At 44.9% G+C, this 115,343-nt stretch carries 94 protein-coding genes and 4 tRNA genes (2 of these 98 cut by a window edge); 37 read left to right on the top strand and 61 right to left on the bottom strand.

Annotated elements, in window-relative coordinates; genetic code table 11:
* The 3 genes from RJ41_RS18530 to RJ41_RS18520 all read right to left on the bottom strand — a co-directional run.
* Positions 1–1,272 carry the 5' portion of an acyl-CoA dehydrogenase C-terminal domain-containing protein gene (locus RJ41_RS18530; RefSeq protein ID WP_039224025.1) on the bottom strand. Its footprint begins 528 nt before the window's first position, so the window shows 1,272 of its 1,800 coding nt (coding positions 1–1,272); the start codon lies at positions 1,270–1,272; its stop codon lies beyond the left edge, outside the window.
* 9 nt (positions 1,273–1,281) lie between these two features.
* A complete protein-coding gene (locus RJ41_RS18525; protein WP_039224022.1) occupies positions 1,282–2,463 on the bottom strand; it encodes an acetyl-CoA C-acyltransferase in 1,182 nt (393 codons plus the stop codon).
* Between the two features lie 160 nt (positions 2,464–2,623).
* The gene (locus tag RJ41_RS18520; RefSeq protein WP_039224018.1) at positions 2,624–4,747 is read right to left on the bottom strand and encodes a 3-hydroxyacyl-CoA dehydrogenase NAD-binding domain-containing protein; all 2,124 of its coding nucleotides are present in this window, start codon (positions 4,745–4,747) and stop codon (positions 2,624–2,626) included.
* Between the two features lie 245 nt (positions 4,748–4,992).
* Between RJ41_RS18520 and RJ41_RS18515 the strand changes: the two genes are divergently transcribed.
* The 3 genes from RJ41_RS18515 (at position 4,993) to RJ41_RS18505 (ending at position 7,204) form a co-directional block, all read left to right on the top strand.
* Complete coding sequence (locus RJ41_RS18515) at positions 4,993–5,907, top strand: haloalkane dehalogenase (RefSeq protein WP_039224015.1); 915 nt, start codon at positions 4,993–4,995, stop codon at positions 5,905–5,907.
* Between the two features lie 46 nt (positions 5,908–5,953).
* Positions 5,954–6,718: an SDR family NAD(P)-dependent oxidoreductase gene (locus RJ41_RS18510; RefSeq protein WP_039224013.1), complete on the top strand. Its 765-nt coding sequence runs from the start codon at positions 5,954–5,956 to the stop codon at positions 6,716–6,718.
* 210 nt (positions 6,719–6,928) lie between these two features.
* A complete protein-coding gene (locus RJ41_RS18505; protein ID WP_039224011.1) occupies positions 6,929–7,204 on the top strand; it encodes a hypothetical protein in 276 nt (91 codons plus the stop codon).
* Between the two features lie 91 nt (positions 7,205–7,295).
* On the opposite strand, the gene RJ41_RS18500 is transcribed toward RJ41_RS18505, so the two are convergent.
* The 3 genes from RJ41_RS18500 to RJ41_RS18490 all read right to left on the bottom strand — a co-directional run bounded on the left by RJ41_RS18500 (position 7,296) and on the right by RJ41_RS18490 (position 8,329).
* Positions 7,296–7,502: a hypothetical protein gene (locus tag RJ41_RS18500; RefSeq protein ID WP_039224009.1), complete on the bottom strand. Its 207-nt coding sequence runs from the start codon at positions 7,500–7,502 to the stop codon at positions 7,296–7,298.
* Between the two features lie 69 nt (positions 7,503–7,571).
* Positions 7,572–7,937, bottom strand: coding sequence for a DUF4870 domain-containing protein (locus RJ41_RS18495; protein WP_039224007.1), 366 nt, complete (start codon positions 7,935–7,937; stop codon positions 7,572–7,574).
* An 11-nt stretch (positions 7,938–7,948) separates the two neighbouring features.
* Positions 7,949–8,329, bottom strand: a complete 381-nt coding sequence (locus RJ41_RS18490) for a gamma-glutamylcyclotransferase family protein (RefSeq protein WP_052235519.1) — start codon at positions 8,327–8,329, stop codon at positions 7,949–7,951.
* 225 nt (positions 8,330–8,554) lie between these two features.
* Here RJ41_RS18490 and RJ41_RS18485 point away from each other — a divergent pair, with 225 nt between their 5' ends.
* The 3 genes from RJ41_RS18485 (at position 8,555) to RJ41_RS18475 (ending at position 14,293) form a co-directional block, all read left to right on the top strand.
* Positions 8,555–10,375 carry a M2 family metallopeptidase gene (locus tag RJ41_RS18485; RefSeq protein WP_039224005.1) on the top strand — a complete coding sequence of 607 codons (1,821 nt, stop codon included), beginning with the start codon at positions 8,555–8,557 and terminating at the stop codon, positions 10,373–10,375.
* A gap of 160 nt (positions 10,376–10,535) precedes the next feature.
* Complete coding sequence (locus tag RJ41_RS18480; protein ID WP_039224003.1) at positions 10,536–13,490, top strand: ligand-binding sensor domain-containing diguanylate cyclase; 2,955 nt, start codon at positions 10,536–10,538, stop codon at positions 13,488–13,490.
* Positions 13,491–13,660: 170 nt separating this feature from the next.
* The gene (locus RJ41_RS18475) at positions 13,661–14,293 is read left to right on the top strand and encodes an SDR family oxidoreductase (protein ID WP_014949222.1); all 633 of its coding nucleotides are present in this window, start codon (positions 13,661–13,663) and stop codon (positions 14,291–14,293) included.
* Positions 14,294–14,478: 185 nt separating this feature from the next.
* Here RJ41_RS18475 and RJ41_RS18470 read toward each other — a convergent pair whose 3' ends face one another.
* The 14 genes from RJ41_RS18470 to yceD all read right to left on the bottom strand — a co-directional run bounded on the left by RJ41_RS18470 (position 14,479) and on the right by yceD (position 26,005).
* Positions 14,479–15,036, bottom strand: a complete 558-nt coding sequence (locus RJ41_RS18470; protein WP_039223998.1) for a pyridoxamine 5'-phosphate oxidase family protein — start codon at positions 15,034–15,036, stop codon at positions 14,479–14,481.
* Between the two features lie 35 nt (positions 15,037–15,071).
* On the bottom strand, positions 15,072–15,854 hold the full coding sequence (locus RJ41_RS18465; RefSeq protein WP_039223996.1) for a TatD family hydrolase: 783 nt from the start codon (positions 15,852–15,854) through the stop codon (positions 15,072–15,074).
* Between the two features lie 63 nt (positions 15,855–15,917).
* Positions 15,918–16,805, bottom strand: coding sequence for a DNA polymerase III subunit delta' (locus tag RJ41_RS18460; RefSeq protein ID WP_039223994.1), 888 nt, complete (start codon positions 16,803–16,805; stop codon positions 15,918–15,920).
* The gene (gene tmk / locus RJ41_RS18455) at positions 16,805–17,479 is read right to left on the bottom strand and encodes a dTMP kinase (protein WP_039223990.1); all 675 of its coding nucleotides are present in this window, start codon (positions 17,477–17,479) and stop codon (positions 16,805–16,807) included. The genes RJ41_RS18460 and tmk overlap by 1 nt, the downstream gene beginning before the upstream one ends.
* A 59-nt stretch (positions 17,480–17,538) precedes the next feature.
* Positions 17,539–18,558 carry an endolytic transglycosylase MltG gene (gene mltG, locus RJ41_RS18450; RefSeq protein WP_014949217.1) on the bottom strand — a complete coding sequence of 340 codons (1,020 nt, stop codon included), beginning with the start codon at positions 18,556–18,558 and terminating at the stop codon, positions 17,539–17,541.
* A gap of 113 nt (positions 18,559–18,671) precedes the next feature.
* Positions 18,672–19,523, bottom strand: a complete 852-nt coding sequence (pabC, locus tag RJ41_RS18445; RefSeq protein ID WP_039223987.1) for an aminodeoxychorismate lyase — start codon at positions 19,521–19,523, stop codon at positions 18,672–18,674.
* A gap of 233 nt (positions 19,524–19,756) precedes the next feature.
* A complete protein-coding gene (gene fabF, locus RJ41_RS18440; RefSeq protein ID WP_014949215.1) occupies positions 19,757–20,995 on the bottom strand; it encodes a beta-ketoacyl-ACP synthase II in 1,239 nt (412 codons plus the stop codon).
* A gap of 80 nt (positions 20,996–21,075) precedes the next feature.
* Positions 21,076–21,315, bottom strand: coding sequence for an acyl carrier protein (gene acpP / locus RJ41_RS18435; protein WP_012518211.1), 240 nt, complete (start codon positions 21,313–21,315; stop codon positions 21,076–21,078).
* Between the two features lie 199 nt (positions 21,316–21,514).
* The gene (fabG, locus tag RJ41_RS18430; protein WP_039223984.1) at positions 21,515–22,255 is read right to left on the bottom strand and encodes a 3-oxoacyl-ACP reductase FabG; all 741 of its coding nucleotides are present in this window, start codon (positions 22,253–22,255) and stop codon (positions 21,515–21,517) included.
* Positions 22,256–22,264: 9 nt separating this feature from the next.
* The gene (gene fabD, locus RJ41_RS18425; RefSeq protein WP_039223979.1) at positions 22,265–23,194 is read right to left on the bottom strand and encodes an ACP S-malonyltransferase; all 930 of its coding nucleotides are present in this window, start codon (positions 23,192–23,194) and stop codon (positions 22,265–22,267) included.
* A gap of 100 nt (positions 23,195–23,294) precedes the next feature.
* Positions 23,295–24,260 (bottom strand): beta-ketoacyl-ACP synthase III, encoded by a 966-nt coding sequence (locus tag RJ41_RS18420; protein WP_014949212.1) that lies wholly within the window; start codon positions 24,258–24,260, stop codon positions 23,295–23,297.
* Complete coding sequence (plsX, locus tag RJ41_RS18415) at positions 24,257–25,282, bottom strand: phosphate acyltransferase PlsX (RefSeq protein WP_039223974.1); 1,026 nt, start codon at positions 25,280–25,282, stop codon at positions 24,257–24,259. The genes RJ41_RS18420 and plsX overlap by 4 nt, the downstream gene beginning before the upstream one ends.
* A gap of 15 nt (positions 25,283–25,297) precedes the next feature.
* On the bottom strand, positions 25,298–25,468 hold the full coding sequence (rpmF, locus tag RJ41_RS18410) for a 50S ribosomal protein L32 (RefSeq protein ID WP_012518206.1): 171 nt from the start codon (positions 25,466–25,468) through the stop codon (positions 25,298–25,300).
* Between the two features lie 3 nt (positions 25,469–25,471).
* Complete coding sequence (yceD, locus tag RJ41_RS18405) at positions 25,472–26,005, bottom strand: 23S rRNA accumulation protein YceD (protein ID WP_039223971.1); 534 nt, start codon at positions 26,003–26,005, stop codon at positions 25,472–25,474.
* 153 nt (positions 26,006–26,158) lie between these two features.
* Here yceD and RJ41_RS18400 point away from each other — a divergent pair, with 153 nt between their 5' ends.
* Positions 26,159–26,779: a Maf family protein gene (locus tag RJ41_RS18400; RefSeq protein ID WP_039223967.1), complete on the top strand. Its 621-nt coding sequence runs from the start codon at positions 26,159–26,161 to the stop codon at positions 26,777–26,779.
* A gap of 51 nt (positions 26,780–26,830) precedes the next feature.
* On the opposite strand, the gene RJ41_RS18395 is transcribed toward RJ41_RS18400, so the two are convergent.
* Both RJ41_RS18395 and rluC read right to left on the bottom strand, forming a co-directional pair.
* Positions 26,831–27,538 carry an HAD family hydrolase gene (locus tag RJ41_RS18395; protein WP_039223964.1) on the bottom strand — a complete coding sequence of 236 codons (708 nt, stop codon included), beginning with the start codon at positions 27,536–27,538 and terminating at the stop codon, positions 26,831–26,833.
* Between the two features lie 3 nt (positions 27,539–27,541).
* Positions 27,542–28,483 carry a 23S rRNA pseudouridine(955/2504/2580) synthase RluC gene (gene rluC / locus RJ41_RS18390; RefSeq protein WP_014979112.1) on the bottom strand — a complete coding sequence of 314 codons (942 nt, stop codon included), beginning with the start codon at positions 28,481–28,483 and terminating at the stop codon, positions 27,542–27,544.
* Positions 28,484–29,294: 811 nt separating this feature from the next.
* Here rluC and rne point away from each other — a divergent pair.
* The 5 genes from rne to RJ41_RS18365 all read left to right on the top strand — a co-directional run bounded on the left by rne (position 29,295) and on the right by RJ41_RS18365 (position 37,426).
* Positions 29,295–32,744 (top strand): ribonuclease E, encoded by a 3,450-nt coding sequence (rne, locus tag RJ41_RS18385; protein WP_084081971.1) that lies wholly within the window; start codon positions 29,295–29,297, stop codon positions 32,742–32,744.
* Between the two features lie 106 nt (positions 32,745–32,850).
* Entirely contained in the window at positions 32,851–33,993 is a 1,143-nt protein-coding gene (locus tag RJ41_RS18380) for an oxidoreductase family protein (RefSeq protein WP_039223959.1), read from the top strand.
* A gap of 232 nt (positions 33,994–34,225) precedes the next feature.
* Positions 34,226–35,779, top strand: coding sequence for a sensor histidine kinase (locus RJ41_RS18375; RefSeq protein WP_039223957.1), 1,554 nt, complete (start codon positions 34,226–34,228; stop codon positions 35,777–35,779).
* 60 nt (positions 35,780–35,839) lie between these two features.
* Positions 35,840–36,517 (top strand): response regulator transcription factor, encoded by a 678-nt coding sequence (locus RJ41_RS18370; RefSeq protein WP_039223954.1) that lies wholly within the window; start codon positions 35,840–35,842, stop codon positions 36,515–36,517.
* Positions 36,518–36,598: 81 nt separating this feature from the next.
* A complete protein-coding gene (locus RJ41_RS18365) occupies positions 36,599–37,426 on the top strand; it encodes a haloacid dehalogenase type II (RefSeq protein ID WP_039223951.1) in 828 nt (275 codons plus the stop codon).
* 133 nt (positions 37,427–37,559) lie between these two features.
* Here the strand turns inward: RJ41_RS18365 and RJ41_RS18360 are convergent, their stop codons facing one another.
* The gene (locus RJ41_RS18360; RefSeq protein WP_039223943.1) at positions 37,560–38,024 is read right to left on the bottom strand and encodes a GNAT family N-acetyltransferase; all 465 of its coding nucleotides are present in this window, start codon (positions 38,022–38,024) and stop codon (positions 37,560–37,562) included.
* 405 nt (positions 38,025–38,429) lie between these two features.
* Between RJ41_RS18360 and RJ41_RS18355 the strand changes: the two genes are divergently transcribed.
* On the top strand, positions 38,430–40,754 hold the full coding sequence (locus RJ41_RS18355) for an FdhF/YdeP family oxidoreductase (protein ID WP_039223940.1): 2,325 nt from the start codon (positions 38,430–38,432) through the stop codon (positions 40,752–40,754).
* A gap of 65 nt (positions 40,755–40,819) precedes the next feature.
* Here RJ41_RS18355 and fdhD read toward each other — a convergent pair whose 3' ends face one another.
* From fdhD to topA, 5 genes are all read right to left on the bottom strand, one after another.
* Positions 40,820–41,602 (bottom strand): formate dehydrogenase accessory sulfurtransferase FdhD, encoded by a 783-nt coding sequence (gene fdhD, locus RJ41_RS18350; protein ID WP_039223937.1) that lies wholly within the window; start codon positions 41,600–41,602, stop codon positions 40,820–40,822.
* Positions 41,592–42,230: a molybdenum cofactor guanylyltransferase gene (mobA, locus tag RJ41_RS18345; protein ID WP_039223934.1), complete on the bottom strand. Its 639-nt coding sequence runs from the start codon at positions 42,228–42,230 to the stop codon at positions 41,592–41,594. Before mobA ends, fdhD begins: the two co-directional genes overlap by 11 nt.
* A 412-nt stretch (positions 42,231–42,642) precedes the next feature.
* A complete protein-coding gene (locus tag RJ41_RS18340; protein ID WP_052235518.1) occupies positions 42,643–43,473 on the bottom strand; it encodes a leishmanolysin-related zinc metalloendopeptidase in 831 nt (276 codons plus the stop codon).
* A 345-nt stretch (positions 43,474–43,818) separates the two neighbouring features.
* On the bottom strand, positions 43,819–44,370 hold the full coding sequence (locus RJ41_RS18335) for a DUF2058 domain-containing protein (protein ID WP_039223931.1): 552 nt from the start codon (positions 44,368–44,370) through the stop codon (positions 43,819–43,821).
* Between the two features lie 137 nt (positions 44,371–44,507).
* Positions 44,508–47,168 carry a type I DNA topoisomerase gene (topA, locus tag RJ41_RS18330; RefSeq protein ID WP_039223928.1) on the bottom strand — a complete coding sequence of 887 codons (2,661 nt, stop codon included), beginning with the start codon at positions 47,166–47,168 and terminating at the stop codon, positions 44,508–44,510.
* A gap of 395 nt (positions 47,169–47,563) precedes the next feature.
* On the opposite strand from topA, the gene astB reads away from it, so the two are divergent.
* Entirely contained in the window at positions 47,564–48,904 is a 1,341-nt protein-coding gene (astB, locus tag RJ41_RS18325) for an N-succinylarginine dihydrolase (protein ID WP_039223925.1), read from the top strand.
* Positions 48,905–48,980: 76 nt separating this feature from the next.
* On the opposite strand, the gene RJ41_RS18320 is transcribed toward astB, so the two are convergent.
* Complete coding sequence (locus tag RJ41_RS18320) at positions 48,981–51,530, bottom strand: Ig-like domain-containing protein (RefSeq protein WP_039223922.1); 2,550 nt, start codon at positions 51,528–51,530, stop codon at positions 48,981–48,983.
* A gap of 114 nt (positions 51,531–51,644) precedes the next feature.
* Between RJ41_RS18320 and RJ41_RS18315 the strand changes: the two genes are divergently transcribed.
* Positions 51,645–52,991, top strand: a complete 1,347-nt coding sequence (locus tag RJ41_RS18315) for a dicarboxylate/amino acid:cation symporter (RefSeq protein ID WP_039223919.1) — start codon at positions 51,645–51,647, stop codon at positions 52,989–52,991.
* Positions 52,992–53,249: 258 nt separating this feature from the next.
* Here the strand turns inward: RJ41_RS18315 and RJ41_RS18310 are convergent, their stop codons facing one another.
* The 9 genes from RJ41_RS18310 to dnaQ form a co-directional block, all read right to left on the bottom strand.
* On the bottom strand, positions 53,250–54,476 hold the full coding sequence (locus RJ41_RS18310; protein ID WP_039223917.1) for a lipoprotein-releasing ABC transporter permease subunit: 1,227 nt from the start codon (positions 54,474–54,476) through the stop codon (positions 53,250–53,252).
* The gene (lolD, locus tag RJ41_RS18305; protein ID WP_039223914.1) at positions 54,463–55,173 is read right to left on the bottom strand and encodes a lipoprotein-releasing ABC transporter ATP-binding protein LolD; all 711 of its coding nucleotides are present in this window, start codon (positions 55,171–55,173) and stop codon (positions 54,463–54,465) included. The genes RJ41_RS18310 and lolD overlap by 14 nt, the downstream gene beginning before the upstream one ends.
* Positions 55,174–55,250: 77 nt before the next feature.
* On the bottom strand, positions 55,251–56,813 hold the full coding sequence (locus tag RJ41_RS18300) for an EAL domain-containing protein (protein ID WP_039223911.1): 1,563 nt from the start codon (positions 56,811–56,813) through the stop codon (positions 55,251–55,253).
* Between the two features lie 311 nt (positions 56,814–57,124).
* Positions 57,125–57,201: transfer RNA gene (locus RJ41_RS18295), tRNA-Asp, on the bottom strand.
* Positions 57,202–57,232: 31 nt separating this feature from the next.
* A tRNA-Asp gene (locus RJ41_RS18290) sits at positions 57,233–57,309 on the bottom strand.
* 30 nt (positions 57,310–57,339) lie between these two features.
* Positions 57,340–57,416, bottom strand: a tRNA-Asp gene (locus RJ41_RS18285).
* A gap of 29 nt (positions 57,417–57,445) precedes the next feature.
* A tRNA-Asp gene (locus tag RJ41_RS18280) sits at positions 57,446–57,522 on the bottom strand.
* Positions 57,523–57,737: 215 nt separating this feature from the next.
* Positions 57,738–59,237: a TIGR03503 family protein gene (locus tag RJ41_RS18275; protein WP_039224141.1), complete on the bottom strand. Its 1,500-nt coding sequence runs from the start codon at positions 59,235–59,237 to the stop codon at positions 57,738–57,740.
* A gap of 54 nt (positions 59,238–59,291) precedes the next feature.
* Positions 59,292–60,011, bottom strand: coding sequence for a DNA polymerase III subunit epsilon (dnaQ, locus tag RJ41_RS18270; RefSeq protein ID WP_039223908.1), 720 nt, complete (start codon positions 60,009–60,011; stop codon positions 59,292–59,294).
* 111 nt (positions 60,012–60,122) lie between these two features.
* Here dnaQ and rnhA point away from each other — a divergent pair, with 111 nt between their 5' ends.
* The gene (gene rnhA, locus RJ41_RS18265; protein ID WP_039223905.1) at positions 60,123–60,593 is read left to right on the top strand and encodes a ribonuclease HI; all 471 of its coding nucleotides are present in this window, start codon (positions 60,123–60,125) and stop codon (positions 60,591–60,593) included.
* Between the two features lie 85 nt (positions 60,594–60,678).
* Here rnhA and RJ41_RS18260 read toward each other — a convergent pair whose 3' ends face one another.
* The gene (locus RJ41_RS18260; RefSeq protein ID WP_039223902.1) at positions 60,679–61,656 is read right to left on the bottom strand and encodes an NAD(P)H-quinone oxidoreductase; all 978 of its coding nucleotides are present in this window, start codon (positions 61,654–61,656) and stop codon (positions 60,679–60,681) included.
* Between the two features lie 214 nt (positions 61,657–61,870).
* Here RJ41_RS18260 and RJ41_RS18255 point away from each other — a divergent pair, with 214 nt between their 5' ends.
* Positions 61,871–63,064, top strand: a complete 1,194-nt coding sequence (locus RJ41_RS18255; protein ID WP_039223898.1) for a class I SAM-dependent rRNA methyltransferase — start codon at positions 61,871–61,873, stop codon at positions 63,062–63,064.
* A 109-nt stretch (positions 63,065–63,173) separates the two neighbouring features.
* Here the strand turns inward: RJ41_RS18255 and RJ41_RS18250 are convergent, their stop codons facing one another.
* From RJ41_RS18250 to RJ41_RS18225, 6 genes are all read right to left on the bottom strand, one after another.
* A complete protein-coding gene (locus tag RJ41_RS18250) occupies positions 63,174–63,431 on the bottom strand; it encodes a DUF2061 domain-containing protein (RefSeq protein ID WP_039223895.1) in 258 nt (85 codons plus the stop codon).
* A gap of 189 nt (positions 63,432–63,620) precedes the next feature.
* On the bottom strand, positions 63,621–63,923 hold the full coding sequence (locus tag RJ41_RS18245; protein ID WP_039223891.1) for a PilZ domain-containing protein: 303 nt from the start codon (positions 63,921–63,923) through the stop codon (positions 63,621–63,623).
* A 319-nt stretch (positions 63,924–64,242) separates the two neighbouring features.
* Entirely contained in the window at positions 64,243–68,238 is a 3,996-nt protein-coding gene (gene hrpA, locus RJ41_RS18240; protein ID WP_039223887.1) for an ATP-dependent RNA helicase HrpA, read from the bottom strand.
* Between the two features lie 100 nt (positions 68,239–68,338).
* A complete protein-coding gene (locus RJ41_RS18235) occupies positions 68,339–69,685 on the bottom strand; it encodes a Na+/H+ antiporter NhaC family protein (RefSeq protein ID WP_039223884.1) in 1,347 nt (448 codons plus the stop codon).
* Between the two features lie 464 nt (positions 69,686–70,149).
* Positions 70,150–71,388 (bottom strand): helix-turn-helix domain-containing protein, encoded by a 1,239-nt coding sequence (locus RJ41_RS18230; RefSeq protein ID WP_039224138.1) that lies wholly within the window; start codon positions 71,386–71,388, stop codon positions 70,150–70,152.
* A 62-nt stretch (positions 71,389–71,450) separates the two neighbouring features.
* Positions 71,451–72,362, bottom strand: a complete 912-nt coding sequence (locus tag RJ41_RS18225; RefSeq protein WP_039223881.1) for a diguanylate cyclase domain-containing protein — start codon at positions 72,360–72,362, stop codon at positions 71,451–71,453.
* Between the two features lie 373 nt (positions 72,363–72,735).
* Between RJ41_RS18225 and RJ41_RS18220 the strand changes: the two genes are divergently transcribed.
* From RJ41_RS18220 to RJ41_RS18210, 3 genes are all read left to right on the top strand, one after another.
* Complete coding sequence (locus RJ41_RS18220) at positions 72,736–75,441, top strand: TonB-dependent receptor (RefSeq protein ID WP_039223878.1); 2,706 nt, start codon at positions 72,736–72,738, stop codon at positions 75,439–75,441.
* Between the two features lie 81 nt (positions 75,442–75,522).
* Positions 75,523–76,635: a metallophosphoesterase gene (locus RJ41_RS18215; protein WP_084081967.1), complete on the top strand. Its 1,113-nt coding sequence runs from the start codon at positions 75,523–75,525 to the stop codon at positions 76,633–76,635.
* Positions 76,636–76,637: 2 nt separating this feature from the next.
* The gene (locus RJ41_RS18210; protein WP_084081965.1) at positions 76,638–78,815 is read left to right on the top strand and encodes a phytase; all 2,178 of its coding nucleotides are present in this window, start codon (positions 76,638–76,640) and stop codon (positions 78,813–78,815) included.
* Positions 78,816–78,946: 131 nt separating this feature from the next.
* Here the strand turns inward: RJ41_RS18210 and RJ41_RS18205 are convergent, their stop codons facing one another.
* From RJ41_RS18205 to RJ41_RS19440, 4 genes are all read right to left on the bottom strand, one after another.
* Positions 78,947–79,366, bottom strand: a complete 420-nt coding sequence (locus RJ41_RS18205) for a CBS domain-containing protein (protein WP_039223874.1) — start codon at positions 79,364–79,366, stop codon at positions 78,947–78,949.
* Positions 79,367–79,547: 181 nt separating this feature from the next.
* Positions 79,548–80,615 (bottom strand): isoaspartyl peptidase/L-asparaginase family protein, encoded by a 1,068-nt coding sequence (locus RJ41_RS18200; protein WP_039223871.1) that lies wholly within the window; start codon positions 80,613–80,615, stop codon positions 79,548–79,550.
* A 116-nt stretch (positions 80,616–80,731) separates the two neighbouring features.
* Entirely contained in the window at positions 80,732–81,151 is a 420-nt protein-coding gene (locus RJ41_RS19445) for an Hpt domain-containing protein (RefSeq protein WP_039223868.1), read from the bottom strand.
* Positions 81,152–81,196: 45 nt separating this feature from the next.
* Positions 81,197–81,616, bottom strand: a complete 420-nt coding sequence (locus RJ41_RS19440) for a response regulator (protein WP_240485831.1) — start codon at positions 81,614–81,616, stop codon at positions 81,197–81,199.
* A 232-nt stretch (positions 81,617–81,848) separates the two neighbouring features.
* Here RJ41_RS19440 and sbcB point away from each other — a divergent pair, with 232 nt between their 5' ends.
* Positions 81,849–83,279 carry an exodeoxyribonuclease I gene (sbcB, locus tag RJ41_RS18185; protein WP_039223863.1) on the top strand — a complete coding sequence of 477 codons (1,431 nt, stop codon included), beginning with the start codon at positions 81,849–81,851 and terminating at the stop codon, positions 83,277–83,279.
* A 125-nt stretch (positions 83,280–83,404) separates the two neighbouring features.
* Entirely contained in the window at positions 83,405–85,060 is a 1,656-nt protein-coding gene (locus RJ41_RS18180; protein ID WP_039223860.1) for a FapA family protein, read from the top strand.
* A gap of 76 nt (positions 85,061–85,136) precedes the next feature.
* On the opposite strand, the gene RJ41_RS18175 is transcribed toward RJ41_RS18180, so the two are convergent.
* The 4 genes from RJ41_RS18175 to RJ41_RS18160 all read right to left on the bottom strand — a co-directional run bounded on the left by RJ41_RS18175 (position 85,137) and on the right by RJ41_RS18160 (position 90,299).
* Entirely contained in the window at positions 85,137–86,573 is a 1,437-nt protein-coding gene (locus tag RJ41_RS18175; protein WP_240485830.1) for a diguanylate cyclase, read from the bottom strand.
* A gap of 104 nt (positions 86,574–86,677) precedes the next feature.
* Positions 86,678–87,913, bottom strand: a complete 1,236-nt coding sequence (gene kynU, locus RJ41_RS18170; protein ID WP_039223858.1) for a kynureninase — start codon at positions 87,911–87,913, stop codon at positions 86,678–86,680.
* Positions 87,903–89,030 carry an alpha/beta hydrolase family protein gene (locus tag RJ41_RS18165; RefSeq protein ID WP_052235517.1) on the bottom strand — a complete coding sequence of 376 codons (1,128 nt, stop codon included), beginning with the start codon at positions 89,028–89,030 and terminating at the stop codon, positions 87,903–87,905. The genes kynU and RJ41_RS18165 overlap by 11 nt, the downstream gene beginning before the upstream one ends.
* 93 nt (positions 89,031–89,123) lie before the next feature.
* Positions 89,124–90,299, bottom strand: coding sequence for a thiolase family protein (locus RJ41_RS18160; RefSeq protein ID WP_039223857.1), 1,176 nt, complete (start codon positions 90,297–90,299; stop codon positions 89,124–89,126).
* 352 nt (positions 90,300–90,651) lie between these two features.
* Here RJ41_RS18160 and RJ41_RS18155 point away from each other — a divergent pair, with 352 nt between their 5' ends.
* From RJ41_RS18155 to RJ41_RS18125, 7 genes are all read left to right on the top strand, one after another.
* Complete coding sequence (locus RJ41_RS18155; protein ID WP_014949161.1) at positions 90,652–91,059, top strand: MerR family transcriptional regulator; 408 nt, start codon at positions 90,652–90,654, stop codon at positions 91,057–91,059.
* Complete coding sequence (locus RJ41_RS18150; protein ID WP_014979070.1) at positions 91,056–92,225, top strand: isovaleryl-CoA dehydrogenase; 1,170 nt, start codon at positions 91,056–91,058, stop codon at positions 92,223–92,225. Before RJ41_RS18155 ends, RJ41_RS18150 begins: the two co-directional genes overlap by 4 nt.
* Before the next feature lie 256 nt (positions 92,226–92,481).
* Positions 92,482–94,089 carry a carboxyl transferase domain-containing protein gene (locus RJ41_RS18145; protein ID WP_039223855.1) on the top strand — a complete coding sequence of 536 codons (1,608 nt, stop codon included), beginning with the start codon at positions 92,482–92,484 and terminating at the stop codon, positions 94,087–94,089.
* Positions 94,090–94,100: 11 nt separating this feature from the next.
* Positions 94,101–94,901, top strand: coding sequence for an enoyl-CoA hydratase/isomerase family protein (locus RJ41_RS18140; RefSeq protein ID WP_039223853.1), 801 nt, complete (start codon positions 94,101–94,103; stop codon positions 94,899–94,901).
* On the top strand, positions 94,891–96,909 hold the full coding sequence (locus RJ41_RS18135; protein ID WP_039223850.1) for an acetyl/propionyl/methylcrotonyl-CoA carboxylase subunit alpha: 2,019 nt from the start codon (positions 94,891–94,893) through the stop codon (positions 96,907–96,909). Before RJ41_RS18140 ends, RJ41_RS18135 begins: the two co-directional genes overlap by 11 nt.
* A gap of 4 nt (positions 96,910–96,913) precedes the next feature.
* On the top strand, positions 96,914–97,810 hold the full coding sequence (locus RJ41_RS18130; protein ID WP_039223848.1) for a hydroxymethylglutaryl-CoA lyase: 897 nt from the start codon (positions 96,914–96,916) through the stop codon (positions 97,808–97,810).
* A gap of 235 nt (positions 97,811–98,045) precedes the next feature.
* Positions 98,046–99,029: a transposase gene (locus tag RJ41_RS18125; protein WP_039223844.1), complete on the top strand. Its 984-nt coding sequence runs from the start codon at positions 98,046–98,048 to the stop codon at positions 99,027–99,029.
* A 1-nt stretch (position 99,030) separates the two neighbouring features.
* Here the strand turns inward: RJ41_RS18125 and RJ41_RS18120 are convergent, their stop codons facing one another.
* Together RJ41_RS18120 and RJ41_RS18115 are read right to left on the bottom strand one after the other, a co-directional pair.
* Complete coding sequence (locus tag RJ41_RS18120) at positions 99,031–100,185, bottom strand: MFS transporter (protein WP_039223841.1); 1,155 nt, start codon at positions 100,183–100,185, stop codon at positions 99,031–99,033.
* A 76-nt stretch (positions 100,186–100,261) separates the two neighbouring features.
* On the bottom strand, positions 100,262–100,747 hold the full coding sequence (locus tag RJ41_RS18115) for an SRPBCC family protein (RefSeq protein WP_476692296.1): 486 nt from the start codon (positions 100,745–100,747) through the stop codon (positions 100,262–100,264).
* Between the two features lie 747 nt (positions 100,748–101,494).
* Here RJ41_RS18115 and glgC point away from each other — a divergent pair.
* On the top strand, positions 101,495–102,781 hold the full coding sequence (gene glgC, locus RJ41_RS18110; RefSeq protein WP_039223836.1) for a glucose-1-phosphate adenylyltransferase: 1,287 nt from the start codon (positions 101,495–101,497) through the stop codon (positions 102,779–102,781).
* Between the two features lie 163 nt (positions 102,782–102,944).
* Here glgC and RJ41_RS18105 read toward each other — a convergent pair whose 3' ends face one another.
* Positions 102,945–103,754 carry an alpha/beta fold hydrolase gene (locus RJ41_RS18105; protein WP_039224118.1) on the bottom strand — a complete coding sequence of 270 codons (810 nt, stop codon included), beginning with the start codon at positions 103,752–103,754 and terminating at the stop codon, positions 102,945–102,947.
* 71 nt (positions 103,755–103,825) lie between these two features.
* Complete coding sequence (locus RJ41_RS18100; RefSeq protein WP_039223834.1) at positions 103,826–105,148, bottom strand: spinster family MFS transporter; 1,323 nt, start codon at positions 105,146–105,148, stop codon at positions 103,826–103,828.
* Between the two features lie 170 nt (positions 105,149–105,318).
* Between RJ41_RS18100 and RJ41_RS18095 the strand changes: the two genes are divergently transcribed.
* On the top strand, positions 105,319–106,134 hold the full coding sequence (locus RJ41_RS18095; RefSeq protein ID WP_039223831.1) for an acyl-CoA thioesterase: 816 nt from the start codon (positions 105,319–105,321) through the stop codon (positions 106,132–106,134).
* A gap of 36 nt (positions 106,135–106,170) precedes the next feature.
* Here RJ41_RS18095 and RJ41_RS18090 read toward each other — a convergent pair whose 3' ends face one another.
* Complete coding sequence (locus RJ41_RS18090; protein WP_039223828.1) at positions 106,171–107,016, bottom strand: HDOD domain-containing protein; 846 nt, start codon at positions 107,014–107,016, stop codon at positions 106,171–106,173.
* A 488-nt stretch (positions 107,017–107,504) separates the two neighbouring features.
* Between RJ41_RS18090 and RJ41_RS18085 the strand changes: the two genes are divergently transcribed.
* Positions 107,505–108,776 (top strand): glycosyltransferase, encoded by a 1,272-nt coding sequence (locus tag RJ41_RS18085; protein WP_039223826.1) that lies wholly within the window; start codon positions 107,505–107,507, stop codon positions 108,774–108,776.
* A 36-nt stretch (positions 108,777–108,812) separates the two neighbouring features.
* Here RJ41_RS18085 and RJ41_RS18080 read toward each other — a convergent pair whose 3' ends face one another.
* Together RJ41_RS18080 and RJ41_RS18075 are read right to left on the bottom strand one after the other, a co-directional pair.
* Complete coding sequence (locus tag RJ41_RS18080) at positions 108,813–109,205, bottom strand: SufE family protein (RefSeq protein ID WP_039223823.1); 393 nt, start codon at positions 109,203–109,205, stop codon at positions 108,813–108,815.
* Positions 109,206–109,221: 16 nt separating this feature from the next.
* The gene (locus RJ41_RS18075) at positions 109,222–109,617 is read right to left on the bottom strand and encodes a DUF2750 domain-containing protein (protein ID WP_039223819.1); all 396 of its coding nucleotides are present in this window, start codon (positions 109,615–109,617) and stop codon (positions 109,222–109,224) included.
* Positions 109,618–109,887: 270 nt separating this feature from the next.
* Here RJ41_RS18075 and RJ41_RS18070 point away from each other — a divergent pair, with 270 nt between their 5' ends.
* The 5 genes from RJ41_RS18070 to RJ41_RS18050 all read left to right on the top strand — a co-directional run bounded on the left by RJ41_RS18070 (position 109,888) and on the right by RJ41_RS18050 (position 115,025).
* Positions 109,888–110,568, top strand: coding sequence for a biliverdin-producing heme oxygenase (locus tag RJ41_RS18070; RefSeq protein WP_052235516.1), 681 nt, complete (start codon positions 109,888–109,890; stop codon positions 110,566–110,568).
* Positions 110,569–110,831: 263 nt separating this feature from the next.
* Positions 110,832–111,641 carry an exodeoxyribonuclease III gene (gene xthA, locus RJ41_RS18065; protein WP_039223818.1) on the top strand — a complete coding sequence of 270 codons (810 nt, stop codon included), beginning with the start codon at positions 110,832–110,834 and terminating at the stop codon, positions 111,639–111,641.
* A gap of 42 nt (positions 111,642–111,683) precedes the next feature.
* Complete coding sequence (locus tag RJ41_RS18060; RefSeq protein ID WP_039223816.1) at positions 111,684–112,325, top strand: energy-coupling factor ABC transporter permease; 642 nt, start codon at positions 111,684–111,686, stop codon at positions 112,323–112,325.
* 112 nt (positions 112,326–112,437) lie between these two features.
* Positions 112,438–113,610 (top strand): FIST signal transduction protein, encoded by a 1,173-nt coding sequence (locus RJ41_RS18055; RefSeq protein ID WP_039223814.1) that lies wholly within the window; start codon positions 112,438–112,440, stop codon positions 113,608–113,610.
* Positions 113,607–115,025: a sensor histidine kinase gene (locus tag RJ41_RS18050; RefSeq protein WP_240485828.1), complete on the top strand. Its 1,419-nt coding sequence runs from the start codon at positions 113,607–113,609 to the stop codon at positions 115,023–115,025. The genes RJ41_RS18055 and RJ41_RS18050 overlap by 4 nt, the downstream gene beginning before the upstream one ends.
* A gap of 46 nt (positions 115,026–115,071) precedes the next feature.
* On the opposite strand, the gene RJ41_RS18045 is transcribed toward RJ41_RS18050, so the two are convergent.
* Positions 115,072–115,343: the 3' end of a phosphoribosyltransferase gene (locus RJ41_RS18045; protein ID WP_039223813.1), read on the bottom strand. 292 nt of this gene lie beyond the right edge of the window; 272 of the gene's 564 nt are visible here — the last part of the coding sequence; the start codon falls outside the window, past its right edge; it ends in the stop codon at positions 115,072–115,074.

The raw sequence follows: 115,343 nt of genomic DNA, 5'->3' as shown, positions 1-115,343 counted from the left end.
CCATTCCTTAATGAAGCCGTGCCCGCCGTAAACCTGCATGCCGTAACTGGTCGATTCTTGCGCAGTCTCTGTTAAAAAGGCTTTTACAATAGGTGTTAAGAACGCAAGTTTTGCATCGGCAACTTGCTTTTCGGCCGCATCGTTTCCGTAGAGTGTAATATCAACCAATTGCATACAATAAGCCGCTAGCGCACGGTTACCTTCAGCGAACGCTTTTTGCGTTAACAGCATACGGCGCACATCAGGATGCACAATAATGGGATCGGCTGGGCCTTCAGGATTCTTTCGCCCCGTCAACGAACGGAACTGAATGCGGTCTTTTGCATAGCGTAACGCACCTTGGAAAGCCGCCTCAGACGCTGCTAAGCCTTCAAGGCCTGTGCCAATACGCGCGGTATTCATAAAGGTAAACATACAGTTTAGACCACGGTTAGGTGGGCCTATCAAATAACCTTTTGCGCCATCGAAATTGATCACACAGGTTGCGCTGGCCTTGATACCCATTTTGTGTTCTATGCTTCCGCAGCTTACCGCATTGCGGTCTTGCTTTTCACCGTCTTCAGATACATTAAATTTAGGCACAACAAACAAAGAAATACCCTTGGTACCTTCTGGTGCGTCAGGCAAGCGAGCTAACACAATGTGTACAATATTTTCGGACATATCGTGTTCACCAGCTGAGATGAAAATCTTTGTGCCCGTTAAACTGTACGTACCATCTTCTTGGGGTTCTGCGCGGCATTTCAACATACCAAGGTCTGAACCACAATGTGCTTCAGTTAAACACATTGTGCCTGTCCACTCACCGCTGATCAGCTTCTCAAGAAACATTTTTTGCTGCAATTCAGTTCCGTGTGCTTTAAGGGTTTCCATACATCCCTGACTCAGGCCTGGATACATAGCCCAAGAATGGTTAGCACCAGAGAACCATTCTGCGATAATTGAAGACAGCGAATACGGTAATGCCTGCCCACCAAATTCTTCTGGGTGAGACATACTTGGCCAACCACCCTCAACATAGGTTTGATAAGCTTCTTTAAACCCTTTTGGCGTGGTGACTTCACCATCAACCCACTTACACCCTTCTTCATCGCCAGACGCGTTGATAGGTGCAAGCGTATTTTCAGAAAACTTAGCCGCTTCAGCGAAAATCGCCGAAACTAGGTCTTCCGAGGCTTCATCGAAACCCAGTTTTTGATAGTGATTTTGATAATCTAGTAGCTCATGTGTTACAAACATGGCGTCACGTTGTGGAGCTTTATAACCTTCCATACCCAATACCTATATTACTTCAAATAGACCAGCAGCGCCCATGCCGCCACCGATACACATGGTGCAAACAACATATTTCGCACCGCGTCGTTTACCTTCGATGAGTGCGTGACCCACCATGCGAGCACCGCTCATGCCGTATGGGTGACCAATAGAAATGGCACCGCCGTTTACGTTTAATAATTCGTCTGGAATACCCAACTTGTCGCGGCAATACAGGACTTGTACCGCAAACGCTTCGTTAAGCTCCCATAGACCGATATCGTCCATGGTTAATCCATGCTGCTTTAATAGCTTAGGAATGGCGAACACTGGGCCAATTCCCATTTCATCTGGCTCACAGCCTGCTACTGCAATCCCGCGATAAATGCCAAGAGGTTGAGCATTGCCCTTTGCCGCAGAATGCTCATCCATAATCACTGTCGCACTTGCCCCATCAGAAAGCTGACTCGCATTACCAGCCGTAATGCAACCACCTTCTATCACAGGGTTAAGTGCTTTAAGCCCTTCTAGCGTTGTTTCGGGTCGATTTCCTTCGTCTTTCGACAAGGTCACTTCACGCTCAGAGGTTTCGCCTGTTTCTTTATTAAATAAGGTTTGCGTTGCTGTGATAGGTACAATCTCATCATCAAACTTGCCCGCTTCTTGAGCCGCTGCTGTGCGCATTTGGCTCTGGTAACCGTATTCGTCTTGTACGTCACGGCTAATGTTGTAGCGCTTACCTACCACTTCCGCAGTTTGAAGCATTGGCATATAAATATCTTTGTGCTTAGCAACCAGTGCAGGGTCTACTGCACGAAACATATTCATATTTTTGTTTTGCACTAAAGAGATAGAATCTAAGCCTCCCGCAACCATAATGTTGGTATCGCCTGTGCGAATTGAATTCGCTGCGGTAGCAATGGCATACATGCCAGAGCTGCATTGGCGGTCGAGCGTCATACCCGCTACGGTGACCGGTAAACCACCCGCTAGGCCAGCCAAGCGACCTATATTCATGCCGCCGCTGCCTTGGGTTAGCGCAGCGCCCATTACCACGTCATCGACACTGGCAGGGTCGATCCCCGCGCGTGCTACTGCGTTTTGAATAGCATGGCCACCTAATGAAGGGGCTGGTAAATTGTTCAGTGCACCTTTATAAGCGCGCCCGATTGGCGTACGTGCTGTACTTACGATAACTGCATCGCGCATTTTCATATTCCTTTCAGTTGGGCTGAAAGTTCAGCCAAAGTTTAGCTAGGCCTATGTGTTTCTTCTCGAAGTTGCCTAGCTTTACCAGATTCGGATGTCGGGGAACGAGAGCTATCGTTAGCTCTCACCGTCGATTAATTCTCGCTAACGAGAGCCATGTCTACTTCGCTTTATAGCTTTTAAACGTGCCGCCGCTTTGGGCCAATTTCACCAACAAATCACTTGGTTCAAGCCACATTTTTCCGTAATCACCCAATTGATCGCGATAGGTAGTCAGCTTATCTAAAATAGTGCCTAGCCCTACTTCGTCGGCATATTGCATAGGGCCGCCGCGATACACAGGGAAGCCATAACCGTAAACATAAATCACATCGATATCGCTAGATTTAGCTGCAATGCCTTCTTCTAAGATAGCAGCACCTTCGTTAATCAATGAGTACATGACGCGAACCAGAATTTCCTCATCGCTAATGTTTGAACGCTGAACCACGCCTAAACGCTCTGCTTCTTGCTTAGCAATTTCTTGTACTTCTGGATCTGGGATAGGAACTCGACTGCCAGGTTCATAGTTGTAAGCTCCGCGTCCGGTTTTAAGTCCGTTGCGCCCCTTTTCTACCAAGCGATCGGCCACCGCACCGTAAGCGGGGTCGTGTGCAATATGCTCTTGTCTAGACTGTCGTACATAGTAGCCGATATCTAATCCAGCCATATCACCCATAGTGAACGGCCCCATTGGCATACCAAACTCGGTCAAAACGCGATCAACTTGCTCAGGTGTTGCTCCTTCAAGCAGCAAGCGGTTAGCTTCACGGCCGTAAGGCTCAATCATGCGGTTACCCACGAATCCGAAGCAAACGCCTACTAACACAGCTACTTTCTTGATGCGTTTAGCCATCTTCATGCAGGTTTTAATGACCTCAGCAGATGTCTTATCAGCCTTAACCACTTCTAGCAGTCTCATCACATTCGCTGGCGAGAAGAAGTGAAGACCAATCACATCTTCAGGACGCGATGTGGCTGTCGCTATTTCGTCTATATCCAATGTTGACGTATTTGAAGCCAAAATGGCGCCTGGCTTACACACTTTATCTAGCGTCGAGAATACGGTTTTCTTTACTTCCATCTTCTCGAAAACGGCTTCGATGACGAGATCTACATCAGCTAAGTCATCATACGACGTAGTACCTGAAAGCAGTGCCATGCGGCTCTCTACCTGCTCTTGGGTTAACTTGCCTTTTTTCGCTGAGTTTTCGTAGTTCTTTCTAATAAGCGCTAATCCCTTCTCTAGCGCTTCTTCTTTGAGCTCAAGCATTGTGACTGGAATGCCGGCATTGGCGAAATTCATAGCGATACCACCGCCCATTGTTCCCGCGCCGATAATCGCAACCTTTTCAATGTTGCGCTCAGGAGTATTTCTGTCGAAATCGCTCACATGGCCTGCTGCGCGTTCAGCAAAAAAGAAATGTTGCTGGGCACGCGCCTGTGGCGTATTCATACACTCCATGAAAAGCTTGCCTTCATTTTTAAGGCCATCTTCAAAAGCGAGCGTGTAAGCACCGCGTACCGCTTCGATACATTTTAATGGAGCAAAGAAACCACGAGTCGCTTTTTTAGTTTGTGCAGTTACTGCATCAAACACCGCCTGCGTTTCGTCAGACATGGACAGCGTAATATCACTGGTGCGTTTAATCGCTTTATCTGGCGTTAATGCTTGTAAATAAGCTTTTGTATCTTCAAGTAAATGCTCAGGCTTATCAGAAATTTTGTCGAAAACACCTGGAAGTTTGACCACCGACGTAGGCTTGCCTGTTACGATCATTTCTAACGATGTTTGTGCGTCGGCTAAGCGAGGAAGGCGCTGAGTACCGCCTGCGCCCGGTAATATGCCTAGATTTACCTCTGGAAGACCTACTTTATTGTCGGCAAAGGTGATGCGATGATGGCAAGCTAACGCCACTTCTAAGCCACCGCCGAATGCTGGTCCAGGGAGAACAGCAACAACCGGCTTAGACGCATTTTCAATCTTGTCTAGTACCTCAGGCAGCATGGGAGACAAATCGCCACCAGAGAATTCGCTGATGTCAGCTCCACCCGAAAAAATAGGTAGTGAAGAAGTAATAACAATGGCACGTACGCTGTCGTCATCTAGTGCATTGTTTATGCCTTCTATCAACCCTACTCTGATAGCGCGTGACAGCGCATTAACGGGCGCACTTTGCATTGTCAGCGTGGCAACACCCTGTTGTACTGCATATTCTACGGCTTTATTTTCCATCTCAGTCATAACCATGTCCTGTTTATCACGTTAACTGGATGTTATTGCAGTGTTGTCAATCATCCAAGTTTATTGGTGTTATAGACATTTATCATAATATTTAATAATGACCGCCAGCCCCTTTGTGAATTCATTTCTCTGCGCAGAGCTTGTTCTACCTTGCCTAAGGTTTATTTGACAGAAAATAAAACCGGTGTTTTTGTTAATCGGGCAACACTTGTAATTACATTTTATTTACAAAAGGATGATTGGCTATGCAAGTGCTTAAAACACCGGAAAGCGCCTTTAGAAAAATAACTGACTTTCCTTACCCACCCCGCTTCACTGAAATAACTGACACAGTAAGCGGTGAGATAAGAATGGCCCATTATCAATGTGGACCGAAAGATGGACATACCGTGCTATTAATACACGGCGAACCGACGTGGGCTTATTTGTACCGCAAGATGATGCCTATATTGGCTGATGCGGGATTCAATGTCATCGCGCCGGATCTCATTGGTTTTGGGCGCTCAGATAAACCAGAAAGAAAGGAGGATTACTCCTACGCTCGTCACGTGATATGGCTAAAAGACTGGTTTTCACAGGCTACTAAAGGCCCTGTTACCCTATTTTGTCAAGACTGGGGAGGTTTACTAGGCTTGCGGCTTGTTGCCGATATGCCTGAGCGTTTTTCGGGTGTCATGGTATCTAATACTGGGCTGCCCACCGGCGACCATGCGCCTAGTGATGCTTTCATCAAATGGCGTCGTTTCTCTCAGGACGTGCCCGAATTCCCCACTTCGACCATTATTCAAAATGCAACAACCACAGAATTAGACGAAGCAACGTTGGATGCCTACGACGCCCCCTTCCCTGACGAAAGCTTCAAAGCGGGAGCCCGCATGTTTCCTCTTCTAGTTCCTACAAGCCCAGACAATGCTGAGGCACAGGCGAATAGACAGGCATGGGAAAAGCTAAAGCAATATAACAAACCTTTTGTTACAGCTTTCGGTGATAGCGACCCTGTCACCAAAGGTGGAGAAAAAGTATTTCAAAAGCTCGTTCCCGGCTGTAATGGCATGGCCCATACACAGATAGAAAACGGTGGTCACTTTATTCAGGAAGACCAAGGGGAACGGCTGGCCAATCTGCTTGTTCAGTTTATCCAGAATACGCAGCTTAAGTAACAAGACTTTCAACCGACATGAAACTATTAACTATTAGGAGATAACCATGGACGCTCTACTCGACTTTTCTGGACAAGTTGTATTAATTACCGGCGCAGGCAGTGGTTTTGGCCGCCTGTTATCGCTAGGTCTTGCCAACCGAGGAGCGAAACTCGTTCTTTCAGACATTAACGAAACCGCACTTGAGGAAACGAAAAAAGATGTAAAAGCACTCACCGATGTCGTGGTACTAGCCGGTAATATAGCCAGCGAGTCACTAAATAAGGCGCTTGTTGAAAAAGCCATGGAAACCTTTGGCAAACTAGACATTGCCGTAAATAATGCGGGTATAGCGCATAACCCAGCGCCAATTCATCAAATGACAGAGGAAATCATGGATTCGCAGTTTGCTGTGAATGTTAAAGGCGTTATGTTTGGAATGAAGTACCAGATACCCGTTATGCTGGCACAAAAGCAAGGTCACGTTTTAAATGTTAGCTCACTCGCGGGCTTGGGCGGAGCGCCAAAGGGCGGTGCGTATGCTGCAGCAAAACATGCCGTGTCAGGGATAACCCGCACTGCCGCGGTTGAATATGGTCGAAAAAATGTTCGCGTGAATGCAATCTGCCCATTCTATAGTCCAACCAACATATTGAACGTAGATGGGTACAACACCCCTGAAGCGCGAGAGCAATTAGGCCTTGGCAGCCCAATGAAGCGACTAGGCGAACCACAGGAAATCGTTAACACCATGATGCTAATGCTTTCCCCTGGCAACTCTTACATGAACGGACAAACCATAGCAGTAGACGGAGGCGTAACCGCATGGTGATGTACTGCTTGAGTATCAGGCACAAGGGTATATAAAAAAATACCCTTGTATAACACCTAATGTTTCGATTCCATCCTACATTCGGTGTAATGAAGGAGAACAAACAAAGCCGATGAATGAGGTGGGTGCAACCACCTCAGCCATCGACATCGAATAGTGTTTAATCAGTTTGTCTAGCGTTCACGTTGAACAAAAAAGAGAAAAAATGTGATGAACAAGCCAAATAAAAACAGTTTTTTAGCTATCGCACTTTTTCTAGCACCTTCGCTGATGAATTCTAGTTTCGCGCAAGAAGCCCGACCTACGCTTGTAAATATGAAGGAAGTGCCTTCATCCCAATTACTCAAGAAGCAACGTCAGAATAAACCGCTAGCACTAAGCACAGTGAAGCGCGGTACCAATGCCTCGCTTCAAAGTACCAAACAATCGAAAGGCCAGTACCTTATTCACAGCGTACTGCCGAATGCTCGCTTTAGTGCGAAGTAATTCCTAGTCTAGAACTCGACACTCAGCTTGCCTTCCAACAAAATCGCTCCACACTAATACCTTCATCTTAGCGCATTCATAATAATGCCAATCAAATGACACCTACGACATTTAACTCTATTACACTAATTACGTATAGCGCGACACCATTGTGAAAACTATCTTTAAGGTTAACACCGGTAGAAAAAGTCATAAGAAAATAGGTGAGCATGTTATTAAAACCAAAACATATCGCGTTATTGTTTACGCTGGCAATTGCAGTGTCTGCTATGGGATAGGTACGAAGACGTTTCAACATAGAAACGTCCTTCGAAAGCGAGCTTAAGTCTCAGTTTTTCTTGCTAGACGTGACGTAGGGTTCTTTAGGTTAACGTTTAAAAAACTCAAAGCTTAGCGGATACACCCACAACTCCCCTTTGTTCGCTTTGACTGCTGCCACGATAGCAAAGGCGATGTTCATTAATCCAAGAACGATGAAGCCTAGGGCTCCTATGATAATCAGCGTCAAGACAAAACAAATAACAGAGTATATGAGCAAGCTTATTAACCAATTCGCTGTCACCCTGCCGTGCTGATTGATGTCTTCGTTTTGATCTTTGTGAGCAATCCATAGCACGATAGGCAATATGATACCTAAGCCAGGTATAATGAAACTGGATAACTGAGAAACATGAATGAGTGTACAGTAGCTTCGAGCGTTCAAGCCCCAGTAGAGTGGTTCTTCCGTTGACATAATAGTCCTTTTTATTGTGTTGGTTTGATTTGATAAATATAGGCGTTTTCAGTGTGACCGGCATCAAGCTTAACAGGAACAATGACCCGTTCATATTGATCACCTTCAAACTCATCCAGCATGGCCCAGTTTTCGGCAAGTTGAGTAGACGTTAGCATCATGCCCTTCACCTCTTCTTTTGCTTCAGTTAGATCAGAAATAACAATTCCCGGAAACCCCATAGTTGCTCCCCACCCTTGTTGAACTAAGTGCCCTTCTACCGTACCAGACTGCCACTGGCCATCAATATGCGCGACGATATGGTGATTTGGGCAATTAGGAGCAAGGCTTCCGTAGATAAACAACCTTTCTAAATCAGGTGTAGCAGACGTTACATTGTCATTGTTTTGCATTACTTTGACCCATTATTAAAAAACTTTTCGTCAGGTGTTGAGGCAAATTTAAAAACAGGCCCAACCGTTCGCATTACTAGTTATAAATTGCCTAAAAAAGCCAGTGCCTTTGTGAGAGTAATATCGAATTTGTTTTACAAAAGCAACACAGCGTTACACAATGCAAGAGTATGTCTATGTGAACGTCGATTCACTTAAAAAAACACAATAATTAAAGGACAAAGTATGCTCAATCAAAAACGTACTCTGATAGCAGCATTGGTAAGCGTTTCGCTTATGGGATGTGGCGAAAGTACAACACAGACAGAAACTAAACCACAACTCACTGCACAAGACGCCAAGCAGTTTTTAACACAGGCGCAAAATGATATTGCAAAAATGCAAGTTCCTGCCGCGCACGCCGAGTGGAGCTACGCCACCAATATCAATTTCGATACAGCTGCAGTTAGTGCCTACTTTAACGAAGTACTTTCAACGAAAGTAGCCAAACTAGCGAAAGAAGCAGCGAAGTTTAACGATGTAGATGTAGATACCGACACCCGCAGACAGCTTGATCTACTTAAAAACAGTTTAACAATGCCGCCGCCGGCAGATGCTGCCAAAGCAGAACGCTTAGCAAAAATTGGCTCAGACTTGAGCGCTATGTACGGTTCAGGTGAGTATTGCGGCGAAGATGGAACGTGCAAAAGCCTGGTCGAAATGAGCGCAGAAATGGCTACCCTACGCGATGCCGATAAATTGTTAGAGTATTGGACAGGCTGGCGTGAAGTATCTAAACCTATGGCACCACTTTACGCCGAACAAGTGTCACTTGCCAATGAAGGTGCTGCAGAACTTGGCTTCGAAAACGTCAGCGCTTTGTGGCGAGGCAAATATGACATGCCAGCTGACGAATTTCCGAAAGAGCTAGATCGTCTATGGACACAAGTCGAACCTTTCTACGAGTCACTTCATTGTCATGTTCGAGCAAAGCTTGGTGAACATTACGGCGAAGATGTTGTACCACAAGACAAGCCAATTCCTGCGCATTTATTAGGTAACATGTGGGCGCAGTCGTGGGGGAATATTTACGATATCGTTAAACCTCAGCAAGAAATGAAAGTGCCTGATGTTACAGGCGCACTAGCTGAACAAGGGTATGACGAAATCGCCATGGTTAAACAAGCAGAGTCATTTTTCTCATCGCTTGGCTTTGAAAAACTTCCAGATACCTTTTGGGAACGCTCTATGTTTCAAAAGCCTGAAGGCCGTGACGTACAGTGTCATGCTTCTGCATGGGATTTAGACGACAAAGACGACCTTCGTATTAAGATGTGTATCCAGAAAACAGGGGAAGAGTTTAACGTTATTCACCACGAATTGGGTCACAATTACTACCAACGCGCTTATAAAGACCAACCACTTCTTTACCGTGGTTCGGCAAACGACGGCTTCCACGAGGCTATTGGCGACACCATCGCTTTATCAATAACACCTAAGTACCTTAAGCAAATCGAATTAATTGATGAGATCCCAGACGCATCAAACGATATCGGAATGTTAATGCAAGTCGCGTTAGACAAGATTGCCTTCATTCCCTTTGGTCTGATGGTTGACCAATGGCGCTGGAAAGTGATGTCAGGTGAAGTAACACCTGAACAATACAATCAACTATGGTGGGAATTGAGAGAAAAGTATCAGGGTGTGATGGCGCCTGTTGAGCGCAGCGCCGACGCATTTGATCCGGGTGCAAAGTATCACGTGCCTGCTAACGTACCTTATACACGCTATTTCCTAGCGCATATCCTTCAATTCCAATTCCATAAAGCACTGTGTGACATTGCAGGTGATGAGGGCCCGCTTAACCGTTGTTCTATCTACGGCAGTGAAGAAGCAGGTAAAGCACTTAACGAAATGCTAGAGATGGGTATGAGCCAACCTTGGCAAAATGCGTTAGAAACACTGACAGGCTCACCGCAAATGGATGCCAGTACTATCGCTGACTACTTTGCGCCACTAAAAACGTGGTTAGATGAGCAAAATGCTACACGCCAGTGTGGCTGGTAGCTCGCTCTGTTACTTAAATCACAACACAGTTGTGAACATTTTTAATAGACAAAGCCCCTTACCACGGGGCTTTTTTAAACAAATTAAACTATTGTTCTATTGAAAGTCCTCTGAATTAACGTAGTTTTTATACATGAATTATTTTTAACGTTGCAGCACTATGCGCCTTCCCTCAGCGTACTTATTCTCTATCTTTGCTTTATTGGTGAGCTTTAACTTTATCGCTCGAGCTGAAATAGGAGCCCCAGCCTTTCATACCTTTGATATGGAAAGTGGTATCACACACGTTACCGTTTCTGACATTGCTGAAGATAAATATGGTTTTTTGTGGCTAGCCTCTCAATCAGGTATAGATAAATTTGACGGTTATACCTTCAGAAATTTTGGAATGTGGGGAGATGATAAATCTACAGGCCTTCAAACTTTAAGTGTGCTTCAATTAGAAGCAAGCCCGGACGGTGATTATATTTGGGTGGGCACGTTTAGCGGACTAAGTCGCTTAAATGTAGACACAGAAAAATTTAAACATTACTCACTTCCGGTATCGTCCCCCTCAAGCAAGCAAGTCATTAATAGAATAAAAACGACATCCGATGGCACCTTGTGGATAGTATCTGAGCGAAATGTATATCGCTACTATGAAAAAAATGACAGTATCGAACTCGTCAGTTACCTTCCCGATACAACGAGTACACTCACTGATATAGAGTTAATCGGCAATACTCTTTACGTAACCTCCACTTCTGGCCTTTATAAGCTCGATGCTATTAAAAATTCATTAGTACTTGTTGCGTATGAAGGTGTTAACTTCACCAGACTTGTCTCTGCAGAGCGTTCACGGTTCTGGTTAGGCACTTCTACTCATGGTATCTGCCTGTTTAACCCCAATGTTGAGCCCGAGCCAATAACTAAACAATGTACGAGTGAAATACAAGGATTGTCAGACAATTCGGTAACGGATATTTTACTACAGCGAAATGGCGATTTATGGGTTGCGACCGAACGAGGTTTAAACCTTTTAAAAGCCCACAGCCCTTATACAGTATTACACTTCCCAATAAGTGATAAAGACTCAGGAGACGAGCGCGTCTCAAGCCTTTATCAAACAAAATCCGGCCTTGTCGTAGTGGGTACGAAAGACGACGGCTTTGCCATAAGTAACCCAGAACTAAGCAACTTTTATACGACTGAAGTCGGTGGCGGTCGGATAATTGGCTCTATGGCCTCGTTTAAAGAGAATAAAGTATGGGTGGCGAATGAAAAAGGGTTGTGGATTTACGATACGGTTAACAAGACGTATGAAGGGCCATTTACCTCCAATAACGCACAGAAATCCGACAACAAAGCAAGTGATAAAATCACCAGCACTTTCTATGATTCAAATAACGATACGCTTTGGGTAACGACTCGCAGCGGACTAGCAAAGTTAAACAGGGAAACAAGCCGCCTCGAAATTGAGGGGTTACAAGGCAAGTCTGGATACAGCATTAACATTGACACCCAAGGCGATATTTGGTTCGGCGGATATAGCGATGGTGTTTTTGTGTATCGGCCTTCTGAGCGGCGGGTAATACAACAGTGGCCGCTTTCCCTTACTACTCGTATTCTTTTCGAGAATGACGAAAGTGCATGGCTAAGTACTGTAACGGGGCTGCATTTGGCCAACAAGCTCACAGGTGAATTAACAAGTATTAGTGATTATACCGACAAAATTACAGACAGTACGGTTGTAACCTGGGTTTCACGCTCTGAGCGTGGTGGCTATTGGGTAGGGACTCAAGCTGATGGCTTGTATTTTGTCACCAAAAATAACGATGACTTATCAACCATAACAGTGACGCAAATTACGCCAGAGAGTAGATTGAGCAAAGTATCAATTGGGGCAATTGTTGAAGATGATGAGTACGGGTTGTGGATTTCTACTATAGAGGGAATAACTTATCTAGCGCCTGATCTTTCCACACTTTATCACTATGGCGCAGAAAATGGCGCCCTTTCCAAGGGTTACTATATCGGCTCTGTTGCCACAACCCAAAATAACACTATTCTTTTTGGCGGTGCAGAGGGGCTCACGCAGTTTGTTCCGTCAGAAGTCGCAAACGTGAAATGGTCGCCTGCTGTTCACCTGACAAAGGTAGAGACAGTAAGTCGAGATGAACAAAATGGTACTAGCGTGCAACAACGTCTTAACTTAGGCGAAAAGATAGAACTCACTCATAATAACATTGCCCTTTCCATTAAGTTCGCAGCCACAGACTTTATGAATGCTAATGAACTGCGCTATGCATACAAGCTCGTTGATTTCGAAAATAGCTGGCGATTTACTGATTTTAAAACGCGAGTGGCAACCTATACAAACCTAGAGCCTGGGCGATACCGTTTTACGGTAAAAGCGATAAATCAGGAGAATGTATGGAGTAGCGACGAAGCTCAACTCGAAGTTATAGTGATTCCGCCTTGGTGGGACGAGCCTATATGGCGTGGCGCATTAGTTTTAAGTATTCTCTTCATCATCTCTTCAGTAATCTGGCTACGAATTTCGGCGCTGAAAAAACGCTCTGCAGAACTGGCCCTTAAAGTAGAGGAAAAAACACGAGATCTTGAAGCAATGATAGAAAAACTTACGCATTTATCGACGCAAGACTCGTTAACTGGGCTTAAAAATAGGCGTTATTTCACACAGAGAGCCAACGCAGAGTGGCAAGAATTTAAACGGCATGGTCGTACCTTTTCCTTGCTTATTGTGGATATAGACTTTTTCAAGAATATAAACGATGAATACGGCCATCATGTAGGCGATGAGGTTTTGGTAAAAATAGCCAAAACCTTGGAGAAAAACCTTCGAGAAAGCGATGTCATTGCACGTTGGGGCGGAGAAGAATTTTTGATATTGTTACCCTCTCTCAATATACAAGAAGCTTATTGGGTAGCAGAAAAGTTACGAAAGTGTGTTTCGGAACAAACTATTGAAAGCCATCCCCACTCAATTAAGGTAACCATAACGTGCGGCGTTGCTGACATTAAAGATTATGATAGCGTAGATGCCTGTATTCACGCTGTTGATAAAAAGCTGTATATGGGTAAAGAGTCAGGCCGAAACGCCGTGGTGAAATAATATCAATCCGCAAGTTTTTGGCTAACCCAATCCGGCTTTTTTGCCTTTAATCTTTTATGCAGTCAATCTCTTTGTCATGCAATCCATCGCAGTCATTGATCACTTGTTGCGTTTGCTGCTTATAAAACCTTGTAATGATAAACATTTTTAATTGCAAGGAGGATAGTGTTATGGCTAACGTATTAGTGATTGGCGCTTCGGGACAAATTGGTAAACAAGCAACAGTTAAATTGTTGGATGCTGGTCACAAAGTCGTAGCGCCAGTAAGAAGCCCAGACAAACTGTCAGATATCCAAAATGCCAACCTCACAGTGGTTGAGCAGGATTTAGAAAAAGATTTTTCAGCACACTTTGAAGGTGTGGACGTTGCGGTATTCACAGCAGGTTCAGGCGGTAGCACCGGCGCTGATAAAACACTTATGATTGATCTTTGGGCGGCTCGCAACGCGGTTAACTATGCAAAAGCGGCGGGGACACCTAAATTTGTTATGGTTAGTTCTATTGGTGCAGACGATCCTGACGCAGTGGAGTCAGCAATTAAACCATACTTGGTTGCCAAACACATGGCTGACGAGCATTTAATTAATAGCGGCTTACATCACGTAATTCTTCGACCTGGCACTTTATTAAATGAACCGGGCACGCATTTAGTACGAACCGATATGCCAAGCAATAGGGACGATGCTGTAATACCAAGAGAAGATGTTGCGACAGCTATTGTCGAAAGCGTTGCTAGAGAAAGTAATGCTGACTTGATCACCTATTTATTTAAAGGTGATACACCAATTTCCCATATTTTCTAGGTGAGCGACTTTTCTAGGTGATCGGCGCCCTCTCATTTGCCAATGCGTTATCGCGTATGTTCAAGCTAGAGAGGGCTTACTTTTTGCTTCGGTCGCCGGTTTGTATACTGCTGACTTAGGTAGTGCCTAGAATAGGCAGTATCACGTACTCAATATTTGCCTACGCAGAGATTAGAGATAGTCACCTACGGTATCAATGACTGGCTAACCCAGTTGCCATTTCCGTCTTTGTGATGCCACTCTCGACTTTGAGGGTTACCTCTCAAATTCAGGTAATCTACGCTATCAATAGCCAGCATGATCACGCAAAAGTGATGTGGTACTACATCAAAATCCCCTTCAACCTGTAGTGCCGAACCATCGTTTCTTGGTGTGCCGGGCTCGCCCCACAAAAACTGCTTTTTGCCTGCATCTGACAATTTATTCCAGTGCTGAGTAACTAAGTCAGCATCTTGATGTAACGTTATTATTGTTGCAGTACAAGAGAAGCGATATTGCTCCCTGGTTTTAGAAAAATACCAACACACCTGCGAGTGAGGATTCTGGCCAAGCTGGTCATATTTATCTGAGCGGGTGTCAGAAATAACCACCAGTTGATTGTCGTCGGTGATCCCTCTAAAAACCACGGTACGGCAGTACGGTACACCACTACTGTCCACAGTCGCTAACTGAAAGTAACGACTTTCTGGCATACTGCGGGTTTGGTGAAGACTCTTTGTCAATCCTTGTCGCCACTGGGGCATAACCACCTCCGGGATTAAAATCGCCTGGTTTACCGCTACGCGGCCTTCTTCTTGGCGGCTAAAGAAAACAGCGTGTAGAAGTTTTGCGTGGTAATTTCCGCGAGCTCTTTTACCGTCACGCCTTTAAGCTCAGCAATAAATTCTGCCACTTCTACCACATAACCTGGCTGGTTTTGTTTACCGCGATGAGGAACTGGCGCAAGCCATGGTGAGTCAGTTTCAATAAGTAATCGCTCTAAAGGGATCGCTTTTACCACTTCACGCAATTCATCTGCTGAATTAAAGGTTACGATGCCTGAAATAGAGATATAGAAGTCCATCTCTATTGCTGCCAGCGCCATGTCTAATGACTCAGTAAAGCAATGCAAAACACCTTTAGTGTGCGCAGCTTTGTGTTGGCGGAGTAAGTTAATGGTGTCTTCCCGTGCATCCCGCGTATGAATAATTAACGGCTTTTTAGTTTCGTTAGCTACTTTGATGTGGTCGACGAAAGACGTTAGCTGGACTTCTTTACTTTCCGGACTATAAAAATAGTCCAGCCCAGTTTCGCCAATGGCTACCACTTCTTCACGCTGCGCCTTCTCTAACAGTTCTTCATAGCTACACGCTTCATCTTGATGTAGTGGGTGCACACCACAAGATACTGATACATCTTCAAACTGACTAACAGCTGCTAACATGCTGTCGTAATCACGAACAGATACGCACACACAAAGGAAGTGTTCAACACCTCGGGTTCTTGCGAAATTTAAGGTTTCAGCCAGCTCTTCTGGCCCTTGCTTAAGTCGGTCTAAGTGACAATGAGAATCTACGAACAAACTACACCTGTTTTAAAAAATTGCTGTTAGACAAAAGGGCTTCGACAAGCCAGCGTTTGCCTATTAACGTTGAAATTGCTTTAGTAACCCAAAAAGTACCATTGATTTGTTAACACCTGCGTGCTGCAGCGTTCTTACCGCATCAACACACGCTTCATAGCGTTTAAAATCAACAGCCTGTTGACGTTTTATGTATTCGTCATGGGCCATCTGTTGACACCACAATGCGATTTGAGGCGCATTGTCCTGCCACTTATTCGCAAGCGTTTGTACTTGCAAATTTGCATCGCCTGCTAAGAGCGCTTGCATACCATCGCTAAAATTGCGATAGCTAAAGTCTTCTTCACCACTGAGGGCCTCTTCTAAGCGAAGAGGGGCATAGCCATAAGCTGCCAGTAACGCTTCGCTTGCATCTTCTACGCCCTTAGCGTTTAAGTAGTTCAAACTGTCTGACACTGACGGGAGTGAGAGTATCTGCCGTTCACATCGACTTAATATGGTCGGCATAATTTTATTAATACTGTCAGTGATAAGCAGCAAGAAGGTATTATTTGTGGGTTCTTCTAAGGTTTTCAACAGTGCATTAGCTGCCGCTTCCGTCATGGTATCGGCACGGGGAATCAACAACACTTTATTGCCCCCCATTTGCGCAGTACCTGATAGCTTGCCAATGCCCTCGCGAATTTTCTCTACACCTAGCTGCTTTTCACTTTCTAAAACATGAAAGTCTGGGTGGTTTCCAGCTTGCCTTAGATGGCAACTTTGACACTGTTCACATGGCCCATTTATGCTTGGCTGCCTACACAATAGCGCATTGCTTAACCCTAACGCGAGTTGGTATTTTCCAATTCCCTTTGGCCCTGTCAGCAATAAACCATGGTGTAGTTTCTTTGCCATATATCGCGACAGTAACGTCGAGAACGTTGTAGCAAACCAAGGCATTACTTGCATTAGCCTTTCCCCTGTTGGCTTTCGTTTCGAGCCATGTTACTGCTTTCGCTACTTGTGTTCGTCACATAGTCATTGATAATCGCAATCACGTCTTGATGAACCTTTTCCATAGGCTGCATTGCACTGACCACGACGATAGATTCATCTTGCTTTGCAAGAGACAAGTATTTTGCACGAGTTCGTTCGAAAAAGGCGAGCCCCGCTTGCTCAATGCGGTCAAGCTCCCCTCGCCCACGGGCGCGCTCTAGTCCAACCGCAGGCTCGACATCCAGATATAGAGTTAAATCTGGCTTAAACCCTTTAAGGGCGATATCGCTGATGGCCGACATTGTTTTTCCACTGACGCCCCGACCACCGCCTTGATAGGCTTGAGATGACAGGTCGTGTCTGTCACCTACCACCCACGCACCAGCATCAAGTGAGGGTAAGATTTTATTGGTAAGTAATTGCACACGCGCCGCATACATAAGAAGTAGTTCAGTCTCCTCACTCACGGTCTCATCCCAGTCGTGTTTTACACATTCTCGAATGGCTTCTGCCATCGGTGTGCCGCCTGGCTCACGAGTTTGCTCAACGCGCTTTCCTGCACCTTTTAATGCTTGAACAATCAGCCCAATCACTGAGCTTTTTCCTGCCCCTTCAAGGCCTTCAACTACAATAAACTTTCCGCGCATTACTTTTTAAACTCTGTTTTTATTTAGCTATAACGTATCGGTTGTCTGCATCAATACGGCTATCGTTTTAACTGGTATTTTCGCACAGCTGCATTGTGTTCAGCCAGTGTCGTAGAAAATTGATGGCTGCCATCGCCCTTCGCCACAAAATAGAGTGCATCCGTTGTCAGTGGGTGCAACGCAGCGTGAATGGCGGCCTTGCCTGCCATCGCGATAGGCGTAGGTGGGAGCCCTTTAATAACATAGGTATTGTAAGGCGTTGCTGTTCGCAAGTGCTTACGGGTAATGTTTCCGTCAAACGTAGGACCGATACCATAAATCACGGTGGGATCAGTTTGAAGACGCATATTTCTGTTTAGCCTATTGACGAAAACGCCTGAAATCATGTCACGTTCCGCCGGCACAGCCGTTTCTTTTTCAATGATACTCGCCAAGATAAGAGCCTCGTAAGGTGTGGCTAACGGCAGTTCGGCATCCCGTAACTCCCATTCACTAGAGACAAAGTCAATTAGCGCGCGGTGTGCTCTTTTCAATACCTCGCTTGCGGTTGTGCCTTTGGTAAAGAAATACGTATCAGCCAAATATACGCCCTCTGTCTGCGAAACGTTTTCGCAACACCAATCTACGCCATTATCCTGAGTGAGCTGGTTTAATTTCCCTTCGTTTAAATCAAACACCAAATCAGTGTTTTGTTTAAGCGCCTCAAGCCACTGTGCAAGGGTTAGCCCTTCGACTAAACTCACTGCGAAGAGATGCTCATCGCCCTCAGTAAACAAGGTAAACACATCTACTAGTGACTGCCCTGGACGCAGCATGTAGGTGCCAGACTTAACAGACGTACTGCCTGCAAAGAATTTGAGCCACACCTTAGCAACAAAGGGCGACACATCGGTCATACCTATTTTACGCAAGTGTTTCACGGTACGATAAGCGTTACTGCCGCTCTCTATCGTAAATAAGGTTTCACTTTTTAATGCTAGTTCATCGGTAACCTTGCTCGAGACATACATTACGCCAGAGGCTGCCCCAACAACGGCAAGCATGAAAAGAGATAATAGAATAACAATTACCCGCTTCATGCTTGAACTTCCCCTTTCTTCATTGCTTTACATTCCATTTTATTTCTTTTTACTACTAATCTGGTGAAGCTCGTAAAACGTTGACGAACCCCGTTGTGAGAAGTGCGTTTTAGTTAATTTTGAAGCGCAGTCTGAAGCCGTGTCTTTAGCGCTACAATCGCATCGCTTCTTACATCAAAATCGACATAAGAGAAATCCGGCATTTGTATTTTCTGTACCGGCATTACGCCCATTAGTGCATTGGTAATTACCACTGCACTCGCTTTTCGCAAATAAGAAAGGTCATATTCCCCCACGTGAAGCGAACAATTGTCGTTTAACAGCGAATCAATAAGACACTGCCTGACTACGCCATTGACACCGCTTCCCTTCAAAGACGGCGTATACCATTGTTCATTGAGGTAGAAAAATACATTGCCAGCACTCGCTTCAATAATGTTATCTTGGGTATCGCAAACAATAGCATCGTGTGCGCCAGCGTCGTCTACTTCGTGCTTAACTAAGACTTGTTCTAGCCTGTTCATATGCTTTATACCCGCAAGCAATGGTTGAATGGCTAACCGCGTTTGAGCGCATATTACCGTTGCCCCTTCATTCGCAAGACTATCGTAATGGACGGGGTACGGGTGCTGGCTAAATCTGACTAATGCTTCACTGTCTTCGCTTCGCGCATACCCCCTTCCGGCTTGACCTCCCGACACGTGAACTTTTAGCACATATTTTGGAGAAGCGTTATCACCTGAACCGCTCTTTATCGTCTTAACCTGTTCAGCAATTGCGGCTTCAAGCGCGCAAATATCAATATTGAGCTTGATGGCTGCCGCATCGTGCTCTAAACGTGAAATATGATAAGGCAATAATTGCACTTTGTGTTCGTCTACCAGCAAAGTGGTAAACACACCGTCGCCATAATTAAACGCCCTGTCACTTGATGAAATAGGCGTAGCGCTAGGAATAATTCTCACTGCCTACTCTTGTTCGCCGTTATTGTGGTTGTTGGAAGTATACCAACTTGCGTTGGTCAGACAACGTCTAGCTGAATTGATTTGGCTGTAGCTGTGCTCAAAGAGACCTTAGTTTTATGATATTTACTGCGAGATTTAACTGTATAAACAACAAAAGGCAGCCGAAGCTGCCTTTTGACTATACGTAAATTACACTTAAACAGCGATGATTACGCTATATTAGTTACGCCGTATTAGATACGCTTGAAAATCAATGAGCCGTTCGTACCGCCAAACCCGAATGAGTTGCACAGTGCGTAGTCTTCATTGAATGCTTTTGCTTTGTGTGCAACAAAGTCTAAGTCGCAGCCTTCACCTGGCTCATCCAAATTAATGGTTGGCGGCGCCATTTTGTCACGCAGTGCCAAAATAGTGAAAATTGCCTCAACTGAACCGGCGGCCCCTAGCAAATGGCCTGTCATTGACTTGGTAGAGCTAACAAGTAGCTTGTGAGCATGGTCATTGAACACGCGTTTTACTGCTGCCACTTCGGCAATATCACCTGCAGGCGTAGACGTACCATGTGCGTTAACATAGCCGATTTCGCTTGCATCCAACTTCGCATCATTTATCGCGTTTTGCATAGACGCTGCCGCACCTTCGCCATCTTCAGGTGGAGAAGTCATGTGGTATGCATCGCCGCTCATGCCAAAACCAACCAGTTCTGCATAAATGGTCGCGCCACGCGCTTTTGCTGCTTCGTATTCTTCTAGCATTACCACGCCAGCGCCCTCACCCATGACAAAACCATCGCGGTCTTTATCCCATGGGCGGCTTGCTGCTTGTGGGTTGTCGTTGCGAGATGACAACGCACGTGCTGCGGCAAAACCAGCCATGCCTAACGGCGTAATAGACGCTTCTGCGCCTCCGGCCAACATGGCATCAGCATCGCCATAAGCAATTGTTCTTGCGGCAATACCAATATTATGAACGCCTGTTGTACAAGCAGTCACAACGTTTAAATTCGGTCCTTTCAACCCTTCCATGATAGACAAAAAGCCTGAGATCATGTTGGTAATAGTTGAAGGTACAAAAAATGGCGATACGCGCTTAGGACCGCTATTTGTCAGTTTTAAATGGTTTTGTTCAATTTGTTCTAAACCACCAATACCTGAACCAATAGCTACACCTACACGATGCGCATTATCTTGTGAAATAGTTAAACCAGAATCGACCAAGGCTTGCTTGCCTGCTGCAATACCCAGCTGGATAAAGCGGTCCATTTTCTTGGTTTCTTTCTTTTCAATGTATTCCTGCGGATCAAAATCATTAATTTGACCTGCGAAACGGGTTGAATAGTTACTACAATCGAAATGGGTGATTTCACCGATGCCGCTTTCGCCCGCGAGCAATTTGCGCCATGTGTCTTCGCTATTAAGACCTAATGGTGAAAGCATTCCAAGACCAGTAACCACTACGCGACGTTTTGTCACAAAAAGCCCTCGCTTTGGAACTAAGGTAGGAGATACAAAAACGGCTCTGTTAGAAGAGCCGTTTTGTCGCTACTTAAGACTTAAGCGTCTTTGTTAGCGTTGATGTAATCAATTGCTGATTGAACAGTAGTAATTTTTTCTGCTTCTTCGTCAGGAATTTCAGTATCGAATTCTTCTTCCAAAGCCATTACTAGCTCAACAGTGTCAAGTGAATCAGCGCCTAAATCGTCAACGAATGAAGCTTCTGCTTTTACTTCTTCTTCTTTCACGCCAAGTTGTTCAACGATGATTTTCTTAACGCGTTCTTCAATGTTACTCATAATTCTAGGTTTCCCTTAAACGTCACTAGATAATAAAAGTGCCGCTAGTTTATTTTGCAAGGTGCATCCTTGCAAGCACCAGTTTAAACAAATTTTCTGGTCAAACCAGCGACATTCGAAATTCGTAAAATACTATTTTTACATCCAAGTTCGGGTAAATACCACCCCAAACTAAGGAAAATTCGCAATTTTTGCGAATTTACCCCATATACATTCCACCATTTACATGGATAGTTTCGCCTGTAATATAGGCTGCACCATCGCTTACTAAAAAGGCAACAGTGGCTGCAATTTCATCAGGCTCGCCTAATCGGTTAGCCGGAATATCTTTGAAAATGGCTTCTTTTTGGTCATCGGTCAGCGCTTTTGTCATATCGGTATCGATAAAACCAGGCGCTACAACGTTGATGGTGATACCACGAGAAGCCACTTCACGCGCCATAGATTTAGAAAAACCAATGACCCCTGCTTTCGCTGCAGCATAGTTTGCCTGTCCGGCGTTACCTGCACTGCCCACCACTGAACCAATATTCACGATGCGACCAAAACGCTTCTTCATCATACCGCGAAGTACCGCTTTTGACAGTGTGAAAATTGAGGTTAAGTTGGTGTCGATAATGTCCTGCCACTCGTCATCTTTCATGCGCATTAGCAGATTATCACGTGTGATACCGGCATTATTGACCAAGATATCGATACCACCATGTGCTTCATTAATCGCTTTAATCGTGGAATCTACGCTTTCTTTGTCGGTGACATTTAGTGCAAAGCCTTTGCCGCCGAATTCAGAAAGATAATCGCTGATCGCTTGCGCACCATTTTCACTGGTTGCGGTTCCGATAACCGTAGCACCTTGCTGAGCAAGCTGCGTGGCAATCGCTTTGCCTATACCTCGGCTTGCGCCGGTAACAAGCGCAATTTTACCGTCTAATTGACTCATTGCGTTTCCTTATTGTTTTAATGCTTCAACACCATCAGGTGTATTAACTGCAAGAGATTCTAGGCTCTTGTCGATACGTTTGTTCAATCCAGTAAGTACTTTACCAGGACCTACTTCAATAACGCGCTCAACGCCCGCTGCCGCCAAATATTCAACAGTACGTGTCCATTGAACGGGGCAATATAGTTGTCTCACTAATGCGTTCTTGATTGCATCACCTTGGGTTTCTATAGTGACATCAACATTGTTCACAATATTGATTGCAGGCTCATTAACGTTCAATGACGATAACGCGTCTTCTAACTTGTCTGCTGCAGGACGCATTAACTCACAGTGTGAAGGAACGCTTACCGCAAGAGGAAGTGCGCGCTTTGCGCCCGCTTCTTTACACGCATTAGCAGCTTGCTCTGCTGCGTTCTTTTCCCCTGCAATAACCACTTGGCCTGGAGAGTTAAAGTTAACTGGTGCAACTACATCGCCTGTAGCAATAGCAGTTTGCTGACAAATATCAGCAATGGCGGCATCGTCTAATCCGATAATGGCATACATGGCACCCGCGCCTGCTGGTACAGCTTCTTGCATATATTTACCACGGGCTTCTACGAGCTTGATAGCATCAGCAAAATCCATGGCGCCGCCACATACTAATGCTGAGTACTCACCAAGGCTGTGACCCGCTAGGTAATCTACGTCTATGCCCTGCTCGCGAATAACACGCCAAATTGCTACGCTAGCAGCAAGCAACGCTGGCTGAGTGATATGCGTTTCGTTAAGTTTACCGTCTGCATCGTTTTGGACTAAATCCCACAGGTCGTAGCCGAGCGCGTCAGAGGCTTCTTTAAACGTTGCTTCGATAATAGGATAAGTCTCAGCAAGTTCCTTTAGCATACCTACGCTTTGAGAACCTTGTCCTGGAAATACACAGGCTGTCTTTGTCATGTCGATTCCTTATTATTTTTAATTTACTAGAAACGAGAAAACGTCGGAGTTGGAGTGCCCCTTAACGAGGCAAATATCACCAAGGCAAATATCTGCAAGGCTAATAGCGTACAAGCGCCGATGCCCAAGCAAATCCGCCTCCGAATGCTTCTAGTAATAAGTGCTGTCCGCGTTGAATGCGCCCGTCTCTGATAGCTGTATCAAGCGCTGTAGGCACAGTAGCAGCAGAGGTATTACCATACTGCTCTAACGTAAGCACTACTTGATCAAGAGACATATTCAGCTTTTTAGCTGTCGCTTTAATAATTCTAAAGTTTGCTTGGTGAGGTACTAACCAGTCAAGATCAGATTTTTGCATACCGTTGGCAGCAAGGGTTTGTTCAACCACTTCTGAAAGCTTGGTTACCGCAACCTTAAAGACTTCATTACCACGCATCACACCCCAGTTCTCGTGAACCGACTGCTCGTCTCCACGGGTTGGATTACCCACGTACAGCAAATCACCGTGAGAGCCTGATGCGTTTATATGTGTGGAAAGAATCCCAGGTTCATCACTCGCTTCAATAATCGTTGCGCCTGCCGCATCGCCAAACAAGATAACCATGGTTCTGTCTTCAGGGTTTATCAAGCGGCTCAAACAGTCGGTACCGACTACAAGAATACGCTTCGCCATGCCAGACTTAATGTATTGATCGGCAACACTTAATGCGTAGCAGTAACCTGCACATGCAGCAGCTACGTCAAAGGCAGGGATACCGTCAATATCAAGAATGCGTTGAATTTCACATGCTGTGCTTGGAAGCGCATAGCGACCACTCGTGGTGGCACACACAATCATGTCGATAGATTTCGGGTCAATGCCAGCCATCTCAATGGCTTTCTTACTGGCTTCTGCCCCCATGGTAGCAGCGGTTTCATCTGCTCCAATAATACGTCGCTCTTTTATCCCGGTACGGTCAGTGATCCATTCGTCACTGGTGTCCACCATTTGCTCTAAATCTGCGTTTGTACGCACGTCGCTGGGATAATAGCTACCTGTTCCTATAAAGCGTGAATATTTGCTCAAAGCTGCTCCAACAATACCGTTTCTATCTTTGTCTTTATCTTTTCAGGTAAATGCATCTTTGCTTCTTTCATTGCTTGCACGATGGCGTAATAAAAGGCGTCTTTTTGTGCATTTCCGTGACTCTTGATAACAATGCCGCGCAATCCTATCAGACTCGCACCGTTATACTGGTCGGGGTTCACGCTGTTATAGATAGATTTCAGTAATGGGAAGGCAATTTTTGCCAACAATCGGGTATAAAAGTTCTTCTGTGACTGGCGTTTTACTTCGTTTATCACTAACTTAGCCAGCCCTTCGCTCGATTTAAGCGCTACGTTTCCGGTAAAACCGTCTGTTACCACTACATCGGCATGATCGGTGAAAATGTCGTCACCTTCCACATAACCAATATAGTTTATGCCTGGCGCATCTTTAAAAAGCTGATCGGCAGATTTTACCTGCGCGTTACCTTTAATATCTTCTTCGCCCACGTTCAACAAGGCAACTCTTGGCGATTCAATCCCCGCCACCTCTTGTGCAAGCACTGACCCCATAACACCGTACTGGAAAAGTATTTCAGGCGTACAGTTCACGTTTGCGCCTAAATCCAAAAGAAATACGTTATGGTGCCCTGTCGTAGGCATCATATTAATAAGTGCGGGCCTATCAATGCCCGACAAGGTTTTAAGCAAATAGAACGATAAGGTAAGCAGTGCACCGGTATTACCTGCGCTTACGCATGCGTCAGCCTCGCCACTTTCGACAAGCTCAATAACGCGACGCATGGAAGAATCTTTTTTGTTTCGTAGCGCTGACGTAGGCGCTTCGCCCATCTCAACTACTTGTGAGCAATGCACAATAGTAACGCGGTTGCGCTCAGAATCAGTAAGGGGCTGTGTACCGGCTTTGATGGTATCTTCATCACCGCATAGCGTGAAGTGCACGTCTGGGTGAAGTTGAATAGCCTTTACGGCTGCAGGAAGGATAACAGGGGGACCATGATCGCCCCCCATGATATCTAACGCGATGGTTAGTTTAGACAAAATGTAGTCGCCGTATTACGCGCCGATTACTTTCTTGCCTTTGTAATAACCGTCAGCGGTCACGTGGTGACGACGGTGAGTTTCGCCCGACGTTGAATCGACAGACAAAGTCGCGCCTGTCAATGCATCGTGTGAGCGACGCATACCGCGCTTAGAACGCGTTTTACGATTTTGTTGTACTGCCATAACTTACTCCTGGTCTCGCTTAAGTTCTTTCAAAACCGCGAAAGGGTTTTGTCGCTCTTGTTCCGGTTCAATCTTTCCAAACGACATATCGTCTTGCTTCACTGTACACTCCGACTCTGCATGAAGGGGCACAATTGGCAAAGATAACAGTAGTTCGTCTTCAAAAATTTGAAGCAGATTAACTTCTCCGTGGTCGTTGACCTCTACCGGTTCGTAAGCCTCGGGAATGATGTCATCGCTTTCCTGCTCTTCTCCCTGCACTGGAGTAAAACAGAATTCCGCTTCCACGGGATATTCGAGTTCACCATTACACCTTTGACAGATAAGTGTTACCTGCGTGGCTAAATGGCCGTGAAAGACAGTAAGACCCTGCGCGTCTTTTTCGAACTGTACTTCTGCGTCCACATAGTCATTGCATCGGACAACTGCTTCACTCAATCGTTCCATATCTTTAGACGCAATCACGCCCCGGTAATCGGAACGTTTCATGGCACTTTTAGTCGGTTCAACCGAATGAGGGAGTTTCACTTTCTGCATAGGGCGCGCATGATATAGGGTCAACCCCTTCCTGTCAAAGCAAAATTGCGTTTTAACCTACAATAAAACGCTGTATGTGGTACGCAGTGATAATGTAACATTGTACTACTAACTGAAAGTACGCAACATATTGATTTTATAAAAGGAGTAATTGTGGCCTCCCTTGTTCTTGCCTCATCATCGCAATACCGAAAAATGTTGCTCGCCAACATTGGTATTCAGGTAGACACCCACGCACCAGATATTGACGAAACGCCCTTTGCGAACGAAAGCCCTACGGCATTGAGTTTACGTTTGGCCGAACAAAAGGCGCACAAGGTTGCCGCTGAATTAGAAAAGGTAAATAACGACACCATTATTATAGGTAGTGATCAAGTAGCTTTGGTCCAAACCGATGCGGGCCCGCAGCTACTTGGCAAGCCTGGCACGTTTGAAAATGCAGTAAACCAGCTAATGGCATGCCAAGGTAAGCAAGTGTCATTTTATACTGCACTTTGCCTTCACCAACCTAGCGCCAATAAAACGATAACACAGGTAGATGAAACACGAGTATTCTTTCGCCATAACAGTGAAACTGCCATTCGCGCCTATGTAGACAAAGAGCAGCCACTTGATTGTGCTGGCAGTTTCAAAAGCGAAGGCATGGGAATATTACTGTTTGATAAAATAGAGAGCCGTGACCCTAACAGTTTAATCGGCCTTCCTATAATGCTGTTAAATGAACTACTGGGCGCGCACTTCAATGTCGATTTATTAGCAATGGCTGCACAGTAAGCCACTAATTCTGTCAGAGCAGTTGTATCAAAGCAGTGCTACAAACCAGCGCTATTTGAATAGCGCTGTTTCTAGTTCACTTATAGAGTGTACAAGTGCTACAGGTAACAACGCTTCTAAATGAACCTGCGCATGTACACCGTATGACACACCTATCCTATCCATACCAATCGTTTTCGCCATTTGCATGTCGTAGGTTGTGTCACCAATCATAACGGCGTCTTCTATTTTTACACTAAGTTCATCAAGTAACTGTAGCAGCATGTCGGGCGAAGGCTTAGATTCTGCCTCATCGGCGGTACGTGACGCACTAAAGAAAGGACCCGTCCCTGTTTGTGCCCACGCTCGATCAAGACCGCGGCGCGCTTTACCTGTCGCAACGGCCAATGTGCATCCCGCTTCTTTCAAATTGCTAAGTAACTGTTCAACGCCATCAAACAAAGGACACGGCGTTGTATCGCGAGTGACAAATGCCTCTTTATAGGCGGCGACTAAACGCTCGGCTAACTCATCGTCTTTGATATTAAAAAGCTGTTTAATGGCAGGCTTTAAACTTATACCAATAATGTGACCTACTTCGTCGTAGGTAGGAACAGGCATATCACACTGCTTTGCAGCAAGCTGCATGCAGCTAACAATTTTTGCCGCCGAATCCATGAGCGTGCCATCCCAATCGAAGATAACAAGTTTGTACTTAGGCAGTGTTTTATCTAACGAAATGAAAGGCTGTGCTTCCACAGCCTGTTTTTTTGAATGCATAACTTACAGCGCTTTAAGTGTATTTGAGAGAGTGTCGTCTAATGGCGCGGTAAAAGTGACGCGCTCTTCAGTCGCTGGGTGCAGCAGTGAAATACTGCGCGCGTGAAGGAACAGTCTGTTCAGTCCTTTTTGGCGCATTGCCGCGTCGAAATCCGCATCACCGTATTTTGGGTCACAAGCAATAGGATGACCCGCATGCAAACAGTGAACGCGAATTTGGTGGGTTCTACCTGTAATAGGCGACGCTTCAACCAAGGTTGCACCTGCGTATTCCTCTAATATGCGATAGCGAGTTTCTGACGGTTTCCCATCGTCGCTTACACTTACCATGCGCTCACCCGATTGCAGCACATTTTTACGAAGCGGTGCTTTAACTTTAAATCGAGTTTTAGGCCACTCACCTGCAACTAGCGCATTATATCGCTTGTCCATTTTACCTGTGCGAAGTTGTTCGTGCATGTGGCGAAGGGCAGAACGCTTCTTGGCTATCAAAATACAGCCTGACGTGTCACGGTCTAATCGATGTACCAATTCCATAAATTTGGCATCGGGACGCAAGGCTCTTAAGCCTTCGATTAATCCAAAGCTTAAGCCGCTTCCACCGTGAACTGCCATTCCAGATGGTTTGTTTATAACAAGTATACGGTCGTCCTCGAAAAGGATATGCGACTCTAATGATGCAATTTTATCGAGCTTGGGCGATGGCGCAGGCGCACCTTCCGACACGCGAACCGGTGGAATTCTGATTAAATCGTCAGCTTGTAACTTGTATTCAGGCTTAACACGACCTTTATTCACTCGCACTTCACCTTTACGTAAAATGCGGTAAATCATGCTTTTCGGCACGCCTTTTAATTGGGTGCGTAAAAAATTATCGATACGTTGACCAGCCAAGTCGGCTTCAACCGTTACAAATCGTACTTTTTGGGGAGCTTCTTCTTTCATGCTCCGAGTATACCCCATTGCTATTTCTCTGGGCTAACTGAAAGTGAGAAATAATTGAAAAAAGCCCCTATCGATGCAATTTTAAACAAGGGCAGTTTATCTTTAACCCTCTAGTCTTCGTTACCAGCCTACATATTGAGATATACACAATTTATTCACTTGCTTTCCTTGCTAAAAAAGCGTTTTTGGTGCGATAATTAACGACGTTTTTTGGACGGTACAATTCACACATGAGTTTTTGATGTCAGGTGGTAAGTAAAGCCCCTTTCAAAAACGTGAAACCAAGCGTTATAAAAACAACAATCAAGAAAGAGACAGCAATCTATAAAGAATGACGATGCTGCTCAAACTTGTAAAACGAAAAAGTATGGCGTTCGCGTTGGTAGCATCCGCAATGAAAAAATATTTTTCAGGCCAACCAAGCTAGAGAGGCAACGACTACACTGCCGTGATAAAGCAACCGCCATTGCTTGCGAACATAAAATAAGTTTGCCGTTAACTAACAGAATTAAATGACACGCAAGCAATTAAATTGCTTGTAAAAAAGAATACAGTAATAAGGGCTAGTCGCTCCCGACATCCTTAAAGCAGTGTGGCCATTATAATTTGCTTGAGAATTTGTCTGAAAATAAGACACAAGCGAATTCAATTGAATTTGAGCGCTAAAAACGGCGCTAATGTGGTCACCCACCAGGGATAATGCGACGAAACAACAAGGTCCCCGTCCAGCCGGGAGGTTGCGCGGTGAGGGTTTGCACATGTCACTTTAATTTTGTGTCTTAACGGCTGTACGAAAACAGAGTTAGATACAATGAAAAGAATGTTAATTAATGCAACTCAGCAAGAAGAGTTGCGCGTTGCCCTCGTTGATGGGCAACGGTTGTATGATTTAGATATTGAAAGCCCAGGGCACGAGCAGAAAAAAGCGAACATCTACAAAGGTAAAATTACCCGTGTTGAACCTAGTTTAGAAGCTGCTTTTGTTGACTACGGCGCAGAGCGTCACGGTTTCCTACCCCTTAAAGAAATTGCCCGCACTTACTTCCCTAAAGGTTACAAATTCGAAGGCCGCCCAAACATCAAAGATGTGATTAAAGAAGGCCAAGAAGTTATTGTTCAAATTGATAAAGAAGAACGCGGTCAAAAAGGCGCTGCGTTAACCACATTCCTTTCACTTGCGGGTAGCTATTTGGTACTTATGCCAAACAACCCTCGCGCTGGCGGCATCTCTCGCCGTATTGAAGGCGATGAGCGCACAGAACTTAAAGAGTCACTAAGTAAATTAGACCTTCCTGACGGTATGGGTTTGATTGTTCGTACTGCCGGTGTGGGCAAATCTTACGAAGAGCTAGAGTGGGATTTAAAAGTCTTGCTTAAACACTGGGAAGCGATTTCTGAGGTAGCAGAGGAACGAGAAGCACCGTTCTTAATTCATCAGGAAAGTAACGTTATTGTGCGCGCTATTCGTGACTATCTGCGTCGCGATATTGGCGAAATACTTATCGATAAAACCAGTATTTACGAGCAAGCGTTGCAGCATATTCAACTAGTGCGCCCTGACTTTGCCAACCGCGTAAAACTCTATCGTGGTGAAGTACCATTATTTAGCCACTACCAAATCGAAAGCCAAATCGAGTCTGCTTTCCAGCGCGAAGTTCGCTTACCATCAGGTGGCTCAATTGTTATTGACCCAACAGAAGCACTAACCTCTATTGATATCAACTCTGCTCGCGCAACTAAGGGCGGTGATATTGAAGAGACAGCGCTTAACACAAACCTAGAAGCGGCAGACGAGATTGCCCGTCAACTGCGTCTTCGTGACCTAGGTGGATTGGTTGTAATCGACTTCATTGATATGACGCCAGTACGTCACCAACGTGAAGTTGAAAACCGCATGAAAGACGCGGTGAGAAGCGACAGAGCACGAGTACAATTGGGTCGTATTTCTCGCTTTGGCCTTTTGGAAATGTCTCGCCAGCGTTTACGCCCTTCACTGGGTGAATCTGCACACCATGTGTGCCCTCGCTGTTCTGGTCACGGTACCATTCGTGGCACTGAGTCTTTGGCACTGTCTATTCTTCGTATTTTGGAAGAAGAGAGCATTAAAGAAAACACAGGGCAAATTGAAGCACAGTTGCCTGTTCCAGTTGCGACCTATCTACTTAACGAAAAGCGTAAGTCAATTCAGCTTCTCGAAAAGCGTCACGGCGTAGATTTACTGCTTATTCCTAATGCAAACCTAGATACACCGCACTACCAGGTATTACGCAGACGTCCAGATGACGTTATATCTGAAGCGAGTTACGACGTAGAGTTAATGCCTGCGGTAGAAGCTGAGACGGAAACAACGACTTCTGCACCGGTTAAGCGCGAAGAGCCAGCACTGAAAGGCCTTGTTGCACCAACGGCTGCACCTGTAGTTGCGCCAAAAGAAGAAACAGCAAAGAAAGCCGACGATGTACCTTCACTATTTGCCCGATTTGGCAAATGGATTAGTGATTTATTCGGAAGCGAAAGCGAAGAAGAAACCAATAAAGACAAGAAGCCACAGTCTGGTAATAAAAATAGAAACAACCGCAGCCGCAATAATGACGACCGTCGCCGCAAGCCGCGCAACAAGAACAATCGTCGTGGCAATCAGTCTCAAGGTAAAGACCAGAACCGCGATGGTGAGCAGCAGGATAATCGCAAACCGCGCGGCGAGCAGCAGCGAGACCAGCGTCAAGATCAAGATGATAAGCGCAATAACAAAGGTCGTAAGCCTCGTAAGGCACAGCAACCACGCGATGAGCAACAAAAGCCTAAGCACGAAAAGCAAGATGGCGAGCAGCAAGAAAACCAAGCGCAGAAGAAGCGTGAAGTTGCTGAACGTAGAAAACGTCGTGATAAACGCCGCAGCGTTCGTGTGAAGAAAGATGACAACGCGGTGAATACTGCCGAACAAAGCGAAGCGCAGGCCACACCAGTAGCCAAAGAAGCGCCAATGCAGCACAAAGCTAAAGCTGACACCAAGCCTAAAGCGCCGAAAGCAGAGTCACCGGTTGAAAACACTGCTGAACAGAAGAAGGATGAGCAAAAGCCAGCAGTCAAAGCCGCGCAAAAGCCAGCGGATAAACATGCTGAAGCGAAGCCAGTATCGGATGCTGTTAAGGGTGAAGGTGACTCATCAGCGATAACTAGTGATGCCGTTGATGGCACTGATGCGAATACCGACGCTAACAGTGAAGAGCATGGTCAAAAACGTGAAGGCCGTGGCCGTTCACGCCGCTCTCCACGTCACGTTCGCGCAGCAGGTCAACGTCGTAAGAAAGAGTCGCAGCAAGTGGACGATTCAGACACGCAAGCTAAACAGCCTGGTGAGTTGTCACCGCAGCAGCCAGAAGCAGAATTTGAAGCGACAGCTAAGACAGATGCACCTGTTGTTGAAGAAACACAAGCGCAAGAGCCTGGACGACTAGCGCCGGCCGACGAGCAACCTGTTTCTAAACAAGATACAGCTAAGCTTGATGTTGAAGCTGTTCAAGACGAACTTCAGTTTGATGCAGAGCCTTCAGCGGGTACAGAGCCTTCAGCTGGCAAAGAGCCTTCAGCTGACGATAAAGCTTCAGCTGACGATAAAGCTTCAGCTGACGATAAAGCTTCAGCGGACGAAAAGCCTTCTGCGGAAGAAGTAACTTCAGCAGAACCTGTTGATTCAACTGAAAAGGTAACATCAGCTGGCGACAACGTGACGACTGAAGCCGAAACTGCTAAGGCGACCGAAACTTCTGAGCAAGAAAGCAACGCTGAAGAAAAGGCACAGACTGAACCTTCAGTTGAAGGTAAAACAACGCAAGCTGATACTGCGCAAGAAGCCACGGCGCCAGAAGCTAAAGACGAAGCAACAGCATCGCCAGAGCAAGTTGAAATAAACTTGGCTGACGCACCTGTAGTTGCAGAACCAGAAGCACAGGTACAAGAGGCGAAAGCAGATACGCCAGCGACTAAAGAAGAGGCTGAAACAACAGCAGCGCCTTCTTCGAGCCTAGCAGCGAGTGGCAAAGGAAAGCGTGGCGCATCGCACCCTATGGCATTGCCTGCAGCAGTAAACGACGCATTTGTTGATGTAGCGCTTACCGCTAAAGCTGACGACACACGACCTGCACTCGCAGTATCGGGTAAAACTGCAGCGATGTCGCACGCAACGTCACGTGCATCAGCAGTAACAACGCTTCCTCAGTCGGTAGATGACGTTGCCGAAGTAGCAGCAGTGGCTGAATAATTTTCAGTCGCTAGTGCGCTACTAGCTAATTGATGTAAAAGCCGCTTTCGAGCGGCTTTTTTGTTTGTTAGTGTACGTTTAACATCGAGTCCGAGTTGAGATTAAAATGTCAGATACGGTAAACCAGCAGTATATAGATTGGTTAAGCCAAGTATGTAACGCGCAAGTATTAGACACACAAATGATTCAACCTCTTTGGAGTGGCTACGGAGCGTGCTTTCGTGCCACTTTGGGCTATCCTAATAATACTTTTTCAAAGAACCAGGACGAGAGAAGCCCTTTCCAAGAAAGCCAGTATCACCAAGCTCAACTAAACCCACTTGGCGCGCAACAAGGTGGAGACGAAGCAGCGCTAAAAGTAGTCGTGAAATGCGCCACTCCGCCACACAGACTCTCACACCCTAAAGGCTGGAATGGTGAAGCTAGCCACAACCGTAAGTGCCAATCTTTTAAGGTAGAGAACTGTTTTTATAGCGACGTTAAAGTCCAAACTGATGCGTCGTGCCGTACAGCAAAATACTTAGGGCACAGCCAACAGGGCGAAGCCTCCCTTCTTGTTATGGAAGACTTAGCACACAGTGGCTATTCTCGCACGGCCTCTTCACTTACCGCTGAGCAATGCATCACTGTTCTAAAATGGCTTGCCAATTTTCATGCACGCTTTGTCAATGTAAGAGATGAAATTAATAGCCGAAATATACAGTTATGGCCAGAGGGCACGTATTGGCACTTGGCAACCCGTGAAGACGAGTTCCATGCCATGCCGGATGGATCATTAAAGCAACATGCTGTCGCTATAGCTAACACGTTAAGCAACGCTAACTATCACACTTTGGTGCACGGCGATGCTAAAGTGGCTAACTTTTGTTTTACCGACGATTTTTCTGACTGTGCAGCTGTCGACTTTCAGTACGTGGGTTATGGCACAGGCATCAAGGACGTGGCGTATTTTTTGGGCAGTGCCCTATCAACCCAAACCCACATGAAACATCGTGATGCATTGCTCGATAACTACTTTCAAGCGCTCGAGGATGCGTTACACACTCGATTGGCTAACAATGATAGTTCGGCTTGTTTTAAGCGTGCTGATATTGCGCTTATCATTGCTGAATGGAAGTACCTGTACCCCTTCGCCTGCGCTGACTTTTATCGGTTCTTAGCGGGTTGGAGCCCCGAACACTGGAAAATAGATGAAGAGCTCCAATATCAAACAGATATTGCCTTGTCCGTGCTAGCGCGTAACGGCTAAACGTTCACGTTTTCATTTTACGCCTAATCAAGCTCGTACTTTTATAAATACACTCTTTTTTCGCGGTCTTTTTTCCGTGCATCGCCCTTTTCAACCTTCTGTTTGTCATGTACTAAACGACTAGCAGCTTATTGTTTAACTCCCTAGCGCTTGCCGTTTTTAATTAGTACGAAACTGCACCATTACACAAAACTTAGCGTATACACCGATAAATAATCATAATGTCACTGCCATGTACAAACGTAAGCTTTACCTGTTTGGGTTACTGTCCACATTTATCTTATTAATTGCATTGGCCAGCGCAGCCGTTTCGGCCCATTTAACACGCACTAACTTAGCGCAAGCTCAACTCGCTCAATCGCTATTGTCAGAGCACCAACAATTATCGAGCATTTCCTATCGGCTTTTTAAGCAGCTTACCGACGAGCTTATTTTTGGAAAGAATGCGAACCAGGCGAAAGTGCGCAACAAGCAGCAACAAATTGAAAACTCGCTGAACCGAATAAAGTCACTAGAACTTGATCAACGCGAAGCATTAGGGCTTGAGGCAACATTAGGAAGTGTAGAAGATACCGATGAACTTGAAGCACTGATTCAAGGCATTGTGGAAGAGTTTAGAGCAATTGCCCTAAGCAACGACCGTACTCCGCTAAATCAACAGCAGCGCCTTCAAACATTACTAGAAGTAACTATAGACAACCAGTTCAGGGAAGCCATCAACTCTGCAGTAAACCGCCAAACAGGCGTTGTATCGCGCATTAACGCTAGCATTGAAACGCTAAACACCAGCATTGTGTGGTTTACTATTAGTTTAGGTCTGATTACCTGCCCTTTTATTCTGCTGGGTTGCTATTGGCTATTCAATGCCCTTTATCAGCCGCTAACGGTAATTCGCACGGGTACCGATGCCATTGCATCGGGTAACTATCACTATCGATTGCCTGAAACCTTAGATAGCGAATTCACTGACTTGGTCAAAGCCCTAAACTCCATGATTGCGCGTTTACAGGAACACGAAGATCAAGCTGATGCCCATCGCAAGCACTTAGAGTTTGAAGTGGAGAGCCGAACACGGGCGTTAAAAGAAGCCAACAATAAACTCACTCAACTGGACGCAAAGCGACGGCAATTTATGGCTGATGTTAGTCACGAATTGCGCACGCCGTTAACCATTATTCGTGGCGAAGCGCAGGTAACCCTTAGGCAGGCTGCGGCTAGCAACGAGATTTATAAAGAAACGCTAGAAACCATACTTGAGCAAGCCGTGAACTTAAGTAACTTGGTTGATGATTTGCTGCTGCTAGCGCGTGCCGAGATGCACGAATTTACTGTAGATCTGGTTAAATCTGACTTACATAACCTGCTTACACAAAATATGGCGTTATGGCAAAAGCTCACAAAGCCAAGAGACTTAGATCTAAAATGGCTTGCCAATAATGAGGTCCAAGTGCTCATCGACAAAGACAGAATTGCGCAGGTACTGACCATCCTTATCGAAAACGCGCACAAATATTCTTATCCCGATACGCCCATTGTGCTGCGCGTTGAGAGCGAAAGCCCGAATATCAACGTATCGGTCATTGATATCGGTGAAGGCATTTCTTCAAGTGATTTGCAGCACGTTTTTGAACGCTTCGTTAGGTTAAAGCGCAAAGGCAATGGAATGGGGCTAGGTTTGTCTATCGCTAAAGCGATAGCAGAAGCCCACCACGGTACATTGAGTGCGCATTCCACATTGGGTAAAGGCTCGCAGTTCACGTTGACGCTGCCAGTTTTAGATGATTAAGGGCCCAGTTGGATCGATTCCAATATTACACAACATCGAACGGTTAGGATTATAACAACAATGAAAATTCTTATTGCTGATGACGAAGCCCCCTTACTACGCTTTCTTTCACGAGGCCTAAGCGCTGAAGGTTTTGAGTGCATTGAAGAGCCGGCATTACACAACTTAGTCACGCGCATTCGCCATGAAGCCCCTGCTATTATTGTACTTGATCGCATGTTTGGTGATGAAGATAGCGTAGAGCTGCTGCCCGCAATCAAGTCGCTTCCCCATGCCCCAATGGTTTTGTTGCTAACCGCGGTGGACGAAGTACGCGAGCGTGTGAATGGTTTAAAACAAGGCGCGGATGACTATTTGTGCAAGCCATTTGACTTTGACGAACTACTTGCGCGCATAACGGCCTTAAGCCGAAGAGTGACGAATACACCGGTTACTCAATTAGGCCTCACCATCGGACCGTTAAACATCGATGACGAGTCACGTATTGCGACATTGTCTGGGGAAGAGATTTCACTCACCAAACTAGAATACGACATGCTCTACTACTTCGCAGAAAATGCTGAAAAAGTGCTGTCTCGAGAACGCATATTAAGTCGAGTATGGCGAAGTCACAGCGATCCGTTAACTAATGTTGTTGATGTGTATATCAGTAGGCTGCGACAAAAGCTTCACAGCAGTGATGCCATATTTATTGAAACTCTGAGAGGCAACGGCTATCGGTTGACCACTAGAAAATAGTCGTTTGGTCTCATTAGCTATTGCATTCATGTGTTATCCCGCCCAACTTGAACACTCGTTCAAATTTTGTAAAGGATAATTATGGCTCGCTCACCTTCTTCATTACTCTCAAGGCTATGTTGCGCAACCGCTGTAGGCATTAGTCTATTGTCATCACCAGTCTTCGCTCAGACAGACACCAGAGATGCCGCGCAGCCTGATAAGAATAGAGCAATGTCTGCACGGGAATTGCGAGCACCAAAGGTTATCTTTTTCGATGTTAATGAGACCTTGCTAGACCTCACCGCCATGCGCAGCTCGGTAGGCGAAGCCTTGGGCGGTAGAGATGATTTATTGCCACTGTGGTTCTCTACTATGCTGCATCATTCACTGGTTGATTCAACGACTGGCCGCTTTCATACCTTTGGAGAAATTGGCGTTGCCTCCTTGCTGATGGTGGCAGAAATTGAAGGTATTGAATTGACCAAAGCGCAAGCCAAAACGGCAATTGTCACGCCATTGCGAAGCCTACCACCCCATCCTGACGTGCGCGATGGCTTACAGGCACTTAAAAACAAGGGTTATAAACTAGTAAGCCTTACCAACTCGTCTAATCAAGGCGTATATACTCAATTTAAGAATGCTGATCTTTTGTCTTATTTCGACGAGCGACTAAGTGTAGAAGACATTAACTTATATAAGCCCGATACACGCACGTATGAGTGGGCTATTGAAAAAATGGGTATAGCAGCAGAAGACGCTATGTTAGTGGCGGCCCACGGTTGGGATATTGCTGGTGCTAAACAGGCAGGCTGGCAAGCCGCGTTCATTGCACGCTCCGGTAAGGTACTATACCCGTTAGCAATAGCGCCTGACACGGTGGTAAGCGGACTAGATGAATTAGTCTCCCAATTACCCGATGCCAAATAAGCGTTAGGGTTGATGGTATCTAGGTGCATATAAAAGCACAGCTTAAAGGTTGGCACGGGTAAACATAATTATTAGGTTAAACGCCTGGGCCATAAAAGGTCATGCAAACCAATATTTCGAGCTAGGCACTGAGCTACTCTGTTGCCGTGCCTGCTCTTTTCATATCGATGTGGGGAATATCGTCTTCCAAGTACATAGTCGACGTGGCTTCAAACCCAAAGCTTTCATAAAAGCCTTTTAAATATTCTTGCGCGCCAATTTCAATATCACAGCCTGGCCATAACGCCTCACAATGATCAATGGCTTCACGCATAAGTGCTCTGCCCGCACCTTTACCTCTAAAGGCTTTGCTGGTAGCTACTCGACCGATACTTACCGACGGATAACTCACTCCTTCGCCAAGTAATCGTGCACACGCTACCAATTTGTTATCTTGAAACCCCATTAAATGATGAGTTTTCGGATGGCGGTCTTTTTCATCTAGTTCCGGATAGGGGCAGTTTTGTTCAACAACAAAAACATCGACACGCAGCTTGAGCAAATCGAAGAGTTGATGATTAGTCAGTTCATTAAATGTAAGTGATTGCCAGGAAACCATGTTGCCTCGATGATTTTTTATTATTAATGTTTGCGTGGCGCCTTGAAAAGCGCTTCGAAAGACCTTTGTTGGTTTAAACGAATTTTAAAGCCGTTGTTATTAACAATCCTAATTTTAGGACCGTAGCGAAGATAACGATTGGATTAATGTAACGCAACCCATTTGCACAGAATGCGCTTCAATTTTCTGCTGCTTTGACGGTTGACGCTCCCTGCATAAAACGCTTAACGCCCACTTATAGCAGACTCTAAGCTGGAAATATGCGGTTAATTGATGAACCCTATCAAATAGTTAGCGTAAATAATGGAACACCAATAGAAGAATGGTTATTGTGTATTGGAACAATGATTTGGCAATTGTAACTGTTTTCTATAATAAACAACCGCGCGGGCACAGGGGCAGAATATGAGTGATAAGCGCAACATCAAAACTTACGACAAACCCGCTGGCGGATGGGGCGCTTTAAAAAGCGTAACCCAAAGCTGGCTGCAGAGTGAAAAACCGCTCAAAAATTTACGGGCCATGCTTAAAACCAACCAAGATAAAGGGTTTGACTGTCCGGGATGTGCGTGGGGTGAGTCGCCAGAAAGCGGATTAGTGAAGTTTTGTGAAAATGGTGCTAAAGCGGTGAACTGGGAATCTACAGGGCGTTACGTCGACCCAGAGTTTTTTTCAAACCACTCTGTAAGTTCGCTAAAAAAACACACTGACTACTGGCTTGAGTCACAAGGGAGACTCACCCACCCTATGCGCTACAATGCTCAAGCAGACCATTACGAACCAGTATCATGGGACGATGCCTTCGCACTCATTGCCAAACACTTGAAGGGTTTACCTTCACCTCACCAAGCAGAGTTTTATACTTCTGGTCGGGCGAGTAACGAAGCCGCCTATTTATATCAGTTATTCGTGCGCGCATTTGGCACAAATAATTTTCCCGACTGTTCGAATATGTGTCACGAAGCGTCAGGCCAAGGGATGAAACCAACCATAGGAGTGGGTAAAGGTACGGTCACGTTTAACGACTTTGAAAAGGCAGATACCATATTTGTGATAGGTCAAAACCCCGGGACTAACCACCCTCGCATGCTTGAGCCGCTGCGCGACGCCGTTAGAAGAGGCGCTCAGGTAGTTTGCTTTAACCCGTTAAAAGAGCGCGGGTTAGAAAAATTCCAGCACCCTCAACATCCCATAGAAATGCTAACTAATGGCTCAACGCCAACCAATACCGCCTATTTCAGGCCTGCTCTTGGTGGTGACATGGCGGTTATGCGTGGCATTGCGAAATGGTTATTAACCTGGGAACAAGAAGCCAAAGCGAACAATGCCCCTCCTGTATTCGACCACGATTTTATTAATGCGCATACCAACGGCATGGACAACTATTTGAGTGCCGTTGAAGCGACTAGCTGGGAGCATATTGAAGCGCAGAGCGGTTTAGCAAAAGACGAAATACGTCACGCGGCAACCATGTACAGACGTGGAGAACGGGTGATCATGTGCTGGGCAATGGGGATCACCCAACACAAGCACTCAGTAGCTACGGTTCAGGAAATAGTGAACGTTCAACTACTACGAGGAAACGTGGGCAAGCCTGGTGCAGGGCTTTCTCCCGTTCGTGGCCACAGCAATGTGCAGGGGGATAGAACTGTGGGTATTAACGAAGTCCCCCCCAAAGCATTGCTTGACGCACTAGAGAACAAGTTTAACTTCGCCGTTCCACGAGAAAGAGGTCACAATACCATTCAAGCAATTCAGGCTATGGAAAGTGGTGAATCCAAAGTTTTCATCGGCCTAGGCGGTAATTTCGCCCAGGCGACGCCAGATACGCCGCGTACTCACGCTGCGCTGTCACAATGCGACTTAACCGTTCATATCGCCACCAAATTAAATCGTTCTCACCTAACCACAGGTAAAGACGCGCTTATATTACCCTGCTTGGGACGTACTGAAATTGACATGCAGGCTAGCGGGCAACAAGGCGTGACTGTGGAAGATACGTTTTCTATGGTCCATATTTCTTATGGCCAACTTCCGCCAAGCTCGCCCGAACTTCGCTCTGAACCCGCTATTATTGCTGGTATCGCGAAGGCGACGTTAGGCAACACGCCGGTAGACTGGGACTTCTTAATAAGCGATTACGACAATATTCGTGAGCTCATTGCCGACACCGTAGACGGTTTTAAAGACTTTAACACCAAACTCGCTCAACCGGGTGGTTTTCATTTAGGTAATGCAGCAGGTGAGAGACGCTGGTTAACACCATCGGGCAAAGCCGAGTTTGCTGCTAACGCCCTGCCTGATTCACTGTTAAATGCTGACCTCGTTGCGAAAGGTGAAGAGCCGGACCTCATTTTACAAACACTGCGCTCTCACGATCAGTACAACACAACTATCTATGGTATGGATGACCGCTACAGAAACGTGTTTGGCGCGCGGGACGTGCTGTTTGTCAATGAACGTGATATTCAGAAACTGGGATTTAACGATGGCGATAAAGTCGATATTACGTCAATGTGGAACGACGGCAAAACACGTCAAGTTAGACAGTTTATATTGGTGGCTTACGACATCCCGCAAGGTCAAGCGGCAGCATATTACCCCGAAACCAATCCGTTAGTACCACTAGAAAGTTACGGTGATGGCACGTTCACACCAACATCGAAATTTATCGCGATCAAACTTTCGAAATCTCAATCAGATGGCCGAATACCTGTCTCTGCGGTGTAAGCTTTTCGGTGCTTATCCGGCACTTATTAGTATAGGCCTTTCGTTTCTAGGTGGCTCGCTGCGCACTACTTTTCTTGCGGTGCGTAAGCTCTTGGAGGGTCATACTTAGGTACATGGATCAGGGTGAGACCGTAACGGCTTGCCCACTTTACTGATAACGCTGTAGGAGCAGATAGCGTTACTACCAAAGGTAATTTAGCCCTTATCGCTTTTTGAACCAACTCTAAACTGCAGCGGCTTGTGAGCACAACAATACCTTCAGGTTGAAAGAGTTTTTGGGTGGTGATAGCACCAATTAATTTATCAAAAGCATTATGCCTTCCTATGTCTTCCCGGCATGCCAGCACATTGCGCTTAGCATCAATGTAGAGCGCTCCATGTACTGCACCGCTCTGCTGAGCTAATGCTTGCGCATTAGATATAAGGCTTCGCAATCCTTTAAACCAGCTCACATCAGGCAAAGGCGATACTTCAATAGGCGTTAATTGAGGCAAAGCGTTATCTAATGCCTCAACGCCGCAGAGCCCACAACCCGACGCACCCGCCAATTGCCGCTTATTTTCCTTTAACTTCCAGAACGCCTGATTGGCAATTTCAACTTCCGCATTGATGTGTTCTTTGTGATGCGTCAGTTCAATACCGTAAAGCTGACGAGGATGCTCGATAATGTCGTTGCTTAAACTGAAGCCCACAATGAAATCTTCAATGTCGTTTGGGGTTATCAGCATTACCGCATAATTAATACCGTTATAACTAATGCTTAAAGCGACTTCTTCGGCAAGGGCAAACTTTTGAGTATAGGGTGTAGCATCTAAAACTAATGCGCGCTGTTCAGTGTTACTTTTCACGTGGCCAATCACCTGGAGTATTCACATTCAACCACTCTATGTCATCTTCATTGGACATTTTTGCGAGACGCTTTTTGTTATCGGCTTCATCTTTTCCTAACGTTTTTTTGAGGTCAGCTTCTTTAAGAGATACCGCATTGAGAATTTCTAAAAATCCTACCACTCGTCTCTTACTTTGCTCAACTAGATAGTTGGCTAAGAGGGCTTGGGTGTTCTGCGCAACGGATAGAAAGAAAGGCAAAAAGCGGTTTTCCACATAACATGCCTTTTCAGCCTCTCGCCCTCGCGAAACTAATATTCTCAAAAGCTCGGGCGTCATCTGCGGCATGTCAACTGGAAGAACAAGCAGTTCATAAGGATTGTCAGTGTGATTATCAGATTGGGATAGTGCGTCTAAAACAGCGTGTACTCCGCCAAGCGGACCTGCATCTTCAATTTTGTCATTCAAAAAGCCTGGCGCGTTACGACTAATTAACACTTTATCGCAACTCGCTGCCTGTAAAAGTAACGAAGCATTATCGATGAGAGTACGGCCCTGATAACGCATAAGTGCTTTATCTTGCCCCATTCTGCGCGATTGACCACCCGCAAGCACTAAACCGATGAGTGTCGCATTCACTTTAGGCACTGCATTCGCCTCCTTTATTAAAAATCTTCTCATATCCTTTTAAAAACTCAAAGCAATGCGTGGAAAAGGGAGAAGTGGGCTCGCCGATATATTGGAATGTTTGATGAAAATGAAGCTGTGCCGCATTGCACAATTTAGCCGCTTTGGTAAAGAGCTGCGTGTCTCCTAACCCAACCAGAAAACAGCGTTGGCAAATATCCAAAAATCAATACCCTTAACGTGATAGATAGGTTCAAATGCGATTCTACCAATGGACTACAAAACTTGTAACTACGCTAAACTTATGATTTGAAGTTAGGTGAAAATACTGGAGTAAAAACAGGTCCATGTTGATTATATCCATTGCCTAAAGATTAAATGCAAATCAGAAATGTAACACCGACATTACATGAGCATTTACTCGCCTATTCGGCTAAGTTTTCATCGACGACATTTCTGTTAAACAACCTACATCACTTCGCTGGCGGTGTCGCCTAGCAACGAGTCCAATAGAAAGTAGGAACAGCCATACTGTCGATGCTTCACTCACCGCATGAGTTACCGTAGTTAAATAGCCAATATCAGCAAAAGAAGCAATCGTAGTATCACTTAATGTAATTGGATATGGTCCCAAATAGCCGGTCATTAAGTCAGAAGAACCACCAGGCCAAGGCTCATCCCAATGGCTGTTAGCAGTACCCTCTCCACCGCCGAGTTCAACCGGAATAAATTCAGCATCTTTTACAAACTCTTGGCGGTATATTTCTAATGCATACTCTCCCGTGTATCGCCCCGAATTCATGACGTAATTCGACTGGCTACCTGGTCTGATAAAATCGGTTGTCCACAAAATTCCAAAGCCGATAGCATGAGCCATCTCGTGCACAATAACATCGAAAAGTGTGCCGTTTCGCTCCATATTACTGAGATCTGCCGTATCAAACTGCATGCTGCCCCGATTTGCATAAACAAACGCACTATCGGAGAACTGTATGATACTAGATGGACCAGCGCTACCCAATATTCTTCCCACTCCATCAATCGGCGCTCCACTCGCGTCAATAACAATACTGTGATCGAATACGCTCTGAACACCTGTTAAGTAAGTTTCCCAAAACGCGACTGCACCATCGAATGCACTGGATTGTGAAGGCGTTAACCCTCCAAGATTGTTAATAGATATGTTGAAAAGCCCCGCATTTGCAGGCAGTGACACGCACATTGCAACTGCAACACTTAAAACCAGTTTTGGTAAACCTTTCATGGCTTCCCTCCATAATTGAGAAACAACGTCCACTGAAAATAACTATGGTCCGCGACACTAATATGCTGTAACAACTATAGTTGAGAATGTAGAAGTGCGCTGCTTTCTTAGCATTTTATATTTAGCGGCCTAGACGGTAATTTCTGAAGAAAGCTTTTTAAAAGTTGCAATGAATACAGTATGTTAGAATTGCAAGAGCAATGCCGCTGGAGGGCTTTAATGACAACAGCTGAGTTTGAAAAAAGACAGGGAACGGGAAACGTTTTTTAAACGTTAAGTGGATTAAATTATGAGGGATATACTTGCTCACCACCTTAAAGAGTAAAGGTGGTGAGTTTAAAAAGACTACCAGGTCAAATCATCTGGGATTTCGTAATCGGCATACCAGTCGTCTTCTGCTTCGTCTTTACCGTCATTACCACTCTTGTCCAAATCAGCACGATAGATTATTGAAGCTTCATCACGCTGAGCAATTTTATCAGCAACCGGCGTAGGAACTAATTCGTAAGCATCATCTAGCAATACCACGGTCAAACGACCCTTTGTGACCTGCCTGTGCATTTCTTCGCTTACGTACATGCGTTTAACGACATTGTCGTGAGTAAAGTTAAGTAGCGTTTCGCCGTTACGCGGTTGTTTGTTTACTGTAATAAGCTGCCTGACCTGTGCGGCTATCGAGCGCTTTTCTCTTTCTTGCTGTTGAAGTTGATTCAACTCTCTTGAGCGCGCCTTTTTCTCTTCTGCGGCTTGTTGAGCTGCAATTGTCGCTTCATCTACAATAGGTTGTTTTTGCTTATTTTTTTGCTTTTGTTTTTTGCGTTTATCCGCACGCGCTTGCTTTGCAGACGCTTTATCGGCCAATCCGGCTTTTAGAAGTTGGTCTTGTAAAGAGGCCATAACTCACTCTCTATTGATTTATTAACGAGCCTTGCATTGTGCGTGCTGAAGCACGCTAAAAGACACCTTATGACGTAATAAGCCCGAATAAATCCGGGCTTATTACTTTCGTATCGAAATATTGTATTCGCTTTGATTTATTTTTTCTTCGCTTTTGGCTTAGCAGCCGGCTTTTTAGCCGCTTGCTCTTGCCACTTGCCGTTTTCATACCACGCAGACCAGCCTGTTGCTTTACCGCTGTCATTTTCAGACATCACGTATTGCTGTTTGGTCTTCCTGCTATAGCGAACTATTGCAGGGTTACCGTCAGGGTCTGTTTGTGGCGCATCAGCAAGGTAGTAGAATTTCGGCGATATTCTATCTCTAAAGCGTGCAAGTTCTTCCACTTTCGGCGCACGAGTCTCGCGCGACTTTGGAAAGTTATGGGCAGCCAAGAAGATACCCGAAGCGCCGTCGCGTAGCATAAAGTGCGCGTCAGACTTTTCACACGGAAGCTCTGGTAAATCGACCGGATCTTCTTTTGGCGGCGCAGCTTCGCCGTTTCTCAGTAGCTTACGGGTATTTTTACATTCTTCGTTGGTACAACCGAAGTATTTACCAAATCGACCATTTTTAAGCTCCATATCGCTACCGCATTTATCGCACTCGATAATGGGGCCGTCATAGCCTTTTATTTTGAATGTGCCTGCCTCTACCAATGTGCCATCACACGTCGGCGTATTACCACACACGTGAAGTTTACGGGTTTCATCGACCAGGTAACTGTCCATCGCCGTACCACACTTAGGACAACGTTTTTTAGAGCGAAGCGCTTCTGTTTCAAGCTCTTCTTCATCGTCCACTTTCACGACTTCATCACCAGGCGTTAAATTCATGGTGTTAGTGCAGCGCTCTTTCGGTGGTAAGTTGTAGCCTGAACAGCCCAAAAACACGCCGGTTGACGCGGTTCTTACGTTCATTTCACGGCCGCATTTGTCGCAATCAATACCTGCAGGTACCGCCTGATTCAGGCGCATACCGCCCTCTTCAGGGTCTTTCTCAGCGTTTAGCAGTTTGTCATAGAAGCCGCTGTAGAACTCATTGAGCACGTCTTTCCAATCTTTATTGCCCTCAGCAATATCATCAAGATGTTGCTCCATATTGGCAGTAAAGTCATAGCTCATTAAATCGTCAAAGTTTTCCATCAAACGATCGTTTACTATTTCGCCCATTTTCTCGGCATAAAAACGCTTGTTCTCTAAGCGCACATAGCCGCGATCTTGAATCGTCGAAATAATACTGGCGTAGGTCGATGGACGACCAATACCGCGTTTTTCAAGCTCTTTTACTAACGACGCTTCATTAAATCGCGCTACAGGCTTGGTGAAATGCTGTTTAGGATCAAGCGCTTTTAAGTCAAGTACATCGCCTTTTTGCACATCAGGCAACATGAGCTCTTCTTCGCCTTTTTTGCGAAGCTGAGGCTGAACGCGAGTCCAACCATCAAACTTGAGTACGCGGCCTTTCGCCGTCAGCTCGTAATCACCCGCTGCCACTTTAATCGTGGTTGCGTCGTACTTAGCTGGAGTCATTTGACAGGCCACAAACTGGCGCCAAATAAGCTCATAAAGACGCTGTGCATCGCGTTCCATATCACCTAAACTCGCAGCACTAATGCTCACGTTTGAAGGGCGGATCGCTTCGTGCGCCTCTTGCGCTCCTTCTTTACTGCCGTAGCGATTTGGCGAATCAGGCAAGTACTTGTCACCAAAATTATCTGAAATGTACGCACGAGCACTGTCCAGCGCCTCTTGGCTTAAATTGGTTGAATCCGTACGCATATAAGTGATGTAGCCTGCTTCATAAAGGCGCTGCGCCATCATCATGGTCTTCTTAACACCAAAGCCCAATCGAGTACTTGCCGCCTGTTGCAGCGTTGAGGTAATAAACGGTGCTGAAGGACGACTTTGCGTAGGCTTTGACTCGCGGCTTTCTACCGTGTAGTTAGCCCCTTCTAAGTCAGCAAGCGCTTTATCTGTTTCGGCCTTGTTTTTGGGCTTGAACGCATTGCCCTGGTGCTTTGCTACCAGCATACGTAGTGCCGCTTTTTGCTGGCTGGTTAAATCTGCGTGTACGTCCCAAAACTCTTCAGGCACAAACGCTTTAATTTCTCGCTCACGCTCCACAACAAGCCTAACCGCTACCGATTGTACGCGCCCTGCTGAGAGGCCTCGCGCAATTTTTTTCCACAGAAGTGGCGACACCATGAAACCTACAACACGGTCTAGGAACCGGCGAGCCTGCTGCGCGTTAACGCGAGAGATATTTAACTCGCCCGGATCGGAGAACGCATCTTGAATCGCGTTTTTGGTAATTTCGTTGAACACTACTCGCTGATAGGTCTTATCTTTCTTGCCTAACAGCTCTTGTAAATGCCATGCAATTGCTTCCCCCTCGCGGTCCAAATCGGTCGCGAGATAGATAGTGTCAGCATCTTTAGCAAGCTTTTTAAGTTCGTTAACGACTTTCTCTTTACCCTGTAGCACTTGATAGTGGGCTTTCCAGTCTTTCTCCGGATCTACGCCCATTCTGTCTACAAGTTTCAAATATTCGTGACGGCGAAGGTATTCTTGACGCGCTTCTTCGCTTAAAGTTTTGAGTTCTTTAGCCGGTTTTTTAGGCTCGACTTTGCCTAAAGCCTTCGTCGGAAGATCTCGCACATGGCCAACCGAACTTTTTACGATAAAATTTTTACCAAGATATTTATTTATCGTTTTCGCTTTGGCTGGTGACTCGACTATGACCAGTGATTTTGCCATATAATTGAACTAAACCTATTGATTTTTAATGACTATTTACGTCAAATTCTGAAAATTGGAGCAGCCCAACACTATATATAGGGCACTCGCTCTTTTTTAACATATATCTACAAAGTGAATGGAAAACAAGATCTTCTTCATACTTATTCTTCTCTCCGCTCTAATCGCACACAAAAACTGTACATTAATTGAGCAGTACGATTGGCATCGACATTAAAAGCCGTATAATGCCAGCCATTCGAACCTGACCTAACAACCCGCTCAGGTTTAAAGACGTGCCATGTTTGACCCTGAACAAAATCAAAAGCGTTGCTATTGCTATCAACTTAATCGCAGTGTTTGTAAGAATGTAGCATATGGGGTCAACAGCCAAAACTACAAGAATAAGGGAAAGTATGAAGCAGTTTGAAGTTAACTTTGATGGTCTTGTTGGACCTACCCATAACTATGCCGGCTTATCGTTTGGCAATGTCGCTTCCCTAAACAATGCGAACGCAAAGAGCAGTCCTAAACAGGCTGCAAAGCAAGGTCTTGCAAAGGCCAAAGCGCTAGCCGATATGGGAATGGTTCAAGGTGTATTAGCCCCGCAAGAACGTCCTGATATCGCTGCGCTCCGTCGATTAGGTTTTACCGGTTCTGATGCTCGCGTGCTAGAAAGCGCTGCAAAGCAGTCTCGCGAGATTTTCTTAGCATGTTGTTCTGCTAGTAGCATGTGGACTGCAAATGCCGCCACTGTGTCTCCTAGCGCCGATACTGCCGATGGTCGCGTTCACTTTACCCCTGCAAATTTAACGAACAAGTTTCATCGCTCGTTAGAGCCTCAGGTAACGGGCAATATTCTACGTGGCACTTTCGCTAACGAAAAGCACTTTGCTCATCACCAGCACCTGCCAGATAACGAGCATTTTGGTGACGAAGGTGCAGCCAACCACACGCGACTTTGCAGCAACTATGGTCAGGCAGGCATAGAGTTGTTTGTTTATGGTCGTCATGCATTTGATACCAGCAAACCCGCACCAAAAAAATATCCGGCTCGCCAAACGCTTGAAGCATGCCAAGCAGTAGCTCGCTTACACGGTCTGGACGACGATGGCGTAGTTTACATGCAGCAAAACCCAGACGTTATCGACCAGGGCGTATTCCACAACGACGTGATCGCTGTAGGTAACCAAAATGTGTTGTTTTTCCACGAGCAAGCGTTTTATCAAAAAGACGCAGGATTTAAAGAGCTTCAAGCCAAATTTGGTAGCGAACCGCTACATTTTATTGAAGTGCCGACTGCCGAAGTGTCAGTTCAAGATGCAGTAAAAACCTACTTGTTCAATACGCAAATCATAACGCTTCCAAGCGGCGATATGACCATAATCGCACCTACTGAATGTCAGGAAAACGAGGCCGTTAAGCGTTATTTAGACAAGCTAGTGACACTAGGCACACCGATAAAGTCGGTTAACTTCTTTGACGTTAAACAGAGTATGCGCAATGGCGGCGGCCCGGCGTGTTTGCGTTTGCGCGTTGCAATGAATGACCAAGAACTTGCCGCAGTTAATCAAAATACGTTAATCAATGATACACAGTTCGCTCGCCTAAACGCTTGGGTCGACAAGCACTATCGCGATGAATTAGGTGAAGATGACTTGCGCGATCCGCAGCTGCTAATTGAATCTCGTACCGCGCTTGATGAGCTTACACAAATTCTGAAGATTGGTTCGGTTTACCCGTTCCAGCAGGGATAAGTTTTGTAATCTACTAAAAAGTAAAAAGAAAGCCGGCTATTAGCCGGCTTTTTAATGCTTTAAATGGTGCGTAATTTTACGGCGTAACCAAGGTACACTGGTCAGTCACACCAAACGGGTTAGCCGGCGGTGATGCGCCTTCATCGGTCACGTCTTCAGCCGATATACTTAATGTATAATTCATCGAAGCCTGGGCCTCACTACCGGTAGACTGGCCGAAAACAGAAATAACAGCATCGTACCAAACCGCATAACTGCTAGGGTAACGGTACTCCAGTTCTGCATAGCCATTCTCATCTGTTTCAGCATTGCCGTTAGCAAAGGTTATGGTTCCCACTAATCCAGGCGTGAGCATCTCGTCCCCGTTAGTGTCTTCATTGGTTGGAGTTGTATCCAAGATACCGTTATCGTTGACATCTTCCGTGAGACAATTCTGGTTAATTATGGCTATCCATTGTGATTCATCATCATCATATACCCAGAACCCTGTGCGATATTCACCATTATCAACATATTTTGCCGGCGCCACCGATGCAGTTAAACTCACGCCGCTGACTGGCTGTCCAGCAGAGTCAGAAACAAAAACACTGAAACGCTTTAAGTAAGATGTAGATGTAGGCTCTTCGAGCTCATTACCCGTTCCCAAAGAGATATCGAATGCACGAGCACCTACGGTCAAGGTAACTTGATCATCGATCGCTGGATCTTCAGCAACAAAAGCAGTAACAACTACAGACTCTAAGGTTGAAACCGAGCCTGACGTAAAGACTGTTGTAGCTATTCCCTTACTATCAGTAGTTGCTTGAGAAGGCGACACAAATCCGGTAGACACGTCAGAGACAGTGAAGTTAACCACACTGTTTTTTACCAAATTACCATTTACATCGCGAACCACCGCGCTAATCGTGCTGGTTTGTCCATCAGGGCCTAAAATATCAGGCGACGCATCAGCAATAAGCGTGTGCGGTGTAGTGGCAATAAACTCAATTTGAGTGAGTGCTGAAACCAACACGTTACCGCTTCCATCGCTTGCCGTTGCGGTGATTGAAGAGATGCCAGCATTGTTGGCGCTAATATCAATACTTGCTTGTCCTTCTGCATCGGTTTGTACAGTTGAGTCGCCGTCGATTACGCCACGTGATGCGCTAAAGGTTACCTCTTGACCCACTACTGGCGTATTGTCTTGACGCCACTGCACGGTAATAGTCTGTGTTTGCCCTAACGGCACTTCTTCTGTTGGTAAGTTAACGAAATTAAACTCGTCTTGCTGTACCTGCACCGTAAAGCTTGTTTCAGCATTAAGTGCTGATGCCGTAATGGTATTTTCTCCAGAGGCAGATGCAGTATATGACACTGTAGCTTGTCCGTTAGCCCCAGTATTAACCGTGGCGCTGCTCAGGGTGCCGTTAGTAGCACTTAAAACAACATCTTCATTTTTTATAGTCTCGCCATCGGAGTCTTGAAGACGGATTGTATAATCAACAGTGTCATTTAAAATAACTGAAGACGCGCCGTTGATAGTGACTTCTGTTCCGGCAATTGTAATATTAACAGACTCAGTAAGACTGCCCGCGCCGGCTGTAATAGTAATCGTACGGTTTGATTTATCGTTTTGCGACGTCAGTATTGCACGGGCGGTACCATCGGCAAGGGTAACGGGTTGCGTGAGCTGAAGCTCAACGCCATCGCCTGTCGCGGCCGAGAAGCTTACCTCAACACCTTCCATTAACACACTTTGCTCATTTTTAACTAACGCAATGAGTTCGACTTCATCGCTTCCGCTAGAAGCCAGCTGAATACTGTCAGCGAAAAGCTCCAAAGATGCCGGGTCTTCACTTACCGTTGTACTGCCTTCAGAACTAAAAGTCGTGGAGTCTGTTTCACCAGTAGATAAAGTAGCTGTCACTTCACCGTCACCAGACGCGCTTCCCACCGACATACCTATTGTTGCAACACCTTCTGCATTTGTAAGTGCTGTTGCTGTGTCATTTGAAAAGGTAGCCAGATCATCGTTGCTTAATGAAAAGGTAAGCAAAAGATCTGCCTGAGGTTCACCCAGTGAATTTGTTACCGTTGCAACTGCTGTCAACGCATTGCTCGATGAAAGGCTGTTATCAGCCTCGCCACTTTCATTTTGCAACGCAAGTGCAACGCTGATAGTAGTAGGATCTGTGCCGCTGACCGCTGTGGCAGAAAACGTGGTAGTTCCTGTTTCACCACTGCCCAGCGCTGCGGTAATTTCTCCATCACCCGAAGCCGTGCTTGCATCTAAACGAATTCTGGCGACACCGCTTGCGTTAGTTCTTGCAGTGCCGGTATCATTGCCAAACTCGGCAAGTTCTTCGTTACTCAGGGTGAAAGTTAGCAGAGCATCTGAGTGCGGATTCCCGTCTTCATCGGTTACAGTCGCTACCGCAAACAGGCTGTTGTTTTCTGATAAATTGTTGTCGCTTGCGCCACTTTCGTTTTCCAACGACAAGGCAATTGAATAGGTAGGCGTGGTTGTACCGCCGTCTCCGCTTCCATTATCCGTGTTATCCCGAGAGACTGAAGAGCCGCCCCCACCACATGCTGTTAGCATGAATATTGCGCTAATTAAGCTTAGCACTCTCGCTAATGTCGACATAATTCGTTCCTGAACCTCTTTTATTGACAATTGCGTCGTTTTTTATGTTTAAAAATCAACTGAATCTGGCACACTACGAAAGATTAAAAATATAAAAATGCACAGGAAACATTAATGTCTTCATCTGCACATAAGTATAGTTTAACCGCTCGCATATTTATCGGCATGGCTGCCGGTATCTTGACTGGTGTCTTTCTCCAATTATTGTTTGATGATAGCGGAGATTTTACTTTTTCGATATTCGGTTTAGAGCTCTCAACGTATAACATTCTTGTCGAAGGTATATTTTCTACTCTCGGACAAATATTTATCGCTAGCTTAAAGATGCTGGTGGTTCCCCTCGTCTTCGTATCCCTTATTTGCGGAACGAGTACTTTATCAGATCCAAGCAAACTAGGAAGACTTGGCGCTAAGTCAGTCGGACTTTATGTTGTCACAACCGCAATTGCTATAACACTAGCCATGAGTATAGCTTTGGTAGTTTCTCCTGGTGATGGACTCAATCTGACTACTGAAACCACGTTCCAAGCGAAAGAGGCTCCTAGCCTTTCAGACGTTATTGTTAATATGTTTCCTAGCAACCCAATAAACTCGATGGCACAGGGCAATATGCTTCAAATCATCGTTTTTGCAGTACTGTTCGGTATAGCGATGGCAATGACGGGCGATGCGGGCAAGCGCCTTACCGCTATCTTTGAAGACATTAATACGGTAATCATGCGTTTGGTGACAATCATCATGAACCTAGCGCCTTACGGCGTGTACGTGTTGATGGCAAAGCTATTTTCAACGATAGGCGGCGAGACTATATTAAGTTTGGCGAAGTATTTCTTCTTAGTATTTGGCGTGTTAATTCTTCACGGCCTTGTAACCTACTCTGTTCTGCTAAAAGCTTTGTCAGGGCTGAACCCCATTATCTTGATGAAGAAAATGCGCGATGCTGCACTTTTCGCTTTTAGTACGTCGAGCAGCAGCGCTACTCTGCCAGTTACGATGGAAACCGCTAAAAACAAATTGGGTGTTGGTAATTCAGTTTCTTCATTCACTCTGCCGTTGGGCGCAACAATTAACATGGACGGTACCGCCATTATGCAAGGCGTCGCAACGGTATTCATTGCCCAGGTTTACGCCGTCGATTTAAGTCTAAGTGACTATATGATGGTAGTACTTACCGCCACTCTTGCTTCTATCGGAACCGCTGGCGTACCTGGTGTTGGCCTTATTATGCTTGCAATGGTGTTGCAGCAAGTAAATTTACCCGTTGAAGGTATAGCGCTTATTATCGGCGTAGATAGGCTATTAGATATGACACGTACAGCTGTAAATATTACGGGTGACTGTATGGTGTCTTGTGTCGTTGCCAAAAGCGAAGGCGCATTAGATGAAAGTGTCTACAACGACCCTAAAGCAGGGTTGAAACAAGAAGATGTTGATTTCGAACACTTCGAAAGGAACAAATAGCCCAGACTTAGCGCCAGTTGGGTGTAATGCTCACACAATGCCAGTGTTGCAGCAGCGCACAAACTAACCATAAAATAAGGCCAGCGTTATTCGCTGGCCTTATTTTTTACTGTTGTACTACATGAGTTTAACTACAGCCATTACCCGCATTAATTCGATACCGTCTTTGTGCCAGAGAAACCGCCAGTTTGTCCATATGGCCAAACAGCAAAGCCTAGACAAACTAACATAGGGTTTAACAGGTTGGTGCGTTATTGCCTAGTGAAGCGCTGAAGACGGCAACACTTTTGCTGCTTTTTGCGCCGGATATAAAGTTGCGCCAATACTCAAAAACATGGCGACCACAACTGTTATCACAACATCTTGCCAATGTAAGCTTGAAGGTAGAAAGTCAATAAAATATATATCTCCGGAGAGTATCTCTACGCCTAAGGCTGATTCGATAAAACGAACAATATCCGAAAGATTTGGTGCGACGAGCAAGGCAAGCGTTACGCCAACTACAATGCCAATGAGCCCGTTAATGGCCCCCTGCAATACAAAAGTCCTACGTATTAAGCGGTCAGAGGCTCCCATTGTTTTCAATATCGCAATAGCGGCCTGTTTGTCTCTGACAGCCATAACTAATGACGACACTATGTTAAAACAAGCTACAGATATAACGAGAATAAGCGCTATATAGACCACTGCCCTTACAAGCTGAATGTCGTTATATAAATGCCCTTGGGTACGTGTCCAATCAGACATATAAACGGCTTGGGGGTAGCTATAACCAATATCTCGCATGATATCGTAGGCAGAAAACGGGTCATTAAGAGTAAACTGAATACCCTGGGCCTTAGATGTAATACCGATGGAGTCCGATGCCGTAGCTAAATGCATTAGCCCAAGTTGGTTGTCTAACTCTCCGCCAACAGACAGCATACCTGCGATAGTTAACGTAATGGAGCGAGGCGCTTTAAAGGTTAAATCTTGAGTAGTTTGGGGAATCAATACTTGCACAGTGTCCCCAATGGCTAGGCCCATCGATGACATGATGCCCTTACCTACAATGAGGCCATTTTCTTGCGCCGAAAACCGTTCCCAGTCCTCATTCGCCACCCTTTCGGCATATTTATCGGCAACTTGAGTTACCGGAATACCTGTTACGCTAATGGCTTTTAACTCACCTTTAGACTGCAGCATACCCGTTAAACGTGTGTAGGCCGTCACAGATGCGATTCTGCTATCTTGGGAGAACCGGTAAAGCTGTGCATCTAAATTCTCGATTCCACTCTCGCTTTTGCTGTATATCTCTCCGTGAGGGACTACGCTCAAAATACGACTCGTCAGTTCTTTTTCAAAGCCGTTCATAACGCTTAGCAAAACGATAAGTACGAAACAGCCTAACCCTATACCTATGGTAGAAGACATAGAGATGAAGGAGATAAAGCGCTGTTCTGAACGTGTCTTCCTAAATCTTTTAGCCAGTTCAAGGGCGAGCATTTTGCTCCTCCTTTGACAGTGCTTCGCTGACTAACCGGCCATCTTTAATTTTCAACACCCTGTCCATTTTTGCAGCTAGCGAAATATCGTGAGTCACCACCACAAAAGCAGTGCCCTTTTTCTCGCTTAAGCTTGTCAAAAGCTTATAAATTTGTTCACCCGTAGAATCATCCAAATTCCCGGTGGGCTCATCTGCAAGCACAACAGAGGGTTCGGTTACTAATGCCCGCGCTATTGCCACACGCTGTCTTTCGCCTCCCGACATCGTCGAGGGTAAATGGTCCGCTCGATGAGAAAGTCCAACTTCGTCTAACATAACCTTAGCTTTACTGTGCGCTGCTTTTGTCGGTAGCCCTCTTATTCTCAGCGGCATGGCGACGTTTTCTAGCGCAGTGAATTCACCAAGCAAATGGTGGAACTGATAAATGAAACCCATTTCGTCATTGCGAAGTTTCGCCAGCGCATTACCACTTAATTTACCCAATGATTTACCATTGAATTCAACATCGCCACTAGAAGGCTTGTCTAATCCCCCAAGTATATGTAATAACGTACTTTTCCCCGAGCCAGAGCTGCCCAATATGGCAACATGTTCACCAGCTTTTATTGAAAGAGAGACATCGTGTAAAACGGGGGTGGCATTACTGCCATCTTGATAGGTTTTGTTAATATTGCGGCAAATTAGCACGTCCTGCATGCGACTGTTCTTCTTAATTTTCCAGACGGTGAATGGTAGCGCTAAACACTACCAACACCAACTGAAAAATAACAGCGCTAAAGCGTGTTATGTGTGTCTTGTACGGTTTTAGCTAGCGAATCGGCAGACTGAGGCTTGCCAAACAACCACCCTTGCCCAAAGCCAATGGTTAAACTTTTCAGCTCATTGCATTGATCTATGTTCTCAACGCCTTCGGCAATCAAGTCAACATTTAGTCCTTCGGCAATACTGACAATATGCGGGATGAGTGATGAGCGAATACTGTTATCTTCCATATCCATTACGAAACTTCGGTCGATTTTAAGATAGTCACAGTTCAATGTTTTAAGCTGACTTAAGTTGGAGTAACCAACACCAAAATCGTCAATAGCAAACAAGAACCCTTTGCTTTTGAGAGACTTGATATGTTTAACGGCACTATGAGTAGCTATCTGTTCGTCCTCAGTAATTTCCAAAACCAACTTAAAGTTTTTGACGTTCATCTCAAGAACAAAATCTAAGTCTAAACAATCTTCTCTTGTAAAATCAAAAGGAAAAAGATTAAACGATACCTTGAACCCTTCAGGAATATTCGGGTTTTCGTTAAGCTCTTTCATTGCTGTTGTTATCATATCTATGGTGAATTCCCACGTCATATCTTGCTCTTTGACTTGAGGAATAAACTCATCAGGATAAATAGGCCCGAATTCGTCTTCAAACCTACTCAGCACTTCGCAACCAATGACTTTACCGGTATCTAAATCAACAAAAGGCTGATAGAGGCTGTAGAACTTATGTTCTTTAAAGCCTTTACTCACACGAGATTCCAAAGAGCGGCGACGGCGTAAATAATTAAACATTACCATATGCGTTAACGCTGCGGTCATCAACATGGCAAAGACAAATAAGACGATTTTCCCAGAGTGTAAATCTAATACTCTCCCGTGATCAGATTTCACTTTTAAGCAAGTATTGTTGTAGCGCTCGTCACACAATATAAACTGTAATGAGAAATAGCCTGTCCGCGCATTCATTTCATCCCTACTAAGTCTTGTGTCAACCAAGCCAGGATTACCTGCTATATGATAAAATTGATCGCCATTGTAAAAAAGCTGCCAATCTTGTGTGTAGCTGTAGCCAATTACACTGTCCATGTCTAATACGGCGTTGTAGCGCCCACGCTGTACAATGGTGCCCGTAGCCTGCTTATCGAAAAGTTGCAAAGGTGTATTTATCCAAAATGCATCGCCAAGCTGCGTATAAAAGTCAGGCTCAACTTCTTTAAACGGCGTATCTAGAATACCAAGATAAGTACTACACTTAAGTTTATTATTCTCATAAAAACCAATCTCTTTTACAAAACGAGACCGGAATAAGGTTTTGCGCATTTCGGCCAAATTATCGAGCTCGCAGGACTGGTAAGGCAATGCATTAAGGTAATCGAGAGTAATTTCAGCATCTCTGAAGACAAGACGAACATTGTCCAAAATTTCTTTGGCTCGGCTTTCTTCTTGTTCTTTGATAAACACAAACATAACGATGGCAAGAATAAGTGTTACCAAAGCTACGCTTAATAGAGAAACGCCAATCGCTTTTAAGTTATCTGCAAGGAAATACCGTTTTTGATCGCTTTTGTTCATAGTTTCCATTGTTATTAAGCACTAACGATTTAACTGTAGTACAGATTCAAAAAAACACACTACGACTTTAGGTCACATGTTACTGTTTGTAGGTTAGTTTTTGACGTACTGACGTTGAGTGCATAGTTTTGGCCTGCATAAGGCAAGGTGTTCAAACAACGAAAGATAAAAGCAAATTGAATATTGGAAAGCCGTATCTGAAATAATACAAATGGACTACTAGCGCCGTATTTAAATTATACTTGGAGAAGATAGATGTATTTTTGAGAGAACCCTGAACGGGAAATTTGTAATAGAAAGCATATCATTAATGGCGGAGCGGACGGGACTCGAACCCGCGACCCCCGGCGTGACAGGCCGGTATTCTAACCAACTGAACTACCGCTCCGCATAATGGGAAGCGCGCTTTATTCGACTAATGGCGGAGCGGACGGGACTCGAACCCGCGACCCCCGGCGTGACAGGCCGGTATTCTAACCAACTGAACTACCGCTCCACATAATCGAGATTGCGCTGTATAACTAAATGGCGGAGCGGACGGGACTCGAACCCGCGACCCCCGGCGTGACAGGCCGGTATTCTAACCAACTGAACTACCGCTCCGAAGACATTTAATTATACCATTGAAAGAGTGGCGGAGCGGACGGGACTCGAACCCGCGACCCCCGGCGTGACAGGCCGGTATTCTAACCAACTGAACTACCGCTCCACATCTTCAATGTTATCAGTAAGTTGACTTGGCTGTTGTTGCCCTGTCCCCTGACTGCGGCGCAGATAATACGTATTCCCCTATGTGGAGTCAACGCTTTTTATTAATAAAATTGTCATCTGCGGTTTGTTTGCCTGTTAAATAGGCATTATGTCGAAATAAAATTCAAACTGGGTGATTTAGCAACACTTCATCACATGATTAATAAAAGGGATTTAGGGCTTTTCAGATTTGCCCCTTTTCTTAAACATGCCTAACAGCTTTTTAAAACCTTTTGGCGCTTCATCCATGGAAAGATCGGCATCAGTCGTGGTTGATGCTTGCTTTGTTGGGGTGGGCGACGATTTTGGAGACGTGCTGCGCTTTTTACGCATAAAAATAATGACAACGGCAGCAAGCATGCCGATCAACACAATTGAACCGTTCACCGCGATTAATAGCATCGTCAAGGTACCGTCATCCATTTCATCTTGCGAGGACTGATCGTCTGGCATCACGGACGCGGGGGTCGTTTCTGGCGACGCAACTAACGGCGCACTTCCGTCGACTATTGGGTCTTTTCCATTTATTAATGGATCTTCAACTTCAGGCTCTTGGGGACCCTCAGCGACAAAACTAAATTCAGGCACATCCAAAATGAAGTCTCGCCCGTTCACTGTTGTTCCATACGCAGTAATCTTTACTCTAAAAATGCCTTTCTCATAGGCAACAATTAGATGCTCACGAGGCTCACTCCCCCCTTCAGTTAAAGAAAAGTTCTGCATGTCTGCATTGGGGAACTTTACTTTTCCATCCACAAGTAAAGACTCAATATCCACGAGCTCCCGATCAACATCAATTATGATCTTGTGATAGCCATCACCACCGCCATTCATTTCGGCGTCAATAGAAACAGGGTTGTTATGTAAGACAATCGGTTGGCTTTCTTGCTCACGGGTATACATGGGAGTAATAACGCGAAAAACGGGCTTCCACTCACCCGCCGGTATTTTTAAATTAAATTGCCCGGTAAAGACACCATCTGCTGGGCGTTCGTCCATTCCTCGGCCGTCGTCTTGAAACGTAGCAATATTTTGATCGCCTGTACCGAAATTTCCGAAGTTAGGATTGTTCGTGCTTTTAAATTCAATATCGAGCTCAACCACATCTCTAAACTGTTTGTTATCAATCGGCTCGCCGTTATTCGTGAGATACGCCGTAGATTTTAAAATTTCACCGGCAAACAAAACGTTAGGTAACGGGTCCGCATGTAACTCAATGTTCGATATCACCATGACACGGCTTTCTGGCAACACCTGACCAACAGCCTGCCACGGCCCTGGAACTGGGTTTTTAATGGTGATCATGTCGAAGGTGTCGGCATCGAACCACTCTACTTTCTCTTCGTCCACCCGCCCTTGAAACAGTTTAGAACCATCAGGCCTTACAAGTACTACTGGGGCAGAGCCATATTCTCTGAAGAAAACCATAGTGATTTCTTCAACGTTATAATCAACGCGAAATCGGTTTTGTAGGAGTTTGATTGAATTTGTGTAGCTATCGCCTAAGTCAGTAAGCGGCGAGGTATCGACATTTTGATTATTTGACTGAGGATTTTGTACCGCACTATCTGCAAGCTGCCTTGCAGCATCGCGCTCGTCCTCTAGCGACTGAGCGCCAGCGGTTAAGTGTATAAACAATGATAAAAGAATTACCCAATAAAACCACACTCTCACGCTACGCTGCTCCTGCATTGTTTGGCTGCTTTATTTCTATTTGATTATGTTCTGCTAAGACACCTCTTCAGGCTGAGGACGCCATAAGCATTTGCCACCCGCTTTTTCCACTATGTCCAAGCGAGCCTCGTGCTGTGTTATTTCATCGGCGGTAGCTTTAATAACCTTTAATTTATTTGCGCTTCGCTTAACTCTTCGTATCGCGGTGGAATCAGCATCACTGCCAGAGCTAGATGCTAGTTTAAGTTTAGTCTGCCCACCGGTCATTAACAGGTAAACATCTGCTAGAATTTCCGCATCCAGCAAAGCGCCGTGAAGAGTTCGATGACTGTTGTCTATACCATAGCGCTTACACAACGCATCGAGGTTGTTTTTCTGGCCAGGGTGCATTTGGCGAGCAAGGGTCAGCGTATCAAGTACATCACAGATTTGATTGGTAATGACGCCCTTTGTTGACGTTTCCATACCAAACTCGTGATCCATAAAGCCCACATCGAAGGGGGCGTTATGAATAACAAGCTGTGCCCCTTTGATAAAGTTAACAAACTCCTGAGCCACCTGAGAAAATGTAGGCTTGTCGGCAAGAAATTCATTGGTTATACCGTGAACTTCAATTGCCTCTTGTTCAATGTGACGGCCCGGGTTGATGTAAACGTGAAAGTGATTCCCCGTCAAACGGCGGTTAACAACTTCAACACACCCTATTTCGATAATGCGGTGGCCTTCTTTGGGGTCAATACCTGTGGTTTCAGTATCGAGAACAATTTGGCGCATGGAACCTCTACTATAATTGCACTTTCATTTTTTGATAGTATATCAATCCCTTCGCAATCCGCTAAGGGAAAAGATACGATAAATTACGCTAGTTAAATCAAAGGAAACCTTGTGGCTCAAAAGACCATTCATATATACACCGACGGCTCATGCTTGGGTAATCCAGGACCGGGCGGGTACGGCGCTGTGTTAATTTATAAGCAACACAGAAAAGAGTTGAGCGATGGCTTTGCCCACACCACTAACAATCGCATGGAACTCTTAGCCCCTATCGAAGCACTTAATAGCTTAAATGAACCTTGCAACGTCGAATTGACCACCGACAGTCAGTACGTAAAAAACGGCATTAATCAGTGGATCCATAACTGGCGCAAAAATGGTTGGCGCACGGCTGACAAGAAGCCAGTAAAGAATGCAGATTTGTGGCAACGTTTAGATGAAGCGGTAAAAAAGCACAAAATTAACTGGCATTGGGTGAAAGGTCATTCGGGTCACCCCGAAAACGAGCGCTGTGATGATCTTGCACGCGGTGCTGCAGAGGCAAACCCAACAAAGCCTGATGAAGGCTTTATTGGAAAGTAGCATACCTCCGCGAAGTGTCTTTACTGCGAGCCATTACTAAAAGCTCTCACCGATAGCTTTTATCAAAGACGTTTACCTCGAACTTTTACCACGAAAGCACCAACTTGCCCTGTGTATCGTTGTTTTCCAATCGCGCATGAGGCTTGTCGATGTCATCAATGCTGTAATGGGTATCGATGTTTACATTTAGCTCTTTATTTTCAAAAGCGGGCAAACATACGTTGGAAAAGTCACGTACCAAGTCCGCTTTATACTCGTCACTCCGATTTCTCAGTGTAGTTCCAATAATCGAAGCTCTTTTACCCAACAGCATTGCCATGTCGAGATTATCGGCGTAACGTCCTGCGAGCATAGCTAAATAAACCACTTTTCCATCTTGCTTTAGTATTTTGAGGTTTCGGTTTAAGTAGTCACCACCTACCATATCAAGCACCATATCAACCCCTTCAGGCCACACTTTTTTAAGAACGTCATCAAACTGCTGCTTTTTGTAGTTAATAAGGTGCTCTGCACCATTGTTTTCACAAAGGGTAAGCTTATCTTGGCTTGACGCTGTTACGGCACTATGTACGCCCCAATATCGACATAGCTGAGTGGCGGCCAATCCCACACCACTTGCGCCCCCGTGTATCAAGGCGCGTTCAGCGGGCTTAATGTGAGCAATGGTGCGCAAACACTGAAATGCGGTAAGGAAAACTTCGGCAAGACCTGCTGCTTCAAAAAATGGCATGCCCTTTGGGATAATCATTAGGTGGGCAGGATTAACAATGACTTCAGTAGCATAGCCACCACCGGCAACCAAACCAAATACTTCATCTCCCTCTTTAAAGGTACTCACATCACGGGCAACTTCTGTTACAACGCCAGCGACCTCTAATCCGAGGATTTCACTTTCCCCTGGCGGAGGTGGATAGTTGCCTTGGCGCTGCAACGTATCTGCTCGATTTACACCGAATGCTTTGACCTCTACTTTTACTTTTCCTGATGTTAGAGATAAACCTTCGCATTCCTTAACAACCAACTCGCTTGGGGTACATCCCTTTTCAAAATCCACATAGCGCATACTTTGCCCCTAATCCTAGTCTTAAAATTTTAATCGTAATGTATCTACGTACTTCAATAACAATCAGTTTGGGGTTCTTATGAGTTTATACCAACCCAGATTGGTATTATTAAACACAGAACCTCTGAAAATGCGTATAATCGCGGCCATTACCGTAAGCATCTAGAATGGCTTACATCAAATATATATTGTTTAAATTACCACGAGAGCCTACATGTCAGCACAGGTCATATTACAACCATCCAGAGATAAATCACTTCGCCGTAAACACCCGTGGATTTTCGAGAGCGCCGTGGCTGAGCTAAAAGGCCGTGCTCGAGTTGGCGATACGGTAGATGTTTTCGACTCTGAAGGCGACTGGCTAGGGCGAGGCGCTTACTCGCCAAATTCTAAAATTCGCGTTCGCATGTGGACGTTTAAAAAAGAAGAAAGCATTGATAATGGCTTCTTCCTGCGCCGCTTAGAAACTGCGCTAAACCTGCGTAAGCGCTTGTTTGACCCAACCCAAACGAATGCGTTTCGTTGGGTAGCGTCTGAAAGTGATGGCCTTCCCGGTATTACGATTGATCTCTACGACAATGTGGCCGTGGTACAGCTTCTAAGCGCTGGCGGTGAAAAGCACCGAGATAAAATTGTATGGGCAATCACCAAGCTAATGCCTGATGTTCACATCTATGAGCGCAGTGACGTTGATGTACGTAAAAAAGAAGGGCTAGAGCCTGTAACAGGCGTGCTTCACGGCGAGCCACCAATGCAGGTTACAGTAAAAGAAAACGGTATTAATATCGTTGTTGATATAGAACAGGGTCATAAAACCGGTTTTTATCTCGATCAGCGTGATAGCCGTGCCGCCGCTGCACATTACGCGAAAGATGCTGACGTACTCAACTGTTTTAGCTACACAGGTACGTTTTCATGTTACGCACTCTCTGGCGGTGCTAAATCCGTGACTAACGTTGATGTATCTCAGCCTGCTCTCGATTTAGCCAAACACCATGTAGCCATCAATGGTTTAGACGAAAACAAAGCCAATTACGTAAATCAAGACGTGTTTAAGGCACTCAGGGAGTATCACGAGCAGGGCAAACAGTTTGATATGGTCATACTCGACCCACCAAAGTTTGTCGATAGCAAGGCAACATTAAACCGTGCTGCCCGCGGCTATAAAGACATTAATATGTACGGTATCCATGCGGTTAAATCTGGCGGTCTGCTGCTTACATTTAGCTGCTCAGGCCTCATGCCGGCAGATCTGTTCCAGAAAGTTGTCGCCGACGCTGCACTTGATGCAGGCCGCACTATTAAAATTATTGCAAGGCTCAATCAAGCGTCTGACCACCCTATCATTGGCAGCTACCCTGAAGGCTACTATTTGAAAGGTCTAGTTTGTGAAGTCACCGACGATTAGAAATGAAAAAGCGCCCTCGTTGTTATAAGAACTTGGGCGCTGATTTCACTTATTGAATTAACAATATATTATGCAAATAGCTTAAAAAGCGAGCAATAAACCTTACGTTTTAAGAAGCGAAGGTTACATCATTTTGGGAAAAGCCATTCGATAGCTGCAGTGAAGACTCACTTGCTTGCCCTTCAGTAACCTCCTCTTTACTCTCCAATTTTTTCCATACCATTTCGTGGAAATAAAATGCTACGGTATTAACCGCTGGCTCGACCAAGGCCACTGCACCGCCCACTATTAGGCTACCTGTTAGTAAGTAAGCAACGGTGAATGCAACCGAAAAGTGCATGACTGCAAAGGTAAATGTCTTTTTCATAATAATCGCTCTCTCAAAAGTTTAAATTTGTTTGCTTTCGCATTAATGAGAATTATTATCAATTGAGGATGGAAGTTAAAATAGAAAAAATTGAACGGCTTATTCGAAATACTGAATGAAAATAATGTCTCGTGTATTACGACTGAATGGGGCGAAGGGGGGAGCTTCGCCTAAGTAACAGAAAAGTGACTACTTCATCTGAGAAATTTCAACACCTATTATGCAACTAGACTCAGATTCAGGCTTACAGCGAACAACAGTCGCCAACGCGGCCAAAGAGGGAATTTGAGAACTAGATGATTCGATAGCCACACTCACCTGAGTGCCTACTTCAATCGAGGGTTCATCAACCTCTAAAGACATACCAGTAGCGCTGATATCTCTACACATTGCCTGCATGGTGCGGCTCGACTCATCGTCAGTAATTTGCAACTGACAAGGCGAATTTACCATCATCCTGAAAAAATTTCGCTTATCGTCGTATCCCAACATGTCTACATCTCCCGATTTTTAGCTTTACGCTTTCGACTACACTGTTGTTATAGGGTGATGACGATAACTTGTCAATCGAACTGTCCAAAATTTATTCAGCAATATTGTAAAAATGATATTGGTCTTACCTCAATCGTACGTTGAAACATAGCCATTGGGTAATTGCATTAGGTATTTTCTACTCTGTGAATGGGTCGATGCCACGCCCGCTTGGTGGCGAGCGTGCCTGTTGTCATGAAAAAAATTGATGCATATACACTTAAGATCCTATTCGCGCCCTACCCCCTGCGCGTCAAATGGATATTTACCGTTCTCGGCCTTAAAAGTCCGCCAAATGAAGCGTAATGCGCTTCGCCGAAATCGGGTAAGCCGTTCCGAGTTGTTGCGCAAACAAAGAAACCCGCAGTTCTTCTATCATCCAGCGCACGTCATTAAGCGCTTGAGGCACTTTACCTTTGGGGTACTTGCTGCACGCTTTTTCCCATTCTTTAATCGACTTTTCTACCGTGACCTGATGCATTCTGTCTTTGTTAGGATCGATGGGAAGCTTTTCCAAACGGCGGGCTAGGCCCTTAATATAGCGATTCCAATCATCTAATCGGCTCTCGCCAATTTCAGAAACAAAACCAGGAAAAACTAGTGATGCCAAGTGGGCTTTGCAGTCACCTAGGGCGTTTATCATAGTCAGCGGCACATTACCTTTCATTTGCTTTTGGCACTGGTGCGCAAGGGTAAGCCCCTGCTCCACTTGTTTGGCAATCTCTAACACTCTGTCATTAATGTTGGCACGAGCAATCTCTAAACAGGCTTCAAAATCGGCTTTGCTGCGAATGTCGGTGTTATTGGTTTTGCAGTAATCACTGACAATGGCGTCGATACCCGCAAAAATACAATCATCAATTAGCGCCTTCACTTGTCCAAATGGGTTGAAATACAAACCCAGTTTGGCTTTGTTAGGTAATTTGCTTTGTAAGTAATTAAGCGGCGACGGCATGGCGTTCTTAATCAAGACGTTCACGCCTTGCTTATGCAGCACTTGGGCTTTATCTGCTTCTTCAATGAGCGCAATATCTACCTTATCGCCCTTTTGTACCAGCGCTGGGAACGCCTGAACTTCAAACCCGCCTACTTTCTGCACGAAGGTTTCTGGCAAGCTTTCGAAATCCCATTGTTCTATGTTATTTCGCTCTAACTCCGGTGTTGCGGCTTTCTCAAAGGTTTGTTTCACCTGCCCTGCACACTGTTGTTTAAGCGCGTGCAGGTCGTCACCTTTGGCAATGTCATCACCGTTGTCATTAACTACCGCAAAGTGCATTTTCAAATGCTTATCAAGCTGATCTAGATTCCACTCTTCGCTCTCAATAATTACGCCCGTCATTTTGCGTAACTTATCGGTTACAGCTTCAAGCAGCGGCACCGGACGGTTGTTCTTATCTGTTTCACTGATATCAGCAAGGCACGCCTCAGCAAAATTAGGCGCAGGCACAAAGTTACGACGCAAGCGTTTAGGCAAGGTTTTAATTAAACCCACAATTAGGTCGTGCCTTAGCCCCGGCACCAGCCAATCAAAACCTACGTTATCAACTTGATTGAGCACAGGCAGCGGGATGACAACAGTTACGCCATCGTCTTCAGCATTAGGTTCGAAGTTATAGCGTAGCGGCAGCGTAATATTGCCCTGGCGCCATACATCAGGAAACGCGTTCGCTACCGATTGCCCCGGCTGCTGTCGATATACGTCTTCTTCTTTAAACGTTAAACTGTCGTTGCTTCCGTGCTGTCTAAACCACTTTTTAAACGCCGCGTCGTTATTGGCTTCAACCGGAATACGCTTTGCATAAAAGCTTACAAGCTCTTCATCATCGACTATCAAATCGCGACGACGGGTCTTTTGTTCAAACTCGTCAGCCTGCTCAAGCAGCGCCTGATTTTCCTGTAAGAAGCTGTAATTGAGCTTAGTATTGCCCTCTACTAACGCTTCGCGGATAAATAGCTCGTGGCAAATTGGCGGGTCGATAAGGCTATAAACCTTCGCACGCTTCATCACTATGGGTAACCCGAACAAAGTTACTTTTTCAAAGGCAATCACCGCGCCGCGCTTTTTAGACCAGTGTGGCTCTGAATAGCTTCTTTGCACAACATGCTCGGCCAAAGGCTCTACCCATGCTGGGTCAATTTTTGCCACCATACGAGCAAATAGCTTAGAGGTTTCTACAAGCTCAGCTGCCATTACCCATTTTGGCTGAGACTTTGATAGCCCTGAACCCGGGAAAATAAGAAAGCGCGAATTGCGCGAGCCCATATACTCGCGCTCTTTATCTTTAAAGCCCATGTGAGACAGCAAGCCGCTGGCGATGGCTTGGTGAATAGCCTGATAGTCGGCTTCATGCTTTGAAATGCCAAAGCCCAGCTCAGCGATAGACTTTTTGAGCTGGCTAACAATGTCCTGCCACTCACGCATACGTAAATAGTTGATGAAATTTTGCTTACACCATTTGCGCAATTGGTTTTGACTCAGTGCGTTTTGCTGCTCTCTAAACGCCACCCACAAGTTGTAAAGACTGATAAAGTCAGAATCTTTATCGTGGTATTCGCTGTGCTTCTCGTCTGCTTGCTGGCGTTTTTCCTGTGGACGCTCCCGCGGGTCTTGAATTGAAAGTCCCGCTGCAATCACCATGACTTCGCTAAGCGCATTAGTACGCTCTGCTTCAATCACCATACGAGCATAGCGAGGGTCTATAGGTAAACGTGCTACTTGACGACCTAACGGAGTAAGCTGCATTTTGCCGCTTTGCTTGGTTTTTCGGTTATCTTTGCCTTTCGCGATAGCTTGAATTTCTTCAAGTAAACGGAAACCGTCGTTGATATTGCGGTTATCAGGCGGCTGAACAAATGGAAACGCAGCGATGTCGCCTAACCCTAAAGCAAGCATTTGCAAAATAACCGACGCTAAGTTGGTTCGTAGGATCTCTGGGTCAGTAAATTCTGGGCGGCCTAAATAGTCTTCTTCACTGTAAAGACGAATACAAATACCGTCAGACACACGGCCGCATCGCCCTGCCCGCTGATTCGCTGACGCCTGAGATATTGGCTCAATAGGTAAACGCTGCACTTTACTTCTGGCGCTGTAGCGTGAAATACGGGCAAACCCCGGGTCAATGACGTATTTAATGCCAGGCACCGTGAGCGAGGTCTCTGCCACGTTGGTAGCAAGTACAATGCGTCTGCCGCTGTGAGACTGAAATATGCGGTTTTGCTCTGCCGCCGACAACCTCGCATACAGCGGAACAATTTCAGTGTTGCGATAATGCTGTTTGCTCAAGGCATCTTGGGTGTCGCGTATCTCGCGCTCCCCGCTTAAGAACACTAAGATATCGCCCGGTGCTTCACGCATTAGCTCGTCGACTGCGTTTACGATGGCGTCACTTTGATCAATATCGTCATCATTGTCTTCTGGCGCGTGGTAACGAATTTCTACCGGATAGGTACGTCCGCTTACTTCGATAATCGGCGCATTGTTAAAATGCTTAGAGAAACGTTCTGGGTCGATGGTGGCAGAGGTGATGATGAGTTTTAAATCAGGGCGCTTATCTAAAAGCTGACGCAAATAGCCTAACAAAAAGTCGATATTAAGGCTTCGCTCGTGGGCTTCATCGATAATGATAGTATCGTATTGATTTAAAAAGCGGTCTTGCTGCATTTCAGCTAGCAGCATACCGTCGGTCATAAGCTTAACGTAGCTTCGCTCGCTAACCTGATCGCTAAAGCGAATTTTAAAACCTACCTTTTCGCCAAGCGGCGTGTTGAGCTCTTCGGCTATACGAGTGGCTACACTTCGCGCCGCTAATCGTCTTGGCTGGGTGTGGGCTATCATGCCATTTACACCGCGACCTAACTCTAAGCATATCTTAGGTAACTGCGTAGTTTTACCCGACCCAGTCTCACCCGCAACAATAACGACTTGGTTATTCGCAATCGCTTCTTTAATATCTTCTTTTTTATCGCTAACTGGCAGCGGTGGGTATTCAACTTTAGGAAGGTTGTCTTTACGCCATTGGCGTTTTTCTATCGATGCATCGATGTCGCCTTCAAGTTTTTCAAACTGTGCTTTTAAGCTTTCTTCGCTAACCGCGCTGTCACGTTTTGAAGCTTTTGGATTAGCAGCTTTTTTCTCCGCGCCTTTTCCGTCAATACCAGATGTACCATTCACTTTTTGTGCAAGCTGCGTAATGCGTCGCTTTAAACGAAACTTATCTGCGCTTAAACAATCGTCTAGTTTGTTGTAAAGAGGTTTTATTGCAAGTGGTGAAGACAAAGTGACATCCTAAAGCGTGTTTCTAATCATCAATAAAATTCGGGCGGTGATCCTAGAAGATACCGCCCTAAAAAGCCAGTGTGTTAAGCGTTACGAGAATTTAAGCGCTTTGGGTTAATTCATCGTCCTGCGGCGTTTTAAAACGGGGAAAACCGAACCAAATGGCCGCTACACCAAACACAAAAATCAGCATGGGATACCAGCAGTACGGCGTAATAGCTAATGGTGAAATACCCACTACGGCCGCGGCACTTAAAAGCTGCGCCCCGTAAGGGACTAAACCTTGGAAACTGCACGAAAAGATATCCAAAAGTGATGCCGTACGACGAGGGTCGACGCCGTATTTTTCATTCAGGTCTTTTGCAATTGGACCAGCGGTAACAATCGCAATAGTGTTGTTCGCCGTTGTAATGTCCAAAAAGCTAACTAAGCCAGCAATACTGAACTCAGCGCCTTTCTTTGACGTGACTTTACGGGTCAAACGCTCGATTAACCAGGTTATACCGCCGTTAGCGTGCATAAGTGCCACAATACCGCCTATGGTTATGGCAATCATCGCTAAGTCCTGCATCCAGCCCATCCCTTTTTGAATGCTTTGCATCATTGAAAGTGGCGTAAAGCTTCCTTGTAGCAAGCCTACTACGCAGGCACTGGCAATACCCACTGCAAGTACGCTAATGACGTTAAACCCTGTTAGCGCAAAAGCGATAATGCACAAGTAAGGCACTATGCGCCAAAAATCGTAGCTGCCGCCTTCAACGATGCCAGAAGTATCAACATCCACCATAAGCAGCAACGCCATGGTGACGATGCATGCCGGCACAGCAACCATTAAGTTTGCCTTGAACTTGTCTTTAAGCTGAACGCCTTGGGTACGGGTTGCGGCAATGGTGGTGTCTGAAACAAACGAGAGGTTATCACCGAACATTGCGCCCCCCACCACAATACCTAGCGCCATTTCTACCGGCAGCCCCAAACTTGTGGCAAGGCCTGCACCTATTGGCGAGAGCGCAGTGATGGTACCCATGGAAGTACCCATTGAAAATGATATGAAACAGCAAATCAAAAAGAGGCCTGGCAATATAAGTGCGGAAGGCACAAATTGCAGCGCCATATTAACCGTGGCATCCCGAGCGCCAATATCAATAGTTACCGCATAAAACGCACCGGCTAACAGGAATATAAGCACTAAAAGAATAATGTTTTTATCACCGCCGCCTTTACAAAACGTTTGTACTTTTTCAGAGAAGCTGACCTTTTTCCCTTTCGGATTTAAACATAGGCCATACCCAGCGCTGATAAAAAACGCCACCAAAATAGGCATCGCAGTAATATCGTTTGTGGTAATTCCTGTCACTACAACAAGTATTACAAAAAGCAAAATGGGCGTTAAACCTAACGGGTTGGGTGCGATAGAATTTGGTGCAATGTCATTATTTTCGTGCACAGAACACTCTCTTTTGGGTTTTATTGCGTGACAGCAAAGGTTTAAAGGCTACGCTGAAAAGCCACCTGCTGGTTGCGAGTGCGTAAAAAAAGCTTCAACGAAACCATAACGTGACGGTTTTTGACGGTGAAAAGCTAAAGCTGCAAAGGATAAAAGGTTTTTACGGTATTGAAAAGACATTTACTTACCAATGACTATGTCCATAACAGACCGTACAGATAATTACCCTCTCAATGAGACTCAAAAAGTTTGTAATTGCGTCGTATCACGGCAGGTATACTAGTTCTAGATTGAGATGACGTGACAAAGAGTATTGCGTTGTTTAAGAAGTGAGCCTCCAACCATCTTGTTGTCGGGGCCAGCTTCACACAGTTATTTAGTAGGGTTAATCGTGCACTGAGATGTTATGTTACAAAGGCCTTATGCTTCACAAATAAGAAGCGAACACGATTTACGGTTTCTGATTAACTTCTAAGTTCGCTAGGGGTTTTACCTGTCAGTCGTTTTACCGTACGACGAAAGTTAGGCAAATCGTTAATGCCCATTGCGTTGGCAGCAGCCTCGTTACTCACCTTGTATACCGATAAAAGCAAAAGCGCATGATTGCGCTGAACTTCTTCGGACAGCGTGCGATAGCTAGTGCCGTACTCTTTTAATTTCCGTTTTAGCGTAGCTACGCTGACTGCTAAGGTTTCCGCTAGCTCGGGCAACCCGATATTTGGCGACTGTGTATTTGAGGATGTACAAACGTAATGCCTCACAAAATCAGGCAAAGACAAGCGGTATTGCTGTTCAATAGAAGTCCCTCCCTTCGTTTGCATTGAACTGTTACTTGATAAATCTTTCAGAGAAGCGTGCGATTCAACAAAATCTGTCGGCTGAGCCGTCAGCCCTAAGGGTTGGCTTGTTACCCCTTTTTCAATGCAAATACTGTTAAAAAGGCTATTAAACGATAATTTAAGCCCAAGGTGCGTTTCATAGTCAGCAATATTCTTCGGTCGACTGCATGTGAAGGTAAAAGACAAAGGTATTCGCTTGTTCGCAACATTTTTAATGAGCGCCACCAGCGTTGCAAATGCCACTTCAAGAGTGAACGGAAGCTGTTTGCTGCAAGTGCCTGTAAACTGGGGCACTAGTATTATTTTGTCGTTACTTTCAAACCGCTGAAACTGACATAGCGGTAAGCTACACCACCTAAATGTTGGGTGTTGAATAAGGTGTAAAAGTAGCTGCTCAATATTTTCACATGTTTTAAGCACGTGCAGCGGACTAGCAAGCCACTGCGAAGCGAAAGCTCCACCCAATAAAAAACTGACATCATTACCTTTGGTTTGACTATGAACATTGACTAGCAGCGATGAATATTGGTTTATGCTTATTAGCGAATTGGGTTGTAACGACTCCTCAAAAATGCCTGTACCGCGCAAGAATTTATTCTTATTACCGCCACGAGAGAGCGCCACATTAAGTACCGCCCGCACTAACCAATATCCAACGATGACTTTATTTTGGCTAGACATCACTACCTGCTCGCGACCAGCACTATCACTACCAGTGACACCCACGCCTAAATCATCAGCATCCCCTTTTGCAGAGACACCCATGCTAGATATGCGTGTTGAATGGTAGCGCCCAGCACCGGAAGCTGCATCTTCGTTTGCAGAATCTCGCAGTGCGTTAATTCGTGGTAACGTTAAATCCATTAGATATTCAGCGCAGGCTTCTTCGTGCACATACACAAGCTACTTTCACCAATCTGACCAACCTACGCTGCACTGTCATGAGAACGCTCAAGCTCAAAGAGCATGGTGTTTAGCACAGTCGCAAGGCGCTGATTAGGTAACAACGTTACTTGAGTACTGCGTGCGGTGGTATAAATGGCGTTGGCATTGAGACTATGTCTAAAAGCAAGGTGCTGAATACTTACTTTGATATCATTCAGGATGACATCGGCCTGCATGGGCGAGACGTCTGGCATCAAAATAGCAAACCTATCACCAGCGTAACGACACGCTAGATCTTGCTGCCGCAAATTCATAACCACCAATTGTGCAATGTCGTGCAGATACCTGTCGCCTTCTGTGTATCCATACTTTTGATTAAACTTAGAGAAGTTATTGATATCGATGATGGCAATTACAGCTGACTTTCCGGAATGCTGTAATTTATTTATTTGTGCTTTCCAATACTCTGCACGGTAAAGTTGAGTAATAGGATCGATAGCATCGTGATCCCGAACGTCCCATTCACGACGTCGTAATTGCAAATTTAACGCGCGCTGCTCTAGGTGCCACTGATACAGTGCCGCGGTCATTACTACCATACCCACAGCCGCAGGATAAGACTCAATCATGCTTAGCCAATAAGCCTCTTCAGGATAATGAAAAAACTCATCCAAGAAATCTAAACTGACTGAAAATAGAAAGAAGCCGAGTCCTACCGTGAGAAGGCTCGTTACTTTACCTGGAGGACGGCTGGCAAGCGCAGCTAGCATCCACGCCAAAGTTAAAAAAGCAATGCTTCCCTCTCCCACAATATCGAGGCCTGATATCACGGTGCTTTCTTTTGCATTGCCAAACATAAAAGCCAGGCAAACCGCCAACGTTACCACGCAAAACGTAAATACCAGCCAAAGCTTGTGATGCCTAAATTGTGTTGAATTTGTAAAGGTAAACATAATGCTCTCTTTGGAAATCTCTAATATTGAATACATCACGCGCCAGTCCGCGGCTTACAGCGCCTAACATAAAACGAGAGTCTTGCCCAAATCTGATGAAACTGTCGAGGGTCAGTTTGGCTCATCAATGTGACATCTTGATGGCAAGCAATTCAAAGAACGCGAAAAAAGAAACATAAATCAATTAAAATCATAACCTTAAGCCAGGGTCAATTTAGCTCACCGAATTGAGAGTTAGCGACAATTTGCGCAAGTAAGCCCCTTGCTCCATCAAATCGTCATATAACTGTCATGGAGCATTCTTAGGGTACTTAGTCATTAACTTAGCACTTACTTCACACTCCTATTGACTGCTTAATTGATTGGAAAATAAATGAAAATTAAAACCGCGTATTCCTCCCTTACACTTGCCTGCGTAGCGGCGTTAGGCCTTAGCGTTGCGTCGCCTGCTTTAGCGGCTGATGGTGTCATTATTGGTTCAGTAAAAGACGCCGCCAAAGCACGCAGCTATACAGGCGCACAAATCAAACTTATCGAGCTAGGGCTTGTGACCGAAGCTGGCAGAGACGGTACGTTTCGCTTCCCTTCTATTCCTGAAGGCACTTATACCTTAGAAATCTCTTATCTAGGTGAAGATACCGTCACGCAAACGATTAACGTGACAGACAATGGTATTGCTCGTGCTGCCGTCGAATTTGGTAGCGGCAATACCATCGACGAGATTCTGGTGCGCGGCCAACGAAGCGGACAGGCAAGCGCCATTAACCAACAACGCGTATCTGACCGTATCTCGTCTATTGTTTCGGCAGACGCTATTGGCCAATTTCCTGATCAGAATGCTGCGGAATCGCTACAACGTTTGCCGGGCCTCTCTATAGAACGTGACCAAGGCGAAGGTCGCTTTGTGGGAATTCGCGGTATCGACCCAAACCTTAATAACGTAACCATCAATGGCCTAAATATCCCTTCGCCGGAGTCAGGCGTGCGCTCTGTTGCACTTGACGTTATTCCCTCAGAACTCATTCAAACATTAGAAGTATCGAAATCTGTAACCCCAGATATGGATGGCGATGCCATTGGTGGCTCGGTGGCGGTAAAAAGTGTAAGTGCATTCGATAAAGCCCGTGATACCGCAAGCGTTACTGTACAAGCAAGTCAAAATGATTTAGTGGATAAAACCAGCCCAAAGCTGTCTGGCACCTTTACTAAAAAGCTTTCATCTGAATGGGGTGTGGCCGGCGCTATCTCTTACTTTGACAGAGACTTTGGTTCGGATAACGTTGAAAGTAATGGTGATGACGAGTTGGAGCAACGTGACTACACAATCACTCGCGAACGTTTAGGTAGTGCGCTGAACATTGATTTTCGCCCCGACTTCAACAACCAGTATTTCCTTCGCACACTTTACAGCGAGTTTTCTGATGACGAATACCGTCAAGGCAATATTTTCATTTTTGACGGTGAGGACTCGGAAATAGAAAGAGAAAGCAAAGATCGTTACGAAAGTCAGAGCATCTTTACTGTGGCACTAGGTGGTGAGCACCAATTAGAGACGTGGAAAGCAAACTGGCAACTTGGTTATGCAAAATCTGATGAAGACGAACCAGACGCTTTGTACTATGTCTTTAAAACAGAAAACGACAGTATTGACTCTGATTTAAATTCCATGCGCCCAACAATATCGCAAAACGCTGATGCCATGGACTTATCTACCTACGAGGTAGATGAAATCAGTTTTGAAGATAACTACACCAAAGATACAGAAACCAGTTTTAAATTTGATGCCGCACGCCCTGTTAATTTAGGTGGCTATATTGGTGAATTCAAATTCGGTTCGAAATACCGCAGCAGAGAAAAAGACAGAGACAGCAGCATCACGATATTTGATGGCGACTTTGACGGGCTAGATGCCTCTCAGTTTGGTACTGCTAGCCCAGAGTATGCACTCGATGATTTCGGTCCTGGGCTTAACCGGGGCGTAATGCGCAGCTACTTTAACGATAACCGCTCAAGCCTTGAAGTAGACAGCCTTAATTCAGAAGTTGAGTCTCGCGGTGCCACATATGTAAATGAAGAAGATATTTTTGCCGCCTACGTAATGGGCAGTGTTGCTATTGAAAAGCTTAACTTGGTTGCCGGTATTCGCTATGAGCGTACCGACTTTTCAACATCAGGCATGCGCGTAGAGCTTGTTGAAAACGAACAAACCAATGTAGAAGAAGTGATTAACACACCATGGGAAGCTGAGCGCGATTATGACTACTGGCTACCGAGTGTAAACGCCAGATATACGTTTTCTGACAAACTACAGCTTCGTGCCGCCTACACTCAAACCATTTCACGTCCAAAATTTGAAGATGTGGCTGCGTTTCAAATTATCGAAAGTAAAACCGAAGAAGACGATGGCATTTTCGTTACAGAACGTGAGGCAGAAGTCGGCAACCCAGAACTTCAGCCTTATGAAGCACAAAACGTTGATTTGTCAATTGAATACTACCCTGGTGACATAGGCGTAATTTCAGCAGGTTTGTTCTATAAGACTATCGACAACTTTGTTGTGTATGCAGATGTTGCAGGTACCACTGGGTGGGAAGGCTTTGAAGAAGTTATTCAGCCAATTAACGGCGACTCTGCTGACTTGACCGGCTTGGAGCTTTCTTGGGTCAAAGCGTTTAATAACGGGTTTATTGTATCTGCAAACGCCACTTTTACCGACTCTGAAGCGACAACTTTCTTAGACGGCGAAACGTTCGAAACCCAATTGCCGAATCAGTCTGATCGCATTGGTAACTTAACCATTGGTTACGAAGCGAATGATTTCAGCGTACGACTTGCCACCACGTATAAAAGTGAAAACTTTGAAGAAATTGACGGTGATATGCTGAGATTTGAAGATGACCATGTACAGATTGATTTCATGGCCCGTTATTACATTAACGACAGCATGCAGGTGTATTTCAACGGCATTAACCTAGGTGACGAGCCTTTCTATAACTACTTTGATACACGTAGTCAAAACGCGCAGTACGAGGAGTATGGCCGTACCTTTGAGCTAGGTTTTACTTGGCAGCTAAATTAATCACTTTTATTTGTTGTTAATGTTCAGGTGTTCGCAAGCTTTTTTCATGGGGCTTGCGCCATCTGCTTTTGAGAGTCTTTCATGCAAGTTTTACCCACATTTCTCCCTACCACAAAGCCAACATTGGCAACCTTGTTTGCGGTTGCGTTTTGTTTCACTTGCAGCCTTACTTCAGAGTGTGTAGAGGCAGAGCAAACAAACCCAGTTCATTCCGTGGCAAAAACTAACGCTTTTAATAATGCGACCGCTACCAACGAGCAGTACTCACGTAATTATTATGCGCACACCACTATAGAAGGCTTATCGGTACCGGATAACGCGGTTTCTTTTTTAACGTTAGGTGATTGGGGCCGTAACGGTCACTTTTATCAAAAACACGTTGCTAAATGGCTAGATATTGCAAGTTACCAACTAGATGCAGAATTTATCGCCACCACCGGCGATAACTTCTACGACAACGGTGTAGCCTCAATTGATGACCCTTACTGGCTGTCTTCTTACGAAAACATTTACCATCAACCTCATTTATTCATAGATTGGTACCCTGTGCTAGGTAACCATGACTATCGAGGAAACTGGCAGGCGCAAATAGATTACAGCAATAAGAGTCGACGATGGGAAATGCCGGCTCAGTATTACAGCAAAACCTTAATACTTGACGACGGAAGCTCAGCTCTCTTGTTGTTTATCGATACGTCGCCGCTAAACCCCGACTATGCAGGGGAAGCTAAATACCAGGAAGCTTACTCACAAGGAGCGTCTGAGCAGCTTGTTTGGATAAATACTATGCTGGACAAAGAGCAATACACTTGGAAAGTTGTCATTGGCCATCATCCACTTTATTCAAGTGGTAAACGCTTCGGCAAAACAGACGCTATCAAAGACGTGTTAGAACCTATTTTTCACGAACATGGCGTAAACCTTTATATTGCTGGGCACGAGCACGACCTTCAACACAACCAATTACCCGGGGATGATCTGGTGCACGTAGTATCCGGTGGCGGCTCAGAAGTGCGCCCTGTTGGTAACTACGACTTTACGCAATTCTCAAAATCGACGGGCGGCTTTGTCAGTGTGAGCATGACAGCTAAAAACATCTTCCTTAATTATATCGACCATAACGGAAAGACAATTTATACACATACAATGAATAACACCCACACAGCATCTTTGCCGAACACGACTCAGGATTAAAAATGACAATGAATAACAGAAAAACAAAAGGGCTGCTCCGCGCAGTAGCAAAGGCCGTCGTTTTTACCGGTGCTCTAGCCACACTTTTTAATTGTGCAGTTCAAGATAAAACAGACTCAAAAACCCAAAGCAAGTCTTCAGGCACTGTACTTAAGCTCACACACCTTAAAGAAGGTTTTAAGCAAACGCTTTATTACCAAAACAATGATCAAGCTAACGCTTACAAAGACACCCATGCTAGCAACACAAAAACTACAGCGCTTACAAAGACACCCATGCCAACAGCGTCTTACAAAGACACCCATGCTATTGACCTTCAAATAAACGAGCATAAAGGCATTTCACTAACTAACAGCCAAGGTAAAACTCATTTTATTAAAGGAAGCTATGTTGTTGCACATGCTGAAGTAGCTAGCTCGGCGAACAAGCAATGGGTGTCTTTGGTAGTGTTTAACAACAACACGCAACAAATTGAAGCGTATCGCATATCTGTTGACACCATGGCGGTGCAACAGCAGCTTAGCGAACCCGCAAAAGGCTCAGAGGCCATATGTGCAGCAATGGGCGCGCAAGGACATCCGCACATTATCAATGTAGATGCAACGGGCACTCTCAATCAATATGAACTGCACCATGATCGCTTTTTGTCGCTACGCAGCTTTTCCATAGGCCCTGGCATTAAGAGTTGCAGTGTTGACCTTGTTTCGCAAAGCATCTATTTGGCCGACGAATTCGCCGGGGTATGGAAGGTTAACGCCAATATAGAGAGTGAGTTAGAGAAAACGCTTATTTTTCATGAAACAGATACACCAGTCGAAGGCGTGAGCGTCTTACCCTCAACTACCCTAAATTCAAACAGCAGCCTTGTTGGTTGGGTAAGCCCAGATAAAAGCGGCCTATGGCTTCAAAATCAATGTCATGCTGAATTCGTAACGTTAATGCGCGACGAAGATGGAACCGCTGAAAGCATAGAGCCTGAATTTATTCACTTAGCCACTTTTGAAAATAAAGAAGGGCCAGGAATTACTGTGGTAGTAGATGATGACGCATCGGGCAGGGTTTATTCAGCAGCACTGTCGGCTGATTCGGCCGCTGTATATTTTAACGATGGGTGTCTGGCTAAAAAAGGCGGTGTCGCTCAAAGCGACAAGGATATTCATATCCAACATAAGGTGGTCAAGGTTTTGCCCTCTGCGCAAACTCAGCCTGTACAAAACTTTGGTGATGCGGCTGATGACCCTGCTATTTGGGCAAATTCGCAGAGCCCTTCAGAAAGTCGCATCATTGGCACCGACAAAAAAGGCGCATTGGTTACTTACGATCTTTCCGGCCAGCAATTTCAAAGCCTGCCGATAGGAAGAGTCAATAATGTTGATGTCGGGTATAACGTTGCAGTAGCCAATGTGAACACCGCCAGCGCAGAAGAATTTACTGATATTGCCGTTGCTTCAAACCGAACACATAACAGCTTGTCTGTTTTAGAAATAGACTCTAGCGGTAAACTCAGACATTTAGGTGAGATTAAGACAACGCTAAGCGATATTTACGGAATGTGTCTTTTTGTCAATAAAGGGATAGCTCATGTGTTTGCAAATGATACCAGTGGTCGCTTCGAGCGATATGAATTATCAATCAACCAAGGCAAAGCCGTTGAAGGAAAGTTAAGTCAGACCTTTTCTCTTCCATCACAGCCTGAAGGGTGCGTGGTAGATACCCACACCAATACAGCTTACCTCGGAGAAGAGGCCGCAGGTATCTGGGTGCTAGATATCAGCTCTACTGATAATACACCTACATTTATTTCAGCAATAACCCCGCCAGTTGAAGCTGATATAGAGGGTTTGGCACTATTTACCGTTGATAACAAGAAATACCTCATCGCATCAAGTCAGGGCAATAACAGCTACGCCATCTATCACATACATGAAGAAAGCCCTAAAACGCTAACACTTATGGGGCTAGTTGAAATTGCTGCTGACAGGACAAAGCAAATTGACGGGGTATCGGAGACTGACGGACTGGAAGCAACGAATGCCGACCTTGGCGGTGCTTTCACCGAAGGACTTTGGGTTGTACAAGATGGCCGAAACGTAATGCCAAGCCAAAATCAAAACTTTAAACTGGTCGCAGGTTCAGCGCTTAAAGATGCCATAAGGGAGCTCGTAGAACCTCAAGACTAAGGGCAAGCGATTTGAGTGACGAACTTATTGCTGAAACAGAGCTGCGCCTTGCAGGCGCAGCTCGCTAACACATGGCCAATTTCGCATTAGCGCGCTGATAGTGATTAAAAGGAGCGCAAACCTGATATGGGCTAGCCAGCTCTCTGATAGCCATCGTTCAATTGAACGTCGATGGCGCGTAGCACAGCCGTTCGGTTAATTGAGCCTAATAGCACACCATCATCATCGACGACGGGGTAAACCCGTGGTTTTTCCTTAAGCAGCAATTGCGCTAGCTCTATTACTGACATGTAAGGTTTCACCGACACCACCGGCGTTTTCATGATTTCCCCTACCCTACAGATTTGCTCGCGATAATAGCTTGACGCAATCATTTGAGCGATACAGTCTTGCTCAGACAAAAAGCCTACCACTTTTCCTTTACTATCGAGTACCGGACCACCACTTTGCCCACTGGCTAACAACGCTTCGACAGCCTGCGCAACGGGCATATCGACATTAAGCTTCACTGGGTGAGTATTCATATAATCACTGACTTGCAACGATTCCATTTTCAATTCTCCAGCCGTGGCGCCTAATGTGACCGATACTGCGACTTATTTGGCGTTACGGCACTTCAATTATTTTTAACCACATGTGAAAGCAACTTTCCCCCACACTTTAAGATTAGACCTTTCGTTGCGTACAAGCCAGCACATTTAACATTAAAATAACAAATAGATTTTTCAGTGGTTAGTCTTTGTAGATTGCCACTTTCACATTACCATTTACATCAATGCTAGCGCGGTACATACCCGCAGAATTAAATGGCATTGCTACGTTGCCTTTTGCGTCAATAGCAATTACACCGCCATCACCACCAGCGTAAACTAACACGTCGTTCACCACGGTATTCGCAGCGTCGTTCAACGACAAACCTTGGTACTTCATTCGGGCACAAATATCAGCCGCCACGTTGTACCGTATAAAATACTCACCATGCCCAGTGGCCGATACCGCACAGCTTTCATTGTCGGCATAGGTGCCTGCACCAATTACGGGGGAATCTCCAATACGCCCGTATCGTTTAGCCGTCATTCCGCCAGTGGATGTTCCTGCGACAATGTTACCTTCACTATCCAACACCACAGCCCCGACGGTGCCAAAGCGTTCATTGCCTCGCTGTAAACCGTAACCATTTGAAGCTTGCTGCATACGCGCTTTCGCCTTATCTAAGGCCTGCTTGCGAAACTCAGTATCAAAAACGCTATTGTCTACCTGCTCAAGGCCGTTTTCTTTTGCGTAGTCTTCAGCCCCTTTACCGGAAAGCATAACGTGTGGAGATTCATTCATTACCAGTAACGCCGCCTCAATTGGGCTTCTTATCGTTTTAACGCCCGCTACAGCACCTGCATTTTTGCTGCCGCCATGCATAATCGACGCGTCAAGTTCGTGCTCACCGTTGAAGGTATACACCGCACCAATACCAGCGTTGAACAACGGCGAACTTTCAAGAATTTTGATGGTTTCTACTACCGCCACTTCACCTTTTTCGCCTTCCTGTAACAATGTGTAACCATGCTTTACCGCATGAGTTAATACCTTCTTGTAGTCCGCTTCTTTCTCTGGCGTCATCGATGATTTTAAAATGGTGCCTGCACCGCCATGTATAGCGATAGCTACGGGTGGTTTTCCTTGCGGTTCGAGATCAGCCGCAAATGCTGGAACACTTGTGAAAGCTAAAGAAACCGCCAGGGTGCTTATGGTATACAGAGTGCGGTGAATCCTATCTGGTTGGCAAGATAAGCGAGATGAAAACAAACGGGTTACTCCTTTAATAAAAAATACCGCTTCAAGTAATGATGTATGAAGCTAGTGCGTGGGACGTTATTATCCTATTCACAATAGCTTACGATGACACAGAAACGACAGACAAGCTAGGCCACCTCAAGAAGCTCTAAAAAGGTATTAAGATCGTCGCCAATGGAAGGGAGCTGCGCTTTTACTTTCACCCAATCGGCGACTTTTGACAACTCCCATAAGGCTTCGAATTCTTTTTGCAGCTGCACAGCGCCAATATCAGCTGACATGCCTTTAAGTTTAAGCGACAAAACTTGCACTTGCGTAAAATCTTGCCCTTCAACTGCCTTTTCCAAAAGCTTAAATTTCTCTGGGGCGTTTTGTGAATAAAGGTCACACACGCGAGTAAAAAGTGCCTTGTCCCCCATAATACGTTCGATAGCATCGTCTTTTTGCCAGTATTCATCACTTAAAGCGTTCAACCTCTGGTTTGGCTCTTTCTCGGGTTTAGCTGAAAGCTCACTGGGTTCAGCGTTTGCTAGGACATCGTCGCTCATATTATGTTTCCCTGTTTCATTGAAATCATCGGCTGCATCAACACGCTATTTAACTTCATTATCTATCGCACTGAGTAGGCTATCCACCAGCGGTGGATTGTTCTCATCATAGATACCTTGTTTTGCATTTTCTAAAGCCGGGCTTTGGATACCAATAATATCGGTGCTTACCAGTGATGTAACCTGGTGAACTAGCCACTGCCTCACTTTGGGTATGAGTACATCAGCAATTATGGGTTTAGTGGCAAAGTCGTTCATTCCCGCCTCTAAACACTTCTCTTTTTCACCAAGCATAGCGTTTGCAGTCATTGCAATAATCGGCACATTTACATGCATCATCCCTGCTTTCCCCGCACGAATAGCGCGGGTAGCCTGGTAGCCATTCATGTTTGGCATTTGGCAATCCATTAATATACTGTGGATTTTGCGTCCTTTACTTTTACATTTTTGAAGAAAAGCAATCACTTCTTCCCCGTCTGCGCAGGTAAATAACTTAAAGCTAGTAAGGGTTTTCTTGTTACGCAAGTTGACGGAGTAAAAATCACTAAAGGCGCCGAAAGTCGGAGCACTTACAGCACAAAAGCCAAATTTATATATTCTGCTTTAAACCTTTGGTATATAAAATCAACAGCATTTGGTATTCAATTTCTTGCGGTGTACACTGCGTGCAATATTTTTTTGATAAGCACAGGTGGTTATGCACGCACCTACATTTTTGTGGTACGACTTCGAAACATTTGGCACAAGCCCACAAAAAGATCTTCCTTGCCAGTTTGCCGCGGTAAGAACGGATATGGATTTAAATGTTGTGGGCAAGTCCATCAATATTATGAGCGCCATTGCCAATGATTACCTTCCTCATCCAGAAGCCTGTTTGGTGACGGGCATAACACCTCAGCAAACGATAAGGGATGGATCGAATGAGGCTGATTTTGCTGCGCGAATTTACCGAGAAATGTCGACCCCAAATACCTGTAGTGTAGGGTTTAATAGTATTCGATTTGATGACGAAGTGTCGCGCTACTTATTTTACCGTAACTTTTACGATCCCTACTCACGAGAATGGCGCAATGGGAATAGCCGTTGGGATATTATTGATGTAGCAAGAGCATGTTATGCATTAAGACCTGATGGGATCAATTGGCCGCAGCGAGAAGATGGCACGCCTAGCTTCAAACTTGAGTCGCTTACCGAAGCAAATAATATTGGCCACGAAAACGCGCACGACGCGCTAAGCGATGTTTACGCAACTATATCACTTGCCAAATTGATAAAAGAGAAGCAACCCCGTTTATTTGAGTACGCGCTTTCACTTCGCAATAAACACACGGTAATGCAGCAAATTGACTTGAGCAAACCCTCTGTACTTCTGCATATATCGTCGAAATTACCGGCATCACAGGGTTGCTGTACCTGGGTGATGCCCATCGCAAAGCATCCTACCAATTCAAATGCCATCATTGCCATAGATTTGTCGCATGATATCGACAGCTTAATAAACGACTCAGCCGAAGACATTGGTCAGGCGCTATATGCGCCAGCAGATACATACTCTGACGCAAAAGAGCGACCTGGACTGAAACTTATCCATATCAATCGCTCGCCTTTCATCACAACGGCTAAAGCCATGACGGAAGAAAACGCTGTCAGATTAGGGCTTGACCGTGAACATTGCCTTAATAATTACAAGACGCTTGCAAGCAAACCTGAGCTCGTAGCTAAGCTTGTTGAGGTATACAACAAAGAAGTCAGCAGTTCAGAACCTGATGTAGATCATGCTCTATATAGTGGTGGTTTCTTGAATGACGAGGATAGACGTTGGTGCGAAAGTGTTATCAATGCAAAGCCTGATGACCTTGCAACGCTTAGCGAAAACACTCAGCACGAGGGATTGCGCAAACAGCTGTTTAGGTATCGGGCACGAAACTTTCCAAATACGCTTACCGCAGATGAAATGACTAAATGGCAGTATCACCGCCAAGCACGGCTAACAGATCAAGCGTTTGGTGGCTCGATTACCTTAGAAAGCTACATGATGAGGCTTGAGTCTTTGGCGCACGAACACAGCGATAATCCTGACAAGCAGGCTATATTACGAGCGCTCTATCAATATGCTAAAAACCTTTGACGGAGATTTTATAACATCATAAATTAAACGTGCTTGGACAAAGGCGGTAAAGGATAAAACCTAGTCAAGGAATTGGTAACTTCCGCCGATAAGAACAATACACGTGCGCAAGGGAATAAGATGTCATGAACGGCGTAACAATAAGCTTCGATAAATCAAGAACCTATATCAACATTATGCTAAACCCTTCTGAGTTTACATCAGAGGTTGATATGCGTGAGGTTAGAAAGCAGTTAGAAAGCGGTGAAACTAAGCGTCTTTATGTGTCAGAGAAATCGCTCAAATCTGCCTGCGACACGGCGAACCATTACTTTAAAACGGGTGATGGTACCGTGGTTCAGGAACGTATAGGCGAACGAAAAAATGCAGAAGTTGAATTTCGTTTGCCTGAAAATGGCATGGTGGCAAATTTAGTGCTTACCACGCCATACGGCGGTAAGCTCCCTTCCCTCGCAACAGTAAAGTCGTTAGCCGTTAAAAATAGAGTTGTTCGCGGTGTCAGCACTAAAAAAATAGAAGCAATGCTGAAAGCAGCTAGAAATGCAGCGCCCGGTACAGTTTTAGAAGAAACCATTGCCAAAGGCCTTCCCGCTAGAAATGGCAAAAATTCTAAATTTGTTCCACTTGTCCCCAACGCGCTAGAACGCGTGCTTAGGCCACAAACCAACGAAGGCGAGCGGGTTGATATGCGTAACTTAGGCGAAGTCATTTGCGTGAAGGTAAACACGCCTGTTCTGCGCCGTACACCGCCGACAAAGGGCCGTACAGGCTTTGATGTGAAAGGAAACACTATTCCTGCTGTTCAAGGAGAATGGATAGATTTCAAAATGGGGACAGGAACGGTAGTGTCTGACAGTGACGCAAACCTATTAATGTCGTCAATTTCAGGAATGCCGAAATACCGCGATCAAATTATGAATATTGATGACACCTTTATCTGTAACGGCGTGAACGTTGGTACAGGGCACATAAACTATGAAGGTGCTGTATTAGTCAATGGCGATGTTACCGAAAAAATGCAAATCAAAGCAGCGGGTGATGTCACAATAAACGGCTTTGTTGAATCGGCTTATATTGAATCTGGTGGCGATATCATTATCACTGAAGGCGCCATGGGAAAGGTGAATGATAAGCAAGGTGATTTTCAGTGCAGATTAGTGGCAGCGGGAAGTATTCACGTTCAGCATGGGCAAGGTATCGATATCCAGTGCTCTGGTGATATTACTGTCGGAAGACAACTTGCCTACAGCCGCCTGCGCTGCGGCGGAGCAGTAATTGTGGGGCAAATTGATAAGCCTATGGGGAATCTGTTTGCTTGTGACATTATAAGCCAAGACCGTATTGAAGCGGGAACCCTAGGCGCCGTCTCCGGCAGTACTTTAAAAGTTGATTTCAGCCCTGGTTTTAATCAGTTGTTAGAGCGAAAAGACTCGCTTGACGAACTATTAAGACAAATTCGCGAAAACAACTTAAAACACAAAGAGAAAATTGATTTAATTCAAGCCAAAAAAATACCTAAAGAGCTGCAGCGTAAAGCCGCTGAAGCCCTTGAGCTTTTTAACAACGAAAGTGCATTACTTGAGTGGTTAGAAAACAAAGCAAATGATGTAAAAGCAGCGAAAGAGCACTATCAAGCAGATATCAAGCTTATTGCTAATAAAAGGCTCTACCCTGGTGTTTCTGCCAAGTTAAATAACAGAAACTGGCGTTCTGAAAGGGAGTATGACCGCGCTAAAATTCATTACGACTCTCACCAGTGGCATTATGAGCCAATCATTTAGTTAGCGCTCAGCTTTAATTGAACCTTTTAAAGCTGAGCTCCTTTCGATTTTAATCAAGTCGTTTAATTCTTATTCTCTACTGAGCAATGCTCACGTTACCATAGCCTTGTCGCTTAGATTGATATACGGCTTTAATGGTGCGCTCCAGCCAATCGGGAAACTCTTCTGCGTCTCGCAATTCAGACATACCAATAGCAACATTGAATTTATCCCCTAAAAGGAAGTGCGCAATTAGGCATTCAAGTAGCCTGTCTGCGAGGATTTTTGCTGAATCTAATTGGGTCTGAGGGCAAAGCACCACAAACTGCTCCCCATTGAATCGAGATACAACGTCTACCTCTCGTACCGTATTAAGGCAGTTGTGGGCTACCGCTTTTAACGCTTCTTCTCGAATAGACGGATCGTGCTTATATAAACCTTCATCAACAGGCGTTAAATCGATAGCGATTAAGGTTGCAGTAGTATGGAAACGATGGAAACGTGAAATCTCTTCTTCCGCACGTTGGATCATATGATTGCGATTGTACAACCCTGTAACATTGTCGTGTGCCGAAAGAAAACCTAATGTTTTGTTTTTTTCCAGCAAATTAGCTTGGAGCGCGCTTATCTCCTCATTCTTTTGCTGAATTATGCGCTTGTACCCACCAACATGACGGTTTCTCGAAATAAGCCAAAGCAGCCCCATCAATACAATGATAGAGCTCAGTATCATGACAGTATAATTGCGGCTGTATCGAATTTGCACATTATTCCATTGTTTATAAATTTCTACTTTTCGCGTCTCTGGAATGCGTTCTATTGCGGTGTTTAATTTGTCTACCAAGTAGCTGTAAGACTTGTTGATACCGAATGCTAGAGAGTCAAAAGGCTCTGCGTAACCTACGATGTCCAAATCTTCGAGTTCAAGATTGTTAATGTGCATATTCACGCTCATTAAAGAGCCTACCATCACATCAAATTCACCGTTTGCTAGTTGCTTTAACCCCTCTTCTTCAGAAGGGATGAGCTTTAGTCGCAGACCAGGATAATAGCGCGAAATATACTCGACCTGACGATATCCCTGCACTATCCCAACTGTGCGGTTACCAATGCCGGAATAACCTTGTAACATTGGCATACCTGCACGGGCAACAAGCACGTTGGGCGCTTCAAAATACGGCATACTGAAATCTAAAAACTGCTTGCGGTAGTCGGACGTGTTCAACATAGGAATAACTTGGCATTTGCCTTGTTGAACAAATTCTAAGCTTTCCTGCCAGCTTTGTGTTGGGACGAGCTTAAACTTAAGGTCAGCAAGTTCAGCGATAAGCTGCATATATTGGGCTGAAATACCAACGTGAATGCCATTTCTAATCGCTTCATAAGGCGCCCAGTTAGGGTCGATACAATAGGTTACTTCACTTGCTTTTTGAGAGGCTGATGGTTGCTGGGATTCCGACTGTGAAAGCGTACTAAAGAAAGTGGTTACCAGTAACAGCACTGTGCTGAGCAGGTTTTTTCTTATTTTTTTCAACTGCACACCCAAAAATTTTAAATAGATCAACAACAAATCAACCGCGGAGTATTAAGGGTAAATTCAAAAAATGCAATAAATTCGCTTATTACATCATTCTTTGACTATGTAACACTCTGTCGCTGCTTGAATATAGCCTGATCATATCGTTTTTCTTTTATAATTGCTGCCAGTGACATAACGGCTTTTTCAATATCAGCAAAACTCAAATACAACGGCGCAAAGCCAATGCGAAGAATATTAGGTGCACGAAAATCGGCAATAACACCTTGTGCAATCCATGCTTGGCAAATGGCATAGGCATCCTCATGTGCAAAGGCAATTTGGCTTCCTCTGTTATCCAGCGGCGGGCTTACAACTTTGAGTTCCTCTAGAAGACTCGCCCTTTTAGCCTCAACTATGAAAAATGCCTGTAATTTTTTCGACTTTTCGTCGATAGCCTTCAGTGACACATCATCGAACACATCAAGTGCTGCATCTAAGATGCTCATTCCGATAATACCCGGCGTTCCGCACAGGTTTTGTTTAACAGAGGTATCGGGGGTGTAATCGGGAGAAAAAGAAAATGGCGAGTTGTGCCCCATCCAACCAGATAACGGCTGTTTGTACCTAGCCTGATGGCGACGAGCAACATAAACGAAAGCTGGCGCACCAGGGCCGCCATTTAAGTACTTATAGGTGCAACCTACAGCAAAGTCTACATTACAGTCATCTAGGTACACAGGAAATGCCCCAGCACTATGGGCCAAATCCCAAAGCGTCAGAATTCCCTTACTTTGCGCTTGCTCAGTAATAGCTTTCATATCAAGCTTAAAGCCACTTCTAAAATTGACTTGAGTTAACATAAGTACCGCAATGTCGTCGGTCAGCTGCGCGCTAATATTACTTTCATCCACATATCGAATACTGTAATCATCGCCCAATAAATCCAGCAAACCTTGCACCATATAAATATCGGTGGGGAAATTATCCCTTGTTGTCGCGATCACTTTTCTTTCGGGATGCATTTTCAATGCAGCGCTAAGTACCTTGAAAAGGTTAATCGAAATCGAGTCGCAACATATCACTTGCCCTTGTTTCGCACCGACGAGCGTACCTATTTTGTCACCCACCTGTTGCGGTAATGATATCCACTGATGTTTATTCCAGCTTGTAATAAGACTTTCACCCCACTGCATTTTGACCACCTCACTTGCCCGCTTTTCTGCGTTTTTTGGCAATGGTCCTAGTGAATTACCGTCAAGATAGATTGTATTTTTTGGCAGTAAAAAGGCGTCCGCTTTACAAGAAAGTGGATCTTTTTCATCAAGTTGCTTGGCAGTAAAAACCTTATTTATCATGTTCACCTAAAACCTCAAGTAAAGCATCAAAGGATGATGAGTCGGGGTGGAGCCAGTCGAAATGCCCACCGTTTGTTATTATTCTATTTTTTGCGCCGGACATTGTAGCGTGGTGTTCGGGAACAATGCTATCTTCGTTACCTTGCAGTAAAGTAACGGAAGGTTGAATATCAGTAGCTACTGGCGTGGCCAGTTGGTACTCGTGTTCCTTTTCAGAGGGTAAGCCCTGCATAAATTGAGGCGTAGCGGTCTGACAGCTATTTTCTCCAAGTGCATAACTTTGCACATTTGTGATAGCGGCAAGCCCTATCACCTGCTTGATGTTTTTGCCTAAATCACTGCGCGAAAGTTGCTGTGCAGCAAGCAAGGCAAGATGGCCACCTGCTGAGTGACCTACCACAAAAATATTGCGGTAATCATCTGCCGTAACTATTTTTTCTAGCGATGCTTTCACTGCTTTTGTTACATCATTCAAGCTACCAGGCCAGCCACCACCCTCATCGCCAACACGCCGATATTCTATTGCGAAGACACCCATCCCTAATTCCGCCAACGCGTTATAAAATCCTTTAGCATGGTCGTATCCGTATGCGTTTAGCCAGCATCCACCATGCACAAAAATTATGGCGTCCCCAGCAACCCTACTCTGAACACCATTGCGGCCATGCCACACATACACTGTCTGAAGCGGGTCTTCGCCATAACTGAACTGAGAATCATGCTCCCTCATTGGCAAGACACCCAAGGCAGAATATGGAACCTGAGTCAGGAAGTGCGAGTTTGCATTCGAGTCTGGGTTTGGATGGATATTGGCGTGGGTGTCATTCGAAGAAACATTCAAGGGCGACTTCCGTTGATTAATGTGGGTGTCTTTGTAATTTAAGCTTGTTTGAGAGACATCCATCGCAGAAGAAGCAGCGACGTTAGCGTGAGTAATCGGCGTTGAGTCTGAATGAGTGTCATTCGAACTAGAGCTCAGTTTATTGATGTGGGTGTCTTTGTAACTTAAATTGATATCCACTTTCTGTATTGGCATCGCGTGAGTATAAGTTACAGGTGCAAAAATAATGAGCACCGTTAAAATGGCTGTACGGACTGGGTTGAGAGGGAATTTCATATTTGTCGATTTTATTTTTATTGAACCACAGAGTACCAGCGATGTGATGGTACTCCATGATTAATTTTTTGACATATTTACGCTCGTTTCAGCCTATAGCATTTCAATTGCAAGCGCTACGCCTTCACCACCACCAATACATAAAGATGCGATACCTTTGCGACCACCGCGTTGCTTAAGCGCGTGAACTAGTGTTACCAAAATGCGTGCACCAGAGGCTCCAATTGGGTGACCCAATGCACAAGCGCCGCCTTTAACGTTTACTTTACTTTCATCTAGTCCAAGCTTCTTGACTGCCAACATGGTTACCATGGCAAATGCTTCGTTAATTTCGAAAAGATCGACTTCTTCTTTCGTCCAACCTGCTTTATCCAGCACTTTTTCCATAGCGCCAACAGGCGCAACGGTGAAGTTTTCAGGTTCAATAGAATTTGTAGCGTGAGCAACCACGCGCGCAAGCGGTGCTAGACCAAGTTCATTTGCTTTGCTTTCGCTCATTACAACCAGTGCCGCTGCACCGTCAGAGATTGAGCTTGAGTTAGCAGCCGTGACCGTACCGTCTTTTTTGAAAGCCGGTCTTAGTGTTGGAATTTTTTCTGGGCGAGCGGAACCTGGGCCTTCATCGGTATCAACAACAGTATCGCCCTTACGAGAAGAAACTGTAACAGGTACTATTTCATCGACGAAAGTTCCGCTGTTTATTGCTTCATGTGCCTTCGAAAGCGAGCTTAGTGCAAACTCATCCATTTCACCGCGAGAAATATTTTCTTCATCAGCAGTATCCTGCGCGAAGCAGCCCATTGCTTTGCCGTCATAGGCATTTTCCAGACCGTCTAGCATCATATGATCAAGTACTTGACCATGGCCCATACGATATCCCGTTCTAGCTTTAGGCAACATGTATGGCGCATTACTCATGCTTTCCATTCCGCCTGCCACGACTGCTGTCGCACTGCCTGCTTTAATTAAGTCGTGCGCCATCATTACCGCTTTTAAGCCCGACCCACATACTTTGTTGATAGTTGTCACACCTGCACTAAGCGGAAGCCCCGCCCCCAGTGACGCTTGTCGCGCCGGAGATTGACCAAGACCAGCAGGTAATACACACCCCATGATGACTTCATCAATTACAGAGACATCCATCTCTTCACAGGCTGCTTTAATCGCAACTTCTCCAAGTTTGGTCGCAGCAAGCGAAGACAAATTACCGTTGAAACCACCCATTGGTGTGCGCTTAGCCGCGACAATAACTACTGATTCGTTACTCATAACCGTGCCCTTAAAATTCATTTAAATTATAGAGTTAAGTGAAGAAAACCACGTAGATGTATACAAAAGTAAACACCCCTAACAGCTACAACGCTTTACCTTCACCATGAAAAATTGACGTTAGCAAAATGTTACTTTACCTTAACGTAAAATGTAATTAACGTTAACGTAAACCTGTACTAAGTATGTGTCAACCAAACACTACGTTTTAATATAGCGGTATATAAAACCATCTACCTTAAAACGATAGTGCTATTGCAATGACACCCAACCTAATACAGAGAATTTAATTACAAAGACACCCACGTTAAAACAAGGGTGTTAAACAGCGCTGAAATACAAGGTACGTGTAATGAGCAAGTACGACGACGAAACAACATATGCAATAGGCGAACTCGCTCGAGAGTTTGACATTACTCCTCGTTCAATTCGTTTTTACGAAGAACAAGGCCTAATGTCACCTTCAAGAACGGGACAAAATCGCGTTTATCTGAACAAAGATAGAGTGCGCTTAAAGCTGATCTTGCGAGGAAAACGACTAGGATTTTCCCTTGCTGAAGTCAAAACACTGTTCGACATGTACGACACCAACCCCAATTCGGCTATTCAGTTAGAAGCCATGCTTGAAATGACTGAACAGAAAAGAGCGGTGCTTAAACAGCAGTTAGAAGATATCCAGATGTTAATGACTGAACTGGATGATGTTGAAGCACGTTGCCGTGAAGAACTCGCAGAACTCAAACGAGGAAATATCGCATGAACACCTCCTACCCTACTTTAAATTTTGGACTTGGCGAAGACATCGAGATGTTACGCGATCAGGTCTATCAATTTGCACAGAATGAGATTGCTCCTCTTGCTGAACAAGCAGACGCAGACAACCAATTCCCAAACCAATTGTGGGCAAAACTTGGCGATATGGGCCTTTTGGGCGTTACTGTTTCAGAGCAGTATGGTGGCTCTGATATGGGCTACCTTGCGCATACCATCGCAATGGAAGAAGTTAGCCGCGCGTCAGGTGGTATCGGTTTGAGCTATGGCGCACATTCGAATCTTTGTGTTAACCAGATTTTTAAAAACGGTAATGATGCCCAACGTGAAAAGTACCTACCTAAGTTAGTAAGCGGTGAGCATATTGGTGCACTGGCAATGAGTGAACCGAATGCAGGTTCGGACGTTGTTAGCATGAAATTGAAGGCTGAAAAACGCGGCGACAAATACATCCTTAACGGCAACAAGATGTGGATCACAAACGGTCCTGATGCACATACTTTTGTTATCTACGCAAAGACCGACCCTAACGCAGGGCCAAGAGGGATCACAGCGTTTATCGTAGAGCGCGATTTCCCAGGCTTTAGCCGCGCACAAAAACTCGACAAACTTGGTATGCGCTCTTCTAATACCTGTGAATTAGTATTCGAAGATTGCGAAGTACCAGCTGAGAACATTCTTGGCAAAGAAGGCGAAGGCGTTCGCGTACTTATGAGCGGCCTAGATTACGAGCGCCTTGTTTTGTCAGGTGGCCCGCTAGGCATTATGCAGTCGTGCATGGACATCGTAGTTCCTTACATTCACGACCGTCAGCAGTTTGGCCAATCAATTGGTCAATTTCAGCTAGTACAAGGTAAAGTAGCTGACATGTATACACAAATGAATGCCGCACGCGCGTATGTTTACACCGTTGCACAGTCATGCGATCGCGGTGAAACAACGCGAAAAGATGCTGCTGGCGCTATCCTTTATTCAGCGGAACTAGCAACCAAAATGGCATTAGACGCCATTCAGCTACTTGGTGGTAATGGCTACATCAACGAATATCCGACAGGCCGATTATTACGTGATGCCAAGCTTTATGAAATTGGCGCAGGAACGTCTGAAATTCGCCGAATGCTTATAGGCCGCGAGCTATTTAACGAATCGAAATAACACGGAGTTCTGGGTGGAAACAAACTTCGTTTGAAACAGGGAAAGCTTAGGCATTCCCTGTGTCATTGAAATTAGGAAGACACCCACCCTACTCTATTTAAAGTAGATTTAGAAACGCTGAACTTTATTAATAGGCTAATGAATTGCAAGGACACCCACCGCAGCGAAAGCGCTTAGCATGGGTGTCTTGCTAATCATCTTGCTAACTAGTGGCTAACGCGACCGCTGTCGCATAGGCCCAACTCAAGGAGGGGTTATGCCCGTTCTTCGCTCAAGTATAAATACGAAATCTGAAACATTTATCGCAAATGCTGAACACATGCAGGCTCAGGTAAATGATCTCCTCGAAAAAATCGAACAAATTTGCCAAGGTGGCGGTGAAAAAGCGGCTGAGCGCCACGTGTCTCGAGGAAAACTTCTACCACGCGACCGAATCAACGCACTGATTGACCCAGACACGCCTTTTCTAGAAATAGGCCAACTGGCAGCGTGGGAAGTGTATGAAGACTATGTACCTTGTGCTGGGGTAGTTGCCGGTATAGGTATTGTTGCTGGCATCGAGTGTATGATTGTAGCTAATGATGCCACTGTGAAAGGCGGGACGTACTACCCCCTTACTGTGAAAAAGCACCTTAGAGCGCAAACAATTGCAGAACAAAATAACCTACCTTGTATCTATCTAGTAGATTCAGGTGGTGCTAACTTGCCCCGTCAAGATGACGTATTCCCAGACAGAGAGCACTTTGGCCGTATATTCTTCAATCAAGCAAATATGTCCGCTAAGAATATTCCTCAAATTGCGGTAGTAATGGGTTCCTGTACAGCTGGTGGTGCTTATGTTCCCGCCATGGCTGATGAAAGCATTATCGTTAAAGAACAAGCGACTATTTTTCTGGGCGGCCCACCGCTTGTTAAAGCTGCAACAGGTGAAGTTGTTACCGCAGAAGAGCTTGGCGGTGGTGACGTTCATACTCGAATTTCGGGCGTTGCCGACCATCTCGCCAACAACGACCACCACGCACTCTCATTAGCGCGTAATGCTGTCTCCAGACTAAACCGAAAGAAGCCAGAATGCCTAGATGTGGCCGAGGTAAAACCTCCACGCTACGACACCAAAGAAATTTACGGCATTGTGCCTGCTGATAGTCGTCATACATACGATGTAAGAGAAATCATTGCGCGTGTTGTGGATGACTCAGACTTTGATGAGTTCAAACCGCTTTACGGCACAACCTTGGTTTGTGGTTTTGCGCGCATTTTCGGTTTCCCCGTAGGCATTGTGGCTAACAACGGCATACTGTTCGGTGAAAGCGCGCTTAAAGGTGCTCATTTTGTCGAACTATGCGCCATGCGAAAAATCCCTCTCGTGTTTTTGCAAAACATCACAGGCTTTATGGTCGGTAAGCAATACGAGCACGGCGGTATCGCAAAACACGGCGCAAAAATGGTAACCGCCGTTGCATGTGCGAATGTGCCAAAGCTCACTGTCCTTATCGGCGGCAGTTTCGGTGCAGGCAACTACGGCATGTGCGGCAGAGCCTATGACCCACGTTTCCTTTTCATGTGGCCAAACGCTCGAATCTCTGTAATGGGTGGTGAACAAGCTGCAGGCGTTCTCGCTCAGGTTAAGCGCGACCAAAAAGAGCGCTCAGGCGAATCATGGTCGGAAGAAGAAGAAAAGGCATTTAAACAACCTGTCATCGACACTTACGAAAAACAAGGACATCCATACTATGCATCTGCAAGGTTATGGGATGATGGAGTTATCGACCCTGCGGATACGCGATTAGTGCTTGGCCTATCGCTTTCAGCAGCACTAAACAAGCCTATCGAAGACACCCAATTTGGCATATTTAGAATGTAGGAGTGCGGGTAATGGAACAATCAGTTATTTACAGCGTAGATGAAAGAAACATTGCCACTGTTACTTTAAACAGAGCTGAAAAACATAATGCCTTTGACGACGAAATGATAAACGAGCTTACTCGCGTTTTTAAAAAAGCGGGTGAAGACGCAAACGTTCGCGCACTTATTTTACGAGCGGAAGGCAAAAGTTTCAGTGCAGGGGCCGATCTTAACTGGATGAAAAAAATGGCCAGTTATACCGAAGCGCAAAATGAAAGTGACGCACTTGCATTAGCAACTATGCTGCAGACGCTTTATAAAATGCCGAAGCCCACAATAGCAAGAGTACAAGGCGCAGCTTTTGGCGGTGCTGTTGGTTTAATTGCATGTTGCGATATTGCTATTGGAAGCAAGCTCAGTAAATTTTGCTTAAGTGAAGTTAAAATTGGCCTTATTCCAGCAACTATCAGCCCTTATGTGGTAGAAGCAATGGGCGCACGAGTATGCCGACGCTACTTCCAGACCGCTGAAGTATTTTCTGCGCGTAGAGCAAGACGACTTGGACTTTTAAGCGAATCAGTAACAGAAGACGAACTCGATAGCACTATTGACGCCATTTTATCTAACATACTGAAAAACGGCCCCCAAGCAGTGGCGAAAGCAAAAGACTTAGCGCAATGGGTGTCTACGCAAGAAATTAACGATGCGCTTCTCTCAAAGACGAGCAAACTTATCGCACAAGTTAGGACATCTGAAGAAGGTCAAGAAGGCCTGTCAGCCTTTTTAGAAAAGCGCAGTGCTTCATGGGTGGAGGTTAAGAATGATAAATAAATTACTAATTGCAAACCGTGGTGAAATTGCTTGCCGCGTTATAAAGACAGCCAACGCTCAAGGTATAAAAACAGTAGCCGTCTACTCTGACGCCGACAAAAATGCCCTTCATGTACAAATGGCTGATGAAGCTGTCTATTTAGGGCCATCTCCATCGAAGGAAAGTTATTTACGAGGCGAGTTGATCATTGAGAAAGCAAAGCAGCTTGGTGTAGACGCTATCCATCCAGGCTACGGCTTTCTCTCGGAAAATGCTGAGTTTGCGAATCTATGCGCCAAAAACAATATTATCTTTGTGGGCCCACCAGCATCTGCAATTGAAGCGATGGGATCTAAATCTGCAGCCAAACACATTATGGAAAAAGCAGGAGTTCCTCTGGTGCCGGGCTATCACGGTGACGATCAAAGTGAAGCGGTGTTAAAAGGCGCTGCCGATGAAATGGGCTATCCTGTTCTACTAAAAGCCGCTGCTGGCGGTGGCGGTAAAGGCATGCGCCAAGTGTGGAGTGAAAAAGAGTTTTCTCAAGCATTAAACGCAGCCAAACGTGAATCTATGGCGAGCTTTGGTGACGACCACATGCTGGTTGAAAAGTACTTGACGCGTCCTCGTCACGTTGAAATTCAAGTTTTCTGTGACACCCACGGCAACGGCGTATACCTTTTTGAACGTGATTGTTCGGTTCAACGCCGACACCAAAAGATTATTGAAGAAGCCCCTGCCCCCAATATGTCTCAGACAGTAAGGGAAAAAATGGGTGAAGCGGCAATACTTGCGGCGAAAGCCATCAATTACGTAGGTGCAGGAACTGTTGAGTTTTTGCTTGATGAAGACGATTCATTTTACTTCATGGAAATGAATACACGCTTGCAAGTAGAGCATCCTGTGACTGAAATGATCACCCGTGAGGATTTGGTTCACTGGCAATTGACTATTGCCGAAGGAAAGCCCCTTCCTAAACAGCAAAGTGAACTCACGTTAACAGGACACGCATTCGAAGCGCGCATTTATGCCGAAGATCCAAACAACGAATTTCTACCTTCTACCGGCACACTGTGCCTTTTACGTACGCCAAAAGAAAATGACGTAGTTCGCGTTGATACAGGTGTTGTTGAAGGTGATGAGGTAAGCGTTTTTTACGACCCAATGATTGCCAAGCTTGTGGTTTGGGGAGAGAACCGCGAGATAGCGCTCAAGCGCCTAATTAGTGCTTTGGGTGACTACTATATTGATGGTGTAAGCACAAATATCGACTTCCTAAAGCGTGTCGCTACATACCCTGCATTCGTTGCTGCTGAACTTACAACTACGTTTGTGGAAAAACACCACGATTCGTTGTTTAGCGCTACCGCTAACGAAGAAACTAGCAATGACACCCATGCTAACATTCCCGCAATGGCATTACTTTCACTATTAAATAGAAAGGCTTCTGGAAAGAATAAGACCCCAGCGGTGTGGTCAACTGCCGGTGCTTGGCGGGCTAATGCAAATCACATAGAAACCCTCTCTTTGCTTTATAACGAAGAAGAAGTGCATGTAGAGGTCAAACATCAGCGTAGCGGAAGTGAAAATGTATGGGAGCTATCTGTAGACGACAATACGTATAACGTAGACGGAAAACTTGTAGACAATAATTTGCAAGCAACGATTAATGGCTACAAATCAACATTCACGTTTTCAAACAATAACGATACGTTCACACTTTTTAACAAAGACACCCATGCTACTTTCAGCATAATCTCAGCATCACTAGGTGATGATAGTGGCGATGCTAATGATGCTAATTTCAGTGCCCCGATGAACGGAACCATAGTGGCACATTTGGTCGAAAGAGGAGTGCAGGTCAAAAAAGGCGAGCCTATATTGGTCATGGAAGCGATGAAAATGGAGCACAGCATCATTGCCCCACACGACGGTTCAGTTGAAGAGTTTTTTTTCAAAGCCGGTGAATTAGTTGACGGTGGCGCCACACTTTTAGCATTTTCAGCGAAAGAAGCTTCAGAGGGCTAATGCGATGTTTCCAAATGCAGTAAGTATTGTTGAAGTTGGCCCCCGAGACGGTCTTCAAAATGAAAAACAAGCGTTAAGTGCTAACCAAAAAATTGAACTTATAAGACTTCTTTCACTAACTGGCCTTGATCGTATCGAAGCAGGAAGCTTTGTGTCTCCTAAATGGGTACCACAAATGGCGAACTCAGATGCGGTTTTTAAAGCGCTTAACCTAGAAGACAAGGTTCATTATTCTGCATTGACACCCAACCTTAAAGGCTTGGAAGCAGCTATTGAAGCGGGAGCTAAAGAGGTTGCAGTATTTGGTGCGGCTTCTGAATCCTTTTCACGAAAGAACATCAACTGTTCTATAAGCGAGAGCTTAAAACGTTTCGAGGCCGTGTTTGACCTGGCAAGCGAAAACAAAATCAAAGTGAGGGGCTATGTTTCATGCGTAATGGGGTGCCCTTACGAGGGTGAAGTCTCACCTAGTGCCGTAACACAGGTAAGTAAGGAACTCATTGACATGGGGTGTTACGAAGTATCCCTTGGCGATACTATCGGCGTAGGCACACCAATGTCTACAAGGCTGTTGTTAGATGACGTCTTGAAAGAGATTAATGTCAGCAAAGTTGCCGCCCATTTCCATGATACATATGGACAAGCGTTAGTAAACTTATATACGGCTTTGGGGTACGGTGTGGCGACCATAGATTCAGCTGTCGCTGGCCTCGGTGGCTGCCCATATGCCAAAGGAGCAAGTGGAAATGTTGCCACTGAAGATGTTGTTTATATGCTCAACGGTATGGGGATCGCAACTGGAGTGAGTATTGAAAAATTGCTTTCGGCGTCTTCATATATATCTGAAGTTTTAGGGCGCTCACCTGTATCGAAAGCAGCCAATGCGCTTTTAACTAAATAGTCATTTTTTATTCAGCCTCCTTTAGTAAGTAGACACCCATCTTAAGCATATATGTTGCTGATATGTTGGGTGTCTATGCAGCACCTCACTGATTTGTTGGGTGTCTTAATAACGCTTCACTTTTTACCAAACAACCAGTTTTCAAGCGTAAAACCGCCCTCTCGTTCAGGTCACAGTCTTCCCCATACAATGTTAAGGTTAAAATCATTAATACTACCTAGATGAATAATTAGACATGGCACAAAGCAGGAAGTCACTTATTAGCCTTCAAGACACGCCTTATTACCATTGTATCTCTCGCTGCGTAAGACGAAGCTACCTATGCGGGTTCGACCGCGTTAGCAACATCAGTTACGAGCACAGAAAATCCTGGGTTGAAAAAAGGCTTTTGTTTTTAAGCAAAGTCTTCGCCATCGAAATCTGTGCTTACGCAGTAATGAGCAACCATGTACATATTGTTTTGTGCGTTAACAAAAACGCGGCACTTTCCTGGTCAATAAACTCGGTGTTAAAACAGTGGCATAAAATGCACAAAGGTACACTCTTGACGCAAAAATACATGAAAGGCGAAGTACTTAGCGAAAGGGAGTTAGAAACGGTGAAAAGTACGGCTGAAGTGTATAGAAAAAGGCTCTTTGACATTAGTTGGTTCATGAGAAACTTAAACGAGTTTATCGCAAGGAAAGCGAACGAAGAAGATGATTGCACCGGCAGGTTTTGGGAGGGACGCTTTCGCTCTCAAGCACTGCTAACAGAAAAGGCTTTATTATCGTGTATGGCTTATGTTGATTTAAACCCGATACGAGCAGGAGCTGCAGCGAGCCTAGAAGAATCGCTTAATACGAGCATTCATAAAAGATTGACTCTTCGTATGTCTACCAATAAATCCGAAAAAGGATTGATACCATTTAAATGCCAAAGAATGAGTCGAAATCGACGCTGCTTAAACTTTTCTTTGCAAAGCTATTATGAGCTTTTAAACAGCTCAATTAAATCATTGCGTAACCACGACGAGGACGCCTCACCAAGGGAAAATCACTCGGAGCTTGAGCTAGTCGGCCTAAACCAAACTCAGTGGGCTCAGGTAATAAGACACTTTGAGAGTGCGTTCTCGGTCGCTGCTGGAGACACGGCCTCTATGCAAAAGTTTAAAATACACACTAATAGAAAGCGGATGGCTAAACAAACATCTGCCACGCTTTGCTTTGACCCTGCCTAGTCTACTTTTCAGAGGGAAGAATAAAGGTCATAACGATGGCAATCAAAAGCATACCGGTCATGATGTAAACTACAGAAAACGGTAGAACAGGCGTTAGCGCTGCATAGAGCGCACCAAATGATAACAATACTATCCCTATTGCAGTGTTAGAAAAGCCAACAAGTTCGGTTCTCTCATGGCCATCTTTAACATCTAAGCTATAAGTCTTTCTACCTGTTCGTACACCTGTGTGAGCAATTGAAAGTAGGAAAAACAGAATTGCAGAAGTAATAATTGAAGTGGACTCTAAAAAAAGAAGCGCGCCACATGCGCTCAATGCTAATACCCCTGACAACTGTAGAGTTAACCGAGCGCTTTTATCTGCGACTTTTCCCCAAATAATAGACGATAGGAGCGCCGCCAAAGCTTCAGCGCCTATATATATGGGAAGAAGCTCTTTCGCGTCTTCACTTCGTTCAATCATGAAATAAGGAGCCACGAGTGCCGAATGGACAAAAAGCCCTCTTACAAAAATGAACTTATAAACGGTAGAATCAAAATTAACGTTTAATGCTTGCCCCTCGTCTCTTCCGGTATCTACATGTGTCTTCACCGGCCATACACAAATCAATGTCAGCACAAATGAGAGCAGGCTTCCACCTAAAATAAACAGTAGAACATTGGACGATAAAGCCTCATCGAAAATTACTAAAGGTATCGCTATTGCTAAGGTCACAACACCAGATACAGTAGACGCTATCCCTATAAGGTTTCCCCGCTCGCCTTTTTTCGCAACATCAGCCTCCATGTCTTTAACGGTTAATGAACAAGCAGAGCGGCCTAAACTTAGAAGTACTAGTGCAAAAAGAAGCAGCGCTCCCGCTGTAAAGCCAGAAAAATACACGACAGATAACAGCATTACGAGTACTGAGAATGCCTGCACCATCATACCCACACGCCAGACGACATGCCTTTGAGTATGTTTGCGAAGATAGATACTGATAAAAACCTGAGGAAGAAGTGCGCCCGACTCTCTGATTGGTACTAGCCAGCCCACCATCCAAATCGGAGCTCCAACGCTTACAAGAATGGCGGTTAAAGTTGTTTTAGCTGAGATAAGTAAGTCAGCGAGCTTGTTAAGAGAGAGGCCCGCTACAAGAAGATTTTTTTCTTTCATAAACGATAGGCGTGTACCGTAATTGAGTGTCTTAATTACGGTACGTTAATATATCTAGATCAGAACCTTATGTTCATTAACCATTGTTCTCAACGAGCACCTTAAGGTTTTCGAGCCCCATTTCGAAGTCGGGCCCAATCATGCTGTCCATCATTAAGACAAAAAGTTTGTTTATTGGATTATTATCAACAGAGCCTTCATCTCTCCAGGTTACTATAGAACCATTATCTGTAGATTCAATTTCAACCACACCTGATGAGCCCATGTCAAACTCCGGGAAGTATAAGCGATAGAGAACACGTTTATTGTGTTCTAGTTGCGTAATTTCCATTTCACCATTGCCTTCAGTCTCGCTTTTCCATTCAGAGCGCATGCCAATTGCTCTGTCGGGACCAGAATAGTCAAGTTTCATACTTGGGTCACGTTTGAACCACACGCCCCATTTTTGCCACTCTCTTAAATCCACCACATACGGATATATTTCAGATGGCTGAGCATCAATATTGACTTTCCTTTCTACACTGTAATCATTAGGAATAAAAAAGCTTGTAACAATAGACAATAAAATTACAGCTCCCACGACAACTAATAGTTTTTTTAACGCTCCCATCTGACACTCCAAGACAAATTAACGAACCAAATATAACATCTAATTAACATTTGTCACCTATCGCTGCATTGACCTCTTTTTTGATCTTTGCGTTAAATAGACACCCATCGCAACATTTTCATCGCAATTGCCTACATTAATGCTGAGTCAAACTATTTATATTTTATAGTGGATGTCTCTTTAAAAATTAGATAACCCCGAACTACCGTTAACACCATAATTGAGCGGGTGTCTTCTACGTATTTTGAAATTTAGATCATATTGACTATTCTTATCTCACAACAACAAGGCACCAAGGCATTGCTCGAAGCAAATATCATTATGTGTTTGCACCGTTGGATGGGTGTCTTCCTTAATTTATTTCTCAATTTATATTTTACTTATTTCATGTAATAGAGCGTGGGTGTCTTTTTTAGGATTTTTATAATCGTTTTGATGATTAAAGTTGAACTTATGATGGGTGTCTTGTTGAGAAAATTCGTATCAGTCACATAAATTTAAAAAATTTAACTATTTCATCACAAAGCAAGAAAATCCGGCTGTTATTATAAAATATCTTGTGTAATATGGGTTTAGGTTATCAGGAAAGTCTGTTCATACGGGCCTATCATGCATAGCGCACTCAATCGCAACACTTCGTTTTCTTTTTATATTTCTATCGATACACAGTTGTCGCATTTTTACAGGAGTTTATAGGAAATGGCAGATCAAAGCTCTCGTTACATCAGTAACCTTACTCGCGATACATATGCGCTTATTCTCGCTGGGGGCAAAGGCTCAAGATTACACGAGCTCACTAACTGGCGAGCCAAGCCTGCGCTTTATTTCGGCGGTAAATTTAGAATAATCGACTTTCCTCTATCAAATTGTGTTAACTCAGGGATAAGACGAATTGGCGTAGTAACACAATACAAGTCTCATTCACTTATTCGTCACCTTGTTAGAGGTTGGGGGCATTTCAAAAAAGAATTGGGTGAATCAGTAGAAATCCTCCCCGCCTCACAGCGCTTTTCTGATAGTTGGTACGAGGGTACGGCCGATGCGGTTTTTCAGAATATTGACATCATTCGCGACGAACTTCCCAAGTACGTTATGATCCTTTCCGGCGACCATATCTATCGTATGGATTACGGTGATATGCTTGCGAAGCACAAGGAATCTGGCGCAAAAATGACGGTTTCATGTATGTCCGTACCGCTAGAAGAAGCGGCTGGCGCGTTTGGCGTGATGTCTGTAGACGAAAATTATCGTATCAACGGTTTTGAAGAAAAACCAGCCAACCCTACGCCGTTGCCTAATGATCCCACTCGTTGCTTAGCGTCCATGGGCAATTATGTATTCGACACAGAATTTTTGTTCGAACAGCTCAGAGTAGACTCTGAAAACATGGGCTCTCAGCGTGACTTTGGTAAAGATATTATTCCTTCAATCATTGCTGACCACCCGGTTTACGCCTATCCATTTGAAAAAAGCGGTGGCGATAACGCTTACTGGCGTGACGTAGGTACCATTGATTCTTTCTGGGAAGCCAATATGGAAATGGTGGCGCCAGTGCCTCAGCTGAATTTATACGATAGAAAGTGGCCCATATGGACCTATCAAGAGCAACTTCCACCAGCAAAATTTGTCTGGGAAGACCACGACAGACGAGGTGAGGCCATTAACTCTGTCGTTTCAGGCGGCTGTATTATATCCGGCTCTACACTGCGCTCTTCTATTTGCTTTTCTAATGTTCGAGTACATTCTTACGGACTTATTGAAGATGCGGTTATTCTTCCAGACGTAGAAATTAAGCGCCATTGTAAGTTGAAAAAAGTTATCATAGATCGCGGCTGTGTGATACCCGAAGGAACTACGATTGGTTACGATCATGAGCAAGATAGAGCGCGAGGTTTCCGCGTTTCTGAAAAAGGTATAGTACTGGTAACCCGCGAGATGCTGGGGCAGCCTGTAGGTGGCCTTAGCAAGTCAACAAAGCAAAGTTGATAGTCGCGTCAGCGAGTTAATCAGATTGATATTGGCCCTTACACCAATATCAATCTCCCCATCCAGGCTAAGAGCAAATAAAAGCACTGACCAACCTTAATCTCTCACATCATTTCGCTGCACTGATAACCTAAACCAATACGCAAAACTTAACCCCTAATAACTACTCCGCACTATTCCACTGCTCTAGCGTTTGCTCTATAAAGCTGGCAACTTTCTCAGGATGCTCTAACGGGAACATATGACCACCTTCTAAAGCTACATGTTCAATCGCATTATGCTTCATAAGGCGTGAATACATTTCAGGTTTACATACATTACTCTTGTTACCCGTCGCCAATATTGCCGGGCACTTCAGCTTGCCCTTATATTTTCCTAAGTTGTGAGGAACATTGCGGAATAACTCTGCTTCCACATCCGCTCGAAACGTAAGCGATATTTTGTCACCTTTCACCGCTGTCACAGATTTCACGTAATCGCGAACACATCGCTTATCCATATCCCTGAAAAGCGCTTTTCCATGAAAGTATGACACCATATCCGTGTTGCTTGGCCAACTGGTATTGCGCGTCTGCGCTAGCTTTGCCGGCGTCAATTTATTAATTAACGGCGTATATTTTGCGAATTTGAAAAAGTAACTAAGCGGACCAACCACTAACGGCGGGTCGAATAAAATAACGCCTCTGAATAATTCAGGTGCCTCGCACGCAGCCATATAGGTAATTACAGCACCAAATGAATGTCCGATCCCATAAACACCGCGAGCATCGGTATTCTCTCTTTTTATATGTTTGATTAACTCTTGAACTTGGTTGCGCCAGTTGCCATTTACCGGAAGCAGAGGGTCGTGACCAAAACGATCAACATGCAAACGGTTAAAGTGGCTAGGTAGCGCTGAAAACATGGCATTATAGCTTCCTGCAGGAAACCCGTTCGCATGGGCAAAATGAAAACTCAACTCGGTCGAGGACACCAACATACTCCTTAAAACTCAAACAATAAAGGGGCTTTAAATCAGCCCCTTAACATGATAGTTCGATATTACTATAAGCCATTGGCTTCTGCCATTTCCCAATCTTTCACTATCTTAGTGCTTGTCCATAAAAATACGGCAATTGAAATAGCATAGGGTACGACTAAGTAGATCAGTGCTTGTCTCAAAGCTTCTGTCTCGCCGAGTGATGGAACCAGTGATTGACTAATTATACCTGTCAGTGTGGGCCCGCCGCCCAATGCAATAATGTTCAAAACAAAGAAGAACAGTGCCGTCGACATCGCCCTAACATTAACTGGTGCAAGCGTTTGTGCCATGGCAAAACTCGGCCCTAAATAAGAGCCACTCGTAAATAGCAACAATGCCATAAGCCCTACCGACAACCATAAATCTTGCACCTGTAATGATGCGTACAATGCAGGAACTCCAATAATAAGGGCAATGGCTGGTAACAAGGCATACGCTTTCTTGTTATGCTTCCCCCATCTGTCAGCAATGTAGCCGCCAAGCCATACACCCAGTGCATAGGCTGTTCCGTTTATGATGCCAAATACAATAAGCAGTTGTGTAATATCCAACCCTGCAAACGCGCGCACGTAGTAATCAATAACCCACGTCGATATCGCATAGTTACCGAACGAGCCAAAAGATATACCAAGCGCCATTCCCCACCATGTTGGAATTTTCAGCAGCATTTTCAAAGAAGACTTTACGCTTGGCTTGTTAGCTTCAGCGGCCGTTGGCGCTGAGACCGTTCTTGCAGGCTCTTTAACCGTAAGCTTTAACAAGATAGCAAGCAACACACCGGGTATACCAACACTATACATCACCGTACGCCAATCGGCTGAACCACCCTGTAGAAAAAATGCTGAGGCAAAAAACGCCAGCATTACACCAAACGGAATACCTAAAGAATATATTGCCAGCGCACCAGCGCGTTTTTCTTTAGGGAAAAGGTCAGAAATAATGCTGTGTGACGGTGGACTTCCCCCGGCCTCGCCAATCCCCACGCCGATACGTGCAATAGCAAGTTGCATATAGTTTGCTGCCAAACCAGACGCAGCAGTAAAACCACTCCAGAGCGTTAGAGAAATAGCGATAATATTCACTCGGCTGTAACGGTCGGCGAGCCAAGCGATTGGTATGCCCATCACCGTGTATAGAAGCGCGAAATATATGCCTTTAAGCCATCCGAGTTGGGCGTCATCTAATCCCAAGTCAGCTTTTATAAAAGGCGATAATATCCCAATAATTTGCCTATCAATAAAGTTAAAGGCGTATACCAAGGTTAATATGAATAGAACGTAATTGCGGTAACTTCTAGATGCTCCGGCTTCACTAGCTGGAATACCTTCAACGTGCGTATGGGCCATAACAGTCCTTTTAAGTGACGATAACTCCAGTCTACGCACTAGGTAAAAAAATAAACAACTAATTGTTACTTATTTGTTAACATAACGAAAATTTCTAACAGAGGCTTTTCGTTCTATAGCGCTTGAGGTAGGATGATACCCACTCAACTCATCAGACCAGATGCACAGCTATGACAGTAGATGAATTACTCAATATTCCCCAATTATCACAAACATCGGAAAACACTTGGAAGGTTGATGGGCTCGTTATTCCTAAAACCTGGGGACAAGGAAGAACCGCGTTTGGCGGCATCTCTGCCGGTATGTTATACACGGCAGTAAAGCAACAAGTTACTGATAACCGCGTTTTACGTTCGTTTACTACAAATTTTGTCGGCCCTCTATCTCTTGAATCCCCCTTTTCTATCGAAGTTACCCTTTTAAGAACAGGGAAAAACGTCTCACAATATACTGCACATGCCATTCAGGAAGGCAAAAGCTGTGTTTTCTCACAAGCTTGCTTTGGCGTGGCGAGAACTTCAGGTATAAGCGTTAAGAATACAGAAAAGCACGATATGCCTTTACCTAGCAAAGCAAAATTCATCCCGCAGATACCAAAAGTAACACCGAAGTTCTTGCGCTACTTTGACTTAGCTATTGAAGATGGTGGTATACCATTTACCCGACGAAAAACCAGTCATTACCACGGCTTCATGCGATTTAAGCAAGCACCAGAGGCCATAACTGATGCACACATCATTACCATGATAGATGCATGGCCGCCCACGCTTTTACAAATGATGAAATTGCCAGCTCCTGCTAGCACCGTGAGCTGGAATTTAGAGTTCATTCATCCTCATAAACCGGTGAGGCCCACAGATTGGTTTGGTTACAAAGCGCATACCAGACAGGCGGCAGATGGTTATGGCCACACAGAGGCGACGATTTGGGACAAAGATAACGAAGTCATTGCAATTAGCAGACAAACCGTAGCGATTTTCGATTAATCACTACGGCAATGGCTTCTGTCTAAGCCGTAAAGCCTAGTAAAGCATAAACGCGTTAGGGTTAAACAGTGAGATAACTGATATACATTGTAAATTGGTTATATCTAGCGCGTCTTCCAAATCTTCACGTTCGAGCGATAGCGCTTCGTGAAGTTCAGGTTTCAAGTTGTGATAGCTTGGGTAGATTTCCGGATTTACGTTATCTAACGCTAACACATAAGACAGTTGAAGAATTTTCTCTTCTATACCCGTTACCGCGTCTTCGCCTCTATGAATGCTGGCAATAGGCGAGTAAATCGAGCTAGGGATACCCCACTTTTCTATCAGTCCTGCAGACAGCTCTGTGTAGGTGAACCCTAAAACGCCAAATTGAAGCTCCGCAGGGCTTACACGGGTATTAAATGCCTGACAACGAGTAGCGGATTCGGGCATGACCGAAACCGTTACCAGTTCTCCTATGTTGTGCAGCAATCCTGATACGAAAAGACGCTCTGGCTCACGAATATTGCGCATGTCGGCAAAGTACTTCGCAAGCAGTCCGCAGGAAACGCTTTGTTCCCAGAACTTGTCTAGGTCTATAGATTGACCGTCGACATCACTAAATGCCTGACTGACACCATACGCAAGCGCAAGGTCGTACGTAGAGCGGGTACCTACAACTTGGATGGCTCTGGTTACCGTGTCTATTTTATTGGGGAAGCGATAAAGCGCCGAGTTTGCCACTCTGAGTAATTGCGTAGCCAATGACGGGTCGAAAGCAATGATGTCACCAATGTCGTCAATGCTTGAAGCTTCATCATCCATACAAGCTTTAAGTCGAGTTACCGAATCAGGTAACACAAAGAGGTCTTCCGCTTTCGAAACTAATTCATCTAAATTCATTCGTGCACTCTCTTCAATGCAGCTTTTGTGATCATCGTGTTAAGGCACCTCCATTCGCCTTACTCTTGTAAGGTATAGGCGGTAAAACCTAAGAGGTCAATTATTATCACCTAGTAAAAAAGTATGATTTCTTTACTAATCAGAAAGTTAAAAAAACATAATTGAACCGTTTTTCATTACTACTCATTGGCTAGTATAAGCCTTTTGTCCAAATTTGAGCATTATCAATTATGCCAATACCGTAGACTGTGAAAATATTTAAGCGTTCCCTAACCCGCTCGGAAACTCGTGTATTATAACGAGCCGCGTGTTATTACCTAATCAAAGTACGATTTCTAAGAAAAACTTAGGGTAACTACCTACAAGAATTAGAAATTCTAAGGAGCACACCTTTAAAGTAATGACAGTTGCAATTTTGTGGTAGCATCTCGTGTGTAAAAACCGTGTTGTTCCCCCTATTTCTTTACGTAAAAGTTGTAATATCTACCATGTTAAATGTTGTCGTCATTGGTTATGTATGGCCCGAGCCAAACTCCTCGGCTGCCGGGCAGAACATGCAGTCTATTATCGAACGTTGCTTAGCGGCTAATTTCAACGTAACGTTTTTAACAGCTGCCACGGATAGTGAACATAAAGCAGATCTTGAAGCAACCGGCGTAAGTGTAAAGCCCATAGCGTTAAACTGCAGCTCGTTTAATACCCTTTTAGCGCAAATATTGCCGGATGTCGTCATCTTCGACCGCTACATGACAGAGGAGCAGTTTTCTTGGCGTGTGAAAGAGGTTTGCCCCAATGCTCTTCGAATTCTTAATACCGAAGACCTTCACAGCCTCCGCCAAGCAAGACACGATGCGGTAAAACAGCACGGTGACGCCCGTCTAGCGCAACTTAATAGCGAACTCGCGCAGCGGGAGGTTGCCGCCATTCTACGAAGTGATCTCACCTTAGTGATTTCAAAACATGAAATGGCATTATTGACAGAACACTACGGTGTACCAGCACCTCAGCTTCAGTATCACCCGCTTGCCGTTGGGAAGTCTATTAACCCTGCTCCATCGTTTGAGGAACGCTCACACTTTGTTCATATTGGCAATTTCCGTCACGCGCCAAATTGGGATGCGGTCTTGCAGCTAAAGCAACACCTATGGCCTTCAATAAAAAAAGCGCTGCCCCATGCCGAGTTGCATATATACGGCGCCTACCCACCGAAAAAAGCGACACAGCTTCACAACGAGAAACAAGGCTTTTTAGTAAAAGGATGGGCAAAAGATGTTGAAACGGTAATGGCAAACGCTAAGGTGCTGATAGCTCCATTGCGATTTGGCGCAGGAATAAAAGGAAAGTTACTTGATGCGATGCGCTGTGCCACACCAAGTATTACAACCTGGATAGGTGCAGAAGGTATTATTTCAAATGATCAAGTTCTTGATACTGATGAAAGCGCAGATGCGAGGCCGTGGCCCGGTGCTCTTTGCAGCACGCGCATATCCGAATTGAACGCAGTGCAGGACTATGTTGATAAAGCCATCGCCCTCTATAACGATGAAAACAATTGGAATTTGGCGAGTGAAATGAGCAAGAGCGTGCTTAGCTCATTCGAAAACAATCAGCCAGATGTGCCATTCATTGAAAGGATGTGTGACTTACAGCAAACTCTAGACAAGCACAGAAGCAGTTTGTTTATGCAAAGTTTGTTGTGGCATCAAACGTTAACTGCGAGTAAATACATGAGCCAATGGATTGAAGCAAAAAACAAGTGAGTCGGAGTGTAAAGGAGGCACCTGCAGGCTCAGCGCCTAAATGCCCTTCAACCGAGAGATGACAGACTTTATCCCATTTCCGCGCGACTGACTAAGGTAACGCCCAAGTTGACAACGAGACAAATAATCTTCGAAATCGAAATTACGACGCTCCTCATCGGACAGTACATTGGCCTTTTCTAATAATACAGCAAGGACACCGCGGATAACTTTACTGGGCGAATATGCCATCAAGCTACTTTGTTCGGTGAAATAAGCCAACCACACAGGGCTTTCGCACCCAATAACGGCAGTATCGGAAGTACGTTCATCTTCAGGGAGAGGGGTTAAAGACTTGCCCGCTAGCATAAGCGTGCGCGTAAAATCATCCCACCCCTTTGAATTGGCAAGTGAAGAAGCCAGAGGAAGCAAGGTGTCATCCGTACTCATTTGCTAAACGCCCAGCTTAATTACCGCTTAGTTCAGAAGCCAAATCTTCTGCGGTCATTACAAGGTTTTCAACGTCACTGGTAGTTGGGAACATAACCAACTCCACACCGTTTTTGGTAAGGCCTGGCAACCAAGTTTGTGCAAATTCGTCAAGTGATACATTCACACACTGGCCTTCAATGTCGTTTATGTCTACAAACTTTTGCGCCAAATCGCGATGAGGAAAAACTGGTAACTGAACACTATCACCACCTTCGAACATTACGAAACCTTCAGTACCCTGTACCATCCATATTTCGTTTGCTTTTGCAATATAGCTAACAACAAGTTCTTGACGGTCTTCCGCATTTAGTTTCATGGCTTGTTCGATGACCGCATCGCTTAACTTGTCGGCAATTGTTTCTGGAAACACGTTTATTCACCTATCTCAAAATTTGCGGCAAGTATACCCTCCCCAGCACAAGGCGCAATGCAATAGTCGCCAAAATATTTCTTACAAAGACACCCATGCTAAAAAACCAGAGCTCCCTTACAAAGACACCCACCCTAACCACTCGCTCATAAAAAGTTTCGTTAAAACATAAACGGCTATTCAATTCCCTACCCGTTACACTGACACCCATGCTAAAGTTGTTTACTATCACGAAAAGTTTAAAAGCTATAACGCAAAGATCTGTGCCTCATGCGAAACCTATTTACTGCTCTTAAGCAAGACACTCACGCCAACCACAGCATTTTGGAAAATACGTTTCCTTTTTCCATCTATCACAACGACAATGCATTTGATGACACCGCCTATCTTGCTATTTTGAAGATAATGAAATTGTTCCATCAAGCGACTGCTGACGCTGTTCAGCAAGCTGAGAGCTGTGCGCCTATTCTTTCTCGAGTCTCCAATATGATAAATAGCAACGCAGTTCTAGGCGCTCTGAATGCTGACATTCAAATGCTTTGTGTTGACACCCATACCAAGGCATCTGAAGCCTTATCATTACAAACGTCTAATCAAGACACCTACTCTGAGGGCCTGTCAATTCCAAGCTGCAATTCGTCGACTAGCCAAGCCATTGCAGCGATTTACGTATGGTTAGGTTCCTCAATGGGAGCAAATATCATTGTAAGAAGGTTAAACGCGATGGAACGAAACGTACCCACGAATTACTATCAAGCCATGGCAGGTTGCGCGAAAGCGTGGGTGTCTTTCAAACAAGAGGTTGAATCTCTTGTACCTGAACTCGACACAAACGAAGAAGACCTTATTGAAGATATAGTAGAGGACGCAAATTCTTGGTTTGAGCATTTGATTTCACTAGCTGATGTTATAAAAGGCGAGAAGAAGCTTAAGGTAGACGCATTGATATAGAGTTGAGCGAGTTAGCACCTTCGCAGGCTGTACGATTCAATAACGCCCTTCAATAGGGTCGTTCAGCCTTTCTCTAGTCTAACATGGCCTGCGGTTAGACTGATACAACCCCATGATTTTAATAACCACTCAACGCCAAAGCTATAAATAAACTTAATTTAGTCAAGCGGCTGAATGCATTAATATAATGTCGGTTCATCGTTAAGCGATCGCTCAGTTTCTGGTAAACTCAAACCAACCTAAAAACAACATAAATATAAAACATGAAAGTAATCTCATTTAACATAAACGGTATCCGCGCCCGCCTCCATCAGCTTCAAGCGGTTATTGATGCCCACAAACCAGACATTATTGGTTTGCAGGAAATTAAAGTTCACAACGAGCAATTTCCCGTTGAAGCAGTAGAGGCCATGGGTTATCACGTTTATTTTCACGGCCAGAAAAGCCACTATGGCGTCGCATTTTTAGCGAAGAAAGAGCCTGTTTCTGTGGCAATGGGCTTCCCAACGGATGATGAAGACGCCCAGCGCAGAATGATTATATTAAAAACTACTGATGAAGCTGGCGAGCCAGTGACGGTTCTTAATGGTTACTTTCCTCAAGGCGAGAACGAAAAGCACGAGACAAAATACCCCGCCAAACGTAAGTTTTACAAAGACTTAATGGCCTACTTAGACGATAACCATACGCCAGACGAAAACGTGATTGTGATGGGTGATGTGAACATTTCTCATACAGACTTAGACATCGGTATTGGAGATGAAAACAAAAAACGCTGGCTGAGAACAGGTAAGTGTAGCTTCCTACCAGAAGAACGTGAATGGTTGAATACCCTCATCGACTGGGGTTTCGAAGATAGTTTTCGAACGCTTTATCCAGAGACTAATGACAAGTTTTCGTGGTTTGACTATCGCTCCAAAGGATTCAACGACAATCGCGGCCTACGTATAGACCTGATACTTGCCACCAAACCTTTACACGCTAGTCTTCATGACGCAGGCATCGATTATGAGTTAAGGGGCATTGAGAAGCCGTCTGACCACGCCCCCATTTGGGCTGAATATAAGAAGTAGTTGGCCGATTGCGAATAAAGCAGCGCCGATTAAGGAGTAACAGTGAGTTCATTACAGTTGTTTGCATGGCTGATTTATGGCGCATTTTTGTTCGGCGCAGTTAAGCATATCGACTTTACTCACTTTACGCGAAACAAGCAGCAGCAACACCTCATCTTCGGCACTGCTGCTTGTTTATTTGTGTTGTGGTTGTTTAAAGCGGGAATATTTGAAGGCCTTGATGTGCATTTTCTTGGCCTTTCCGTTCTCACATTAATGTTAGGGTTTAGAAACGCCATCATTGCCTCATTTATCGCGCTTTTAGGAGCAAACGTAACGGGCTATGGAACGTGGGATAACTTTGGGGTCAACGGTCTATTAGGGACTATCCTTCCCATAGGTACCACCTACCTTTTCTACATGCTGTCGTTTCACCGTATACCTCGACAACTTTTTGTCTACATATTCGTGTGTGCATTCTTTCCTGCCGCTTTTTCAATTGCACTAAAAACACTCTCGTTAGGCGCCTTCTACTACATTGAAGGTACGTACACTTGGGACATTGTTTTTGATAACTATGTTTTGCTTATTCCGCTATTGGTATTTCCAGAAGCATTACTCAACGGCATGGCTATTACCCTTCTTGTGATATACCAACCTACGTGGGTGTACACCTTTCACGACAAGTTTTATCTAGACAATTAAACCGTTTATCGTCTCTTATCATTTCACTTTTGAAACTTTTTAAACTAATGGTTAATAAGGTTCTTCTGAATTCAATCTATTATTAAGGGGTGTGTTTGATTGGCGGGCTCAGATGAAGATTCAGACATTTGCATTAAAATGCGATGAAATAGAAAGCTTAGCTTCGGAAATGGCGTCTGTATTAACCAATGAGAAGCCTTCATTGCTCATAGGTTATGGCAATACTGATTTCCCATTAGAAGCAATTCCACCAATTATAGGCGACTCGTCACTCCCCTTTTTTATTTCTAGCTCTTGCTTAGGCGCTTTGCTTTGTGACGATAAAACGGTCTCCGCCAAATGCGATCTAGCGCTGTTTTGCATCAACGATGATAGTGGTGCCTACGGTGTGGGCAGTGCTGATGTATCTGAGTACGGCCCGTTTGATGCAGGAGCAGCAGCGTTGCAGCAAGCGCTGGCAAGTGCCGAAAGGCCTTACGAAAGCCCTGCACTCATTTGGTGTGCGCTCCCCCCAGGTGACGAAGAACTTATACTAGAAGGGTTTGCTAGCGTTGTAGGAGCAAAGGTTCCTATTTTCGGTGGCTCCATGGCAGACAATACGGTTACAGGCAACTGGCGTACGATCACAAAAACATCATCGGGACCTGAAACCATTGCGGTAGCCGTTTTGTATCCTTCAACACCGCTTGGTTTAAGCTATAGCTCTGGTTATAAACCTACCGAAACTGTGCTAAGAACCACACAAGCCCAGGGGCGACAAATACAACAACTCAATAATGAACAAGCCAGTATCGCGTACAATCAAGCAACGAACGGCCTAATCTCAGACCAGCTCGACGGTGGACAAATCTTGGGGCTTACTTCTTCAGTACCGTTAGGCAGGCCAGTGGAATTGGACAATGGCGCTGTAAATTACCTTCTTTGCCACCCCGACTCTGTTGAACACGGTGCGTTAAATGTTTTTTCTGAAGTAAAGGAAGGCGAAGACCTCGTTTTGATGGAAGGAAGTATCTCTAGCCTCACCTCACGCGCCGAGCGTGTTATTAATAACGCAATCATGCTATTACCTGAAAATAAGAAGCCAGTTGGCGTATTGATGATTTACTGTGCAGGATGCCGGTTGATGGTGGGCGATGAAATAAATTCGATGCTGGAGTCATTACAAAAACGATTCTCGTCATTGCCCATTTGCGGGCCTTTTACTTTTGGCGAACAAGGGCGATTCTTAGACGGAATGAACAGGCATGGCAACCTAATGATTTCAGCAGTAGTGTTTTCTCGATGAATAAAGATTACGAAAATGTTTTAGAAGATCTAGCGCTAGTTTACCGCCTAAAACAGCAAGCTGAAGCGCATAAAAAAGAGAGCGATGCTTTACTTGAAAGTACGCGAGTACTCCTTACCGCTGAGGATGAAACAGACCTTTACAAGAAAATGTTTAGCGTTTTTAAAGGGCTTTACAACTATGAAGTATGCTTTGTCTTAGAGAATGAAAGTGCAGGTAAAATGAAGTGCATCAACAGCACTAATGACGCTTTGCTAGATACTATATGGAAAATAGACGACACGCTTTCCCGTGCCGTGAAAAGTGAACCCGTAGCTTTGTTCAACATTCAACAGCAGCCAACGTGGCAACAGCACATGTCCTTATTTGAAACCCCCGTCACGTCGGTATTGTATTGTCCATTTAAAGTGCACCAACAACAAGCCGTTATTGTTTTCTGTCATCAATCATTAGGCTACTACACCCAAGAATATGTCGATATGGCAAACAGATACCGAACTTTCACTGAACAGATGGCTATGGGGATGCAGGCAAAGTTAATGGCGTTAGAAACCGTCAGGTTGAAAGAAGAAAAAGCTAGGGTAGAAAAAAGCCTTATCGATTCTGAAAAAATGGCCTCGCTAGGTTTGCTAGCTGCAGGCGTTGCTCATGAAATTAACAACCCCATTGCATTTATTAATAGCAATATTCATTTCCTTAGAAACGTACTGCCTGCACTATCACAAATGCAGGAGATCGTACTGAAACTGGCGTCTAGTTCTAGCTCTAAAGAAAGAGCAGAAATTGCCGAAGAAGCATTATTGTGGCAATCGCACAATAAAATTGATTCACTCAGTGACGAGATCGCTGATATTTGTGGGGAGTCCGAAGAAGGTTTAAACAGAGTAACCGACATTATAACAAGCCTTCGTTCATTCTCACATGATGCAGATATCCCCGATGACGAAACCATCAATGTGAACGATTGCATTGCGCATGCCCTGAGGCTTGTAAACAGTGAGTTAAAGCACCGCATAAAAATACAGCAACACTTGAGTGACGTGGCTTGCATCAAAGGGAAAACAGGCAAGCTAAACCAGGTTCTGGTTAATCTTTTTGTCAACGCTGCGCAGGCGATGGAGGATGGAGACAAACTTACCATTTCTTCTTATGAAGAAGGCAATAATACCGTTATTACCGTAAAAGATACGGGGTGTGGCATCGAAAAACATGCGCTTCAAAAGCTTTTTGAGCCTTTTTACACCACCAAACCTACAGGAAAAGGGACTGGACTAGGCCTATATATTTCTTTTTCTATTGTAGAAGCCATGGGGGGCACTATTGCCGTTGATAGCGAAGTTAACGTTGGTACCACCTTTACACTTTCTTTCCCATCAACGAACGCCAATAAAAAACCGCACAATCGTGCGGTTTAGATACGTTTGATAGCGATTCTTAATTGCAAAAAGCGCTATATAGCAGCTACTTTTGGAACAAAATATCCATAACGTCAGACAGTTCACCCTTGCCTTCACGAATTTCTTCTTCTGACAAACCTGCTATTTCATGAGGGAACACAAGCCACTCGTCACTTTCGTTAACGAAGTAATCTGGCACGATATCAGTAGTGTTGTTTTGAGGCTTGTACCATGGACATGCAATGCGAATATCTTTTGGCATATTTAGGCGCATAAGCTTATTAATTTGCTTGATAAGTGCGTCAACACTTCGGCCTGAATCGAAAACATCGTCAA

The sequence above is a fragment of the Alteromonas marina genome (assembly GCF_000808575.1).
GTDB lineage: Bacteria > Pseudomonadota > Gammaproteobacteria > Enterobacterales > Alteromonadaceae > Alteromonas > Alteromonas marina_A.
This window is presented reverse-complemented; position numbering and strand designations above follow the sequence as displayed.

What these genes read in the sequence shown, in the direction of transcription:
- RJ41_RS18125 (WP_039223844.1), top strand. Translation starts at nt 98,046, where the DNA reads ATGGCACAAAGCAGGAAGTCACTTATTAGCCTTCAAGACACGCCTTAT.
- RJ41_RS18470 (WP_039223998.1), bottom strand. Translation starts at nt 15,036, where the DNA reads ATGCCCCAGTGGCGACAAGGATTGACAAAGAGTCTTCACCAAACCCGC.
- kynU (WP_039223858.1), bottom strand. Translation starts at nt 87,913, where the DNA reads ATGATAAATAAGGTTTTTACTGCCAAGCAACTTGATGAAAAAGATCCA.
- RJ41_RS18525 (WP_039224022.1), bottom strand. Translation starts at nt 2,463, where the DNA reads ATGCGCGATGCAGTTATCGTAAGTACAGCACGTACGCCAATCGGGCGC.
- RJ41_RS18050 (WP_240485828.1), top strand. Translation starts at nt 113,607, where the DNA reads ATGAATAAAGATTACGAAAATGTTTTAGAAGATCTAGCGCTAGTTTAC.
- fabG (WP_039223984.1), bottom strand. Translation starts at nt 22,255, where the DNA reads ATGAGTCAATTAGACGGTAAAATTGCGCTTGTTACCGGCGCAAGCCGA.
- rne (WP_084081971.1), top strand. Translation starts at nt 29,295, where the DNA reads ATGAAAAGAATGTTAATTAATGCAACTCAGCAAGAAGAGTTGCGCGTT.
- sbcB (WP_039223863.1), top strand. Translation starts at nt 81,849, where the DNA reads ATGCACGCACCTACATTTTTGTGGTACGACTTCGAAACATTTGGCACA.
- RJ41_RS18335 (WP_039223931.1), bottom strand. Translation starts at nt 44,370, where the DNA reads ATGGCCTCTTTACAAGACCAACTTCTAAAAGCCGGATTGGCCGATAAA.
- topA (WP_039223928.1), bottom strand. Translation starts at nt 47,168, where the DNA reads ATGGCAAAATCACTGGTCATAGTCGAGTCACCAGCCAAAGCGAAAACG.
- RJ41_RS18355 (WP_039223940.1), top strand. Translation starts at nt 38,430, where the DNA reads ATGAGTGATAAGCGCAACATCAAAACTTACGACAAACCCGCTGGCGGA.
- yceD (WP_039223971.1), bottom strand. Translation starts at nt 26,005, where the DNA reads ATGCAGAAAGTGAAACTCCCTCATTCGGTTGAACCGACTAAAAGTGCC.
- RJ41_RS18395 (WP_039223964.1), bottom strand. Translation starts at nt 27,538, where the DNA reads ATGCATTCAAAAAAACAGGCTGTGGAAGCACAGCCTTTCATTTCGTTA.
- RJ41_RS18220 (WP_039223878.1), top strand. Translation starts at nt 72,736, where the DNA reads ATGAAAATTAAAACCGCGTATTCCTCCCTTACACTTGCCTGCGTAGCG.
- RJ41_RS18100 (WP_039223834.1), bottom strand. Translation starts at nt 105,148, where the DNA reads ATGGCCCATACGCACGTTGAAGGTATTCCAGCTAGTGAAGCCGGAGCA.
- RJ41_RS18245 (WP_039223891.1), bottom strand. Translation starts at nt 63,923, where the DNA reads ATGTTGGGATACGACGATAAGCGAAATTTTTTCAGGATGATGGTAAAT.
- RJ41_RS18080 (WP_039223823.1), bottom strand. Translation starts at nt 109,205, where the DNA reads ATGAGTACGGATGACACCTTGCTTCCTCTGGCTTCTTCACTTGCCAAT.
- RJ41_RS18315 (WP_039223919.1), top strand. Translation starts at nt 51,645, where the DNA reads ATGTCTTCATCTGCACATAAGTATAGTTTAACCGCTCGCATATTTATC.
- RJ41_RS18205 (WP_039223874.1), bottom strand. Translation starts at nt 79,366, where the DNA reads ATGGAATCGTTGCAAGTCAGTGATTATATGAATACTCACCCAGTGAAG.
- rluC (WP_014979112.1), bottom strand. Translation starts at nt 28,483, where the DNA reads ATGAAAGAAGAAGCTCCCCAAAAAGTACGATTTGTAACGGTTGAAGCC.
- astB (WP_039223925.1), top strand. Translation starts at nt 47,564, where the DNA reads ATGAAGCAGTTTGAAGTTAACTTTGATGGTCTTGTTGGACCTACCCAT.
- mltG (WP_014949217.1), bottom strand. Translation starts at nt 18,558, where the DNA reads ATGAAGCGGGTAATTGTTATTCTATTATCTCTTTTCATGCTTGCCGTT.
- RJ41_RS18515 (WP_039224015.1), top strand. Translation starts at nt 4,993, where the DNA reads ATGCAAGTGCTTAAAACACCGGAAAGCGCCTTTAGAAAAATAACTGAC.
- RJ41_RS18130 (WP_039223848.1), top strand. Translation starts at nt 96,914, where the DNA reads ATGTTTCCAAATGCAGTAAGTATTGTTGAAGTTGGCCCCCGAGACGGT.
- RJ41_RS18475 (WP_014949222.1), top strand. Translation starts at nt 13,661, where the DNA reads ATGGCTAACGTATTAGTGATTGGCGCTTCGGGACAAATTGGTAAACAA.
- RJ41_RS18480 (WP_039224003.1), top strand. Translation starts at nt 10,536, where the DNA reads ATGCGCCTTCCCTCAGCGTACTTATTCTCTATCTTTGCTTTATTGGTG.
- RJ41_RS18520 (WP_039224018.1), bottom strand. Translation starts at nt 4,747, where the DNA reads ATGACTGAGATGGAAAATAAAGCCGTAGAATATGCAGTACAACAGGGT.
- rpmF (WP_012518206.1), bottom strand. Translation starts at nt 25,468, where the DNA reads ATGGCAGTACAACAAAATCGTAAAACGCGTTCTAAGCGCGGTATGCGT.
- RJ41_RS18155 (WP_014949161.1), top strand. Translation starts at nt 90,652, where the DNA reads ATGAGCAAGTACGACGACGAAACAACATATGCAATAGGCGAACTCGCT.
- RJ41_RS18090 (WP_039223828.1), bottom strand. Translation starts at nt 107,016, where the DNA reads ATGAATTTAGATGAATTAGTTTCGAAAGCGGAAGACCTCTTTGTGTTA.
- RJ41_RS18070 (WP_052235516.1), top strand. Translation starts at nt 109,888, where the DNA reads ATGCGAAACCTATTTACTGCTCTTAAGCAAGACACTCACGCCAACCAC.
- RJ41_RS18160 (WP_039223857.1), bottom strand. Translation starts at nt 90,299, where the DNA reads ATGAGTAACGAATCAGTAGTTATTGTCGCGGCTAAGCGCACACCAATG.
- RJ41_RS18320 (WP_039223922.1), bottom strand. Translation starts at nt 51,530, where the DNA reads ATGTCGACATTAGCGAGAGTGCTAAGCTTAATTAGCGCAATATTCATG.
- RJ41_RS18225 (WP_039223881.1), bottom strand. Translation starts at nt 72,362, where the DNA reads ATGTTTACCTTTACAAATTCAACACAATTTAGGCATCACAAGCTTTGG.
- RJ41_RS18310 (WP_039223917.1), bottom strand. Translation starts at nt 54,476, where the DNA reads ATGCTCGCCCTTGAACTGGCTAAAAGATTTAGGAAGACACGTTCAGAA.
- dnaQ (WP_039223908.1), bottom strand. Translation starts at nt 60,011, where the DNA reads ATGCGCCAAATTGTTCTCGATACTGAAACCACAGGTATTGACCCCAAA.
- RJ41_RS18505 (WP_039224011.1), top strand. Translation starts at nt 6,929, where the DNA reads ATGAACAAGCCAAATAAAAACAGTTTTTTAGCTATCGCACTTTTTCTA.
- RJ41_RS18510 (WP_039224013.1), top strand. Translation starts at nt 5,954, where the DNA reads ATGGACGCTCTACTCGACTTTTCTGGACAAGTTGTATTAATTACCGGC.
- RJ41_RS18230 (WP_039224138.1), bottom strand. Translation starts at nt 71,388, where the DNA reads ATGGATTTAACGTTACCACGAATTAACGCACTGCGAGATTCTGCAAAC.
- xthA (WP_039223818.1), top strand. Translation starts at nt 110,832, where the DNA reads ATGAAAGTAATCTCATTTAACATAAACGGTATCCGCGCCCGCCTCCAT.
- RJ41_RS18095 (WP_039223831.1), top strand. Translation starts at nt 105,319, where the DNA reads ATGACAGTAGATGAATTACTCAATATTCCCCAATTATCACAAACATCG.
- RJ41_RS19445 (WP_039223868.1), bottom strand. Translation starts at nt 81,151, where the DNA reads ATGAGCGACGATGTCCTAGCAAACGCTGAACCCAGTGAGCTTTCAGCT.
- RJ41_RS18135 (WP_039223850.1), top strand. Translation starts at nt 94,891, where the DNA reads ATGATAAATAAATTACTAATTGCAAACCGTGGTGAAATTGCTTGCCGC.
- RJ41_RS18085 (WP_039223826.1), top strand. Translation starts at nt 107,505, where the DNA reads ATGTTAAATGTTGTCGTCATTGGTTATGTATGGCCCGAGCCAAACTCC.
- RJ41_RS18365 (WP_039223951.1), top strand. Translation starts at nt 36,599, where the DNA reads ATGGCTCGCTCACCTTCTTCATTACTCTCAAGGCTATGTTGCGCAACC.
- RJ41_RS18485 (WP_039224005.1), top strand. Translation starts at nt 8,555, where the DNA reads ATGCTCAATCAAAAACGTACTCTGATAGCAGCATTGGTAAGCGTTTCG.
- RJ41_RS18360 (WP_039223943.1), bottom strand. Translation starts at nt 38,024, where the DNA reads ATGGTTTCCTGGCAATCACTTACATTTAATGAACTGACTAATCATCAA.
- glgC (WP_039223836.1), top strand. Translation starts at nt 101,495, where the DNA reads ATGGCAGATCAAAGCTCTCGTTACATCAGTAACCTTACTCGCGATACA.
- RJ41_RS18210 (WP_084081965.1), top strand. Translation starts at nt 76,638, where the DNA reads ATGACAATGAATAACAGAAAAACAAAAGGGCTGCTCCGCGCAGTAGCA.
- RJ41_RS18300 (WP_039223911.1), bottom strand. Translation starts at nt 56,813, where the DNA reads ATGAACAAAAGCGATCAAAAACGGTATTTCCTTGCAGATAACTTAAAA.
- RJ41_RS18340 (WP_052235518.1), bottom strand. Translation starts at nt 43,473, where the DNA reads ATGAAAGGTTTACCAAAACTGGTTTTAAGTGTTGCAGTTGCAATGTGC.
- RJ41_RS18460 (WP_039223994.1), bottom strand. Translation starts at nt 16,805, where the DNA reads ATGCAAGTAATGCCTTGGTTTGCTACAACGTTCTCGACGTTACTGTCG.
- RJ41_RS18165 (WP_052235517.1), bottom strand. Translation starts at nt 89,030, where the DNA reads ATGAAATTCCCTCTCAACCCAGTCCGTACAGCCATTTTAACGGTGCTC.
- RJ41_RS18215 (WP_084081967.1), top strand. Translation starts at nt 75,523, where the DNA reads ATGCAAGTTTTACCCACATTTCTCCCTACCACAAAGCCAACATTGGCA.
- RJ41_RS18380 (WP_039223959.1), top strand. Translation starts at nt 32,851, where the DNA reads ATGTCAGATACGGTAAACCAGCAGTATATAGATTGGTTAAGCCAAGTA.
- acpP (WP_012518211.1), bottom strand. Translation starts at nt 21,315, where the DNA reads ATGAGTAACATTGAAGAACGCGTTAAGAAAATCATCGTTGAACAACTT.
- RJ41_RS18255 (WP_039223898.1), top strand. Translation starts at nt 61,871, where the DNA reads ATGTCAGCACAGGTCATATTACAACCATCCAGAGATAAATCACTTCGC.
- RJ41_RS18495 (WP_039224007.1), bottom strand. Translation starts at nt 7,937, where the DNA reads ATGTCAACGGAAGAACCACTCTACTGGGGCTTGAACGCTCGAAGCTAC.
- RJ41_RS18140 (WP_039223853.1), top strand. Translation starts at nt 94,101, where the DNA reads ATGGAACAATCAGTTATTTACAGCGTAGATGAAAGAAACATTGCCACT.
- RJ41_RS18150 (WP_014979070.1), top strand. Translation starts at nt 91,056, where the DNA reads ATGAACACCTCCTACCCTACTTTAAATTTTGGACTTGGCGAAGACATC.
- RJ41_RS18250 (WP_039223895.1), bottom strand. Translation starts at nt 63,431, where the DNA reads ATGAAAAAGACATTTACCTTTGCAGTCATGCACTTTTCGGTTGCATTC.
- RJ41_RS18180 (WP_039223860.1), top strand. Translation starts at nt 83,405, where the DNA reads ATGAACGGCGTAACAATAAGCTTCGATAAATCAAGAACCTATATCAAC.
- RJ41_RS18055 (WP_039223814.1), top strand. Translation starts at nt 112,438, where the DNA reads ATGAAGATTCAGACATTTGCATTAAAATGCGATGAAATAGAAAGCTTA.
- RJ41_RS18370 (WP_039223954.1), top strand. Translation starts at nt 35,840, where the DNA reads ATGAAAATTCTTATTGCTGATGACGAAGCCCCCTTACTACGCTTTCTT.
- RJ41_RS18500 (WP_039224009.1), bottom strand. Translation starts at nt 7,502, where the DNA reads ATGTTGAAACGTCTTCGTACCTATCCCATAGCAGACACTGCAATTGCC.
- RJ41_RS18145 (WP_039223855.1), top strand. Translation starts at nt 92,482, where the DNA reads ATGCCCGTTCTTCGCTCAAGTATAAATACGAAATCTGAAACATTTATC.
- RJ41_RS18375 (WP_039223957.1), top strand. Translation starts at nt 34,226, where the DNA reads ATGTACAAACGTAAGCTTTACCTGTTTGGGTTACTGTCCACATTTATC.
- RJ41_RS18490 (WP_052235519.1), bottom strand. Translation starts at nt 8,329, where the DNA reads ATGCAAAACAATGACAATGTAACGTCTGCTACACCTGATTTAGAAAGG.
- lolD (WP_039223914.1), bottom strand. Translation starts at nt 55,173, where the DNA reads ATGCAGGACGTGCTAATTTGCCGCAATATTAACAAAACCTATCAAGAT.
- RJ41_RS18260 (WP_039223902.1), bottom strand. Translation starts at nt 61,656, where the DNA reads ATGCGCTATGTGGATTTTGAAAAGGGATGTACCCCAAGCGAGTTGGTT.
- tmk (WP_039223990.1), bottom strand. Translation starts at nt 17,479, where the DNA reads ATGCGCGGAAAGTTTATTGTAGTTGAAGGCCTTGAAGGGGCAGGAAAA.
- RJ41_RS18120 (WP_039223841.1), bottom strand. Translation starts at nt 100,185, where the DNA reads ATGAAAGAAAAAAATCTTCTTGTAGCGGGCCTCTCTCTTAACAAGCTC.
- fabD (WP_039223979.1), bottom strand. Translation starts at nt 23,194, where the DNA reads ATGACAAAGACAGCCTGTGTATTTCCAGGACAAGGTTCTCAAAGCGTA.